This is a genomic window from Bacteroides sp. 3_1_23 (assembly GCF_000162555.1).
Classification (GTDB): Bacteria; Bacteroidota; Bacteroidia; order Bacteroidales; family Bacteroidaceae; genus Bacteroides; species Bacteroides ovatus.
The window spans coordinates 714,254-829,596 of sequence record NZ_GG774949.1; the positions used below are offsets into that span (position 1 = coordinate 714,254).

Below are 115,343 nucleotides of genomic sequence, written 5' to 3' on the forward strand. Positions count from 1 at the left end.
CTGGGTGTTGCTCGCTGCCCGTTTTATCTCCGGCTTGCCTCATGGTGCATACTTCGGAGTAGGCTCTATTGTTGCAGAGAAACTAGCCGACAAGGGTAAAGGTTCGGAAGCCGTCTCCATCATGATTGCAGGAATGACCATTGCCAACCTGTTTGGTGTACCTTTGGGCACTTCCCTAAGTACCATGCTTTCCTGGCGTGCCACTTTCCTGCTGGTCGGTATCTGGGGAATTGTTATCCTATATTACATCTGGCGATGGGTTCCGCATGTAGAAGGCTTAAAAGATACCGGCTTTAAAGGACAATTCCGCTTTCTTAGAACTCCGGCTCCGTGGCTGATTCTCGGTGCTACGGCACTAGGTAATGGCGGTGTATTCTGCTGGTATAGCTACATCAATCCGATGCTTACCAATGTGTCCGGCTTCTCCGCAGAAAGCATTACGCCTTTAATGATCCTTGCCGGCTTCGGTATGGTAGTGGGAAACCTGATTAGCGGACGTCTCTCCGACCGCTACACCCCCGGAAAAATAGGGACTGCCGCTCAAGCACTTATCTGTATTATGTTATTGCTCATTTTCTTCCTTTCTCCCTATAAATGGGCAGCAGCCCTGTTGATGTGCCTTTGTACGGCAGGACTGTTCGCTGTATCCAGTCCGGAGCAGATATTAATTATCCGCGTATCAAAAGGAGGAGAAATGCTGGGAGCAGCCTGCGTGCAGGTTGCATTCAATCTCGGAAATGCCATCGGTGCTTATGCAGGCGGACTGGCTGTTAGTGGTGGATACCGTTATCCGTCCCTGGCGGGTGTACCATTCGCCCTAATTGGATTTACTTTATTCCTGATTTTCTATAAGAAATATCAGGCAAAATATTAAAACTCTGCCAAAATGCCTATCTTTGCAGTCAGATTATCGATAACTAAATAAAAACGAAATAGATAAATGGCATTGCAATGTGGTATTGTAGGACTACCGAACGTGGGTAAGTCGACACTTTTCAACTGTTTGTCGAATGCGAAAGCACAGGCGGCAAATTTCCCTTTTTGTACAATTGAACCCAATGTAGGTGTAATCACTGTTCCTGACGAACGTCTGAACGCACTCGCTGAATTGGTGCACCCCCAACGAATTGTTCCTACAACTGTAGAAATCGTAGATATCGCCGGACTGGTGAAAGGCGCAAGCAAAGGTGAAGGACTAGGAAACAAGTTCCTTGCCAATATCCGTGAGACAGACGCAATTATCCACGTACTCCGTTGCTTCGATGACGACAATGTGACACACGTAGACGGAAGCGTAAATCCTGTCCGCGACAAAGAAATCATTGACTACGAACTTCAATTGAAAGACCTGGAAACCATCGAAAGCCGTATCCAGAAAGTACAGAAACAAGCACAGACGGGCGGAGACAAAGCTGCAAAGTTAGCTTACGATGTACTCGTTCAATATAAAGACGCACTGGAACAGGGAAAATCTGCACGTACAGTGACTTTTGAAACAAAAGACGAACAAAAGATAGCTCACGAACTGTTCTTATTGACCAGCAAACCGGTAATGTATGTTTGCAATGTTGATGAAGCAAGCGCAGTAAACGGAAATAAATACGTAGATATGGTACGCGAAGCCGTAAAAGACGAGAATGCTCAAATCCTGATTGTCGCAGCCAAAACAGAAGCGGACATCGCTGAACTGGAAACGTACGAAGACCGTCAGATGTTCCTTGCCGAAGTAGGCTTGGAAGAGTCGGGCGTAGCACGTCTTATCAAATCTGCTTACAAACTCCTGAATCTTGAAACATATTTCACTGCGGGTGTACAAGAAGTACGTGCCTGGACATACGAAAAAGGATGGAAAGCTCCTCAATGTGCCGGAGTGATCCACACCGATTTTGAAAAAGGCTTTATCCGTGCCGAAGTTATCAAATACGATGATTATATCAAATACGGCTCGGAAGCAGCTGTGAAAGAAGCCGGAAAACTGGGTGTGGAAGGAAAAGAATATGTGGTGCAGGATGGCGACATCATGCATTTCCGTTTCAACGTGTGATTATCGGTTACCACCGACGACTTATTAATTACTAATTCGCTAACAATATGAAATATCTCATTGCAGGAACGGGAGGTGTAGGCGGCAGTATCGCAGGATTCTTGTCGCTGGCAGGCAAAGATGTAACTTGTATTGCCCGTGGAGCTCACTTGCAGTCGATTCAAACGAACGGTTTGAAACTGAAATCGGATTTGAAGGGCGAACATACGCTCCGGATTCCGGCTACTACCGCTGAAGAATTCAATGGAAAAGCAGATGTGATATTTGTATGCGTAAAAGGTTATTCGGTCGATTCTATCGTAGAACTGATAAAAAGAGCAGCACACAAAGACACGGTTGTCATCCCTATTCTGAATGTATATGGCACAGGGCCGCGCATACAGAAGCTAGTTCCGGAAGTCACCGTTCTCGACGGCTGCATCTATATCGTAGGCTTCGTATCCGGCACCGGAGAAATCACCCAAATGGGAAAGATATTCCGGTTGGTATACGGCGCTCATCGCGGCACAGTTGTAAAACCCGGATTACTGGAAGCTATCCAACAAGACTTGCAGGAAGCAGGCATAAAGGTAGACCTCTCACCGGACATCAACCGGGATACGTTTATCAAATGGTCGTTTATCTCCGCAATGGCTGTGACGGGTGCTTACTACGACGTTCCGATGGGAGAAGTGCAGAAACCGGGAAAGATACGGGATACATTTATCGGACTTTCTACGGAAAGCGCTGCCTTAGGAAAGAAACTGGGCGTCGAATTTCCCGAAGACCCAGTCAGCTACAACCTAAAAGTGATTGACAAGCTCGACCCCGAAAGTACCGCTTCTATGCAAAAAGACCTGGCACGCGGACACGACTCGGAAATACAAGGATTGCTCTTCGACATGATTGCAGCAGCCGAAGAACAGGGAATAGATATACCGACCTACCGGATGGTTGCGGAGAAATTCAAAGAATCTAATCATTAACATTAATCCAATATAGAATGAATACCATGCTATTATCCATCAACTGGAACCCGAATCCCGAACTATTCAACCTGTTCGGCATTTCTATCCGTTATTACGGATTACTGTGGGCAGTAGGAATATTCTTTGCTTATGTGGTTGTTCACTACCAGTACCGGGATAAAAAGATAGAGGAAAAGAAGTTTGACCCTCTTTTCTTTTACTGTTTCTTTGGTATTCTAATCGGTGCCCGCCTAGGACACTGCCTGTTCTATGACCCGGGATACTACCTGTCTCATTTTTGGGAAATGATTCTTCCTATCAAGTTCATGCCGGACGGAAACTGGAAATTTACCGGATATGAAGGACTTGCCAGCCACGGCGGTACATTAGGACTGATAATCGCCCTTTGGCTGTATTGCCGCAAGACGAAGCTCCATTATATGGACGTGCTGGATATGATTGCCGTAGCTACTCCAATCACCGCCTGCTTCATCCGCCTTGCCAACCTGATGAACTCCGAAATCATCGGCAAACCGTCTGATGTGCCCTGGGCATTCGTTTTCGAACGTGTAGATATGCTCCCCCGTCATCCGGGACAGCTCTACGAAGCCATTGCTTATCTTATCCTGTTCTTCATCATGATTTACCTGTATAAGAATTACAGCAAGAAACTGCACCGTGGCTTCTTCTTCGGGCTCTGCCTGACTTACATCTTCACCTTCCGCTTTTTCATCGAATTCCTAAAAGAAAATCAGGAAGATTTTGAAAACAGCATGATGTTCAATATGGGACAATGGTTAAGCGTTCCGTTTATCATAATAGGCGTCTATTTCATGTTCTTCTATGACAAGAAGAAAAATAAAATAGCCTAAATCAAAAAAAGAGGGATTAGCGGTTCAAACATCACTAATCCCTCTTTTTTATCAATAAAACAAATGCCATTTCCCTAATGTCAGGACAACAATCGAAAACATATCCTAAGACATTATATACATTTTCAGCTTATTTCCCCCTGACTATCTTCTTTATATCATTCAGTTTATTCAGCGCTTCAATAGGAGTAAGATTATTCACATCAAGATTCAATATCTCATCGCGAATCTGACAGAGAATCGGATCGTCCAACTGGAAGAAGCTTAACTGCATACCTCCACGATTCTCGCTCACTTCTGCCAACGGTTTACCTGCTATGCCCTGTTGGCGATTATCAGATTCAAGCTGTTTCAATATCTCATTTGCACGTTTCACAATGCTTTTCGGCATACCGGCCATCTTTGCCACATGAATACCGAAAGAGTGTTCACTACCGCCACGTTCCAGTTTACGAAGGAAGATTACTTTATTATCAACTTCTTTCACCGATACATTATAATTCTTGATGCGCTTGAAAGATTTCTCCATCTCATTCAATTCATGATAATGCGTAGCAAATAATGTACGTGCTTTTGCTTTCGGATGTTCATGGATATACTCTACAATTGCCCAGGCAATGGAAATACCATCATAAGTAGAAGTACCACGACCCAATTCGTCAAATAATACCAGACTCCGGGAAGAAACATTATTCAGGATATCAGCCGCTTCATTCATCTCTACCATAAATGTAGATTCGCCGACTGATATATTATCGCTCGCTCCTACACGGGTAAATATCTTATCAACTAAACCGATATGCGCACTTTCCGCAGGAACAAACGAGCCGATTTGAGCCAATAGCGTAATCAACGCCGTCTGACGCAAGAGTGCCGACTTACCGGCCATGTTCGGACCTGTAATAATAATAATCTGCTGTGTATCGCTGTCCAGCATTACATCATTGGCAATATACTTCTCACCTATCGGAAGTTGTTTTTCTATTACCGGGTGACGTCCCTGACGAATATCCAATACGTCATTATCCTCAATAATCGGACGGATATAACGATTCTCACGAGCCACATTGGCAAATGACAACAGACAGTCCAGACGTGCAATCTGATTCGCATTAATCTGTATCTGTGGAATAAACTCCATCAATGCCTGTACTAAGTCCGTATATAGCTGCGTTTCCAGAATCAGAATCTTATCTTCCGCTCCCAAAATCTTTTCTTCATATTCCTTTAGTTCCTGCGTGATATAACGTTCCGCATTAACCAGCGTCTGTTTACGAATCCACTCTTTAGGAACTTTATCTTTATGGACATTACGGACTTCGATATAATAACCGAATACGTTATTATAAGCCACTTTCAAACTCGGAATACCCGTCTCCTCGCTCTCCCGCTGCTGTATCTTTAGCAGATAATCTTTTCCTGAATAGGAGATTTGCCGCAATTCATCCAAGTCTGCGTTCACACCATCTTGAATCACTCCACCTTTATTTATCAGTAAAGGAGGATCATTTTTAATCTCTTTGGCAATCCGGTCACGAATAGAAATACAAAGATTCAGCTGTTCGCCAATACGATTCAAACTCGCATTATCAGCTTCCATACATGCCTGTTTTATCGGCTCAATAGCTTGTAAAGCTACCTTCAACTGAACGACTTCACGGGGCGACACACGTCCTACAGCCACTTTGGAAATAATACGTTCCAAATCTCCTATTAAATGCAACTGTTCTTCAATCAGTTCCTTAAAATCAGGTTGGCGGAAGAAATATTCCACTACATTCAAGCGTTCATTGATCGGTTTCTCATCCTTTAAGGGAAAAACCATCCAGCGTTTCAACAGACGAGCTCCCATTGGGCTGATCGTTCTGTCGATCACATTGAGCAGGCTACTTCCGCCATCATTCATATTACCAATCAACTCAAGGCTACGCACCGTAAACTTATCCAGACGGACGTATTTATCTTCTTCAATACGCGCCAATGAAGTGATGTGACCAATTTGCGTATGCTGCGTCATTGTCAAATACTGCAAAATAGCACCGGAAGCAATGATGCCATTCTTCAAATGCTCCACTCCGAAACCTTTCAGATTCTTCGTTTCAAAGTGTTTCAGCAGTTTCTCACGGGCAGTCGTTTCTGTAAATACCCAGTCGTCCAGCTCGAACGTGAAGAACTTATTACCGAAATTACCTTCAAACATCAGGCGTTTGCCACGTTCAAAAAGAATCTCTTTAGGGGCAAAGTTATTCAACAACTTGTCTATATAATCAAAAGGTCCTTCTGCAGTAAGGAATTCACCGGTAGAAATATCGAGAAAGGCAACTCCACAGGAAGCTTTTCCGAAATGAACGGCAGCCAGAAAGTTATTCTCTTTATAGTTCAGTACATTATCATTGATAGAAACACCGGGAGTAACCAATTCGGTAATGCCACGCTTCACCAACTTCTTCGTCATTTTCGGGTCTTCCAGCTGGTCACAGATAGCGACACGTTTTCCGGCGCGAACCAGTTTCGGAAGATATGTATCAAGGGCATGATGAGGAAAACCTGCCATCTCGATAGTTTTTCCTTTCCCATTGGCACGTTTTGTCAGTGTGATTCCTAAAATTTCGGCTGCAACGATGGCATCCGTAGAATATGTTTCATAAAAGTCACCGCAACGAAACAGCATCACTGCATCCGGATGTTTTGCCTTCAAATCCAGAAACTGTTTCATCATCGGGGTGAGGACGATTTCTTCTTCGTTCACGGTTCTCTCCTTTTCTTTTTTGTTGAGTATATAATGAATTATCCTTGCAAAGATAGCGGTTTTTCGGCAGAGAATCAACGGTATGCTCCGATTCAATTTTCAAAATTAATGTTACATACCTTGAAAAAAGGAGAGTTTATTTCTTAATAAGTAGGAGAAAACTATTAAAACATGTTATAAAACATGCTATTTTTCTTGGATAATTTGCTATTTTCCCAAGAGTCCGTATCTTTGCAACGTGTTTTTCATAGTATTAGATTTAAGGTTAACAAAGGTTGGAGCAAGGCGTTGCTCCTTTTTTTATGCCTATACGCTTCGTTCCTATTTGATATAAACCAGCAGAACTCTCTCTTTTCAATCATCAGATTATTTTGGCGCAATCTGAAATCCTAGAGATTCGGTTCAGAGCAGCCCCACCTTTAAAAATAGATTCATTCCTGTTTCAGAAAGGAATGAAACAAATTCTTTTATAAATGCCATATTTTAGTTTTAATGTAAATATTATTACAGTAATAGATGCAATAGAAACAAATGGTGTTACCAAAAAAATGTCAATAAAACTCCTATGTATTTCTTATAGATAACACTGTTTTGTAAAACACTGTTATCCAGTCGGTTACTATTCGGGGGTTTCCTTTAAAACCAACGACCCGTTTCTCACCGAGAAACAACCTGTTCGACACCGAGAAACGAATTAACTGATAAAGTCCTAAACTTATAATTAAGGAAATTGTTAGTCTCTTTTATTTTTGACACTTCTATCGTAGGAATGCATATGTTGAAATATATTTCAATGATAATCTTATCATGTCCAAAATATAATGATATGGAATAAATTTATAACCATACATGAAACGAACCGTTTTGGGTATAGCAATTATGCCCCAAAATTGTCAAATTAAGCCACTTCTTTTTTGCCTTCTACAACATATCAAACTCCCCAATATGCAGTATAATGCAAAAAGCCAGTCGTAACATACCATGAACCAATTTTCTATACTTTTATAAAAATATAATAAACATCGAATGATATTCACTCAAACAAAAGCACACATTTTAAATACAAATATTATCATTTTTCTTGTTTATATCAGCTAATAATAATACATTTGCATATATTCAAACCAATATAATACAATTATGAATAAAATTACCATTTTTTCATTAACATTACTTTTCGCTCTAATTTTACCTTTATTTGCAAATGCACAGGTAACAGTGAAAGGTATTGTAACTGACGAAAGTGGGGTACCATTAGTAGGCGTATCCGTCCGCTATAAGGAGCTCCCCCAAGTCGGTGTTACCACAGATATTGATGGTAAGTTTTCCATCAAAGAGATGAAAGAAGGCAAGACACTTGTTTTTTCTTACATTGGCATGAAAAATGTAGAGCACTTATTGAAAGGAGCAACACCTTTTATCAAAATTAAAATGGAATCTGCAACAAGTGAACTGGATCAAGTTGTCGTTACAGGTTATACCCAAACTACTTTTAAGAAAATGACTGGTTCTGTCGGAATTATCTCGGCCGACCAGTTAAAAGACCAAGCCCAACCAACGGTAGACGCCCTCATGCAAGGTAAAATAGCAGGAGTGGCCGTATCAGCCATATCCGGACAACCTGGTAGTACACAAAAAATACGAATCAGAGGTACCAATACAATCACCGGAGATGGTGAGCCACTATGGGTTATCGACGGAGTTCCCATGCAAAGTGGAAGTACCGATATGCCTACCAGTGCTGAAATAAAATCCGGTCAATTTGACGACTTGTTCATGAATGGTGTCGCTGGCATCAATCCCAGCGACATAGAAAGTATTACTATTTTGAAAGATGCTTCAGCCGCTGCTATTTATGGTTCGCGAGCAGCCGGTGGAGTAATTGTTGTCACCACCAAAAAAGGCAAATCAGGAAAAGCCCAAATAAACTATTCAGGCAATGTATCAGTCACTTTACCACCCCAACGGAACTACTCTTTGATGAATTCACAAGAGAAGCTTGCCTATGAACAGGGATTATGGGATGAATTCTCTGCTCCGGGATTTGAAGCCGGGACAAATGACTATCCGGTGGTAGGAGTAGTAGGCATCATTCGTGCTGGTAGGGGAAAGTTTGCCGGATGGAGCAAAGAACAACAAGATACGTATATCGAAGAATTAGGTAAAACGAATACCGATTGGTACGATGAACTGTTTCGCAACAGTGTTTCTACCACCCACAACTTGTCCATTAATGGTGGTGGAGACAAATACACCTATTATACTTCACTAGCATATACCCGCAACGCCGGTTTATTGAAAAATAATGATTACGACCGTTATAACCTGACAGCTAATCTATCAATGCACCCCAGCCAGAAAGTCAAGATTGACTTTGGGGCATCCATGTCTTATCAATATTCAAAGTCCCCGGCACTGAATAGTCTCGATCCTTTCCAATATGCTTATTTTGCCAATCCATACGAAAGTCCGTATAACGAAGACGGCAGTTACCGGGCAGATGAAACATATTATGCACTAGGAGAATATAACAATAAAAAGACTAGTTCCAAGATTATACCTGATTGTGGATTTAATGTACTTCGCGAAATGGACGAAACTTCTTCACGCACTAAGAATATAAAAACAATGGTTCGTGCAGGAATTGATTACAGCATTATCAACCATTTGCGCTTTGTGGGCCTGGCTTCATATACTTATTCCACCAACCGTCTAAAGGAAATATATGGTAAAAACACAAAAGCAGCTTTAGACAACCGTCTCTCTATCGATAACAATACTAATAAGGAATATGCTTCTATCTTGCAACGCAATGTAGATAATGAGAGCTATATGGTCCGCGGGCATTTTGCTTATGATGATTCTTTTGGAGACCACTCTGTCTCCCTTATAGCCGGTGCCGAATTCCGCGGAAGTAAATCAGACGGTTTGTACAGCAAACGATACGGTTACGACGAAATCACCGGAAATGCCATAACCCCACTTCCTGATGACCCGACAGGAGTAGGCTACGAGAAGCTGAAAGCCTATCTCGCTGCTATTGATGGCTCGAACGGAGAAACATGGAGCGAACAACGCTTTGTCTCTTTCTATGCATCTGCCGACTATTACTACAAAAACAAATATGTACTGAATGTCTCTTTCCGTACTGACGGTAGTTCTAATTTTGGTAGTGACAAACAATTTAATCCTAACTGGGCAGCCGGCGCAGCGTGGAATGTTAGTGAAGAAGATTTCATGGCTTCGCTGAAACCCGTACTGAACAGATTAACACTCCGTATAGCAACCGGATTTACTGGTAACATCAACCGTAGTGTCAGCCCACAAATGATTATCAGTTACTACGATGACTACCGGAATATTTCCAACAATATTTATCATATAGGAAAAGTAGTTAGTCCACCGAATCCCAATCTACGTTGGGAAAAGACGCAAGACGTGAAAGTGGCTCTTGATTTCGGAATGTTTAACGACCGCTTGACAGGTATAGTGGAAGGATACTACCGGAAAAGTAAAGACATTGTAACAGGTGTGCAAGTACTAAGCAGCACAGGATTCACCCAACAGAAATACAATACTGCCAATATTGACAACAAAGGTATCGAAGCTACCCTGAATGGAACTCCTGTTAAAACAAAAGATTTCAGTCTGTCTCTTTCTGCCAACATAGCTTACAACAAGAATAAAGTGACCAAATATAAAGCTTCCTATAGCAGCATGGGATATAATAACTTATGGGAGGGCTATCCTGTAGACGCCATCTATAGTGGGAGATACACAGGTATTGACCCCGAAACAGGATTATATACATACCAGTTGCGTCCCGATGCTGAAATACACACAGCTACCGACTTGAATAAGCCCGATAATTACCGGTATTATCTAGGCACGAGTGAAGCTCCCGTAACCGGAGGATTTAATGTAACCGCCGAATATAAAGGTATTCGCCTTAGCGTAAACGGAACTTTTGCCACAGGAGCCAAAAATTTTGAATTCATCAAGTCGCCAACTTCAGCTAGCACCGTAAGCGGTAATGGGGTATTTAATTACACAGAACGCGAACAAGTCTTCCAAAATGATTTGTTCGCACACCATCTGAATGTTCCGAAAGCAGCAGCCGACCGTTGGACGCCCAATAATACAAATGGCACTTATCCGCGCGTATGGAATCCGTTCGGTGAGGTTTACGGATTTGGCTATTATAACCCTATGCACAAAGAAATCACGCATGGAGCTTTCCTTACCAACTTATCTTATGCCAGAATTAAGAGCATCATTTTAGGATATACGCTACCTAAGAAGTTAATAAGTAATTCGGCTCTCTCCAATGTAGATTTCTCTTTGTCACTGAACAACTTCTTCACATTCACCAGCTATTCAGGCATGGATCCTGAAACCCCCGGTGCTACTTATCCGATAAGCCGTTCTGTGATGTTTAGCGTAAATGTTGGATTTTAAATAACAATAAACGATGAAAAATAAACTATTCATATCTATCTATTGTGGTCTGATGATATTGTTGGCTTCCTGCAACAATTACTTAGACGTAAAGCCCAAAGGAAAGATAATTCCTGAAACAGCTGAAGATTTTTCGACCATTATCCATTATTGGTTGGATCAGATAGAAAAAGGAAGAGATGACGTTATCATTCCCAATCCAGAAGTAATGACAACTTTAGAGATGTTTGCCGATGACTTGAATGCAACGCTTGCCAGCAATTTCGGCTATACGAGCATTTATGTGGGAAGTGCCATTAACAAAAATCAGGCCACTTACAAAACACTCTACTCTGTTATCAAAGACTGTAATATGGTTATCGGCAACATGGATGATACGGAATCCGATTTAGCTAGAACCCTATTGGGAACAGCCTGGAGCATTCGTTCTATTTGCTATTATAACCTTATGCAGCGCTACTGTGAGCCATACCAGCCGGAGACGGCAAAAGAGACTCTCGGACTTCCACTTGTCGACGATTTTGATATGGAAGCAAAGCCTGCACGCGCCAATCTGAAAGAAACTGCTGAATTTATAGAAGAAGGATTCCGGAAAGCCCTCTCATATAATGTGTCTAATGAAGACTTTATCTTTACTTCATCCGTGACAAAAGCCTACTTCGCACGTTTCTTCTTTTGGACACAGAACTGGAGTAGTGCCATTACCTATGCCAAAGAAGTATTAGAAAAATACCCGATGCTGGAAGCTGACGAATATGTAGAAGCCATTAACCAGAAACAAGCAAAAGCACACAATGTCATTATCCGTTCATTCACCATGGATGATGATATAGGAACCATGAGTTACGCAACTGCACAAGCCGATATAAAATCAAGACCTGTCGACAGAAATTTGGTTGATTTATTTGCGGCCACCGACAATGACGTACGTCGCAAATGCAACTATGATTCCAAACGGATTGTCAATAAAATCATCACCACCAAGTTTCGTAGTGAAGAACTTTGCCTGATTATAGCCGAAGCCCACGCACATCTGAATCAGGAAACAGACGCACTAGGTTATCTTAACCAGCTTCGTTCCAAACGAATCACTCAGGATTATATAGCCTACACGATTGACAATCTCCCAGAAGTTTTCCAACAAAATATAAAAACCGACGCCACTGGGATCCCTTTGACAAAATTGATGTCAGCCATCCTCTGTGAACGCCGTAAAGAATTGTTTGTTGAAGGCGACCGCTGGTTTGAATTAAAACGCAACGGACGTCCGGAATTTTGGGTCGCTGCCAAAGGAAAGAAATTTATCACAGAAAAGTATCTGTATACTTTTCCTATTCCCAAAGCAGACATCAGATTATTTCCTGATTTGCTCATTCAAAATCCAGGCTACATAGAATAATTTATCCATAAAAAACAGAAACAGTTATGAAAAAGATACTATATATCCTATGTTTCATTCTCACAGGTTCTTCCGCTTTCTTGGTTTCATGTGATAAACCGGAAGAACTGACCCCAAAAGTAGATAATACATCAGAAGATTATTTACTTCCCACCGGAAATATCCTGAATGCACAAGACCGTGAAGAAGTACAAGCATTATGGGATGAATACAACAATGCCATTAACCAATAAAAAGGGATTAAAATGAAAACAAAAATCAAAATAACAGGCTCCTTCCTGCTAATGATTATACTAATCATAGTGTCGGCAGCTTGCAGTGATGACGACTCGTCGGGTGCAAAGTTATCTTTTAGTCGCTCCATATACATATTACCTTCTAACGGTAGCCTGGAAGTGGAATTGAGAGCTTCTGTAGCACCTGAAACAGACTTAAGCATTCCTGTCATCATTGAAGGTACTGCCATATTGGATGAAGACTATGAAATTTCTGCTAACGGGTTCATGATAAAAGCCGGAGAAACAAGTGCCACTTTAACCATTACTCCCAAAAACAACCTGACTGCCAACCGTGAAATCCGCCTTTCCATCAACCCGGTTTCCGGATATACGCTCGGTGACAAGAAAATAGCGATTATCCCCGTTGAAGTGAAAGAGCACATTATGTATACTTTCAAGCCTGTTATCTATCGTCTGTTAAGTGAAATAGACATTAGAATCGAAGTGGAAGGAGAAAATAGCGGCAGCAGTTTCAGGGCAACAACAGACATCGTGTTGCCGATAGAAATAGACCCGTCCAGTACAGCTATATTGAACGAAGATTTTGAACTTGAAAACGGAATAACTTCCGTCACCATTCCAAAAGGATCTTACTACACACGTTTTAAGATAAAAATAAAAGAAGGAGCAGAAGATTATACAGGAAAAAACGCTATCCTTAAACTAGGTACACCAGTTGACAACTCCGAACTCTACTATCCGGGCTCATTTGTATCCTATAATATAAAACTGGATCAGTTAAAGTTTACTGACATGCTGGGCAAATGGAAACCTGTGGAGATTAAAGATAAAGACAACTATGTATATATTGGTATGCCTGACGAAGACTGGGTAAATAGTCTGCCGGAAAACAATGGAGCTAATGACTACCTGGAATTTGTACATCAAGAAGATGGTACAGATAAAATAATCCCATACCTGACGGGAGATTTAAAGAACTTCTTTTGCAATCCTCAAGGACACACTGTTGTTTTCGACCATATAGAGAAAGGCATCTATAACTGGATAGCTGACGAAGAATATGACGCTCCTTATTTCATCACCTCGCAAGTGAATCGTTGTTTCTCAAAGAGAAAAACAGAGCTTGGAAATGCATTTATAGGATTGGATAAGATAGATGATAATAATATCATCATTTACTTTCACGATTTTATACCAACTGATTTCTTCAGCTCAACGTTTGAAGAGTACGGTCATTATTTCGATGCGAGTTTCTTTGGTATAACCTACACATTCACAAGGGTAGTAGAATAAACAAAACAGAAGAAAAACTTCATTAAAAATATAAGCCAATTAATTCATCTTATCACGAATTAATTGGCTTTTTTATATCTAATCATTTTATAGATTATATCTATTTCCGCAGTGCCTTCTCAATCGTAAACAATCGGTAATCATACTCCTCTTGCATTTCCCGGTTAGGTGCTACTGATTTCGCTCTCGTAAACTCACTTTTCAAATCCAACAGACAGCCATACCAGAATGGAGCCCGTTCAGGAGCAGAAGAATAAGGAATGCTCTCAATTGCCGTCATCCCCCGGTAAGGACAGACAGTCTGAATAGTCAGTTTAGAAGAAGCATTAACTGTCTCATCTTTCCCTTTCGGCACATTTACATTCGACCAAGAAATGACAAAACTCAGCAATTGTCCCTGTAAGAAACGTTTCCAGTCGTCAGGCTCCTTTCCTACCCTTGCTTCCTTAAAAAGATGATTCTTTAAATCTTCGACAGCCTGCTGTTGCGTATAAGGGTCATCTGATTTACTTTCGCTAAGCCAAAGGTTATTGAGCTGTATTAATAGCAAATTGGCAAAAAACTTCTGTGAATAGTCAGCAGCGCTACCTGTCAGCGCACAATGATTCAACAGTTCCCGATTGTCCAACCAGTTCATTTGACTGATAGCTTCCATCATCCACTGGTACGAACGACGTTGCAACTCTTTGGATACCGGTTGATAAGAAGGGTAACTATCCCCTTGATAACTGTCATTCAAATAGATTCCACCAACTTGCTGCAATACATGCTTCACATATTCATCCGCCTGATTGATAATTTCTCCATATAGTGAGGCTCGTTTTTCATAGTTGAAATCTTCCTTGTCTAACCATTGGTTTGCATTCGCCACTACTTTACCCAAATTCTCAAAAGCAATGGTTGCCGCACGAATAGCATCATTTCCCAAATCCATCTCCATTCCGCGAGGATCATAATAAGCTTTCCTGCTCTGCGGACGTTTAAAAAGCAATAATGGGTTCTGATTCCGTTCAGAAACCAGCTTCCGCAAATCCGATAATTCTTCTTGCGGTGTTTTCTTATTCATTGGCTGATAAAGATAACGAATCGCCCAATGGTCATATTCTCCCAGCACTTGTTGCGTCAAAGGTATATCAGCACTATAATTATCAACCGAAAGTAAATAGTTCATCGGCAACTTATCCATGACTGACGCAGATAGCCCATGTTTTTTTACAAACTCTTTCGACTGAAGCGAATCTACCGGATAAGCAATAGATCCTGCCATATTATCCGTCAATCCCAGACAATGCCCCCAATGCCTCAACAATAACGAAGTCAATGCTTCTTCCACCAAATCTTCATCCGGCATCAACGTGCGGGCTTTCTCGTTAAAGGAAGCTGTCTGTAAGAAATAATTCAGCTGAATTTTCGAAGCTAAATTATGAGGGATATAAATATTGGCACTTATTATTTCTCCTGTCAACGGATCACTCCAATAATTATCCGTAATCTGACCGGAAGGTGAAACGACATACCGGATACAAGACTTAGTAATACTGTTGGCATCAAATCCTATATCTTTAGGGTAAGGTTTCACATCTAACGCATTAGAAAAACCTATTTTCTGAAAGCTTTTGTTCCATATCTCAGCGCTACGATACACACACTTCTGCCATTTTTCAGGCAACAGCGTATCCACATAGAAAACAACAGGTTTATCAACAGCCAGGTTCCAGCGATTCACCCAATACTGTATGTTGCTGCCTTGCTCCTTATCCGAAAAATTCACCTTGCCGCTCCATAAAGTTCCGATACGAGGATCAGCCAAACGAGGACAATAATCCCCATCTTCCGGTAATAACATAAAAGTACGCTTCACAACTGCGCTGAAGGGAATATTTTCTGCTATCGGAAAAATACCGAATAATGACATCGCTAATTCATAGCTCATATAGCATGAAATAGATACATTATCTGGATAAGAAGCTATTCCTGATATCATTGATTGTTTCTGTTTGAAAGAGGCTTTACGCTTCACCCAGCCCCCCATCGTATTGTATGCTTTCGGATCAATCGGATTCATGTATTTATCATCCTGAAAAACATAAGATGTAACGTCAATCACCAAAGCGCTGTCCGGAGAATAAGCCTTTATAGAAAACTGATTTAAAATGACATCACTGAAACTTTTTTTCAGCGCATCTCCGATACGGGAATCTTGTTCTGTCACCGGACGGTCCGCTACCTGATATAACCTAACCAAAGAATCGGACCGGCAGAATTTCACTTGTAAAGGTGCAACAGGGCAAAAGCCAACAGATGATTCCTGAGGGTTACTTAGTTTATCGACTACACCTCCCATCAGCAAACGTTTACCCAACACATCTCTGGGTATTTCCATATATACTTTATCGTCTACCCAATAAAGATTCATCAGTCCTTTAGTTTCGACGCTATTCGGTTTATCCTTCAACAGTTTTTCGTATGCGCTTTTGGGTTTAACCTGCTCTATTTTCCCTTTTTTCTTTTTTTTGGCAACAGCCTCCAAAGGAGAAAAGACAAACACACCAAATACTGATAAAAAGAGCAAAAAGATATATTTATTCTTCATAATCATCTGTTTAATGCATTATTCATTTGATGAAGCAATAACTGATAATGAAGCCGCGTATCTTTATCAACATGTTGCTTCCGGCTGTTTAATAAATTACGTATGCGCAGGAAATAACCATAACACATACTATCCTGGTTTTTGGGAATAAAATACTCTGCCATTGGTTCGTCAAATCCAGCCACTGGATTAAACATACGCCCCAGATCGGACGCACAACAACATCCTTTATGCCCTACACCTGTTTTATGATGAAAAGCAGCTAACTGCCCCCATGCATCTTCTTCACTTTTCAATGATTTAGTATCTTTACTCAATCGGATTCCGGCAGTCGAAGCCAGGTGTTTGATAAACAAATTCTGCAGTTTCATTTGAGTAGCACTTAATTTACGTCCTTGTATAGTAGGATTCCATATATATGTATAAATATCATTCATACATTCATCAACATCATATCCTTCTTCTTTACCGGCTTTTAATGCCGAAAATTCTACCCGGGCAGGAGCTTTCATCAATAATTTCATCATTACATCCCGCAAAGCATCCGATGGTTTCCCTACCATAGGCAGTACCTTCAGGACATTTTCATCATCCAGCCAATCCAAGGTCGCCAATTGCTCCAAAAAGTAATTCATTGCCTCTTTCTGCTTCTCTTTAGGTTCAACCTGCAAGGCTTCCACCTTATCACCAACCAATTTTTCATGCAAATAGATTCCTCCTATATTATGATATACATGCAACATATAAGTCAGATATTGCATGATTATACCATCGTAAATATCCGACCGATGTGTATAATCCACATCTTCTTCTCCTAGCCATTGATTCAGATTAGCCAGAATGTATTTCAGATTTTTCACTCCATATCGGGTTGCTTTCACAGCATCATCACCCAAATCTTCCGTTTGAGAACGAGGGTCGAGTATATCCGACTGCTGCTTACCATACCGATATACAGGATTATCTGATAAATCCGTAATCCATTTCGAAGTGATGACATATTCCTCTTCCGGAGTTTTAGCTTCCGGCACAGGTGTATAATTCCAGCGAATCAGATAATCGTCATACAAACCAAAATATGGCGGCATCATACGTACTCCCCGTTCCATATCACCAGGTTGTGCCACATAATTAAAACGCGCGTAATCCATAATGGAAGTGGTAGTACCATGCTTCTGCGTAAATGAAGAAGAACGGAGCGAATCTACGGGAATTACGGAAGAAGCACTCATATTATGCATAAATCCCAAACAATGACCCACTTCGTGAGAAACGACATAACGTAAAGCATCGTCCATCACCTCTCTCGGAATTACTTTATGACGTACACGCTTATCGGCTTGAGCAGTTTGAATAAACAGCCAATTATTCAACAATTTTATGACGTTATGGTACAGATATACCGAAGCATTCAATATTTCCCCACTACGAGGGTCAACCCACGATGGTCCCATTGCATTCTCAATCCCTATCGGAGCATAACGAATACATGAATATTTCAAATTATCCGGATCAAATTCCGGATCGTCTTTCGGAAATTCTTTAGCCTGGATAGCTTGTGTAAAACCGATTTTTTCAAATGGCTCATTCCATTGATTGACAGCTTCAAATATAGATGCTTTCCAACTTTCTGGAAAACAACTGTCTACGTAGAATACTATCGGTTTAATAGGAGTCACTTTCTTCCCTTCAATATAACCTCTCAAATCTGAAGGTTCCAAACGCCAACGATTTGCATAATAGATAGAACGAGTTGTCTGTTTAGCAGCTGAATATTCATTTTTCATTGTAGGAAAAATGCCAATTCTGCTATCCATCAATCGGGGACGATAAGGAATCGTATCCAATAATATAATCGAACGGGTTACCTTTGCGGTCAGAGGTTCGTCTTTTATGTCTTTCCCTTTGCCCCCAGTCAACGAATAAGTATAATTCAAGCAACTACGGACTGATATGTTATCTTCAAAAGCCTTAAAACCATCAATAAATGATTTGTTACTTTGAAATGAGGTCAAACGTTTACGTCCCCCTGATGTATTCACGCTGTATTTATCGAACGGGGATATTAATTTATTGTCACTTACAAAGAAATCGGTAACATCAAAAACAACTGCCGTACTGTCGTTATTATAAGCCGAAATATCAAATACTTGCAGAATGGCATTCATATTACTCATCTCAATAGCTGCCTTCAATCGGTGACCATTGTCATCACCCACATTATTGGTCTGCACTGCCGACAAGCAGACTTTATTATTCAATTTCTCAAAACGAAAATGAAGAGGTTCGGTAGGTTTCGAACCAATAATAGCATTCTTATTATCACTAATTTCTGTTACTGTAGAACCTAGTAACATATCACGCTGCAACATTGATAAAGGTAGTTCAAAATAAACTTTCTCCTTTACTTTATGTACAGTGATAAAACCTTCTGCTTTTGAATGATTAGATGAGAACAGTTTATCATAAGCAGTTTTTTCTTTCTCAACAGACTCCTTCTTTTTTGACTTTTTGCGTTTAAAAGAAATAGCATTTGCTGATATGCTCCCTCCTAGTATAGAAAACACCAAAAGAGCCACCCAAATTCTTTTCATTTTGATAATAGTGTTAATTCATATTCTGTAATAGGATACAAATTTAAGAATTATAAAGAATTAACTCCAATAAAATCGACTTTTTCCTCCAGAAAAACTACACAATATTTTTTGTAATACATCGACCTATAAGTTACACTTCACTTATAAACTGCTCAAAACTATATTTAAAATCCTCATTCAATATTAGCTTATACTCCTTGGTGAATTGATCAAATGCAGTATATGCCATTCCCATGCGTTTCAAATCCACTAAAGCACGGCACTTAACGCGAACAGACTCTTCATCTAATGAATCAAATCGCAGAATACAATTTGAGATTTGTATTCTCAAGTTATCATTTCCTACAAATTGCTTGCTATCTCTTAACCGGCTCAGAAGATCAATCATTGAATCGGAATAATCTGCTTTAAAACTATCTACCCAATCAAATTGCATATTAGGAAGCAATTGACCAAATGAAGCCAGACTCAATAATTTTTCTAGATCTTCCTTATGGACCACATCTAAAGGCGCCATCTTTTGCATCAATTGATTTGCTATAGTATAGTCATTATATACATGCCCCTTATTAAGAAAGTACCAATAACCATTTGCTGATGATATCTCCGTATCTCCTACCTCTTCCAACAAAAGACGTATCTTACGTATATTTACACTACGGTTATTAGAGAAACTCTCTTCTGACTTATCATACCACAACAATTCTTTTAACTTGATATTAGAAATCCCCTTATTATTCTGATTGGAATAAAGAATAATAACAGATAATAATTGACGCATAATAGGCGTAAATTTTCCGGTAATGTCTTTTAAATCCCGATTAATAACCTGAAATCCGTTTAGCATATAAATTCCTGGTGTGGTGTTCAATACAGGAGCTTCAAACGAGGAATATAGGTGGTCATTTTCTTGAATTTCTTTTTCACTATTTATATCTGAAACAACCCCTTCTTCTTTTTCACAAATATCTTGTTGTGAAATAGATATAGCTTCTTTCTTATCATGCTTTCTGCTATTCCTTAATCTCCACCCAATTCCCCCTAAACCTGCTACACAAATACATATAAACAGTAATTTCCACCAAGTCCCCCTGTTTTCCTGTACTGTTATATTTTGAATAGGCAACACTGGAGATGCAATAGAATAAATATTAGCTTCATAATTATTCCCCTCTACTTGGTGAACTGTTACAGCGTAATAACATTTTTCTGAAGCAAGATAAATTAAATCTGCATGAGAATTAACATCTAAGAAAGTATAAGGTATTGTATCACCTAAAACAGTTTCTTGTCCATTCTCCAAATTTAAATCTTTCAAAACTAGAGAAGATAGAAAACGACCTGAAGAAAAAAACAATCCTTTTGCATGTTCACCTTTTTCTACTTCATCAACTATCAACGTAGAAGCAGCTACCTCATCACAAAGATTCTCCGGTATAGCCCACTTTTTTTCCAAAGAATAATCATTCAAGTTCAATTTATACAAATCCTTATAATGAACGACCCCATACTCCTGTTTACCCAAGTCATTTCCCAATCCTCCATAAATATAAACCAGCGAATCGGTCTTCCCTATGGCACTCAAATAGCGAGGAGTAATCACATCCGGCAACTCTCCCTTTATCACTTCACCCGACAGAGATATTCTATTCAACTCACGGGTATACAAATGAAATCCATATCCCAGAATTTGTACAATTGATGAATCTTTTGGATTGAAAAAACGATTATGTTGTGTATAAGAAGACTGCCTTTTCCGTTGGATAGGAATAGACCAACTTTTTGTTTGAAAATTGAAAAAAGACAAATTCTCCCCATCAGGTTTCTCAAAGTCATAATAAACCAACTGGCTACCTTTATCTTTCAAAGGAACAAAAAGAAACTGGTTAGTGATCCGATTTACATCAATCAATGGCGAGAAAACATATTCTTTAGTTGTACTCCGTATTAAATCATATTTGACAATACGATCTTTTGCAATAAAATAACATGCCGACTGATCTTCACACGGGACAGGAAAAGTCTTGGATGAAAAAGATAACGTTTTCCTATGTTTCCAATACATGTGACTATTAATAATCCATTCCGGATTTGATATAAAAGCTGTCATCTGCTGAAACTTGTCCTGAAGCAAAGTGTCAGATACTGCTTGCTCCAACGACCATTCATATTTTATGCTCCCAGGTTCCAGACCGATCTGTACATCCTTCAAAATAATAGGTGCCACGTCCGAAGTTGTGTAAGAAGCTAATTTATTAGCACCAAAGCAGACTTTAACAGAATGATTATCCGGGGCAGCAACTTTCTCTTTAGAAATAAGAGAACCATTATTTCTGACATATAACGTATCATTTTTATACTCCAATTCTATCTTTATCCTATTCCACTCATGAATATCGATAGTCGCAGAAGAATGTATCTTTCCTAAATATTGCTGGTCTTTAATCAAACACAAATAAGGCTCTTCGTTCACAGGATTAACCAATATCAGATTGAGGCTATTTCTATTGTCAACAATCATACGGCATACATAACCAAAATGCTCGCCTTTTTCCCTAATCTTCAAATCAAAAGAAACAGATAAATAATCTTTGAATCTCACTCCCTGATTGCCGGACGGTATGATGAATGAAGTACGTTCATCTTTTGAATATTCATAAGCACGAAAAGAAAGGCCTCCGATATTTTCACTACCCCAAGTGACTATAGTCTTCGAGATAAATAAAATATAAAATAACAGTCGGATATATTTCATAGCAAAAGCTTATTTGAAGCAAAGATATAAAAAATATGTTTTTTCAATCTTAGGATATTAAAATAATATAGTTACTCTGCACCAACAACGAAATATATCCGGCTATTATACTCCACATCCTTATCGAACCGGCATCCGGGATGAACGCAGTTCTCCTCTCAAATACTTAGCAGCTTCACCTGCCAGCCAAAGATAATGATCGGGTGCTTCTCCTTCATAAGTTATAAAAGAACTTTCACCCACCGGAGGTGTATTTGTACATTTAAAGAAAGCTGTCCCCTCATCTATCTCATCAAACATTGCCAAATAAAGGCTTTCTGCTCCTGCATCTACAGCCCCTTTCACCTGTTGCCAGAAGAAACGTCCCCCTAATCTCGGAATCATGTTTTGCGGAGCATCCTTTTTCATGTTATGCCAACTAAAGCCCGGAAACAACACCGGCATATAATCTTTACCATTCGCTTTGCACCACTTTATATCTTCCTCTATCGATTTACGATATGGCTCATACGTATGATTATCAAAACGTCCTACCAACCATGGATGAACAATATCCGCCTGTTTTACCAGTTCAAGCAATCGCGTATCAGAGACAGCATCTATCGTTAATGTCCGCCAATGAGTAGGTACACCTACCAATATGGAACAACCTTCACTCTTCAGGAAATCAATGATTTTCTTTACCTGCTCATATCCATATTTACGGCGATCATTAAACCCTATTCCCCAAACAGCAACTAACGGTTTACCATGATGATAAACATAATGATTGTTGTTCCGGGAAACTAGTTTATACTTCTCACACAGCTCTTTCCAGTCACGTATCAATATATCTTCTTCACCGGCTTCCATACCGGAAAGGTCATACATCAGGCAAATTGCCCGGTCATACTTTTCTGCCGAAAGAACAGCATTATTCAGTATTTTATTATAATTATCCTTCCCTTTCTGATTTCGTATAGAAACAACAAAACGTTGCATAAATACCCCATCAATTCCATATTGCTTCATCCATTTAAAATGCAGATCTGTAGTAGAAGCATCATACGAACTAAAAACCTTTACTGGTGTCTCATCAGGTAACTTAAAAGCCGTTTCATAGGTTTTCTCATATTCAGAAACATCCGGCCAAAGATCAATGGTACACTTGCCCGGTTTGAACTCTTTTTCTTTTTCAAAATGTTTCCAACCCAAACCAGCACCGTCTTCAGGAGTATTAAACCACCCCTGATACCCTGCCATCACTAAATTCCTTATTGATTTGAAACGAACACGACTCATCGACTCCGTCGTTTTTGTCGCCGGATCAGACATCACCACCTCTTTCGGAAACTGATTTAAGGCAATAAATTCACTGATAAACCGATCCGGATATACTTTCACAAGATTCATCCCTTGATACCCTGTCCCCAGCACCTTTCCTACCGGGCCTATCGTTATCATTTCCATATCGCCAACCTTTCCATAAGCATTGTTATGTAAATGCCCCGCAAATATTGCGTTTACTCCATATTTCTGAAACAAACGCACATATTTCTCTCGCATAGGCAAAGAGAAATTCGAATAATTCACAGGTTCATCCATCCGCTTTAGAAAAACAGAGCAATGAGTAAAAACAAACTTGAATCTGGCATCCTTCGTTTTCTGTAATTCCTGTTCCAGCCACTTAAATTGAACTTCTTCCCTCTCCTTGTCCTCTTCTTTTATTATATTTGAATCAATACCTATAAATGCACAATCACCATACCTGAATGAAAAATGGGTTTCTCCGTAGTTTTTTTTATAATTATCTATAGAAGCCCGGCTGACCTTACCTATATCGTGATTTCCCGGAATCATATAAACCTTCACTGAAGGGTCTATTTGAGCAATCATCGACTTATAAGCAGCAATCTGTTCCTTACTCTTCGAATTATTTACAAAATCACCGGTTATCACCACAAACGGAGGTTTTAACTGATTTATAGCTGTCACAGCCTTATTCATAGCCTCTGTTTCTGCCGAAATACTCTTATTATTATCCATGAAGCCAAATTGGGGATCACTTAATTGCAAAAAGAAAAAGGGAGCAGAATCCGCAGCTATCCCATGAGATACAAAAACAGCCAGGAGAAAACAAACGACCGATATTATTTTCTTTCTCATAAATTATTTATTGTTATCACGAGATACGACGATCTGCCTGATGCATCGTATCCCGTTATTAATAACTATTACTTCTTAAATTGATTTCTGGTTATCTTCAGAAATTCAGATTTGTTTTCCTCCGTCGGTTCCAAATTCGTTCCTTTCTGGTAATTATTCCATGAATTGACTAACACAATGTTTTTACTTCCGATATTCCGTTTAGCTACATTACAGAAATTAATATAATCAGCAGTCTCTCCATCTTGCCCGAAAGTATATTTATAACTTGAAGTTGAATTGATACGGTCATTATAAGAAGGAAAGATACAAGGAACAAAGTCTGTATTCCATTTGGCTATTGTAGTCTTCCAATTGGCCCAATTCAAATCAACAAAACTGAAAAAGGCATAATAACGGTCGTACATATTCGTTGACCAATCGTTCACTGTCACTCCATCAAAAGAAGCAATCTGATGTTCCTCATAATTCACCGGAGCTACCCAACCGGTAGTAAATTCCCCAATCGTATAAAGATCATACCCCAATTCTGATACAGCCTTCTTTAATGCCGGGATGACCAAAGAATAATCAATACTCTTCAATGCAGAAGAAGAAAGGTTAGACGGAGTTATTAGAATAACCGGTCTTCCGTTCATTTTATAATAGGCCTCATCATTAAATAAAGGCACTAAAGTATTCGTAAAGTCATTGATCATCTTATTCAAATTCTCTTCCTCTTGAAGCGGTTTGTCATTAGATACTTTCAGATGTTTGGTGTTATAATTGATCACCAAGCGGACTTTTGCATTGGTTGCCGTACGTACAGACTTAAAGTTTGTAATCAATGTATTATCTGCTGAAGCAGCATCCCAAGTAACTATCAGAAAGTCCAAGGCAGCCTCATCCGCCCAAGCAAGCTGTTGCTGTAACACGCCACTGGTTGTAGACAAATATTCACCCAACAAAGGAGTACCGGCATATATTTTATTACCGGACTTTAACCAGCTGGAAGAGGAAGTTATATTGGTATAATAAGCACCGACTATCGCATCCACAGGTAAATCCGTCTGTGGTATATCATACACATATTTGCTCTTATCAGGAGCCAAATGATCGTCTTTATCACAAGATACAGCTAACAAAGCGATGAATCCGAGCAATATAATAGTTATCTTTTTCATATCCTTCATTTTTTAATTATTCGTCAAATAAGGGTTAGTCTTAGTGGGCAATGCAAACCATAACTTAGTCGACATTGCATCCTGTCCACCATCGAGATTGGCAATACCTTTCGTCAATTCATATTCATTGTTTGTTTTCTCGCTATCGGGATATACCAATCGCTGTGGAATATAAGCATAAGGATTATCCTTGGTACCGGCATTTACAGCGCCATATCCGGTTTCCGGCGAGAAATGCGGCGGGAATTCCAATACTTGGCTACGGCGAATCAGTGTCCACGCATCCAACGATTGATAAAACATAGCTATATATTGCTGCATGATAATCTGACGATAAATCGGATCTGGTTCATCAGAGGTAATAGCAGAAGATACAATGCCGATAAAATCTTTATAATAATCTTCACCTTCTTCTGTGACTGTGAGATCTGTCAATGTATTCCATTTAATTCCCGGAGTCTGAAGATAATTATTTACTTTTCCACCGTCTACGCCATATTGAGCCATTGAAGCGTTCACACCAGCATTGTAATAAGCCTCGGCTGTTTGCGAACCACTTCCCAAACCTTTATGAACCAATTCACTTTTCAACAGGCACACTTCTGCATAATTCATAATTACTTCTGCATAACTTTGCTCCGTGAATTTATCCTGTAATTGAGAGTAATCATCCGCCGTCTTTCCACTATGCGGATTGGGAGACAAGCTGACTCCCGAAGGCAAATTAGAAACTTTCGGTTGTCCCCAATAAGGTGCCCAATGGAAGTTATCAGGCATAGAAGCAGCATTGGCAGGAGTGAAAAATTTCTCCAACCGCGGATCAGCATAGGGAGCCATATACATCAGAATCGATTCGCCGGCAGAGTGAAGCTTATCCAAATTACTTTCACGGTTGATAACCAGATAATCATAAAAATAATTTCTTGTATCTGCGTTATCTCCCCATTGCAAAAGACAATTATCTTCATTACTTGTCATCAAGTTCTGTTCATTTTCCATAAGTTCATCAATCACTTCAGTCGCTTTCGAACGGTCAGCATTACAAATACGAACGGCCAAACGCAAACGTAGTGAATTGGCAAACTTCTTCCATTTCAATAAGTCGCTGGATTTCTGTCCTGAAGGAAAAATAGGGTCTGCTTTATAAACATCTCCATCCATCTTCAACCCGTCGGCACATGCTTTCAAATCATTCAGCATAGCATAATAAATATCCGATTCCTTATCGTAAGGCACTCTCTCGCCGGCATTAAAAGCCTGACTTTTAGGAATACCTCCCCAAATAGAAACTGCTTGTGAGAAAAGATAGTTTTCCCATATTTTAGCAATAAGTACACGATTGTGATATTGCTCGTCATTTTCCATTTGCGTTTGTATAAAGTGAACAGGAAAAATAGCATAATTATATACATTCTTCCAATATGAATCATTGGTTGAACCTTGATTTCCATACCGTTGTACCTGTCCACCGGCAGCTCCACCATAATAATGGCTATAGTTGGCCAACAACACTTTTTTCATGCTTCCGCAAAAAGCATTCAGCGTATAATAAGAACTCGTATTGAACAAATATTCAGGATTAATTTCATTAAGTTCATTGGGATTGGCATTGGCAGATTCAAAGTCATTCGTACACGAAACGAAAGAAATGGCCATTGCAGCAAAACCGGCTAATAATATTTTAATCTGTTTCATAATATTCTATCTTTAGAAGGTTAGTTTAATATCAAATCCGACAGAAGATACGGGCGGCATTCTTCCATATTCTATACCTTGAGCATTTCCTGATGAAGAAGAAGCCTCCGGATCTATGCCTTTAGGAGTATTTTGATGAAGAATAGCTAAATTACGTCCTACCACAGCCAGTCGTAGACCACTAATCGGCAATTTCTTTAGGATAGACTTCGGAAGACTGTAGGCAACAGAAAGTTCACGGAATTTAATATAGGAAGCATCAAATACAGATCTTTCATCATAGCTGGCATAGCGATTATTGGGCTTGACAAACAAGAGACAAGGCGTTCCGTCTTCAAAATAAGCGTCCGGATATTGATAACCGGAAGTTGCCTTTGCACTACTCTCACCATAAATCACATTACTCAAATAATATCCTTCACGTCCTTCGGCAGATTCGGCAACCACACCGGCTGTTGTCGCTCTATTCCATGTTCCCGAATAAAGAGTTCCTCCAATACGTGCATCAAACAGGAAACTAACTGTAAAATTCTGGATTCTGAAATTGCTTCCAAAACTTCCCGTCCATTTCGGCTCGGCACAGCCTAAATATTGCGTATTATCCGTTACCAATATTTTACCTGAAGAATCGACTAATTTACGTCCCTGGTCATCACGTTTCCAGGCACGTCCCCGAATGACTCCATAAGGCATACCTTCTTCCAACATGATACTGACATTGCTTGATTTCAATAATTGCACATTAGGATTTCCGTCCACTACCTTAATCACTTCCGACCGATTACGCGCCCAGTTGATATTCGCATTCCATTCAAACAATTTGGTCTTGACGGGAGTAGCAGACAACACAACTTCCCATCCTTGATTACGTACATGACCTGTATTCAAGAATTTAAAACTATAACCGCTAGGCACCGGCAAAGCGACTTTCGTTATCAAGTCATAGGCATCAGAACGATAATAAGTTACATCTACACCCAAACGATTATGGAAAAAGCGGAGATCAGCTCCAAGTTCCAAAGAACGGTTACGTTCCGGCAAAAGTTGATCATTATTTAAAGTTGTACTAATGGTTTGCAAAGGTGAACCATTATAAATGCTACCCAACTTATAGGTTTGATTAATCCGATATGGATCTGTGTCAGAACCGGCATAAGCAAAAGAAGCACGAATCTTACCGAACGACAAGATAGGTGATTTGATCTTAAATGCATCGGTAAAAATAAACGTAGCACCAAAAGAAGGATAAAAATAAGAGCAATTATCCAGTGGTAAAGTAGACGACCAGTCATTGCGGGCCGTTACATCTAAATAAACATAACTATTGTAACCTAATGACACCGAGCCGTAAGCAGAACGGATTATCTTCTTAGATTGCAGTTGAGTGGCACTAGGATACTCATTCGAGTTAGAAATATTCTTGAAATCAGGAACCAATATACTATTCACACTTTCCGTTCTTTTCTCCGAGTTGCGTTCATATCGGCTAATACCGGCAATGGCATTGACTGATATTTTATGAAATGTTTTATTATACATCAATAAAGCTTCAAAGTTAGTAGAAGTACTGTTATTAATCCAGTTCTTCATACCACCGTCCACATCACTACGTGCACCCAGATTAAAGAACTCCATTCCTTTCCACCAATAAGCATCCAGTCCGGCTTTACCTACCGCCTTCAAGCCCGGAAGTAATTTTACTTCCAGATTCATCGATCCGCTCACCCTGTCACGCGTGTCAGAGTTCGTATTTTCATAAATATTCCAATACGGATTATAACCACGTTCACCAATCGGAATCATTTCATTTCCATTTTCATCCTTATAATGTTTCAATACATCAATAGAAAGCGAACGAGGAAGAGTAACAAACGCATATATAGGATTCTTATCCGAACCATTCATATATTGACGGTTGTCTACCTTTTCATGTGAGTAAGTCATTTTAGAATCTAAAGTCATCCATTTAGTAATCGTATTCATCAACCGGAGATTGAATATATCTTTAAAGCTTTCATTGATACCGTGTACTACACTATTACCCTTACTTCTCGTATACGATACGCGATAATTATTCTTTTTCGAACCACCTTCCACAGCCAATGTATGCGTGTACCGATGGGCGGTTTCGTAGAAATCCTTCACATTGTCCGGATGTGAAGAATGAGTAGTAAGTACACCGTCATGTCCATAGATAACCTGATCCCACAAAGGTGCTCCCCAGCTACGCAATTTAGCACCTGCAGAAGAATTATAACCACTGAAATTCGGTAAATCTGTTGGCAACCTGTTACCATTAGGTTGAAGCGTCAATTTATGGTCAAGCAAATAAGAGTTCTCTCCTGTTCCCCAACCATTCTGATAATCTAAAAACTGGTTCACTTTTTCAAATTGAAAATTTCCGCTATAAGATACTTTTGTTTTTTCGAATGTTCTCGAACGTTTAGTTGTCACCAATACAACCCCCTGTGCTGCACGCGAACCATAAAGTGCAGCTGCATTCGGTCCCTTCAGGATTTCAATGCTTTCAATATCATCCGGATTGATATCCGCTACCGGATTACCAAGGTCGGTAGAACCTGTACCACCATCAACGGTCACACTTGTATCACCCGGTTCGTTTTCAATAATCATACCATCAATCACGAATACGGGCTGTGAGTTTTCAGTCAGTGAGCTTGTTCCGCGAATGACAATGCGCGCACTACCATTGCTCGTTCCCGGAGGAGTAATGGTAACCCCCGCCACCTTACCGGAAAGAGAAGATATCAGATTGCCACTACTATTTTCTGCCAAGGCTTCCGCATTTACACTCTGCCGTGAATAATTAAGACTCTTAGCTTCACGCGTCACTCCGAGAGCGGTAACAACCACTTCATCAAGAGCCTTCGCCGTGCTGGCCAAAGATACATTGATATGAGTCAAACCGGTAATTTTAGCCGTTTTCGTCTCCATTCCGACATACGAAAATTTCAATTCTTGACATCCATTAGGCACATTAAGTGTAAACATACCATTTATATCGGTAATTGTACCTACCGATTTAGCGTTCGTCTTACCATCCGGATCAACAGCTACCACCGTAGCTCCTATGATAGGCATTCCATCCGCAGCATCTGTCACTTTACCCGTTATACGCTTTCCTTGCGCATAACCCGATACACTTATTACTAAAAAGAATAAGAATAGGAAGTAGTTTTTCATAATACTTAATTATTAAATTAAAGAATACAGTATTGATTAATGCATTAAAGATGAACCAAAGATATTTTATGGTGATTAATATTAGATTAATATTCTCTTAATGACGGGACTTTACAAAAAAAATATTTGTAGAAGATAGATTTTAAGGTTACATTAAGTTTTCATTAATCAAACCATCCTATATTTACAGCAAATCTAATTAAAACCATCGAAAAATAAAAAAATCTGTTTATGTACAAGAGAAAATTCATTCCGTTAGTACTGTTAATGATTTTAATCGTCAATGGATGCAGCAACAAGCAAGAGGTAGTGTTAACTCCGGTTGACTATGTAAATCCTTATATGGGGAATATCAGCCATTTGTTAGTTCCTACTTACCCAACTGTCCATCTTCCCAATAGTATGCTCCGCATCTATCCGGAAAGAGCAGATTACACCTCTGATAAAATAAAAGGCTTACCGGTCATTGTCACCTCGCATCGGGGAAAGTCTGCATTCAGCCTGTCTTTCTATCAGGGAGCAGAGAGCGGATTACAACCGGTATATTACTATTGTTATGATAATGAAGTGATAAAACCCTATTCCTATTCTTCCTATTTTGAAGAAGAAGAGGTTTCCACTAAATTTGCTCCCTCCCACCAGGCAGGAATCTATGAACTAAGTTTCCGGAAAAACGATGCTCCATATTTAATACTTAGTACCACCAATGGTGAGCTTAAAACTACGGAGAATACCATTTCCGGTTATCAGAACATAGATCATCAAACCAAAGTATATGTTTATATGGAGACTTCCGCACTGCCGGAAAAAACGATGACTGTCAGCAAAGAAGAAATAAATCACAGCCACACTGCCATAAAAGGCAAGAACGTAGGTATCGCTCTCTTATATTCAACAGATATAAAAACAATCAAAGTTCGCTACGGCATTTCCTTCATTGATGAAAAGCAAGCAAAAGCCAACCTACAGCGGGAAATAAAAGATTATGATGTGGAAAACCAGATGAACATTGCCAAAAACATCTGGAACCAAACATTAAGTAAAATCAAAGTGGAAGGAATAGACGAAAATGCAAAAGCAATATTTTATACTTCCCTCTACCGGACTTACGAACGGATGATTTGCCTTTCGGAAGACAACCGCTATTACAGTGCTTTCGACAATAGTATCCACAAAGATTTTGTCCCATTTTATACCGACGATTGGATTTGGGACACGTATAGAGCAGTCCACCCCTTACGTGTCATCATCGAACCACAAATGGAAGCTGACATGATTCAGTCTTTTATCAGAATGGCACAGCAAATGGAACATAACTGGATGCCTACATTTCCTGAAGTGACGGGAGACAGCCGTAGAATGAATTCCAATCACGGTGTAGCCACTGTTATCGATTCATATATAAAAGGAATCCGTAACTTTGATTTATCAGCTGCTTACGAAGCCTGCAAACTTGGTATTACAGAAAAAACGTTAGCCCCGTGGTCAGGCATAAAGGGAGGTGAAATCACAAAATTCTATTGGGAAAACGGATATTTACCGGCATTGGCACCGGGAGAACAAGAAACAGCTGACGAAGTACACCCATTTGAAAAACGCCAACCGGTAGCCGTCACTCTAGGTACGTCTTACGATGAATGGTGCCTGGCACAAATAGCCAAACAACTTGGGTATGAGAAAGACTATAACTATTTTCTACAAGGGAGTAAAAACTATCGGAATATTTTCAATCCTGAAACAAAATTCTTCCATCCCAAAAATGCAAAAGGCGAATTCATAGAACCCTTTGATTATGCCACTGCCGGCGGATTAGGTGCTCGTGAAGCATACGGCGAGAATAACGGTTGGATATACCGATGGGATGTTCCCCATAATATTGCTGATTTAATTGAACTGATGGGAGGGAAAGAAGCATTCAGAAATAATCTTGAAACGATGTATAACACTCCATTGGGCGAAGCCAAATATGTATTTTATGCGCAATTACCGGATCATACGGGTAATGTAGGCCAATTTTCAATGGCTAATGAACCCAGTATGCACATTCCTTACCTGTACAACTATATAGGAGAACCCTGGAGAACTCAAAAAAGAGTAAGAACATTGCTCGATGAATGGTTTAGAAATGACCTGATGGGACTTCCGGGCGACGAAGATGGCGGAGGAATGTCAGCATTTGTAGTCTTCTCCATGCTAGGTTTCTATCCTATTACTCCTGGTTTGCCTATTTATGTCATCGGAACTCCTATGTTCGAAAGAGCAGTTATTGAAACAGGAGCCGGCAAATCATTCGAAGTCATTGCGCACAACTATTCGCCGACAAATAAATATATCCAATCAGCCAAATTAAATGGCAAAGATTGGAACCAGTCCTGGTTCGAACATAAAGAACTGATGAATGGCGGCAAACTGGAATTTACAATGGGAAACACTCCCAATAAGAATTGGGCGGCAGACAGTGTGCCCCCTTCTTTTGAAATGAATAAATAACAGAATATGAATAAAATATTATTTGTCCTTTTATCGCTTTTGACTTCTCTGCAATCATACTCCCAAGAGCAAAATGAAAAAGAAGTTTCATTTCTCTTGTTGGGAGATATACACTATGATTTATTGGAAGATCACGATATGGAATGGTTATCCACCAAACCGGATGATCTGCGCCAAGTTACCAAAGAATATTCAGTATTCACGAAAAATACATGGCCGGAATTCTCCCGGATAATCAGCGGGAAAGTTCAAAAACACCAGCCGTCAATAAAAGCCGTTCTGCAAATGGGGGACTTGTCAGAAGGATTGGCCGGTTCTCCACAAAAAGCAATACAGATGGCTAACAGTGCTTTTAAAGCTGTCAACAAAATGAATCTGAAAGTACCTTTCATTATGACTAAAGGTAATCATGATATCACAGGGCCAGGGGCTAAAGAAGCTTTTGAAAAAGTATACTTACCCAATATGGCAAGGTTGGCAGGACATCCATCCTTACAGTCAGCCAATTACACTACTACTCTTGATGATGTATTATTTGTGTGTTATGATCCATGGGATCGGAATCCGGAAAGGCTACAACAATTAGAAAAGTCACTAGCCGGTTCGAAGGCAACTTACAAGTTTGTCATGTTACACGAGCCTGTGATTCCGGTAAACGAAAGATGCTGGCATGTATTCCGACAAGATAATACCAAAAGGGAACAATTGCTGCAAATCATTGCCAGTCAACAAGCAATCGTGCTCTGTGCACATCTGCATCTATACTCCGTTATCTGTCGGGACACTCCTTGGGGACCTATCGTTCAGATTCTCGTCAACAGTGTCATCAAAGATAAAAATATACTGGTTCCAAAAAATGTAGTTACAGACTATAGTCCTGAATTTGTAACGGCACACCCACAATGGCAACCTTCTACTCTACAACAGCGTATGGAATGGATTGATAAAGAAACTCCCCATATCCGTTTTTTCAAACAAATGGATTTACCGGGCTACGGCATCCTTTCTATTGACAAAGAAAACAACCAGATGCAATTAGAATATTATGCCGCATTTGGAGAAAAGCCATACGATACAGTCAACATATCCGAATTACTTACTTCTAATTAAAACATATTAGCCATGAATGTAAAATTTAAAACTCACTTATTTATTCTCTCCTTATTCTTTTGCTATAATCTATCAGCACAAGAAATCGTCAAAGGAGATTTTAAGAACGAAAATCCACAAAGTTCGTATGTTCCTTCATTTGACATGGATGCTACCGACAAACCGGTGAAGAATGTCATCTTAATGATAGGTGACGGCATGGGACTGGCACATATCTGTTCAGGAATGTATGCCAATCAAGGACAGCTTACTATCACTAATTTAAAAACATGCGGTTTCGTCAGAACGCAATCTGCCAACAAATTTACAACAGATTCAGCTGCTTCCGGAACTGCTTACTCAACCGGAAAGAAAACTAAAAACGGAGCGCTCGGAATGGATGAAAATAACCAAGTTATTCCAAACTTACCGGAGAAGTTATCCGGCTATGGCTACATTTCAGGAATCGTTACCACTGACAATCTCGACGGAGCTACTCCTGCTGCTTTCTTTGCTCACCAACCGGAACGTGGAATGTCTAAAGAAATTTGGGCGGATCTTCCTAACAGTAAGCTGACATTCTTTTCTGCCGGTAGTTATGAACTATTTGAAAAACAAGCACCAAACGTGCAAAAGGAAATCAAAAAAGAGTTTACCATCATAGAAGAGCCGAATGACAAAGCTATCAAGAAATCTAAAAAACTGGGATACTTACCCACAAAGAGCAAAACAGCTTCTGTAAACGAAAACCGGGGAGATTTCCTTCCGTCTACCACCCAAATGGCTATTGACTATCTTTCGAGCAGGAGTACTAACGGTTTCTTCTTAATGGTAGAAGGTGCCCGAATAGATAAAAGTGCGCACAGCAATGATTATTCGGCTGTTGTCCGTGAAGTATTGGACTTTGACAAGGCGGTAGAAGCTGCTATCAGATTTGCAGAAAAAGATGGAAATACATTAGTGATTATTTCAGCTGATCATGAAACCGGAGCATTAGCTTTACGTGACGGAAACATAAAAGAAGGCAAAATGAAAGCAATGTTTGTATCTAAAGGACATACACCAATCATGGTTCCACTGTTTGCATACGGTCCACAATCCAAGCTTTTTGGTGGTGTTCAGGAAAACAGCGATGTAAGCAATAAAATATTCCAATTGCTCGCTAAATAAAATATAAAACAGATCTGTCATTCTTCCTTATTTCAGTTTGAATGACAGATAAACACTCAATATAATACAGGATACCTTTATTAAAGTAGTCTACATTATTTATTCATGGAGACAGGGTAGCAAGCAAGACCAGCAAATCCCCTACAGAAGAGATTTTGAGCACAAAACTACCGTTAAATAATCCTGTATTTTCTTTGCAATATATTGCCCCATTAATTGTTGCCCTTCTACATCTGGATGTAATCCGTCTTTCAAATAACGCCCACGTTCTTCCCAAACTTCATCTTCCGCTTTAATACCACATTCAGAATAACAATCAATCACTGGAACAGAAAAAGCATTGCATATTTCCCGCAAAACTGCTATTTTTTTCAAGTTCAGGTCATTATGAGACACACTTCCCGACTGAATTGGCGTACAGAGAAATACCCGACACTCCGGAAAACGCTCAATTATAGTCTGAATACACCAGCGAGCTCCCCCTGCCATAGTAGTAAGATCCACTTTATCCAATATTTTCTCTTTCAAAGCGTCAGACGCCCTTCCTATTTTAGTATCATTTGTACCCATAGAAAAAACAAATATATCCGGTACCGGAAAACTACCGTTTTCTACTTCTGATATAAACTTCTGAATATGTACTTTTGCCACATTATTGTGTCTTTTCTGTATTTCCACTTTATCATCTGTAGATTTCCACCCACCGGAAATACCGACAAAGTCCTTACTGCCATATTCTTGCGTATCAATATAACATGCCCATTTTGCCGATCCTACCGCAACATTATGATGAGTGGCAAAACCAAGTATATCAACAACCGTTTTTGACCACTGATTACCCGCAGTAATACTATTCCCGTCACAACCGAAATGCATCTTACTGAAATCCACCTTCACCTGTGTCTGCACTACCGCTTCCTGTGCCTGATGGTCTGCCGAACATCCGGTAAAAAGCAAAACGATTAAAATCCATTTCTTCATCTTAATACTCCTTTCTTTATTATTCACCTAAAACCGCTCCATTATCTCCATACACATTCTCCCATTATGGTAAGGACATTTCCAAAAACCCGCCTTATCTTCTGCACGATTCACTGTTCCGTCTGCACGTATTCCCCAAAACCATTCTCCATTGTCGTTATCAACCAGATGTCTTTTCACAAATTCCCAACATCGTACTGCCCTCAACAGTGACAAACGGTCATCAAAATGCTGGTAAAGGTTTACATATCCAACAATCGCTTCCGCTTGTACCCACCAATGCCGTTCGGCATCTATAGAACCACAACTCCTATTCATTTCATAAATCATACCCGCACCTGGAAGAAGCCCCTCGGAAGCCGCTTCCGCTATCTCTATCACAAGCGGTTCTATCCGGGTTATCAATCGTTTATCACCGATAAGCAAGGCAGCCTCATGCAGCAGCCATGACGCTTCTACATCATGCCCATACGAAACCATGTCATGTCTACTATTCCAGTCATCATCAAAAAACAACCGTAAATGCCCGGTTTCAATATCCAGTATCCGGTCGGTAAAGAGCTCTATAAGATTACGCAACTGACATTCCAGATACTCATTATTCCAAACACGAAAAAGATTTGTATAAGGCTCTAGAATATGTAAATGCGTATTCATCGTTTTCCGCTCATTTTCATCCTTCTCACTCAAACGCATATCCTCTATTTCATTCCATTCACGGGTCAACGCCTCACAATAACCGTTCTTAATCCGATCAAAGCTATGTTCTTCAATGTCATAAAACAGACGTATAGCATATTCAAGCGCTTCTGCGTCTCCCGTAGCCCGGTGATATTCACTCAATCCATAGATAGCGAAACCTAATGCATAAATTTGTTTTTTAGTATCCAAAGGAGAACCGTCTTCACAAACTGACCAAAATACCCCTCCATATTCGTGATCATAGAAATGAGTTATCAATTCCTGTTTGGCACGGGTTGCCATTTTCAGATATTCATCCTTATGCAACAAACGGTAAGCCGATGAGAAAGTCCACAAAATTCTTGCATTCAGAACAACGCCCTTAGAAGCTCCGGGAACACGTTCTCCTGTGCCGGAAATTCGTCCATAAAAACCGCCATACTCCGAATCTACCATATGATTCATCCAAAACGGAAGAATATTGCCCGTTAGCATACACTGCATTTCTTCCTTTAATTTTCTAACTGTCGTTTCCATATCATCTGCCAATTTATAAACCTAGTTGACGACAAAGCCATTTATTCCACTCATCGGATTGCTCCTGATATAGATAATGTCCCGTCTCTAAATAAGGATGCAACTCCTTTTTAGCTGTAATAATATTGTAAGCTGCATACATAGAGGTAGGCGGACATACTTCGTCATTATATCCCCAACTGAACCAACCCGGTGCAGTAATAAGCCGTGCAAAATTTGCCACATCATAATACGCTGCTGTGGTAATCCGCTCTTTTGACGGTTGAGGAAAATAATAGAAGTAATGAGGCCATCCTCCGGCAGTCTTCTTTAAATGTGCCTGATGGTCACACATCGCAGGATGGATAGCCGCATAAAAGGTAATCCGTTTGTCCAATGCCGCCGTTACAACAGAAAGTGCTCCCCCCTGACTGGAACCTGTCACTCCCATATTTTTTCCGTCATATTCCGGTAAAGAAGCTATAAAATCGACCGCACGAAGAGCACCTGCGAAAACACGCTTATAATAACTCTTATCCCGGCTATTATCATTTTGATAAGGATACCCGTTAAGCGCTCCTTTCGACAATACGTCATATATCATCTGCGACATTGTCACAGGAATCCCGTGAATGCCTATTTCCAACGTAATCACTCCCTTGGAAGCCATATGGACATCTCCCGAATAAGGACGCACTCCGGCACCGGGCACGCGAAGTAACGCCGGATACTTACCCGGCTTTTTGGGCATACAAAGAATGCCGAACGTTCTCGAACCGTTACAAATATTCTGGAAACTGACATGAAAGACATCTACCTTATCCGTACAACGCTCAGGAATAAGCTCCATAGTAGGAAGCAAAGGAATCTGTCGGGCTTCCTTCAAAACAGTATCCCAAAATTGACGGAAATCTGCAGGCAGTGATGTATGCGGCCTCAACTCTTCAGGTGCGTAAGCCACAGTAGCCAATCCTTCATATACATGCCCGTCAACAGATGCACGCACTTTACAGCGCAAAAAACCGGGAACATCCATACACCCCGTTACACTTGTCTTTCCGTCTTTCAATAAAACCCCTTTCTTCTTTTCCACCGGATACCATTCCGGCCCCAACTCATAGTCTATTACCACTCCGGGCAAAAGGTTTTGTGCCTTATATACCTGAATTGTAAACGAACATTCTTCCTTCAACTGATATTTCCAGTCTGTATGGTCGGGAGATACGACTACAGTAATTTCCGTTCCACGGATTTGTGCGGAAAGAAAAGTTACACAACAACAGAATACCAGGCTAATAATCCATCTATGTATTTTCATAATCTTATTACTTTCTTTTATCATTCAATTGGTTAGTGATTTTTCTCATTTCTTTCTCGGAAAGCGGATAAAGGCTGATAAAGATGACACTCAGCACCGTACCCATAGCCGGTAGCCAACTTAGGAACATCCTTATTCCATGAATAGCTTCCTCGCCCTGCACCGCGTTGGCCTCAAAACCGTAAAAAGCCAACAACCAGCCCGTAACGGCGCTTCCGATAGCCCAGCCAAATTTCTGACTCATGGAAGAAGAAGAGAAGATAAGCCCCGTAGCACGGTTACCCGTTTTAAGTTCCGAATAATCAGCACAGTCTGCATACATCGACCATAAAAGCGGGAAGATACTACCCGCACAAATACTTATCAACACCTGAAAAATAAACATCAACATCAACTGCTCTTTATCAAACCAGTAGAAAATTACTGAAAGTACCGTCGCTATCGACATCGCCCACATATATGTCTTTTTTTTGCCGATACGATTGCTCAATGGAGCTGCCAACACCACTCCGACAATATTGGCGGCTTGCCCGACAGCCAAATAAAGCCCGCTCAATACAAAGGAAATTCCAAATAAAGAAATGGAAGCATATTCTTCTTCTACAACATAATACTTAAAATAATAAACCGTTGCCCCGTCACGAATAGAATTAAAGACCAATGCAGCTACACCGGCTCCCAACAGAATCCACCAGGGACGGTTATGAAGCAAATCCTGCAAGTCACTTTTTAAGGAATTCTGCTGCTTTTTAATAGGTTTTACCCGTTCAGTAGTCCATGCAAAGCAACCATAAAACAGCAACGCACACAACACCGCAATTACAATGACGCTCATCATCCAACCATGCTGCTCGTCGTGTCCCATACTGAACCGATTCACCATCGGCATGAACAAAAGTAATGCTATAAAACTTCCGATGTAAGCGAAAGTCATACGATACGTAGAAAGCATGTTCCGGTCTTTCGATTCCGGACTCATCACTCCCAACAACGAAGCATAAGGCACATTGATAGCTGAATACACCATCATCATTAACGAATATGTAAAATACGCATATATTACTTTCCCCCCATCACTGAAATCAGGAGTTGTAAAAGTCAGCACACCGATCACAGCGAACGGAATAGCCAGATACAACAGATAAGGACGAAACTTTCCCCACCGCGATTGCGTCCGGTCGGCAATAATCCCGATTATAGGGTCGAACGCCGAGTCCCAAACACGAGTGATGAGAAACATCGTGCCCACCACTGCTGCAGGCATGCCAAACACATCCGTATAAAATATCATCAAATAGGAGCCAAACAATTTCCAGAACATGGACGAAGCCATATCACCGAAACCATAGCCTATCTTTTCCCTAATCCCTATCATAAAGTATGCATCAGTTTCAGATTCTTATCAATCTGTTTCTTCAGCGTCTCCACTGAAGTAGAAGTAAAAAGACCGTCCGCAGGCGTATTCATACAATAATCGACCAACCGATCTATTGTAGAAGTCGCCACATGCATACGGGTGTCAGAAGAAGCATAGTAAATAAAAACCGTACCATCTTCATCAGCTATCCAGCCATTGGTAAACAATACATTAGAGACATCTCCGATACGCTCTTCTCCTTCCGGCGCCATAAAGAAGCCCGCAGGAGAAGCAATCACTTTCGCCGGATCTTCCAAGGAAGTCATATACATATACAGCACATAACGCAAACCGGCTGCACACCCACGTACACCGTGCGCCAAGTGCAACCATCCCTTCGATGTCTTAATAGGATGAGGGCCTTCACCATTTTTCACCTCTTTAATTGTATGGTAATAACGCCGGTCGATTATCGTCTCTTCCTTTACTTCCGCACAAGTAATATCATCTACCAAGGCCCAACCGATACCACCGCCACTTCCGGCATCTATAAAACCGTCTTGCGGACGGGTATACAACGCATACTTTCCATCCACAAATTCAGGATGAAGAACCACATTCCGTTGCTGGCTTCTTGTTTTCAAATCCGGCAAACGCTCCCAAGTCTTCAAATCCTTGGTGCGGGCAATAGCTGCCGTAGCGGTAGCCGAGGAAAGATCTCCCACAGGTGCCGTATCATCATGACGTTCAGCACAGAAAATACCATAAATCCATCCGTCTTCATGAGCCGTCAAGCGCATATCATAAATATTTGTCGCAGGAATAATGTCCTCAGGCATAGTCACGGGATAATCCCAAAAACGGAAATTATCTATGCCGTCAGGACTTTCAGCCACTGCGAAGAAAGATTTACGATCCGCTCCTTCAACACGCACCACCAGCAAATATTTACCATTCCATTTGATAGCTCCCGAATTTAACGTAGCATTCATGCCGATACGTTCCATCAAGAAAGGATTTGTCTTTTCGTCCAAGTCATAGCGCCAAAACACAGGAGTATGGGCAGCAGTCAGAACAGGATATTGATAACGTGTGAAAATTCCATTTCCACCTTCAACAGGTATATTCTTACGAGTTACCAGTTTCTCGTAATCATCAAATAAGTCGCGAATTTTTTCTTTAAATGCTTTCATCTATTTAGTATTTTAATTTCATTTCAAATCAGACACAAAAATGGTTTTAGGATGCTTATAAAACTCCACAAAATCAAGTGCAGATATTTGTCCCGGATACGGGGCATAATAATGCGCTTCCTTTTCGCGGGCATTTCGCCAGACCAATACATAGCTGACAGGATATTTGTCCACTATAGGAAACAAGGTTTCCGTCCACCAGGTGGAATCCGGGATAGCTTCATATCCAGTCTCCGTCACTGCAACCGGTTTTTTATGCAACCTTCCGACCTCCGTAAGAATCGTCAATGACTTCTCCATAGTATCCACATATTTTTCACGCTCAAACTGATAAGTGTCAAACCCGAACAAGTCTACCATGCCATCACCCGGATAGCGTTCCAGATATTCATTCACATTATCGGGCTCACTACCCGGAGAATAAGCATATAGCAAATGATTCACTCCCTTTTCCTGTAGATAATCATAAGTCATTCTCCACAACAACTTATATTCTTCGGCAGAACAAAGATTTTGTCCCCACCAAAACCAGCTCCCCGTATGTTCATGCCAGGGACGGAAAATCACCGGTATTTTAACTCCTTCCTTCGTGACAAGCGAATTCATAAAATCTGCTACCCTATCCAGCCATCCAAGAAACTTCCCATGATTCTCTCCTCCGGGAAGGACGGAAGCAACTGCCGTTGAATCACTCACATCCCAAGACGCTTCTCCCGTCACAGGGTTATCCACATGCCAGCTAAGAGAACAAACACCTCCCCTGTCATAGTGTGCTATAATCTCTGTGCGTATCCGTTCGAAAAGTACATCATCCAGGTTCTTCTCTCCTCCCCTTTCAATACGCCCCAGGTCAAAAGCCATCACTGCCGGATAATCGCCACACACACTTTTGACATCACTACGGTTCTCGTCTCCATCCCACCGGATGCCATATACCGGATCATCCTGATGACCAAACATGAATCCTTTCTCCGGCAAACGGATTAGTTTGTCCAACAATGCCTCCGTCTCCACAGTCTTCGAAGCAGACTGTTGCTCTCTTGCCACACATCCGCCCATTCCTAAAGCAAGCAGGAAAATGCCTGCCATAACTAGTTTATTCTTCATCTTCAAGCTATTAAGTATTATTTAAAAGAGGGTAATTGATCGCGGGTGATTACATAATCCTGTGACATTGCATCCACCCACCAATCCTTATCTGCATACCTGTGAGATGTTGCAGTAAAAGCTTCCGAATCCAATTCTTTCGTACGGCTGTAATCATACCACGGCATAAAGTATGTCCATTTTGCCCCTGCCTCCCACTGGGCGGATATCCGGGCAAGATGATACACTTTCCCGCTTTGTTCGCCATTTCCACATTCGCTCAATGCCACCAGCTTACCCGGACAAGAAGCAGTTATCGTACCGTACTGCCTGAAACAGTATTCCCCAGTAGTGTACTCATCCTTTGCAGGATACATATCACGCCCCACCATATCGACGTATTCATCCCCCGGATAAAACTCGCTATCCTTAGTTTGTGTAGTCCATACCCAAATCAGATTGTTGATTCCTTCTTTCTTAAAATAATTGAAAATATAAATCCATAGTTTCTTGTACGCTTCCGCCCCGTCATTTCCCCACCAAAACCAGGCTTTTCCATTCTTATAATTATAGATATTACCGGCAGCCTCATGCAAAGGACGCCATATTACAGGAATTCTCTTATCGCGAAGCAACTTCAAATAGCCCGCCAGCTTCTTCAAATCGGCCTTGACGACTTCGTTTTCCCAAGTGCCCTCCTTTGTAGCGTTAGCAGCACTGAAAACAGTCGTCGTCCTTTTTCCCGTACCCGGATCTACAGAACCGTCCCCCGGAGTATAGTGCCGTTCGGCACTTCCTTGGACACATGGCACTCTCCAATGCCAGCCCGCACCCACAAGCCCGTTCTTGTTCCACCAGTCTTCCACTATTTTCGTTTTCGAATAATCAATCCACGAACAAGGGGAATACTCCAAAGAGATATAGTCAAAAAAAGCAATAGCCGGATACTTGCCTGTATGCTGATATACCCATTCCGCCTCATTGACATTCCAACTCGGGCATGCCATTGTTCCGGACAGTGTTTTCTTATTCCTGTTCTCCCTTAAGAAATCATATACTTTCACCGCTTGCTCCGAAGCACCGGAAGTACAAAGGACAGGTGTAATAACAGGTTCCTCTCCTTTGCCCGAATGCCCGGCAAATTCTTCTCCCGACGAACATGCCATAAGTACGAACGCAGTCCCTGTCAGGAACACTCGGGATTTCACTATACCAATGGTCGGTCTACTTTTTTTCATTGTAATATTTTTAAGTTTAATGTAGGTAATAAAGAATTATCTTTCCGAAAGCAAAAGTAGAGATGTGCACATGAAATATGGCTCCCAAATGGTTTTCACACTATCCTATTTGTCACATGATACATTTGGAACAGTATTCAGATACATTCGGGGAAAAAAGAATCCCTGACAAAATAAACATTGCCAGGGATTTCGTCAAGCAGTTCCGTTCTAACTAACGGATGCCGTCTTATTTTGAATTATTTTTCAGGCTCTCCTAATATCCTCTTTACATGCTGCTTCAAGATATAGAATGCCGGATCGCCCATGGGGCCATGGCCATGACCACCGATTTCATAAAGGTATGTTTCTTTGTGCCCGACCAATTTCATCATCCGCCACATATACGCATTCTCTTCATAACGTCCGAAAAGTTCCAATTCCCGGTCGCCTGTAATGAGAACCAAAGGCGGAGCATCCTTGCGAACATGAAACAAAGGAGCAAATTCATCAACAGTAGGCTGAAGATTATCTATGCCATTCATCTTCCGATAAGAAAAATGACTAATCACCTGCCCGCTGAAAGGTATCAATCCGGCAATAGAATCAGCATCTATATCATATTTTTTCAACCATCTTTTATCCAGACCGACCATAGCCGTCAGATAGCCGCCTGCAGAATGGCCGGATATAAATATCTTATTCTTATCACCCCCATATTTTTCCACTTCCCGGAAAGCCCACGCAACAGAAGCAGCGGCATCATCCAGACATTCGGAAATAGCCACCTTCGGAAGTAGGCGATAATTTACGGCAATAACCACCATTCCATTTTTCTTCAGCCTGCCCGGTATTGATTTATTGCCTTGGGTAAGCCCCCCGCCATGAAACCAAACTACCACAGGACATCCGGTCTTATTTTCCGGATAATAAACATCCAGCTTGCAACGCTCCGTTGCATAAGGGTCTTTTGAAGAACTATATGACAAATCCTTTACAGTACGATACGTAATATCCTGGGCATAAAGGACGCCACACATCAAAAGACTCAATAAAAAACAAATTCTTTTTATCATTCTACTTCTATTTATCAGTTAAGTGCAAACTCACTATCGAATTACTGTCCTATCTTCTTTTCAATACGGATATTGGCAAAACTATGGTCTACATTCCATTCTACATTAGGTTGCATTGCCAAAGTTAAAGCTATTTTTCCGGAAACCAATCCGGCAGTAGCTACATTTTCAAGTTCCAGAGTTACAGTATACCATTCTCCAAATGTATTCATATTCTCATCTAATGAATATTTCCACTGGTAATTACCGCCATTCAGCTTAATCAGATAACCGCCTGTCTTCGACGTAATGTCATAGAACGGATAATCCGAAGCCGAATTAACTTCAAATTTGAACAGGTAGTCAGAAGGATTAGCGGCAACTTCCTCATCTAATATAATACTGCCGGAAGGCAATCCTGTATAACTCCAAGCCTTATAAGTGCCTTTTACCCGGAAAAAAGAACCGGCCAAAGCTACAGGGTCTCCTGTATTGGAACCATCGGTTATAAAATCCTTACCGCCCCAAATACCATAATCCGAAGGATTAGCCAAGTCCCAAACAAGATTGTCCGTTTGCCGATAAGGTAATTGATAAGAGCAATGTCCTTCTGTACCATTCCATTCCACTACAATCATCGAGTTATCCGGAATATCCCCCGGAAGTTTGGCAGTAATCACCTGGTCTGTCACGCTTTCTATCTCCAGTTCCGTATCGCCAAACTTGATGACAGATGACGAATTCTTGCCAAATCCATATAATTCAAAATATTTGCCCTTTATCTGTAAGGACGTGCCGGGCAAAGCAAATTCATTATACAGACCGTTTATTTCCATCACAGGGACATCCAGTTTGAATTCACAAGTCGTATTCCCCCGCTCTGTTTCATAATATAATTTGTTCGTGATTTCTTCAGGCATATCCCCCGGTAAAGGGAAACACGCCTTTTTTGACGTCGCATACACTTCCGACAAATCCACTTCCATATTATTGAAAGTAATTTTCGTCACATTGCTCAAGTTCTCCCCGACCAACACAATCATTTCACCAAATCCCCCTTTGGTCAGCGGAACCTGTAAATCCGTATCATCCGGAGAATAGATGCCCTGCACATCGGGTGCTCCAAATGAGTTCATGCCATCATCATAACCATCATTATAAGTTACAACATCCTGACAAGAGAACAGAGTTGCCAACAACACTGTCCCTATCAATATTCTATTCAAAGTCTTCATATTATTCATAAATTATTGGGTTGAACATACGGCTTAGTTCCAGCCCGGATTATTTTTATCAATAGCCATATTGGTAGAAACTTCCAACGATGGCAACGGATACAGCAGGTGACGGAATTCACGACGTTTGTTAATACTTCCCTCGTCATAAGGAGTACGCGTACCATCTTCATTGATTCCACCCAAAGAATTCATTACGTCCAAATATATTCCCCAACGGAGCAAATCCCAACGACGGTCACCTTCATAAGCCAGTTCCTTTGCACGTTCCTCAAAAATGACCGAACGTAACTCCACTTTCGTTTCAATAGCACCGTCTCCGGTTACAGAAGCCTCTTTGGCATTCGAACGGATACGAATATCATTCAAAGCATCAATCGCATCCTGTGAAATCCCGTCATTCAATTCGCATTGTGCCTCTGCGTAAATCAATACAATATCAGCATAACGCAAGAATGGCCAATAAGCATCCGTACGGCCAATCGTGGGGTCTGTCACATCGGCATATTTAGTTGTAAAGGCGAGGCAATTAGATGATATGCTGTTCGTATAGGTGAGTCCGTCATTGAATGGCGCTACAGGTTCCTGCACTTTCACGTCGTCCATATTCTTACCGGTAGCCATCAACTTATATTCCGGGGTTCCCGGATAATAATATCCCCTGCCATTCTTCACCTGACTGTCATACTGGAAGCGATGCTTGACTCCTTTCGTTATACGGTAATCCTCGTTATCAAACAAGCAATACCAATGAAAACGATTGCCTACCCAAGGGCCTTTCTGCAATACCCCTCCGGCATCCTGCATGCCGCAGTACCATTGATGTACTCCGTTACCATACTCTTCGTCAGCACTCCTTGTCCGTACGGAAAACATATGTTCACTTTCATCAAAACCGCTTTTCTTCCACAATTCATCAAAAGACAACAGTCTGTAAGTCCCATAACTCACATCAGGATTCCTCCCCATTATAATACCTGCATAATACGCCGCTTTCTCATAACAGTCTTTCCAGTTAAGCGATTCATAACCTGCCACCTGTGTCTTCTCGAATGTATTCGAAACCGGATTAGTCAATATTTTCGTTCCTGCATTATAACTATAGGAAGGACCGGACTTCACAATCATCTTTTCTCCTGCCGGAAGCGCACCCGCCCCCATAGTGGCATACACTTTTGCCAGCAGGCCAATCGCAGTGCCCGCAGCGACATGTCCCTTTTGATATTCGGCATCCGTATTTTTATACATCATACCGGCTGCCTGCTCTAACAAACGTATAATCTCCGCATACACATCAGGAATAGGACGACGAGGCTGGTTATAGCTGGCTCCTTCACTGATAGCGACATCAAACAACGGAATTTCACCATATGCACGGGTCAGCAAGAAATAAGAGAATGCTTTCTGAAAATAAAGTTCTCCCAACGCATTCCGTTTTACTTTCTCATCCGCACCGGTTATTTCATTTACATAATGTATGGCTACGTTTGCCCGATGAATCAAATTATAACAACCCGTCCAAATAGAAGTCGCATACTCGTCCGCCTGAAAGTTTCCCGCTCCCAAATTACTGAAAGCCCAGTCCGGCCCGGTTATATAATCGGAATCAAGTTCCAGGCAACGTGGAAAACTACTATAACGGAACATATTGTTTCCCCATTTACTATATACTCCGGTCAGCCATAAATCTACAGCCGCATTATCATTGCCCAACTGGTCGGGACCGACAAAAGCATAAGGTTCCTCCTTCAAAAAGTCACTGCAAGAAGCCAGTCCCAGACTGCCCGTTGCCCAAAGACTTAAAACAACATACAATTTATATAATTTCATAATTCTATATCTTAATGGTCAGTTTAAAAATCGACTTTTAGTCCTAATGAGAATGTACGGCTGCTCGGATAAGAATATATATCCACACCACGCCGGGAAGTATCAGAACCGAAGGCGTTTACTTCAGGGTCAAACCAACTATATCCGGTAATGGTAAACAAGTTGGTAGCATTTCCATAAATATTGATAGAACTGATACCTTTAAACTTAGGTCTCCATGTATAACCGATACTAAGATTCTTCAACTTCAAATAAGAGCCGTCTTCCACGTAGCGATTTGAAATTAACATAGTCCGTTCATAACTATTCACCGCTTTAGGCCATTTGGCAGAAGCCCTATTTGCTTCTGTCCAACGAGTATTATAAGCATCTACAGGAATATTAGCCGTATTGCCCATCTTTACTTCCATCAGGTTACCATTAAAAATATCATTTCCCTGGCTTCCTTGCAGGAAAAAACTCAAAGTGAAATTCTTCCACCGGAAATTATTGGTTATACCATATACATAGTCAGGGTTCGTATCACCAATCACTACCCTGTCTGCATTCGTTATGGCAGGGTCATCGTCAAAATTCCGGTACTTTATTTCTCCTATCATACTCTTTCCTTTCGCACGGACACTTGGATCCGGGGAAGCCATGACTTCAGCCAGATTATTATAGAAACCATCTTCTACGTACCCGAAAATTGTTCCGATAGGATAGCCGTTACGCTGCAAGAATACATCATCCGCTTTATACCATAGTCTTGCGGAAAACTGGTCAGAATCAAGTCCGCCAACTTTATTTTTATTGAAAGATATATTGGCGTCGATGTCCCACTTCAAAGGAGTATTCCGCAATATATAGAATTTCCCGGAAATCTCCAGCCCTTCATTCGTCACATATCCCCTGTTCACCATCATACTTGAGAAACCGGTGCTGGAAGGTATTTTCACCTCCTGCAGCAAGTCGCGTGTTTTCTTATAATAATAATCAACAGTCAGGTTGACGCGATTATTAAAGAAGCCTATATCCAATCCGGCATTATACTGGGCAGTTGTCTCCCAATGCAAATCTTCCGCTACGGGACCACGCCATTCCACTTCTGCGAAACCGCTGCTGATAGCACCACCACTAAAAGGATAATTAGCAGGATTCAACATGGGCAAAGTCCGATAACTTCCAATCCCCTGATTACCCGTCTCACCATAGCTGAGACGCAACTTCAAATTACTGAAAATATTCAGGTTCTTAATAAATTTCTCTTCCGACAAACGCCATGCTACAGCTCCCGAAAGGAAGTTTGCCCATTTATTGTTTTCCGTGAATTTACTGGAACCGTCAACACGATAAGATGCCGTAAAGATGTATTTATCCATCAACGTATAATTGATACGCCCCAAAAATGAAGCCAATGACGAATCCGTACGGTCGCTCTTCAATTTGCCGGGAAGTGTACCCAGGCTCATATCATATTCCTGAGTCAAATCACTGGGGAATCCCGTAGCCGACATCGATTTACTTCCATAGTCCCTCTTCTCGACAGTAAAACCGCCCACGGCATTAACGGAGTGGATTTTCTTGAATGTCTTATCGAAAGTAAACAAGGACTCGGCAGTAATTCCCATACTCCAGTTAGTAGACTGTCCTGCCTTACCGTTTATATTATTAGCTTCGGAACCTTCTGATGTCCTGCGGCCATAATACGTGCCGCGTTCCCTGTTTGTATAGTTAATACCCAAGTTCTGACGGAATTTCAAAAACGGGAACAGCTTTATTTCTAAATAAGAAGAAGTAAATACATTATTGGACTTCAGGTTATCCTTTGCCGAGTTAATATAAGCATAAGGGTTGGATGCCAGCCAGCTCAATTCGTCCGAGTTCAGTGTCTCGTCGTCACTCGGGTCATAAGTAGTCGGAAACACAAGCGCGGAACGGATAACTCCATAATCATTAGAGTTCGTCCGGGAAAAGTCGGTGTCCGTATGAGAAAAGCTGATATTCACTCCCATATCAAGCCAACTCTTAATCTTGCGCCCCATATTGGCACGAATCGAATAACGTGTAAAACCAGATTCCTTGATAATACCCTGTTGTTTCAGATAGTTGCCCGAAAACGAGTGCCAGCTACCGTTTCTGGAGCCACCGGACACACTGATATTATATTCTTGCGAGAAACCGTCCTGATAAATCAAATCCTGCCAATCGGCCACACCGACTTTCGTTGCATTGCCGTACTCATCCGTGTAAATGCCCGGATTCAGAAAATCTTCCGGTGCAGGATTGTACTTACCTTGAGACTTGTCGGAATTGCTATACGACCACTTTCCCGGATAAGGCAAAGAAGTGTATGCTTTTCCATGATACTTATAACTATTCTCTACTTGCTCATTCCTGTATAGCGCATATTGATAAGCATCCAATACATCTACGCGGTTAGCAATCCGGGAAAAAGAGAAATTAGCAGTAAACCTCACCTTATCCGCCCCCGGTTCTCCACGCCTGGTCGTAATCAATACAACACCGTTCGCACCACGTGAACCATAGATAGCCGTAGCCGACGCATCCTTCAAGACTTCAATTGACTGTATATCATGCGGATTGATAAATGCCAGAGGATTGGACTCATTATTTCCGGAATTGGCATCGCTGCTTGGTGTCCCCCCCGCGTCATAAGGTACGCCATCTACAATATACAAAGGCTGTGAATCCGTAGAAAAAGAGTTCGTACCACGAATCTGTATACTGATACCACCACCGGGAGCACCGTCACTTTGATTCACTACCACACCAGCTATTTTTCCCGCAAGTCCCTGGCTCAAATCCGCCGGATTTCCCCTCATCAAGTCATCCCCTTTGATTTGTGACACAGCGCCGGATAAGTCCCTCTTTTTCATCGTACCATAACCCACTACCACGACCTCATCCAATAATTCCGCGTCATCCGACAGCTCCACCTTTATTTGGGACTGCCCACTTTTCAAAGTTATTTCTTTCGATTTATAGCCGACAAAAGTAACGGACAATACAGCCTTTTCCGGCACACCGTTCAACGTAAACCGACCGTCTACATCGGTTATCGTACCTTTGGACGTACCTTTCACCACTACATTGGCGCCAATGACCGCCTCACCATTCTTATCGACAACCGTACCCTTAATTGTCCTACTCTGCTGTACAGCTTCATACTCCTCCGGTGCGATAGCCCGTACGTTCACTATTCCTCCGAATAACAACGCCAGACAAGCCCCTGTTATCAACATATTCTTATGAAAATTCTTTTTCATATATATCAAATTAAATGTTAACCTTTAAAATTTGCCATTTCTTTTCACACCGCAACTATTTTTTCTCCTTGAGATTCAAGGATTTCAGTTTGACTACTCCCGCTTTTGTTGCACTGATACCCAAACCGTCAACAGAATTTTTATATGCCGGTTCCAGTTCAAGAACAGCTTTCTTTTTTCCTGCAGGAACCTTAACCTTGGATTTAATTTTCTGATCTTTATCATCTTTAGCGGAATAAGTTGCCATAAACATGACATCCATAGGCAAAGCCTCCTCAAACTCAATCACAACACAATCATATGCCGAGCAATCCAGGCGGGACAGCCACCATCCGCCTCCCTGCCAATTTTTAGTAAAAGTAATGGTTGCTGTTTCCGCATCAAACTGTGCTTCCCCCCAAGATTTAAACTTTTTGGTTTCCACATTGTAATCTTTCGCCCACACTGATGATACAGTTAAAAGCAAAAGTACGGCAATTAATAAATTTTTCTTCATAATACATCGTTTTATTAAGATTAATAAAAAAGTTATCGTTTCATTTCTTCCAAAACCAGAGATTTCACACAAACCGTACCCGGTTTCGAACCACTGATACCCAGACCGTCTATGGATTTCTTATAAGTAATATCCAGCATAATCCCGCCTCTTTTTTTCCGGCAGGAATTGTAACCTTAGATTTGAGTTTCTCATTTCTTTCATCCTTCGCCGAATAGATGACTATAAAAACAATATCCATGGGCAAAACCTCCCGAAACTCAATCCGTACAGATTCATATTCCGAACAATCCTGCGCCAACCACCAGCCACCACCCTGCCACTTCTGTGTCCATGTTATTTTCATGCCTTCCATGTCAAATTGTGTATTTCCCCAGGGCTGAAAGTCTTTTGTCAATACATTAAAGTCCTTTCCGCATACGGAAGATGCTATCATAAAAGAAGTTGCAGCTATTAATAATTTTCGTTTCATATCCTGTTATTTAATTCCGGTTTCCTATTTTGATACCTGTATCTATAGTTTATTTCGATAGCAAATATAGAGAGAGGATAACCCTCCCTCTTTCTCCAAATGAGTTTCAGGCTGTCCTTTTTGTATCTTGATACATTTGCGCTACTATCCTGATACATTTCGGAATATCAGAAGCGACCGGAAAGGGATTTCCGATTCTTAATTTTCATATCTTTGCAAAAAACGAATCAATCCATATGAAAAAACATCTCTTATCTGCATTGTTTTGTCTATTTGTCCTGACGTTGCAAGCCAGCGAAAGACTTAATTTCCGTACCTTTGATGTAAAATCCGGTATAGCTGACAACTATGTGCAATCTATCCTGTGCGACAGATACGGTTTTATGTGGTTCTCCACTCTCAACGGGTTAAGCAGATATGACGGCTATCAATTCAAGACATATACCACTACACAACTGGGAGCCTACAACAACGACATTGAATTTACAGCGGAAGACGCTTCGGGCACAATCTGGATAAAAACTCCCAAATCTTATTATTTCTATAATCGCGAAAAGGATGAAATTGATGACCACATAACTCCTATACTGGAACAATTTGGAATATATGGAACTCCGGACAACTTATATATAGATAAAGACCTGAATTTATGGTGCACAGTCAATTCCACCCTCTATTATTATGTATTCAGGCAAAAAGAACTTTATACTTTATCTCTTCCTCAAAATTGCCAGGTGCTGCAAATCGACTGTTACCAGTCAAACGCTTATGTACTATTGTCAGACAGCTATATTTATCACGTCGACTGGAGAGCGCAAAACCTTTGCAAGGAAGTACAGATTGTCCTGCCTCTCGGATGGAAACAACGAATGTACATAGACACCTTTTCCAGGCTTTGGCTTTATGTCCCCCATACCAAAGGAGTATGTTGTTATGACCCTAATGCCAAAGAATGGTTTTCCTTTCCCGGAGAAAAAGAGATAACCAACGAACTTATCACGGCCGTCATAGACGACGGAAAAGGGAATATATGGATTGGTACGGACAACAAGGGCATTTACATAAGTTATCATCAGGACGGAAAAGGATATGAGAGACTTAGCAAGGAAGTGGACAATCCATTTTCATTGCCCAACAATCATATCTGTTGTTTTTATAAAGACCATTCGGACATAATGTGGGTAGGTACAAGCAAATTGGGAGCTACCTTCACGAGTCTGCACAACGTCACATTTGAAACCTGCCGGTTGCCCCAGCAAGAAGATGTAAGTTGCCTTGTGGAAGACAAAGACGGAAATCTATGGCTGGGATTTGACGGGGAAGGACTGGCTTACTATGACAAGAAAAACAACAACTATACTTTCATATCGAAAAAACAGGATGCTATCCCTTCCGATATAATTGTATGTTCATATAAAGATTCAAAAGGACGGCTTTGGTTCGGCAGCTACGGCAACGGAGCGTTCTATGAGCAAAATGGAAAATTCAGCAAAGTGGCAACTACATACGAACAAAAATATTCTATCGATTATGTCCGATGCATCACAGAAGACAAATATGGGAACATTTGGTTGGGAACCATCATGAACGGGATCTACTGTCTGGATAATACCGGAAATATAACGCCTTATACTATGGAAAAAACCGGAATGCTCACCAACAGTATCACCACATTCTCGTGTGCGGACGGAATCAATCTCTATATAGGAACCAGTAGCGGACTGTATTGCATGAACACTGAAACCAAAGAAATATCGCTCCTGGAAAACAACAATTCAGCTTCAAATTTATTTGAAGAAGTACACATCAACTGTATTTATCAGGATACAAGGGGGCTTTTATGGATTGGCACCCGGAAAGGTATGGATGTATATAACAAAAATACAAAAGAGCGAATTCATTTGTCTACCAAAAACGGATTGTCTCATGATTATATACGGGCAATCACTGAAGATAAAGAAAAAAACATATGGGTGACTACCGACCACGGCGTGACAAACATCATAGCGACCAACTCACCGGAACCTTCGTCCAAATTTCTCTGTTATCCTTATTTTGAGGAAGACGGAATAGGGAATATGGCTTTTAACAATCATTCCATTACCTGTACTCAACAAGGTGAAATCCTGATAGGGGGCTCTGGGGGCTATCTGCGTATCAATCCACGTTTCATAAACTATCGCCATGAAAGCCATCCGGTTATATATACCAGTCTTTACCTTGCCAACCAGCGCATGGAAGTAGGCAGTAAAAACAGTAATGGACGTATATTACTCCACAAAAATATCCAATTGCTGAATGAAATAACCATGGACTATTCCGACAGTAACTTTGCATTAGAGGTTTCTTCCATGGACTACAACTCCTTGCATAAATTACAATATGCTTATCGTTTGAACAAAGACGAAGAGTGGGTTAAACTGGAAGGAAACCGGATTTACTTTAATAAGCTTTCTCCCGGAACCTATCAATTGGAAGTAAAAGTATACGAAAATAATAACAGCTATAAGAACAGTAAAGCCAGTTGCCTTACGATACATGTCTTACCTCCTTTTTGGTTGTCCGTCCCGGCATATATAGGCTATACCCTACTTCTAGCAGGTGTTATCATTTTCTTCTTCCTGAAAATGAAACGTAAGCACATCCGCAACCTTAGCCAGCAAAAGCGTGAAATGGAGATAATCCAGCAACATGAGATGGATGAAGCCAAAATGCGCTTTTTCACGAATGTCAGTCATGATTTACGCACTCCTTTATCGTTGATAATCATTCCTTTAGAAAAATTGTTGTCTTCTAATCTGGAGAAAGGAGTAAAAGAAGAGCTGGAACTGATACACCGAAATTCGGAAACTCTTTTAAATGAAGTAAACCAATTGCTCGATTTCCGGAAATTAGACCAACAGAAAACGCAGTTAATGCTTTCCCACGGTAATCTTTCGGACTTCGTAAAAGAAGTATGCGGTTCCTTTATCCCACAAGCCGTCAAAAAAGGCATAAACATCCGTCTACACATAAACGAAACGAAAATGGATATGGATTTTGACCGTAACAAGATACAACGTATCCTTCTTAACCTTTTATCCAATGCAGTAAAATACAATTACGAAAATGGAGAAGTCACCGTTACGTTGGCCAAGATAACAGCCAACGGAATAGAGAATGTACAAATACAAGTTGCAGATACCGGAATCGGCATCAAAGACGAAAACAAAGATAAAATATTCGACCGTTTCTTTCAAGAAAAACATTCTACCACTACCTATGTAGGAAACGGTATCGGTCTGCATATTGTGAAAGAGTATGTCGCTATGCATCACGGGACAATCACAGTGGAAAATCATATTCCTCAAGGAACAATATTTACCATCACTCTCCCTGTCACTCACAATTATGCAGTCAATGATGAAAAACAAAATGACACTGAAATTCGGAAAGAAGCGGTTGATGAGGTGTCCGACACAACAGATGCTCATAAAACTTCCCTATTAATAGTTGAAGATAATGACGATTTCCGTAACTTTCTCATCAACTGCCTTAAAGACACTTATCAAGTATTTGACGCGCCTAATGGAAAAGAAGCATTGGAAATACTTGCCCACCAATCCATACAGATTGTCATCAGCGATGTTATGATGCCGGAAATGGACGGAATGGAACTATGTCGTAAAATAAAGACAGATATCCGTTATTCTCATATTCCTGTAATTCTACTAACAGCACGCACAGCCGATGAACATGAATTAAGCGGATTAAAAGAAGGAGCAGACGATTACATTACTAAGCCATTCAATCTGGAAATACTTCTTCTGCGTATTCAAAAGATACTAAAATGGACGAAAAACAACCACGAGAAGTTCAAAACCATTGACATATCTCCGAGTGAAATAACCGTAAGTTCCCTGGACGAACAACTTATAGAAAAAGCGATCCGTGCAGTTGAAGAGAATATGGATAATTCCGAATTTTCTGTTGAAGAACTAAGTTCTTATGTAGGGATGAGCCGCGGACATCTTTATAAGAAACTAATAATGATTACCGGCAAATCTCCTCTCGAGTTTATACGAATACTACGTGTCAAACGCGGAAAACAACTGTTGGAGCAAAGTCAGCTGAATGTTTCCCAAATAGCTTATCAAATAGGACTTTCTCCCAAGCAGTTTGCAAAATATTTCAAGGAAGAGTTCGGATATGTGCCTTCCGAATACATAAAAAATAACAATACAAACTAAATACAAGTTTTACTCTTCCACTTTTTCTCTGCCTGATAGACTCCAAAAATAATGCAACCTGCTCCCAATAATGTAATCCATGTGATTTGTTCGTGAAGAATGATTACGGATGCCACCATTGTTACCAACGGATTGAGATAGATATAATTGGAGGCTCTAACGGTTCCCAACTGTTTCAATACCACATTCCAGAGGACATAACAAACCAAGGATGCCAGGACGGCCAGAAATAAGAGATTGGATAATACAACCGGTTTTAAAAGTACATCGAAATCAGGTTGCAGCGGATGAAGAAGAAAGGCGGGAAGTATGGTTAATACTCCATAAAAGAATATTTTGCGGGTGATAAATACTGTGGGGTAACGCCCTGTCATTTTCTTTATCACCAAACTATAAAATGCCCACGACAGGGCGGCAAGTAAAGTGAGCAAATCCCCTACCGGAGATAATTTGAGTACAAAACTACCGTTAAAGACCACCAGTCCCACCCCGATTAAAGCTAATATGGAGCCATAAATCAAACCTTTGGTGGCTTTTTCACTCTTATAAAAGAGAAGGGAAAGAATAGTAGTAAGCAGGGGAGCTGTGCAAATGATGAAAGCGACATTGGATGCTTGTGTGATCCCCAAAGCTGTATTCTCTGTAAAGAAATAGAGTGAACCACCAAAGAAACCTCCTGCCATCAACCAAAGTTCGTCTTTCCAATTACCCGCAAACAGACGTTTGGGAGAAATCACCCAAATGCCCAGATAAGCAATGAGAAAACGATAAAAGAATATCTCCTGTGGGGTCAGTCCGTGATTAATCAGTACTTTGGTTGATATAAAGGTCAGTCCCCAGATGGCAACGGTCAGTATGGCTATCAGATGATAGTATCCCTGCGTCAGTTTCATATTATAACATGCCTTTATAACTTGGCAATCTCGTCAAGACTTAATCCGGTGATATCAGCAATCATCGTGCTGTCCAATCCTTTGTTCTTCATTTTCCGGGCATTAGAGAGACGCTCTTGCTCAATACCTTCCAATTTCCCTTCTATTTTTCCTTCTAATCTCCCTTCTAATCTTCCTTCCAACTTTGCTGAATCAATTACATCATTCTGAATCATTACCGCAGAGAGGTGTTCATCGTATGCCATGCGTTCTTGTGGGGTCATAGAGTAATATTTCAGTTTCTCTCTTGCCTCTTCTAATCCGGGAGCAGTGGTATCCGGGCGTATCACACCACTCTTCAGATATCGCATCCATTCTTCCATTGGAGTAACAGCTACCTTATCAAACTCATTTACACGGATAAGTACATATTCGGGAAAGATTTCGGCGGGCATGCGGGTAACAATCGCATTCTTTTCCTTGACATTCACTTGCAGCTTATCACCGGTATGCACACCGATAAAATTGTTTTGGCCGTAATATAAATAGTCGCTGCCTATGCCGATATCAAAATAAAGAATACTAATGGAATATATCTTCTTTACATGATAGTAAGTTTCTCCGAGCGAGATATGCTCTGTAATGGCTTTAGCTACCCCATAAAGAATGCGTTCGAGATAGTAAAGCTCACGTGTATTTTGTATTTCAATAATAATAATTTCATCTTTACTGTTGCGAGCTTTGATATCTACACGATTGAATTTATCATCGATACTCTGTTGGTTACTTTCGCTTTCCAGTATTTCCAGAATGGTCACCTTCTCACCAAGAAAGACTGTAAGGAAACCTTCGAGAACTCCAAAATTCGCCTTTTGACGCAACAGCCGCTTAATGGCCCAGTCAAACCGTATATATCTATCTTCTAAATGATTATCCATGATTATTCTCCTTTCAAATTAGAACATAGCAAAGGTATTGTTTTTACTTTGAATTACAATAAGAACGAGAGACATTTTCTTAGTAAGTATCTGGCTAAGTACATGGAAAACAAAGATGAAGAGAAGTTATGGAACGTTTGTTTGGAGAAATAACAAAAAGCCCGTACCTTTGTTTATGTTCAAAGAAAACTCCTAAAATAAGGTATAAATTATGGAAGAATATATAGCTCCGGACAGGAAACGTATCCCATACGGCATGATGAACTTTGCAGTAATCCGCCGTGACGACTGTTATTATGTGGACAAAACCCGGTTTATACCTATGATAGAAGAGGCGGACAAGTTTTTCTTCTTTATTCGCCCGCGCCGTTTCGGCAAAAGTCTCACAGTAAATATGTTGCAGCACTATTATGATATACTTGCCAAGGATAAGTTCGAAGCGCTGTTTGGCGACCTTTACATCGGAAAGCACCCTACACGCGACCGGAACAGCTATCTGGTACTATACCTCAACTTCTCCGGAATAGTAGGCGAACTACACAACTACCGCAAGGGATTGGACGCGCATTGCCAAACAATGTTCGACTATTTCTGTGACATTTACGCCGACTTTCTCCCCAAAGGCATCAAGGAAGAACTCGACAAAAAAGAAGGAGCAGTGGAGCAACTGGACTTTCTCTATCAGGCATGTGCACGTGTCGGACAGAGAATTTATCTTTTTATCGACGAATACGACCACTTCACCAATGCCATCCTCTCGGATATAGAAAGCCTGCACCGCTATACGGACGAAACACATAGCGAAAGTTATCTGCGCGCTTTTTTCAATAAAATCAAAGCCGGAACTTATTCCAGCATTGAGCGTTGTTTCATTACCGGCGTAAGTCCCGTGACAATGGACGACCTCACAAGTGGTTTCAACATCGGAACCAACTACTCGCTCACGCCGGAATTCAACGAGATGATAGGTTTTACGGAAGAAGAAGTGCGCCAAATGCTCACTTACTATTCCACCACCAGTCCATTCAACCACAGTGTGGACGAACTGATAGAAATCATGAAACCCTGGTATGACAACTACTGCTTTGCAGAAGAATGTTACGGTGAAACTACTATGTACAACTCTAACATGGTACTCTACTTCGTCAAGAATTATATTCAACGAGGCAAAGCCCCCCGGGATATGGTAGAAGACAATATCCGTATCGACTACGAAAAATTACGTATGCTCATCCGGAAGGACAAAGAGTTTGCCCATGATGCCTCCATCATCCAGACATTGGTGAGCGAAGGCTACGTGACCGGAGAACTGAAAAAAGGTTTTCCTGCCGTCAATATCACCAACCCCGACAACTTTGTGAGCCTGCTCTACTATTTCGGTATGCTCACCATTAGTGGCACGTATGAAGGAAGGACCAAACTCACCATCCCCAACCAGGTAGTCCGCGAACAAATATACACCTATCTGCTGAGTACCTACAACGAAGCCGAACTCAATTTCAGTAGTTACGAGAAAAACGAACTTGCCAGTGCTCTTGCCTACGATGGCGATTGGAAAGCCTATTTCGGTTATATTGCTGACTGCCTGAAACACTACACTTCCCAGCGCGACAAGCAGAAAGGTGAATTTTTTGTCCACGGCTTTACGCTTGCCATGACGGCACAAAACCGTTTCTACCGTCCTATTTCCGAACAGGACACACAGGCAGGTTATGTCGACATTTTCCTCTGTCCGCTACTGGATATCTATTCAGACATGAAGCACAGCTATATTGTAGAACTGAAGTATGCCAAGTATAAAGACCCTGAAAGCCGCGTGGAAGAACTACGGCTGGAAGCTATTGACCAAGCCAATCGCTATGCTGACACTGATACGGTGAAGAGAGCAGTCGCCACTACACAGCTTCATAAGATTGTGGTGGTATACAAAGGAATGGATATGCCGATATGCGAAGAGGTTTAATACAAAAAAGGCACTCGCATTACAAGCGCATTATGCAAAAAACAGATAGGCTAACAATATGAAAAGATCAATAAAACGTTTGCCCAAACGCACGCAAGAAGAGTTGGCGGTGTTGCAAGAGCTGATATTGTCGAATCTTACGAATGTGCGTATGATTATCTTGTATGGAAGTTATGCGCGGGGAAAATATGTCATCTGGGATGAAACATACGACGAACGTGGAGTAACTACTTACTACCAAAGTGATTTGGATATTCTGGTGATATGTGATACGAGAGACGCAAATAAAGCAGAGAGGCATGCGCGCGAGGTGATCGTTCCTAAATATGATACAAGAATGGAAGGAAAGCGGCATCCGGCACCGCCTAATATTATTGTAGAAACTCCAGTGACCATTAATCGAGCTATAAGAAGGAAGCATTATTTCTTTTATGAAATTATAAAAGACGGAATTCTACTGTATGACAATGGTACGTTTCAGATTGGTAAACCTGAGAAGTTGCCGTATCGGGAGATTAAGCAATATGCAGAGGAAGAATATGAAGAATGTTTCTACATGGGAGAATGTTTTCTAGATTCGGGGCATACTGCTTACGAAAAAGGTAATTTTAAATATGGCTCTTTCTTATTACATCAAGCCTGCGAACGTTACTACAAAACGTTTACTCTTGTGTATAGCGGTATTCGCCCTAAATCTCATGAATTGAAAGTACTGGGAGCGATGGTCAGAAGCTGTTCACGAGGATTTGCTAATGTGTTTCCTACCAATACTCCCGAAGAAAATAAAGCGTTTGATAAATTATGCAGGGCATATATCGAAGCGCGATACAACCGGCTGTTCACCGTTAACAAAGAGGAATACGAGTATATGCTGGCACGAACAGAGGTGCTGCGCGAAGTGACTATCCGGGAATGTGCTGCACGCATGACGTATTACGACGAGATGATAGAAAAAGAAGAGAAAGACAAGATATAACCATATATTGTAAAAATGAAGAATTACCCTCATCACAGCTATCTGTAATGAGGGTAATCACGTTAAAAGAGAGTTCCGATACATCTCCTTACTATCAAATTCTTATATGAAGAACTATTTGGTCACCTTGTAAGTTCCACTTCTATACTCCTTTGACTTCATCTCTCCGGGAAGGGTTACGGTAGCGGTAACACCCTTAGGAATGGTGAATTCCCAAATCCAGGTATCTCCTTCGTATTTCCAGGCGCTCTTGATGAGTCCGGCGGCGGAACGGTATTCGGCAGTTACGTGTCCCAATCGCTTGTCTGGAATGGGCTTCATAATGATGTGCTTGAAGCCGGGAGTAGTAGGATCGGCTGCAATGCCGGCAACAGTTTCCCAAATCCATTCACATACGCATCCGTAGGCATAATGATTGAAGCTGTTCATACCGCGTGGTCCCATTCCTTTGTCTATCATATAGCTGTTCCACCGTTCCCAAATGGTGGTGGCTCCATTGTCCACAGAGTATAGCCAGCTTGGGTTCTTACGTTGGAAGAGGAGTTCATAGGCAATGTCTTCCATGCCATTCTCCGTGAGGGTGGCCATGAGGATGGATGTGCCCAAGAATCCGGTCTGCAAGCAAAGATCGTGCTGTGCGAAGTTTTCACGCAGGCGGTCTATCATCTTCGCTTTGGGTTCGCCTTCCAAAAGCTGGTTCTTTAGGGCAAACAAGGCAGGAGTTTGCATAGTGTTGAGGATGGCGGTTTTGAAGGTGCCGTCCTCATTGAGGAAGTTCTCTTTGATGTATACCTTTGCTGAATCAGCCATTTGTTGGTACTTGGAGGCATTGCGACCGGTGACGGCAGCCATGTCTCGCATCATGAAAGCATCTATCACCCAATAGGAAGCGCTCAAATAGTTCCAGTAACTAATAGCATCAGGAAGCGGACCTTGGGGAGAGAAAGCCAGTCCGCTACAACTTTCCAGCGGTTCGTAGCTCAACCAGTCAGCCCATTGGTAGTTGCCGTTCTCGCCGCAGAGGGTCTCGTGGTTATACTTGGTGTCGTTGATGTGGTTCATAAACAGGTCCATGGCGTTCCAGTTCTCCTCAATAATTTGCGTGTCACCAAATTGCTTCCATACCGTCCAGGGCACGATGATTCCGGCATCGGCCCAACCCAAACGCATTTTCTCATCACCGTATTGTGCTAAGGGAGCCACTCCGGGGAATCCACCCAAACTGTTTTGGGTGTCGCGCATATCACGCATCCACTTGTGGAAGAACTTCATGGTGTTAGCAAAGAACGTACCGGTTTCGGCAAACACTTGTGTGTCTGCTGTCCAGCCCAAACGCTCATCGCGCTGCGGACAGTCGGTAGGTATTGAGAGGTAGTTGGATAGCTGCCCCCAATAGGTGTTGGAAATGAGCTTGTTCACAAGGTCGTTACCTGTGGTGATAGTGCCGGTTTCCATTTTCTTTGTGATGGAAGTAACGGGGATGGACTTCAACGACTTGATAGAGACATTTCCGGTGGCAGTTATGGAGACGTAGCGGTAGCCGAAGAAGGTGCAATGAGGGTAGTAGGTCACATAATTATCTCCGGCAGCAAAGGTGTAATCCAGACGAATACCGGTGTGGGGGATGCGCAGGTTTTCGCGATGGCAACTTCCTTCCGGACCGTCCATGCCACGAATCTTAGCACCGTTGCCGTCATTGAGCAACTCTGCGGGAAGGCAGGTCAACACTGTTCCCTCGGCAGCTTTGAATACGAAAGAGGGTACACCGGCACAGTTTTGCCCGAAGTCCACCACTAACGTCTCTCCCGGACTTACGGTCATCTCCTTGCCCGATGCGAACTCACGGGCGATAATCACCTTACCGAACTCGTTCTCTTTCGCTCCTTCTATATTCTTCCAAATATATGCTCTGATAGGAGCAAGAGCAAGATCTGTACGCAGATAGACTTCCGCTCCGTCCGAAGGCAGAATGTCGCCAGAAAATTCGGTGTTCTCTTCGGGTATGGAGAGTTTGTCCACACATTCGAAGCCCATCGGTTCGCGTGCATCGTACTCTTCTCCGTCAAAGATACCGGCATGTTTCACCGGACCGGCAATTCCGGCTTTCCAGTTTTCGAGATCGGTACCGTAGCGCTTCTTGCTTCCGTCAGAAAAAGTCAGTTCCAGTACACCGCGAAAGGCACATTTCTTGCCTATCATGCCGTCATGTCCTCCGGGGGTTATGATTTTATCAGCCCACCATCCCGGCGTCACCTGTACGGAAAGCATGTTCTCGGCGTTTGGCTTGGTATGGATAACGTCTGTAATATCATAGGTGAAAGAACGTTTGGTCTTGGCATAGTGTGTGAAGCCCGGTTTCAGGAATTCCCCGCCTACGGGTTTCCCATTCACATACAACTCGTAAACTCCCAGTCCAGCGGTCATCCACTTGGCAGAGACAATTTTCTGTTCGTTTTTCACGGTGGACACGAACCAACTCGCGCCATCGGCTGCGCGACCGTTGTTATGTCCTTTCACTACAGGGGCGTCTACTGCGGAAATCCATTGAGAGTCGTTCCAGGCTGATGCTTCCAATGCGTCAGTACGTTTTCCGACTTCGGTTGCGTTTATCAGTCCGCTATTCAAAAAAAGCGCGAGAATCATTATCTGGATAAGATTCGCAAAACAATGGAGATTCATTTTCATACTTATATGTATTTTTTAGTATTAAAAGATTAACTTAGAAATGCTGTTTTAGTTTTACGGGACTTGCACAACAAAATTACAGAATTATATGATATGACAGACGATTTCTACATTTTTTTTGACTCAATGATGGTTTCTGTTCAATCCGGAACTAGCTCATAAGTCCGATCCGATTGAACAGACGACAGGAGCTTTGTACATTGAATGATCGATTATCAAGCAAAACAATGATATATTGTAAAATAATATAATCAATACAATCATTCAGCCTATTGTACCTATTATTTACCAAATAAGAAAAGAAGATGCCAGTTATTCATTGCAATCATTCTTTCTTCTTTACACAAAAACCTCGAAATCGAATAAACTCTATTCAAGTTTTTAATAAATAACGAAGAGGTTTATTATAAACGGTATCCAAGTTTATTATAAACTCTTTTTTGACACTTTCAATACCTGAAATAGAATTATTACAACAAAAATGGGCAAGAACCTTCACAGTTTCTTGCCCATTCGTTATCCTCGTTATGCAATTTTGCACATTAACCTATTGAACTTTATGTAATAAAATTTATATATTTCATTGTTATTTCTTTATTTTATTGACCTCAAATATACAAAATAAAAACAAGAAAGTCAATAGGGAAATCGTGGTTATCTGAAAATAAACACGTAAATTTGTGCCTCGAATTAGATATTACAGTATAAATCACTATAAATAAAAACTTTATCACTATGGAGTACAATTTCAGAGAAATTGAAAAGAAGTGGCAGAAAAGGTGGGTAGAAGAGAAAACCTACCAAGTTACGGAAGATGATTCGAAGCAAAAATTTTATGTACTAAACATGTTTCCTTATCCATCAGGAGCCGGCCTACACGTAGGTCATCCGCTGGGATACATTGCTTCGGATATTTACGCCCGTTACAAACGACTGCAGGGCTTCAATGTACTCAACCCGATGGGATATGACGCTTACGGTCTGCCGGCAGAACAGTATGCCATCCAAACCGGACAGCATCCTGCCATCACTACCGTCAACAATATCAACCGCTACCGCGAGCAGTTGGACAAAATAGGTTTCTCTTTCGACTGGAACCGTGAAATCCGTACTTGCGACCCGGAATATTATCACTGGACGCAATGGGCCTTCCAAAAAATGTTCAACAGCTATTATTGTAACGATGAACAGCAAGCCCGTCCTATCGAAGAACTGGAAAAAGCCTTCGCCATCTACGGAAACGAAGGACTCAATGCCGCTTGCAGCGAAGATGTCAGTTTCACTGCCGAAGAGTGGAACGCCAAAAGCGAAAAAGAAAAGCAGGAAATCCTGATGAACTATCGTATCGCTTATCTGGGCGAAACAATGGTAAACTGGTGTGCCGAATTAGGAACTGTACTGGCTAACGACGAGGTAGTAGACGGAGTCAGCGAACGTGGCGGTTATCCTGTTATCCAGAAGAAAATGCGCCAATGGTGTTTGCGTGTATCCGCTTATGCACAACGCCTGCTTGATGGATTGGACACGATCGAATGGACAGATTCTCTGAAAGAAACCCAAAGAAACTGGATCGGACGTTCGGAAGGTGCTGAAGTGCAATTCAAAGTAAAAGACAATGATCTCGAATTCACAATTTTCACCACTCGTGCAGATACCATGTTCGGTGTTACCTTTATGGTATTGGCTCCGGAAAGTGAATTGGTGGCACAGTTAACGACTCCTGAACAAAAAGCAGAAGTAGACGCCTACCTCGACCGTACCAAAAAACGTACGGAACGCGAACGCATCGCCGACCGTAGTGTTACCGGTGTATTCAGTGGTTCGTATGCTATCAATCCGTTCACAGGTGAAGCAGTGCCCGTATGGATCAGCGATTATGTACTGGCCGGATACGGAACAGGAGCTATTATGGCCGTACCTGCTCATGATAGCCGCGACTATGCATTTGCCAAACATTTCGGATTGGAAATCCGTCCGTTGGTAGAAGGTTGTGATGTAAGCGAAGAAAGTTTCGATGCAAAAGAAGGTATTGTTTGCAATTCTCCGCGTCCGGATGTCACTCCTTACTGTGATCTTTCATTGAACGGACTGACCATCAAAGAAGCGATAGAAACAACCAAGAAATATGTAAAAGAGCACAATCTGGGCCGTGTGAAAGTGAACTACCGTCTGCGTGACGCTATTTTCTCTCGCCAACGTTACTGGGGTGAGCCGTTCCCTGTTTACTACAAAGACGGAATGCCTTACATGATTGACGAAGCCAGCCTGCCGCTTGAACTTCCGGAAGTAGCTAAATTCCTGCCTACCGAAACAGGCGAACCTCCATTGGGACATGCAACTAAATGGGCTTGGGATACAGTAAACAAATGTGTCGTAGAAAACGAGAAGATTGACCATGTAACTGTCTTCCCGCTGGAGCTGAACACCATGCCGGGATTCGCCGGTTCTTCGGCTTACTATCTCCGCTACATGGACCCGCATAATAATAAGGCATTAGTTGATCCGAAAATTGACCAGTACTGGAAAAATGTAGACCTATATGTAGGTGGTACCGAACATGCAACAGGGCACTTGATTTATTCTCGTTTCTGGAATAAATTCTTGTACGACATAGGTGTGTCTGTAATGGAAGAGCCATTCCAAAAGTTGGTAAATCAAGGAATGATTCAAGGTCGCAGTAACTTTGTATATCGTATCAAAGACACCAATACTTTCGTTTCACTGAACCTGAAAGATCAATACGAAGTTACCCCTATTCACGTAGACGTAAATATCGTATCTAATGATATTTTGGATTTGGAAGCATTCAAAGCATGGCGTCCTGAATATAAAACAGCCGAATTTATCCTCGAAGACGGAAAATACGTTTGCGGATGGGCAGTTGAAAAGATGAGTAAATCAATGTTCAATGTTGTCAATCCGGACATGATTGTTGAGAAATACGGTGCAGATACACTTCGTATGTACGAAATGTTCCTCGGCCCGGTAGAACAGTCCAAACCGTGGGATACAAACGGAATCGACGGTGTACACCGTTTTATCCGCAAATTCTGGTCGCTGTTCTACAGCCGTACGGACGAATATCTGGTGACAGACGAACCTGCAACAAAAGAAGAATTGAAGAGCCTTCATAAATTAATTAAGAAAGTGACAGGTGATATTGAACAGTTCTCTTACAATACATCTATCAGCGCATTCATGATTTGCGTAAACGAACTCTTCAACCTGAAATGCAGCAAGAAAGAGATTCTGGAACAGCTCGTTATCACGCTCGCTCCTTTCGCTCCGCATGTCTGCGAAGAGTTGTGGGACGTATTGGGACACGAGACTTCCGTATGCGACGCCCAATGGCCTGCATACAATGAAGAATATCTGAAAGAAAATACTGTCAACTATACCATCTCTTTCAACGGAAAGGCACGTTTCAATATGGAATTTGCCGCAGATGAAGCTTCGGACGCTATTCAGGCGGCGGTATTGGCCGACGAACGTTCGCAGAAGTGGATTGACGGCAAGACTCCAAAGAAAATCATTGTCGTTCCGAAGAAGATTGTAAACGTTGTAATTTAAAGTATTAAGTAATAAGTATTAAGTATTATCCGTAGCCGCTATCCCAATATATCCGCCAGGTTAATACTTAATACTTTATACCTAATACTTTATAAAATCCTATTACTTAAAATCCTATGCATAAACTATCAAAAGCAGAAGTAATGAGAGAAGTGAAAGATTATATCTACATCACTCTCGGATTGATAAGCTATTCTTTGGGATGGGCTGCATTCCTGTTACCTTATCAGATAACTACCGGAGGAACTACCGGTATCGGAGCTATTATCTATTATGCAACGGGATTTCCAATCCAATGGTCATACTTCATTATTAATGCAGTTCTGATGACCTTTGCCATCCGGGTATTAGGTCCAAGATTTAGTATAAAAACCACTTATGCTATTTTTACACTGACTTTTCTGCTTTGGTTATTCCAGTTGGTGGTGAACAATTATGTAGAAGCGCCGGATATGACGCCGGACGGTAAACCGTTGTTACTCGGTACAGGGCAGGATTTCATGGCCTGCATTATCGGTGCAGCCATGTGCGGTGTAGGTCTGGGTATCACTTTCAACTACAATGGAAGTACGGGTGGAACAGATATTATCGCCGCTATCGTCAATAAATACAAAGATGTATCACTCGGACGAATGATTATGATTTGTGATGTATTCATTATCAGTTCCTGTTACTTTATATTTCATGACTGGCGCCGGGTTATTTTCGGTTTTGTCACTCTGTTTATCATTGGCGTTGTGCTCGACTGGATTATCAACAGTGCCCGTCAATCGGTTCAATTCTTCATCTTCTCCAAGAAATATGATGAAATAGCCGACCGGATTATTAAAGATGCCGACCGGGGAGTAACAGTACTCGACGGTACGGGATGGTACAGTAAAAACAATGTGAAAGTATTGGTAGTACTTGCCAAGAAACGTCAGTCACTCGACATTTTCCGTTTGGTAAAACGCATTGATCCAAATGCTTTTATCTCTCAAAGTTCTGTTATCGGCGTGTATGGCGAAGGATTCGATAAACTAAAAGTGAAATAATAACTGGTTGACAAGTATTGAACAACCTTGTTAAAACAAAAAATAAGATGATGAAACGCAAACTTGTATTTGCTACCAATAACGCTCATAAACTGGAAGAAGTAGCCGCTATCTTAGGAGATCAAGTGGAATTACTAAGTCTCAATGATATCAGTTGCCAAACAGATATTCCCGAAACAGCTGAAACACTGGAAGGAAATGCGCTATTAAAATCTTCCTATATCTATAAAAACTATCATCTGGACTGTTTTGCCGATGATACAGGATTGGAAGTGGAAGCCTTGAACGGAGCTCCCGGAGTCTATTCCGCCCGCTATGCAGGAGGTGAAGGACACGACGCCCAAGCTAATATGATCAAACTTCTTCACGAACTGGACGGAAAGGAAAACCGTAAAGCACAATTCCGCACCGCTATTTCGTTGATACTGGACGGAAAGGAGTATCTCTTTGAAGGAGTGATAAAAGGCGAAATAATCAAAGAAAAACGTGGTGATTCCGGATTTGGCTACGATCCTGTATTCATGCCTGAAGGTTACGACCGGACTTTTGCCGAATTGGGAAATGATATCAAAAACCAAATCAGCCATCGTGCACTGGCTGTACAGAAGCTTTGTGAGTTTCTGCAAAGCTGATTATACATACCCACTTAAAATATAAAACACAATGAAGAAAATTACTTTATTTACTTTACTTACGCTCCTATTGTGTACTTCGTGTGTAACAAAAAAGAAGTTCATGCTTGCAGAGATGGCAGCCACCGCAAGCAAAGACAGTCTGCAAGGGTTGTTGAATAACTCCCGCGAAGTTGGTAACCAGCTATCGGCACAAGTCAAAAACCTCTTGCGTGATACGACCAAGATGGGGAACAGTATCCGCCAGTATCAGAGTATGTTGAATGTCAACATGACTGAACAGGAAAAACTGAATGCGCTGTTGAGCCAGAAGAAAAATGAGCTGAACGAAAGAGAACGCACGATCAATGAATTGCAAGACATGATTAAGGCGCAAAATGATAAGGTACAAAATCTCTTGAGCAATGTAAAAGATGCATTACTTGGTTTTAGTACTGACGAGCTGACCGTTCGCGAGAAAGACGGAAAAGTATATGTAGCGATGTCCGACAAATTATTATTCCAGTCAGGAAGTGCCCGCCTGGATAAGCGCGGTGAGGAAGCTCTCGGCAAACTGGCCGAAGTACTGAACAAACAGACGGACATCGACGTATTTATCGAAGGACATACGGATAACAAACCGATCAACACTGTACAATTCAAGGATAACTGGGATTTAAGTGTGATCCGCGCGACTTCCGTAGTTCGTATTCTCATCAAGAATTATAATGTAAATCCTTTGCAGATTCAGCCTAGCGGCCGCGGTGAATATATGCCTGTTGATGACAACAAAACAGCAGAAGGAAGAAGCAAGAATCGCCGTACAGAGATTATCATGGCTCCGAAACTGGATAAGTTGTTCCAGATGCTTCAAAGTTCGGAAGAATCCAGATAAAAAATAATTGATTCAATAATCAACAATAAAAATCCTCTCGGTTAATAAACTGGGAGGATTTTTTATCTTTAAAGAATTGAATTATTTTAAAACAGTTTCTAATTGTTATTCATTCAAGAACAATAATAGAAACCAAATTTCTTTACAATCCCAACTTAGCCGAAATCTCCAACATTCGTTGAATCGGCTTCACTGCTTTCTTCGCCACCTCCGGATCTACCGTAATTTCCGGTGCTTCATTCTTCAGACACTCATAGAGCTTCTCTAACGTATTCAACCGCATGAAGCTACACTCGTTACATCCGCACGTACTATCGTTCGGAGGAGCAGGAATAAACGTCGTCTGCGGACACTTCTTCTGCATCTCATGCAAAATCCCCGATTCGGTAGCCACAATATACGTGTTTTCCGGATGATTCACTGCATACTTCAACAAAGCAGCTGTAGATCCTACCACATCCGCCAGTTTCAAAACCGTACTCTTACATTCGGGATGTGCCAGCACCAATGCTTCGGGATACTGCGTCTTCAATTCCATAATCTTTTCAACAGAGAATTGTTCATGCACATGACAAGCTCCGTCCCAAAGAAGCATATTCCTATTCGTAACTGAGTTGATATAATTACCCAGATTCCTATCCGGACCAAAGATTATTTTCTCATCTTTAGGGAAGCTTTCCACGATCTGCTTCGCATTAGTGGAAGTCACCACCACATCCGTTACTGCTTTCACCGCAGCTGTCGTATTGACGTAAGAAATAACGGTGTATCCCGGGTGTTCTTTAACAAACTGTGCAAACTGATCCGCCTGACAACTGTCCGCCAACGAACAACCTGCCGCCATGTCGGGCACCAACACTTTCTTGTCCGGACAAAGCACCTTTGCCGTTTCCCCCATAAAGTGAACGCCACACATCACAATAATGTCCGCTTCCGTTTTGGCTGCCCATTGAGCTAATGCCAAACTGTCGCCAACATAATCAGCGATGTCTTGTATTTCCCCTTTCTGGTAGTAGTGTCCCAGAATGATTGCATTCTTTTCTTTCTTTAGCTCGTTAATAGCCTTTATGAGTTCATTCATAATAATATTCTTATTTCTTTCCTTTTAAAAAAATCCTTTGTTAGTGATGATAGCCTGTTAATAATGTTAGCAAATAAATACGATTTTTCTTGCCGGATAAGTTATTAGTCCATACTTCTGCTTTATGAGTCGGTTATGAACTGATGTAAAGGGCAAAATATCCTATTCTACTTGCTTCATTATCAATGAAAGCATCGTTAAATGCCGTCAAATGGAAGTTTGCTATTAACCTCCTGTTGATAATGTGCAAAGTTAAAAACTTTATGGATATAAACAGGCAGATAAGTGCTGAAAAATATGTTTATGTCTGTGTAGAAAGTTTTGGGTTAGTTTTTTGGAATGTTCATAATGAATGCCTCTTATATCTTCTTTTGAATAATGCAAGAATTATTTTTCAAAATCTTTGCCGATAGTTTTGACAGGTTTTAAACCGTTATCAACACCTTGTTAACTGAAAAGAATTACCTTTGTGGACAAGAACATAATAAAAGAAAAGACGTATGCGTAAACTGAAAATAACAGAGCTGAACCGTATCAGTGCCGAAGAGTTTAAACAGGTTGAAAAACTGCCCTTGGTAGTAGTGCTGGATGATATTCGTAGTTTGCACAATATAGGTTCTGTGTTCCGTACTTCGGATGCTTTCCGTATTGAATGTATCTATCTGTGTGGTATAACAGCTACCCCACCGCACCCTGAAATGCATAAGACTGCGTTAGGTGCAGAGTTTACTGTCGACTGGAAGTATGTTAATAACGCTGTTGATGCTGTTGATAACCTCAAAAACGAAGGGTATATCGTTTATTCTGTAGAACAGGCGGAAGGAAGCATCATGTTTGATGAACTTCAGCTGGATAAAACCAAGAAGTACGCTATCGTGATGGGAAACGAAGTGAAAGGGGTACAGCAGGAGGTTATTAACCATTCGGATGGCTGTATAGAGATTCCTCAATATGGTACCAAACATTCGTTGAATGTTTCCGTAACTACCGGTATTGTGATTTGGGATTTGTTCAAAAAGTTACACTAATAGTCATAATACAGGATTGGTTAATAAGTTGTTTATAACGAGTTAATAGCTTAGTTAATTCATTTATAATCAATAACTATGTTCTGTTTATAACTATATGGAGCCATGTTGATTCTATGGGTGTTGGGTAGTTATTATTATAGTTGTTGATAGTTCGTTTTCAGGCTGTTAATACTTGAGTTTTCAGGTATTAACAGCCTATATGATACGTATTAATAGCTGGGAACTCAAGTATTAACTTCTGAGAAACCGGAAATTAATACCTTGCAGGAAGCTTGTTAATTCTTGAAATGATAACTAGTATGGTTAAGTAGTGATCAATTAGTTTATAAAGTTGATAAACTTATAAGCCGATTGATTTTAGATCTGTCCGTTCTCCACCATCAACACTACACGTTCCGTTAGTTTGTCTTCACCTTGCGGATCATATTCTTTTTTTAAACTGGCCCCGAACAATACAGCAAAAGTCTGATAGAATCCCGCTTTGAAAGGTCCCATAAATGCTTTCACCAATTCATAACTGGTAGAATTGCTTTGGCGGTCTATTAATTTAATCAACAGTTTTCCCTGTGCAAACGAGAGTTTCTTCATTCGGGGAGTATATTGCTCTTTCAATCCTTTTTCAACCCGTTTGATATGTTTTTGGCGGGCTTTCTCATTGGGCAAAGTCTGAAGATATTCGTAAGTTTCAATGATAGCCTGGTTAATTTCCCTGGAGATGGGATATACCTTTTTCACATTGCGAATCAGTCGGTAATATTCCTGACGTTCCTTTTCATTCTTGAATTTCAACGGACGGAAAATATACACAGTTCTTAACTGGACACATGGAATGGTATCTCCATTGTAGATACACATCGGAACCAAATATCCATTGATACTTTGTTTTTCTTGAGCGTGCAGGCGCAACGAACAACAAACAATAGCAAAAAGCGTCATTACTACTATGTTAAGCCTTCTTTTCACGATACAAAAATAGAATTAAAATTTTATTATTCAGACATTTCTCTTCGATGTTAACCTATTTAAAGTATCTTTGCGGCCTTATCTGTTAAAAAGCAGGAAGAATAAACCATTTTATTGATGAAAACGATTCAACTTTTACGGTTGATAAGTATTATAAACAGCCTGTTAATAATTCCTGCTTGTAGTGCTCAAAACCCTTCTGAAAGTCTTTTAGAAAATGTTCTTGAAGATTTATCTATTAATAACGGAACTGATAACTCTGTTAATACTCCTAATTGGGAAAATGAATTGGAAGAACTTTCCAATCGTATGCAAGAACCAGTAAATTTGAATGTTGCTACCCGTGAACAACTCGAACAGTTTCCTTTCCTTAGTGATATTCAGATTGAACATCTGTTGGCCTACATCTATATACATGGACAGATGAAAACCATCTATGAACTTCAACTGGTAGAAGAGATGGATAAGCAAACAATCCAGTATTTACTGCCTTTCGTCTGTATAAAAGCTATTAACAATAAACCTGCTTTCCGGTGGAAAAGCCTGTTGAAAAACGCAGCGAAGTATGGAAAGAATGAACTCTTAACCCGCTTTGATATACCATTTTATAAGCGAAAAGGTTATGAACATACCTATTTAGGACCTTCTGTTTATAACTCTGTGAAATACAGTTTCCGATACAGTGACCGACTCTATGCAGGAATCGTTGCTGAAAAAGATGCTGGAGAACCTTTTGGAGCTTTACACAATCGCTATGGCTACGATTATTATTCCTTTTATCTGTTATTAAAAGATTGTGGACGATTAAAAGCATTAGCTGTTGGTAACTATCGGCTTAGTTTCGGACAAGGATTAGTGATTAGCACTGATTATCTGATGGGAAAAACAATCTACGCCTCTTCTTTCAACAATCGCAGTGGCGGAATAAAGAAACATTCTTCCAGCGATGAATACAATTATTTTCGGGGAGTGGCCGCCACTATTGCTTTATCTAAAGATTGGGATGTTTCCGGTTTCTATTCACACCGTTTATTAGATGGAGTAATCACTGACGGAGCAATCACCTCTATCTATAAAACCGGACTGCACCGAAGTCAAAAAGAAGCAAATAAAAAGAACCTGTTCACCATGCAATTAACAGGTGGAAACGTGAGTTATCAACACAACCGTATCCACCTGGGTATCACCGGTATTTACTACCTTTTCAACCGACCATACGAACCGGAATTAACAGGCTATTCCAAATACAATCTTCATGGAAACAACTTCTATAATCTAGGGATTGATTATGCTTATCGCTGGCATCGTTTTTCTTTTCAGGGAGAAACAGCCATCGGAAAACAAGGTTGGGCTTCTTTGAATCGTTTGCAATATTCACCGGTTCAAAACACTCAAATCATGTTGATACATCGGTTTTATTCTTATGACTATTGGGCTATGTTTGCCCATTCATTCGGTGAAGGAAGTACGACACAAAATGAACAGGGATATTATATCGGCTTGGAAACTTCTCCTTTTGCTTATTGGAAGTTTTTCGCCTCATTCGATTTATTTTCCTTTCCGTGGAAAAAATACAGAGTGAATAAACCCTCCCGCGGAACAGATGGTCTGTTCCAAACCACTTTTACTCCATACAGCAATTTATCCATGTATCTAAGGTATCGTTATAAACAAAAAGAGCGTGACTGGACAGGTAGTAAAGGAACACTAACACTTCCTATTTTTCACCATCAACTTCGCTATCGTTTGAACTATTCTTTAGGAGATGTGTTAAGCAGTCGTACAACTTTAGATTATAATCATTTTCATTCTCAGGACAGAGCTGCTAATAAAGGATATCAGGTTACACAAATGATATCCTCCCAACTGCCTTGGGCCAGGCTGTTTGCTGACGTTCAGGGCAGTTACTTTTTTACAGACGATTATGACTCGCGTGTATATGCTTCGGAAAGCGGATTGCTTTATACGTTTTATACTCCGTCTTTTCAAGGTCGTGGATTCCGGTGTAGTATCCGTTTGAGATATGAACTGAACAAACACTTTCTATTGATAACCAAGTTTGGAGAAACCATTTATTTAGACCGGAATGAGATTGGTTCCGGCAATGATTTAATCTATGGAAATAAAAAAGCAGATGTACAAATGCAACTACGTATTAAGTTTTAATGTATATTTGTCTGCCAGAAATAACAGAAGAATACGATATTAAATGGATGACAGGGCTACTTTTGACAAAATGTTTAATGAATGGTATGCACAGTTTGTATATTTTGCATACTATTTCATAAATGATGCTGAAGTATGCAGGGATATCGTAAGTGATGCTTTTGAGTATTTGTGGCGTAATTATGAAAAGATAGAAGAAGCAACGGCGAAAACTTATCTTTATACAATCATCCGTACACGTTGCATAGATTACCTTCGCAAGCAAAATATTCATGAAGAATATGTAGAGTTTACTGCGCAATTGACTGATAAAATGATAGAAGGCGATTCGCAAAATTCTGATTCTCGTGTTTTGCGTATTCGTGAAGCTATGAAGAAGTTGACTCCTTATAATTATCATATTTTGGAAGCATGCTATATTCATAATAAGAAATATAAGGAAGTGGCCGAAGAATTAAATGTAAGTGTCGCGGCCGTTCATAAGAATATAGTGAAGGCTTTACGCATTCTTCGCGAAGAATTAGGCCAAAAGGGTAACCGGAATTGACTTTAAAACGTAAATATATATATTGAATACACTATTTATGGATGAAAAGAATATAAATATAAGCAAGTCGGAAGAAGAACTCCTGGAAATTATGGAGAATCGTTCGCATATAACTGCTGGTCAATTGCATAATTTGGAAGAAGATGAGGAATGTTTGCAAGCATGTTCTGATTTGGCAGAAATTGTGATAGAGATGCAGAAAGAGCAAAATTTACTGGCAATTGATGTCCGGAAAGAACTGGCAGATTTTCGTAATAAACATTCTAAGAATGATCGAAGAAAAAATACACGCATACTGTGGGCTAGTGTCACAGGTGTAGCGGCGGCTGTTGCCATCATTTTAGTTTTGCGTGCAATGATGATTTCCTCACAACCGGAAATTATTAAAGTGTTTCAAGCCAATCATATTGCCCAGGAAGTCACTTTACAAGTGAATGATGAGAAAGAAATAAAGCCATTGAAAGAAGTGGTAGAATCTCTTTCGTCTTACTCTACTGCGCAGTTGTCTTCTAAGGAAATAGATTATAGTCGTGCTCTCCTTCAGACAGAAACCAAGGAAGTAGGAAAACAGAAAGTACAGATACATAGATTAAGTATTCCTAGAGGAGAGACATTTAAAGTTGTTTTATCCGAGGGGACTGAAGTATTCTTGAATTCAGACAGTCGTTTGGCTTATCCTACTGTTTTCAAAGGAAAAGAACGAGTCGTCTCTTTGGAAGGTGAAGCCTATTTTAAAGTTGCTAAAGATGCAGCACATCCTTTTATCGTGAAAAGTGGAAATCTGCAGATTCGTGTATTGGGAACGGAATTTAATGTACGTAGCTACTCTCCTACTGATGTCCGTGTTACGCTCATTACAGGAAAAGTGGCTGTGAGCGATACTTGTGGAGTCCATAGTGTTGAAATGGTGCCAGGACAAAGCGTACAACTTTCTTCTGACGGAACATTTGCCGTGAATGAGGTGGATATTGAATCATTTTTGTATTGGAAGGAAGGATTTTTCTATTTTGACGATGTTGCTCTGGTTGACATGATGAAAGAAATAGGACGTTGGTATAATATAGATATTGAGTTCCGCAATAGCAAAATCATGGATCTTCGTATGCATTTCTTTGCAAATCGTCATCAGGACATCTTTCACTTGATTGAATTATTGAATCGAATGGAGAGAATACATGCTTATTTTGAAGCAGGAAAACTAATTATCGAATAAAAAGCAAGCAAAAAGATATAAATCTGAATAGAAAAATATATTTCTGAAAAAAAAACTATTTTAAGGGTAACCATTCTTTTTTAAACTTCGTATACAATTAAAAGAATGAAATATTATTTAACTATTCAGGCTTATGAAAAGAAATCAGGCACAGAAGTTCATTGTTTTATTCTTGCTTTTCCTTTTTGCCTATTCATGGCGTGTAGAAGCACAGACAGGTAAAGAAAAGCAAATAACAATGGAGTTTAAAAATGAAGGGTTACCCTCTATTTTTAAACGTTTTGAAAAAGTATCGGGGTATAAAGTTCTTTTTATCTATGATGAAATTAGCTCTTATACTTCTACCGGAAAAGTAGAAAAAGCTACAGTTGATGAAGCGTTGAAGGTGATTATTGGAAAAAATCCGTTGAAATATCACATTGACGGACAATTCATCAATATCACACAAAAGGATTCTAAAAAGTTTTTCTCACAAGTAAAAGGAAAAGTGCTTTCCGAAGAAGACGGGCTTCCGGTGGTTGGTGCCACTATTATAGTGGAAGATCCTAGTAATATCCGTACTATCACAGACAATAATGGTAATTTTCAGCTTTCTGATGTTCCAAAAGATAGCCGTGTCAGAATATCGTATGTAGGTTTGGAAACCCAGTTCTTGCATCCTTCATCTTATATGTCGGTAGTGATGAAATCTGATACAAGGGCGCTGGATGAAGTAGTGGTGACAGGTATGTTTAACAGAAAGAAAGAAGGATTTACCGGTTCGGCTGTTACTATCAAAGGTGAGGATCTGAAGAAATATAGTACGAACAATGTGGCTAAAGCGATAGCCGCTGTCGCTCCCGGACTTCGTATTGTGGATAATATCAATATGGGATCTAATCCGAATGGTTTGCCTGATATGCGTATGCGTGGTAGTGCAAATATGGATATGGGCACACAATCTGTAGATTTTAATTCTACCAGTAATGATGTGCTGGCAGTTCAGGGCGAGTATGAGACGTATGCCAACCAACCGTTGCTTATCATGGACGGATTTGAAATCAGTATACAGACACTTGCCGATATGGATCCCGATCGTGTTGCTTCTATCGTTTTGTTGAAAGATGCGGCAGCTACGGCTATCTACGGTTCACGTGCGGCAAATGGAGTAATTGTTATCGAAAGCAAGACGCCCAAACCGGGACGGATTTGGGTGACTTATGGTGGGGAACTTCGTATTGAAGCTCCGGATATGACCGGATATAACTTGATGAATGCAAGAGAGAAGATAGATGCAGAGTTAAAAAGCGGACTTTATACATACGGTGGTGAGACTGTTGAAAAATGGCAGCTCTATCAGTCTAAATTGCGTGAAGTATTGGCGGGAGTAAATACGTACTGGTTGGACAAACCTTTGCAAACAGCTTTCCAACAACGGCATACCGTTACATTGGAAGGTGGTGATGAAGCTTTGCGTTATCGGATGTATGTCGGATACAATAGTTCTCCGGGTGTGATGAAAGACAGTAAGCGTGATGTATTGACCGGATCGCTTGATTTTCAGTATCGTCTGAAAAAAGTGTTATTAAAGAATAGCATTACGTTGGATAATTCGGTAGCTAATGAGTCTCCGTGGGGAAGTTTCAGTGAATATACCCGCTTGAATCCTTATTTGCGTCCGTATGGAGAGAACGGGGAGATACAGAAACGGCTTGATAATTTTGAAGGAGTAGGCGGTGAATCGAGTTATCTGAATCCGATGTACAATACGACATTCAACAGTAAAGACCAAAGCAAGAACTTTACAGTACGTGAACTTTTCAAGGTGGAATATAATCCTACTAATGAATTGCGGTTTGAAGGAGCTTTCAATTTATCTAAGAGTGTAGGACATCGTGATATTTTCCGTCCTGCACAACATACGCTTTTTGATAATGTGACCGATCCTACCTTAAGAGGTGATTACCGCAGAAGCCAGAGTGAAGCTGTCAGTTGGGGAATCGATTTGACAGGAAGCTGGAACAAGCAATTGAAAGACCATTATCTGACTGCTAATGTACGCATGAGTGTATTGGAGAATAATTCGGAGACTTATGGAAACTATGTGACCGGTTTCCCGAATGATAATATGGATAACTTGTTGTTTGGTAAGAAATATAATGAGAAAGTGACGGGCGATGAGAGGACAACACGCTCTATCGGTTGGGTGGCTGCCGGAGGTTATTCTTATAAATATAAGTATTCGTTCGACTTTAATATACGCTTGGACGGTTCTTCACAGTTTGGAAAAAATAACCGTTGGGCTCCTTTCTGGTCAACAGGATTGCGCTGGGATTTGAAAAAAGAGAACTTCATGAAAGATGTATCTTTTATTTCCGATTTCATTTTGAGGGGTACATACGGTACGACCGGTTCGCAAGGTTTTGATCCTTATCAGGCACATGGTTATTATACATACTCTAATTTGCTGCTTCCTTATTACTCATCGGATGCAACAGGTTCGGAAATCCTGGCTATGCATAATGAAAGTTTAAAATGGCAGACAACGAAAAGCACTAACCTTGCTTTGGAACTCGGTTTCTTTGACCAGCGTCTTACCGCACGTGTGGAGTATTACCGGAAAATAACAGATAATATGGTTACTTCGATAAGCCTTGCTCCTTCTCTTGGCTTCGGTAGTTATCTGGAAAACCTGGGTAAGATAGAGAATAAAGGTTGGGAAATTTCTCTTTCGGCTATTCCTTATAAGAATACTGCCAAGCAGGCTTATTGGACCATTACGGTAAACGGTTCTCATAATACGGACAAATTGCTGGAGATATCAGAAGCAATGAAACACAGGAATGATATGAATGCATCAAATCTGACTGATACACCATTGCCACGTTATGAAGAAGGTGAATCTTTGTCGCGTATTTGGGTAGTACGTTCATTAGGCATTGATCCGGCTTCCGGAGATGAAATATTATTAAAGCGTAACGGAGAAATGACAAGCGCTGTTAACTGGAGTGCGAATGATGTAGTACCTATCGGTAATACGGAACCTACATGGCAAGGATATATTAATTCTTCCTTTACATATAAAGGTTGGGGAGCAGATGTCAGTTTCAGATATCAGTTTGGCGGTCAGGTATATAATCAGACTTTGCTTGACAAGGTGGAAAATGCCAATCTGAAATATAATGTAGACCGGCGGGTAAGTCAGTTGCGTTGGGCTAAACCGGGTGACAAGGCACAATTCCGTACTCTTACCCCCAGTGGTTGGGAAACGAAAGCTACTTCTCGGTTTATCATGGATGAAAATATATTCCAGGGAAGTTCGTTGTCTGTCTACTATCGCATGGATCGTACTAATACAAAATTTATCAGCCATTGGGGATTGAGCTCCGCCAAAGTGACGTTTAATATGGAAGACTTTTTCTATTGGTCTACAGTGAAACGCGAAAGAGGTCTGTACTATCCGTATTCCCGTCAGTTTACTTTTGCTTTGAATGTTGCTTTCTAATTAAAAACATATTTGTATGAAACAGATAATATATATACTATTAGCAACAACCATGCTGGGACTTATGTCTTGCAGCGACTGGTTGGATGTATCTCCGAAGACTTCTATTCCTACCGACAAGCAATTTGAGTCGGAATCCGGATTTAAGGATGCGCTTACAGGTATTTATTTGAAGTTGGGAACCCAGACATTGTATGCCGGAGACTTGACTTATGCTTATTTGGATGAACTGGCAGGATTATATTCTGATTATCCGGGATATAATACAAATGCCGTTTTCGACCAGAGTATTGTATTTGATTATGAGAACATGTTTTTGAGTAAGAAGAATGGGATTTACTCAACGATGTATAATATCATAGCCAATATTAATAATTTCCTGGAGTATATAGACAAAAATAAAGATGTCCTAGTTACCGAACGCTATTATGAAACCATGAAGGGAGAAGCACTCGGGCTTCGCGCTTTTCTTCATTTTGATTTGTTGCGTATGTTCGGTCCTGTTTATAAGGAACATCCTGCATCCAAAGCTATACCCTACCGTACTACTTTTGATAAAGATGCTACTCCTGTCCTGGCAGCCAATGAAGTGGTTGATGCTATTCTCAAAGATTTGAATGACGCAGAAAAATTACTGAAAGAGAATGATCCTCTTGATTTCTTTACCGACCAGACGGATGAAGATTTTACAAAGAAAAATAGTTTTCTTGTCAATCGTGAATTTCGTATGAATCTATATGCGGTTAAAGCTATGCTGGCCCGTGTATATTGTTACAAAGGGGATGCGGAAAGCAAAGGATTGGCCACGGAGTATGCTAAAGAGGTAATTGCTGCCTCTAAGTATTTTGCATTGTACAAGTCGCAGACTGCTTCCAATTACAATTCCATACGCTATGCAGAGCAAATATTTGGAATAACAGTGAATGAATTCTCCAACTTGCTTATTGGTAACTATATGGATATGGAGAATACCAATACTCAGCAACGTTTCTATCTGGATGGAGATAAATTCAAATTCTTCTATGAAACAGCCGATGCAGGGAATACCGACTGGAGAAAAAATACGGAAATGTTTGAAGTTGTTAATGGGGCAAGTCAAACAGATGTTTTTTGTAGAAAATATAACCAGAAACCGTTGAATGGCGGATATGCTTATTCCGGTGCTAATGCAGTTCCTTTGATACGCTTGCCCGAAATGTATTATATTGTAGCGGAATGTGCATCTTCTGCATCAGAAAGTGCTGATGCATTGAATACCGTACGTTTTGCACGTGGTATCTCTTACAGTGACGAGATTATAACTACTGGATATGATGATCTTGATACTACTTCGGAAGAAGACAAAAATCAGACTAAACGTATCAATGAGATAATGAAAGAATATAGAAAAGAATATTTCGCGGAAGGTCAGCTTTTCTACTTCCTGAAAGCGCATAATTATAGCACCTATCATGGTTGTGGGATTGAAACGATGACTGAAGCCCATTATCAGATGACGTTGCCGGATGATGAGTATATTTTTGGAAACAACTCTAAATGATGAAGCATTATGAAACGTATTATATATTTTGTTTTAGCTATTCTTGTTTGCGGCATCTATGTGGGATGCAGTGAAAACGAGATAGACTTATATGACCAGACACCTCGTATCAATTTCTATAGTAGCACACATGTCCGTACTTTGGTTGATACGGACTATGTGAAGATAGATGACCCTTATGCTGTAGACAGTTTTACGGTAAGAATACAAGGGGATCTTTTGAAAGAGAATCGTGATTTCTGTGTGAAAGTTACCCCGAATAGCGATTATCAGAATTCAGTAGATGTACTATTGGAAAGCAAGTATACATATACTGAACTTGATACGGTTTGCCAGGTATTTTACTATAAGATTAACCGACCGAAAGTAGAGTCCGGTAGAAATGTGTATGGTTGTTACTTGGAATTTGATTTGGATAACCCTCTCCATCAGTTTGACAAAGGATTGGTAGAAAAGAATCAGGAAGTGTTAAATGTCAGGTGGGAACTGAAGCCGGATGAGTGGGAAGATTGGATATTTGGCAGTTATAGTGATAATAAGTATATGTTTATTATGGATGTATGCCAACGTGTGTGGGATGATCTGGAAGATGAGGATGTTGACAAGGTCAAACAAGCTTACAAAGAATACATTGAAGCAGGAAATCCTCCTATTCTAGGCGAAGACGGTGATGAAATTGATTATGAATAAGACTAAAAGAAATGTTATGAGAAAATATATCATCTATATAGCAAGTTTTGTCGGATCGGCTTTATTGCAAACAGGCTGTTACGATGACAAGGGAGATTACGATTATCATGATGTAAATACGATGGCTATCGTAATACCTGAAACGAAGGTACGTATGCCTAAAGAGGAAGCAGTGGAAATTTCAATTATACCCGAGATTTCTCAGACTTTGGAGCAAAATGAGGAAAACCTTGTGTTTCAATGGAAGAAAACAATCGAAGGAAAGAAAGCGGGGTCGGACAGACTTAGTGATTATAAAGATTATTCCGTAGGCAAAGAATGTAAAGTAACAGTCGAGCCTTATGAATCGGAAAATATAGGTTTAATGTTGGTCATTACGGATAAAAAGAATGGAACAACCTGGTATCAGATAGGTGAAGTTGCAATTATTCGTCCTTTAAATCCTTGCTGGTTTGTATTGCAGGAAAAAGAAGGAAAGGGAGTATTAGGAGCGATAGAGGGTACTCCGGAAGGATATTATGTTTATCCGGATGTCTTTAAATCAGAACTGAATCAGTCATTTCCGTTAGAAGGAAAACCTTTGGCGGTAAGTGCAAGAAAAAATTATGGAGATTCGTTTTTAAGTAGTATGCTGGGTTTTTTTGGTTTTAAAGTAAGTCCGGCGTTAATGGTGGTAACCGATCGGGGCTTGGCCTTGTTGACTCCAAGTACTTTAATAACGAGATATCCGTCGAATAAAATACTTTTTGAACCAGCGGGAAAAGGGGAACCGTTGAATATTGAGTTCTATAAGATGAGTACTCATGGTGAGTTGTTTGTGAATAGTGGAAAAGCATATTGTGCTCCTATGGATGGATTTTGTGTACCTTTCTCGGTAAAAAAGGAAAGTGAGTTTCCTGCTATTTCTGCTTATGGTTCGTATGGAGGAGGCTTTTTGTTTTTTGATTCTGAAAGTCATCGTTTTCTTAGTGCATCTATTCCGGGTTATTATGATTATATGATGAATCAGGCTACTCAAAATATACGTAATTATGGTACTAAATGGAGTGACCAGAAGCCTGTATCCACGTATTCAATGTCAGACGAATCTAATTTGTTTGATCCGGATGTAATTGATCCGTCTTTAGAAATACATGATATTGTTACGGGTGGAAATTGGGGAAATTTTGCTTATGCGATTGCTTCTCCTCGGAACGGAAAAGAGCTGACTGTGTTTAAATTCAGTGCGCAAGATGAAGATCCGATTTGTGCTGCCCAGTATACGATTGCCTTACCGTCCGAAGTAAATGTAGAAACAGCAAAATTTGCAGCTTCTTACGCGTATACGGCAAATCTTATATTTATGACATCGGGTAATAAATTATATCGCATTGATCTTGATCGCGGAAGGGCAATTGAACTTTATACTTATGAAACTGATCCGTCAGCACAGATAGTTGCATTGAAATTTAAAGATTTTGAAAGTGTGAGAGAGGAAGATGACGATGAGGAGACTGGTGAATATAAGGAGAAACTCGGCATGTCTCTCGGATTAGGCATCAATACAGCTGATAAAGGTGTAGTTGTAGAATTGCAACTGACAGTGGCAGGTGATGTATCCCGCGAAGAAAACAGCATTTGTGTTTACGAAGATCCCGAGCAACTCATTGGGAAGATTGTTGATATTAGCTATAATTATGAATAGTATAAATCGCTCTTTATGCTAAAAGGAATTATCAGTGCAATATTTCTTGCAGTTGCCTGTACTTTTTTGTACGGGCAACAGCCAAATATGGCTACTTTTCTAAAAGAAGGAGCACCAGTGGAAGTTATTCCCGGTATGTTTACTACTTATCGAAGTGGTAAACATATATATTGGGAAATTCCGGATTCATTGATTGGACGTGAATTTGCCGTAACAACTACTATCTTGACTGCTCCTGCCCGTCCGGATCGGGATATGGAGAAGAAATTCGGATATTCGGGTGATATGATAGGTCCGGTATTCTTCAGTTTCAGGAAACAGGGTGATGAATTGTGGATAGTAGATCCGTTGAATGAAAGGATTATTGAAAATCCTGCAGGGATATATGCAAAGATTGCTGCCCAACGTGGGAATAGCAGACTTTATAAAAGATTGCCGGTCAAAGCAAAGACTCAAGGAAGTAGTTTGATAGAGATTGGCGAGGTATTAAAAGATTTCCCTTTGTTTACGCTCGATATTGTATCTTTTGATTTATTGGTAGGTTCACGTTTAAAAGAGAAAGATTGCATCAAGGAAATCAAGGGATATGACAACCGCTTGTTGGTTCATATATCACGGGCTTATCGAAGTTCGTCAATAGGAATGCCCGGCAAACCTGTTTCTCCGTCTTATATTGGTGATTGGGATACGGGTGTTTGCATTAAATTATTATCAAAAAAGCCATTGGAAGCAGTTTCTGCAAATAGCGGAGCCTACTTTTCCATCGGCAAGGAATGTTTTCAAGGCGATCAGCCCGCTGTCCGGAAAGCTGTTATCAAACGGTGGCGTTTGGAGATAAAGCCGGAAGACAAGGAAAAGTACATGAAAGGGGAATTAGTGGAGCCGATACAACCTATTATCTTTTATATAGATCGCAACACGCCGGAAAAGTATATTGGTTGCATTATTGAGGCAGTACGTGACTGGCGTCCTGCTTTCGAGCAAGCCGGATTTAAGAATGCCATTGATGCACGATTGGCTCCCACTGCCGAAGAAGATCCGGATTTTAGTATTTATGACAGTACTTATCCGTTTATTTCATGGAAGATATCAGGACAGAATAATGCTTATGGGCCGACTCCTTGTGAATCCCGGTCCGGAGAGATTATTGCTTGTCACGTCGGTATTTTCAGCAGCGTGTTGAATTTGGAGCAAAAATGGTATTTTGCTCAATGTGGAGCCAATGACCCGCAGGCATGGAACATAGAATTTCCGGACTCTTTGCAATTGGAACAGATAAAACAAGTATTCATTCATGAAGTGGGTCACACATTGGGATTGGAACATAACTTTCTGGGTAGTTCCCATTATTCCATAGACCAGTTGCGTGATAATGACTTTTTGAGTCGATATAGTATAGGAAGTTCCATAATGGACTATGTACGATATAATTACGCTTTGCGTCCTCAAGATAAGGTTGATTTGAAAAACAGGCGGGTACGTGTCGGCGAATATGATAAGTGGGCTATTGAATGGGGATACCGTATATTTCCGGGTAAGGATGCTTCTGAAAGAGAAGAGAACAGAGAGCGTTGGAATCAGGAAAAACAGAAAGATCCTTCCTTGCATTTTTCAGGTGGGATAGATGTACGGGCGCAGGCGGAAGACTTAGGTAATGACCATGTTATTGTCAATACACAAGGAATAGAGAATCTGAAATATTTGTGTGAACATCCGGATGTCTGGCATGTAACGGACAAAACGTCTTTATATGTATTACAGGGGCGTTATGAAGCGGTATTGAATCATTATAAACAGTGGGTACAGCATGTTTTGTCGCATTTGGGCGGAAAACGTCTTGCGGAAGCCGATGATGAGAATATTTATATACCGGAAAAGGCTGATTACAATAAGAAGGTGATGAACTTTATACAGACTTATGTATTACAGCCTCCTGCGTGGATGTTTAATAAATCGTTTACCCATAAATTAGAAATAGATGCCAGTCAAGAATTCGACCGTTTTTATGAGGAACTTATGTCGGAAATAATCCGTTCTCTTCGGAAGGTGGAAGAATCAGAGAATGCTTGTGAGGATATGTTATCTGTAAATGAGTTTTTGGAAAGTATGCATGAAGGGTTATTCGTTGAATGGACTGATAATGTTCCTGTAAGTGAAGCGAAGCATAAGATACAGACGCTTTATGTAAATAAACTCTGTGATTTACTGGATCGGTCGGAAAAGATAACCTCCTCGAAATTATTAGTTTCTGTTATGCAAGCTTTGAATAGAATTAAGAAAGAGGGGCTTGATTATAGTAATAGGGTAGCAGAACCGGTTGCTAAAAAACGTGCTATGTTCCTGGTAGATAGCATTATATTTTAAGGATGAAAAGCAAATAAAGAGGCTCATGAATAAAAGAAAATATGTGATTATTATATTGTTGTGTATGGCCGCATGGCTCCAGGCACAAGATTCCGTCAAAGCGTTTGATGAATTCTTTGTCACCGGAATGAAAAAAATAGAGGGTGTATTTCCTGTATATGTAGCGGAGAAGGAGGTTTATCTGGAAATACCCCGTGAATATATCGGGCGGGAGATTGAAGTTCGCGGACAGATAGATAGAGGCTTCGATTTACTGAATCGTCCCGTTACCGGTTTGGGGGTAGTACGCATCATGTCTCCTGATAAAGCTACGATTTGTTTCCAAAAGCCGTTTTATACAGAGCGTATTCTGGATGAAAAGAGTGTATATCAGCGGTCGTTTTCGTTGTCAAATATACAACCTGCCGGTGATAGCTATCCGGTAGTGGCTTATTCGAAAGAACAAGGAGCCATTATCCGAATAACAAAATATCTGATAAATGGCAATGACTGGTTCAGCTATAATCATGGTTTTATCCGTTCGTTGGTTCCGGAACTGTCAGAGGTAACAAAAATACATCCTTTTGAAGGAGGGGTGTCATTTACGGTCAGGCGTTATCACGGGGTTGAGGCGGAAAGATATATGTTTTCCAGTTCTGCCATTATATTGCCTGAAGGCAGTATACCTTTGGAGGTTACTTGTGTAGTACGTTTGCTCCCTCAAAAGAAAGATCAGATCCGCCTGGCAGATCACAGGATACCCTATCAGACATTGACTTTTAAAGATTATTCCCAAGATCCTTATTGTATGGTAGAAGATTCATTAATTCTTCGTTGGGATATGTCGAAACCGCTTACTTTTTATGTAGATACGCTTTTTCCGAAGGAATATTTTCAAGTTGTGAAAGAAGGAATATTGGTATGGAATACTGCATTCCGCAAGGCAGGTATCCGGGATGCTTTACAAGTGAAGTATGCAGACAGCAAGATTATTCCGGCCGAACAGCGTGCTTTCGTTTCTTATGATTTGATGATGCCGGGGATAAAGAGCGACTTTACCTGTCATCCTCGTACCGGAGAAATACTGTCATGTCGGGTGAATATCGGACATGGATTTCAAAAAGGAAAATTGGATGACTATTTGTTGAGTTGTGGCGCTTCGGATCCGCGTATCATAGCCGACCGTTATGCAAAGGAAGTGGAAAAAGAGTTGTTGCAAAATGAAATAACAGGGGAAATCGGGCATCTTTTAGGTTTACGCGGAAATCTGTCCAAAAACTCGTGCGGAACGACTGTGAAAGTAGGGGAAGATGCTTGCCGGGCTATTTATTTTGGTTATAATCCTCTCAAAGGAAGTAGGAATTGCTATGATGAACGGGAGCAACTCCGTCGATGGATAGATAAAAACCTGCCGGATGGGACCCATTCTCTTCCTCCATCCGATTATGCAGCAAAGGTGTCAAATCTGCAGATTATACTAAATCAATTGGATAAGATTGTGTATAAAGGAGGAAAAAGGGACAAAGGAAGTTCACTCACTGATATATACAGGAAGGCTATTCGTCAATATGGAAGTTACCTGATGGGAATAGCTGAAACAGTGGGAAGTTCCCAACCGGCAGATGCACAACATCAAGCAATGCTCGAACTGGATAACTATTTATTTCATCCTGTAGAAAAGATGGAATGTACGTATGTAAAAGAGAATTTACTGGAAGCAAGAAATAACATTCTATATCCGGAATTGGTAAAGATGTTCAAGCACTTACTAAGTATAGAAACAATATCGGCTCTTAGATTGCAAGCATTACATAGTAATCAAAAAGGATATAGTGATGACGATTTCTTCCGGGATTTGTATAAAGGGCTGTTTAATGATTTTGATCCGTCGGCTACTGTAAGCTATGAACAAATGGATATCCAGTTGATATGTCTGGACGCATGGTTGGATATAATACAGGAAAATGCAAAACATACTAGTACAACGAAGCGTTTAAAGGATGAATTGCATAGTCTGTACAACAGATTGGAGAAGCTTAGTACGATACATCCCCAGGCAGAGGTGCGTGATATGTACACTTTACTCATGGGAAGAATTAAGTGAAAAAATAGTCGTACAGATAGGATAACCTGTAAGTTTTGGGTTATCTTTGCTATGATTTATGAATAAATAAGTAGAATAAGATGACTATTATTTTTCCTTCACCCATCTTCGGCCCTATTCATTCCCGCCGTTTGGGTGTTTCTTTGGGAATCAATTTATTGCCGGATGACGGTAAGGTCTGTTCGTTCGACTGCATTTACTGTGAGTGTGGTTTCAATGCCGAACATCGTACGAAGAAGCTTCTTCCTACCCGTGAAGAAGTCCGCACGGCTCTCGAAGAGAAACTGAAAGACATGCAGGCAAACGGTCCCGCTCCCGATGTACTGACCTTTGCCGGAAACGGTGAACCGACTGCGCATCCCCACTTCCCGGAAATCATAGAAGATACTCTTGCGCTTCGCAATAAGTATTTCCCAAAAGCGAAAGTAAGTGTATTGAGTAACTCTACATTTATCGACCGTCCTGCCGTATTCGAAGCACTGAACAAGATAGATAATAATATCCTGAAACTGGATACGGTGGATGAAGAATACATTCATCTGTTGGACCGTCCTAACGGAAAATACTCTGTTAAGAAGATCATCGAAAAGATGAAAGAGTTCAAAGGAAACTGCATCGTACAGACGATGTTCCTGAAAGGAGGTTATCAGGGAAAAGACATGGATAATACATCCGACAAGTATGTGCTCCCCTGGATAGAAGCAGTGAAAGAAATCGCTCCCCGTCAAGTAATGATTTATACGATCGACCGGGAGACTCCCGACCACGATTTGCAAAAGGCTACACATGAAGAGTTAGACCGTATTGTGGCTTTATTGGAAAAGGAAGGTATTCCGGCAACAGCTTCTTATTGAAATATAATTCAACAGGGATATATTTCTAATAGATAATACGTAAGAGAGTTAATATAAGAGGGCGAATTAATAGAATTCAGAAGTTTTACTTCCTATTCTATTGCTCGCCCTTTTATTGGCTTCATGAGCTGTTTCAGCCTATTCTGACAAGGGTATATTCTCACTGCGATGAGAAATGTACTTCCCTGATAATTGAACTGCACCCCAAAAGTTAGACACAAAACTTTAGGAGTGCAGTTTTTTATGCGACATTCATTTGAAGAAAAACTCAATATTGTGAGCAAAGTCAAGAGCGGTCAGCTCATTAATACCTCTTTGGTTGTTCGGTTTCTTATATGAAAGGCTAGCTTCCTTTCTTCACATAATCTTTCGGCAATATCCCGAACTGTTTCTGAAAGCAGCGCGCGAAGTATGAAGGATTATTAAATCCTACGATGTAGCAGACTTCGTTAATCCGGTATTCCCCTTCCCGCAAAAGTTCTCCGGCTGTTTTGAGCCGTATCAACCGGATATAGTCATTGGGCGGCATTCCGGTCAATCCTTTCAATTTGCGCTGTAAGTTGGAACGGCTGATAGCCATTTCTTCCGCCATCTTATCAATGGTAAATTCTTCATTGGTGAAATTGCGGGTAATGATTTCATTGATTGTGTTCAGCCATTTCACGTCTGTTTTGTTCATTAATGTCTGGTCGTACGACATATTCGGTACCGTTGTAAAGTGGTTGAAAAGCATACGTCGGTTTTCCAGCAGATTATTGATGGTGGCTTTCATGTGACTTAGCGAGAAAGGCTTTTCTATATAAGCGTCCGCGCCATAGTCGAGACCCGCAATTTTTGAATCGATGCTGTCGAGTGCCGAAAGCAGAATAAACGGGATATGACAAAGCATATTGTCGGAACGGATGGACTTTAACAATTCGAATCCGTCCATGTGGGGCATGACGATGTCGCTGATAATAAGATCTACTGTCGTTGTCTCCAGACATTCCAAGGCTTCCTTGCCATTGGTGGCTGTATGGATGGTATAGGTATTTCCCAGATTTTTAGCCAGAAACTTCAGCATATCCGTCGTGTCTTCCACTACCAGAAGAGAGTAACCGGCGGGTTCGCCCTCTTCCTCCGAAGCGGGAACCTTGTCGGGCATGGAAGTGATGGAAGGGCTGACAGAGATGCTTTTCTCCAAATACGGAATTTCCACACATACCTCGCATCCTTCCGTATAGCCGGGATTGATATAAACCTTTCCTTTATGCTTCTCCACCAACAATTTGACGAGACTCAATCCGATTCCCACTCCCGATCCGTTGTTTCCTGTATTTCCCACCTGATAAAACGGTTCGAAAACCTTGCTGCACTCCTCTTGCGGAATACCCGGACCGTCGTCACGCACACACAAGGAGAGCGTGCGCCCTTTAGAAGACAGATGTTCGTCCATAATTACCATAATGCGGGTACGGGCATATTTCATGGCATTTGTCAACAGGTTGCTGACAATTTTAGTCAGCGCCTCTTGGTCTACATTATATTGCAGGTGCTCTTTCGGCAGAGAGACGCTGAAAGATATTCCGGTCAGGGAGATGGCACGGAAACGGTCGATGATGTCCTCTATCATCCGGTTGATATCCACTTCATTGAATGAAAGCGTATAACCTTCCTTGTCCACTTTGCGGAAGTCGAGCAATTGTTTGATAAGCTCCATCAACCGGTTGGTGTTCTTCCGTATCACAGACAGGTTGCTTTCCACTTCACTGTTCCATTCATGTGTTTCCAGAATAGCTTCCAGCGGAGCTTTGATAAGGCTTACCGGAGTCTTGATTTCATGCGCCACTTGAGTGAAGAATGTAATTTTCGACTGGAACAACTCCTGATTCTTTATTTGTTCCATCTCTTTCATCTTTCTTATTTTCACAGCCTGCTGCTTACGTAAATAAAGCTGTACCAGGAAATATGCGAGACCACATGCAATTAGTAAATAGAAAATCTTGGCGTAGATCGTCTTCCAGGGTGGAGGAAGAATTTCAATATGCAGGCAACAGTCGTCATTGCTCCAATATTCATCGTTGTTACTCGCTTTCACACGGAAAGTATATTCACCCGGAGGCAGGTTGAGAAAAGATACGTTATGTTTATCCGTGTATATCCATTCTTTGTGAATACCGTCCAGTTTGTAGGCATATAAATTCTTGCTGGGAGCCACATAACTAAGACTTTCGAACGTGATGTCGAACGACACCACCTGATAAGGAACAGTTACCTGTCCGCTAAGAGCAGGTATACGCTTGCTAAGGCTTACTTTGTCGTCGGGGCTATGCATATATACCGCCGAGATAGACGCTGTAGGTCTTACCTTATTAATAGATAATTTGAACGGATAGAAACAATTGAACCCGTTCACCCCACCGAAATAGAATTTCCCGTCACTGGCTTGCAGGGAAGAACGGAAATTGAACTGGTTGCTTTGCAATCCATCCTCGATGGTATAGAGTTGTGCCCGTTTGTTTTGCGGCTCATACCGGATCAGTCCCCTGTTGGAAGAAAGCCAATAGTTACCCGATTGATCGTCCAGTATGCCATAGATGATATTGTTCGGCAGATTCTCTTTGGTGGAGAAGTTTTCAAAACGGTCTTCCTGATAGTGATAACGGCAGATGCCACCGCCTTCAGTACAGAACCATAGATGCTGTTTATGATCGATATACACACGGATTACCCAGTTGCTGCAAGGAGAATCAGGATTTGCCGGGTCGTTGCGATAGTTGTGCAGTTTGCCGGTTTGGCGGTTGTAACGCCAGATACCGTCCCTTTTGCTTGCCAGCCACAAGTCTCCGTATGGGTCTTCAACCATGTCATAGATAAAGATATGGCTTAAAGGTTCCAATGTCCGGAAAGAATCACTTTCCGGGTCATACTGGCAGAATCCGGAGAGCGTTCCCAGATAAATGCTGCCATCCTTCGTTTGATAGATGGAGTAGATATGGTCGTTAGGAATTGAATGTGGGTTTGCGCGGTTATGGCGATAGTTTTTCATTTTTCCCGTTTGAATATCCAGGATATATAATCCACGGGAGAAACTGCCAATCCACAATTTTCCTTCATTGTACAACAGTGCATGGATATTGTGATAACCGATATTAGGGTTACTGCTTCTCAACAGATGGTTTTTAAACTTCTTCGTGCGGGGATCAAAGAGATTCAGTCCCCCGTCTTCGGTAGCAATCCAAATGTTTCCGTCGGGATCTTCGCAGAATTGGCTGATTACATTTCCCGAAAGAGAATTTTCCGTACCATTGGGATAATACCACTCAATATCCTTATGCTTGGGAGACAGGTAACTCACCCCACTGAAATACGTCCCGATCCAGATTCCCCCCTCCCTGTCCTGATAACAGGCATAGATACTTTCTTTATTTTGTCCGTCGTCGGTAGGCAGACATTCTCCTGTCGTGGTGTTGAAAGTATAAAGTCCGTCGTCGGAGCTGAGATAGAAAGAGTTGGCCGTCCGTTGAAACAAGGTGCGGATGCGTGGAATGGTAAGCGTGTCCCCTTCTCCGAAGTAATAGCGGAATTGCCCTGTCTCTTTATTGAAACGTGCCAGTCCCCCGTACCATGTACCCGCCCATAATACTCCCTGCGAACTTTCCATCAAAGAGATAATCTCGTTGCAGGCAGGACGTCCGAAAGAAGTGCCCTCGGATATATATCCTGTGAAGTTGTCCGTACGTTGGTTGTATTTCGCCAGCCCATTCCGGGTACCTATCCAGATAGTCCCGAACGAGTCGTTATAAATCACCCATATGTGATTATCCGGCAGTGAATGAGGATCGGAAAGAGAATGCAGATATTGCCTCAACGTACCTTTTTTCTCGTTGTAGACAAACAGCCCGTTGGTTGTTCCGATCCATAACTGCCCGTCATTGTCGTATGCCATTCCGAAGACGCTGTTGACTGATGCCCCGTCTTCCGTCTGTTTATCGAATACGGAGAACTTCTCTTCCCACGAATCGAATAAATACAGCTTCTCCGTACTGGCCACCCAAATCTGATTGTTATCCTGATGGCGGCAGATCGTTACTATATTCATATAGCTGTTTCCGCCGTTTTCTGACGAATGTCCGTAGTTGGTGAACTCGATGCCGTTGAAACGATTCAGCCCGTCCTGCGTTGCAAACCACATATATCCGATGCTATCCTGAAGGATGCTCCGGACACAGTTGCCCGATAACCCCGATCTAACGTCATATTTCTTGTAGATATTGGCGAAGACCAGAGAAACCGATGCCAGCAGTATACATATAGATAAGATGGATCGTTTCATAATTTCCTTTATTTCACGTCGTCCCACGTATCCGTGCGGAACGGGAAAGCACTCAATCCGAAAGTATTCCGCAGCGTGATATTTCCCACATAATTACGGAAAGCATAGCGCACGGCAACCGGTTGGGCTACCTCTTCACTCCACACTTCTACTGTGTTGGTACGTCCTACAATCTTTGCTTTCGCCGGATAGAACTTCTTGTCCGCTCCCGCAATCTCAAATCCTTCCAGTTCGGAGAAAGTAGGGAACAACCCCGCAGGTGCATTATCGAATGTCACTATGGCCTTTTTGTCCGCATAGTCCACTTTGGTCATCGTCGGACCGTTGGATGGTAACCGGCGGATACCGTATGTTTTAGTCAATGCAAGTGTAGCCAACCGAAGTCCCACTACATCCTTCTGTGGCGGATGGATGCAAAATTCATCACCAATATCCGTAGTGGGCACCATGCCCGAATTAGGAATCGTTTTCAGTGCTTCCATCTGTGCTTCACGCAATAAAGCAGCCCCCGTATTGCTGCTGTTTTCATATTTGTAAGGAGCGATCTGCACATAATAGAAAGGCATATCGGGAGCCTCCCATACATTTCTCCATAGCTGCACCATAGCAGTCATCATCGGAGCATAGAATTGATAGTTGGATATATTCGATTCTCCCTGATACCAGAGGAAACCCTTTGCCGTGAAGTTCTTAACAGGCCATAACATCGAGTTGTACAGACATTCCAAACGCTGGTGCACCCCTCTTTTAGGATTTTTGGCAGCTTCAATGTTCATACCTTCCACGGTTTTCAATGTCGGTTCATCCATCCATGCTTCAATCGCCGAACCTCCCCAACTGTTGATAACCAGTCCTACCGGGAGATGGAGACTTTCAGTCAGTTGGCGGGCAAAGAAATAGGCGGCGGCACTGCAATCAATGCTCGTTTCGGGTGACGATACTTCCCATTTTCTTTTCTCGAAATCTGTGCGGCGTTCTGTATCATTGGTTCTCGGTACGGTAATAAAACGAATACGGTCGCGATAATTTCCCGAGTTCAGCAGCGTTTCAAGTGAGTGGTCAATGGGTTGTGCTGCATTTCCCATCATACGCATTTCCATGTTCGACTGTCCGGAGCAGATCCACACCTCCCCTATCAGTATATCCGAGAGAGTGACCGGAGTGCCGTCACTGATCGTAATAGAATAAGGAGTATATCCTCCTTCGGGAGTGTCTACTTTTACCAGCCAGGCCCCGTCTTTATCCGTAGATGCCTGATAAGTCCGGTTGTTCCACGAAGTGGTGACAGTTACTTTTTTGCCGTCCGCCCAACCCCATAACTTAACGGAGCTGTTCTGTTGAAGTACCATGTGATCTCCCATCATTGCAGTGAGTTTTACTTTGCCTTGTGCAATCGGCAGGAATAAAAGTGATAAAATAAGAAGTAGAAAATGTTTTTTCATACTGTTTTTATTAGATATTCGACGAATAATTATTAGGTATCAGGCAAAAATACAACCTATTTTTAAATATGGAATAAAACTAGCTAGTCATTTTCTGATAAAAGCTGGTCGAAATCTTAAAAGCTTGTTTTTCCTTTCCATTCTCCGCTGAATTTTCTTAATTAGTGGCATCAATCGCCTAGACAGTATTATTAGGTTGGTTAAATATCCCATTTCTTTGCATTGTGAGTATTTAACAACCTAATTGTTTCATTAAATTTAATAAAATGAAAAAGAAGCACTATCTATTATTTTTATTGGCTTCGCTCTTTTTACTGACAGATGTGGTGTGGGCACAGACATCTGCTACAGTAAGTGGAGTAGTGATCGATGAGAATGGAGAAACCCTGCCGGGTGTTTCCGTCGTCGAAGTAGGTACAACGAACGGTGTCCTGACAGACCTGAACGGGCACTACACCTTAAAAACAACTTCTGCCAAACCTTCTGTTTCTTTCAGTTACATTGGTTATCAGACCACCACGCTTCCCTTGAACGGACGCACGAAACTCGACGTCCAGATGAAGGTGGAAACGAAAATACTGGATGAAGTAGTGGTAGTGGGTTACGGTGTGCAGAAGAAAGTGAACCTGACCGGCTCCGTGACTTCCATCAACTTTGCCGACCAGACGGAGGGACGTCCCATCATGAGTGTTTCTTCCGCTCTTTCGGGACTCGCTGCCGGTATGAACGTGACGCAGGCTTCGGGACAACCCGGATCGGACGGCGCCACCATCCGCGTGCGTGGTAACGGTACGTTCAATACCAACTCCCCATTGGTACTGGTAGACGGTATTGAATGGAGCATGGACAACGTGAACCCCAACGACATTGAAAGTATCTCCGTACTGAAAGACGCTGCCTCAACAGCTATTTACGGTACGCGTGCCGCTAACGGAGTGATCCTCATCACCACCAAAAGCGGAAAAGGTAAACCGCAAATCTCCTATTCTTATTCGGGAGTCGTGCAGATGCCTTACAACAATCTCTCTTTCGTAAGCGACTACGCCCGCTATATGGGACTGGTCAACGAGGCTTGCGAAAATGTGAATACCAAAGGTATTTTCTCGCAGGAAAGCATTGACCGCTGGAGGGCTGCTTCTGCCGATCCGAACGGACTGAATGAGTACGGAGTGCCCAATTACGTGGCCTATCCGAACACAGATTGGTTCGACGAAGTATTCGACACCGGATATTCGCAGGAACACAACCTCTCTGTCTCCGGCAGCTCGGAGAAAGTGAAGTATATGCTCTCTTTGGGCTATCTCGACAATCAGGGAGTCATGAACCGCTGGAACCTCGATTCAAGTACGCAGAAAATCAATTTCCGTACCAATCTGGAAGCCAAGATTGTGAAATGGATGACCGTCGGTACCCGCCTTTACGGACAAAAGCAAGATTACGGGATGGCAAACATCAGCAATGGATTCAAGTATCTCTACCAGACTACTCCGGGCGTATATCCGGGCGAACCGAACTACTGGGGACGTCCCGCACTGGCAAGTGAAGAATCTTCCAATGCCAATAATATCTTCGGGCAGATGGCGGGAGCTACCGGTTTCAATACCGTATGGCGTCTCAACGCTTCAGTCTACGGAATTATCACTCCTTATAAAGGTCTCAACATCGAAGGTACATTCAATTATTCACCGACATTTACTGACAAGTCTTCCTATAGCCGCCAGAATGGTTATTGGGACTACGTGACCGACCAACGTGTCAGCGAAAGCGCACTGGAGAACGCTTCCATTACCAATACAAGCGCGCGCACCTGGCGTCAGAGTGCCGAAATACTGGTACGCTATCAAACCACCATCAAGAAAGACCACGATCTGGGCGCACTGCTCGGATATTCCGCACAGGAATATTACAGCAAGAGCTTTGCCGTTTCCCGTAAAGGAGCTACTGACTGGACACTGAACGAATTGAGCACCTATGAAACTCTCGTCAGCTCTTCCAGCTCGGCACCTGCCAAGTGGGGACTGCTCTCTTACTTCGGCCGTGTCAACTACGGATATAAAGGACGTTATCTCTTCGAAGCCAACCTTCGTGCCGATGCCTCCTCCCGTTTCGGTGTGAACCAGCGTTGGGGGTATTTCCCTTCGTTCTCCGGTGGATGGCGTATCTCGGAAGAATCGTTCATGCAAGGAGCATCGGACTATCTCTCCAACCTGAAACTGCGTGTTTCCTGGGGAAAGACAGGTAACAACTCTACGGGCAACTACGACTGGCAGGCAAACTACGCCACAGGCAATGTCGTAATCGATGGTGAAGGAACCAAAGGACTGGTACGCAAGAAACTAAGCAACGACAAACTACACTGGGAAAGTACCGCCACCACCGACATCGGACTTGATTTCGGCTTCTTCAACAACCGCCTGACGGGTGAGATAGACTATTATAATAAGTATACTTCGGACATTCTTTACCATCCCGAACTTTATCTTTCGATGGGTGTCGTAGGCTCTGCTCCCGAGAATCTGGGTGAAGTGCGCAACCGCGGTGTTGAATTTACCCTGAACTGGAACGACCGTATCGGAAAAGATTTTGAATACCGGGTAGGTATGAACTTCTCTTTCAACGCCAACAAAGTAATGAAGTTCAAAGGCGAACTCCAGAAATACTGGACGTATGATGCGCAGGGAAACAAAGTCAGCTATGTCAATAACTTCAGTGATGTGTCTGAATCCGGTTTCGGAGGTTATATCTGTGAAGGTCGACAACTGGGGGAAACCTATATGTATAAGGTGTACAGAGGTTCCGGCGAAGGCTATACCGGAGGTGCGGTGGATATCCATGCGGGACCGAAGGACGGAATGATACGTACGAAGGAAGACATGGTATGGGTACAGGCCATGATTGACTCCGGTTATTCATTCGGAGGAATGAAGACGATTGCCAAAGACCAGCTTTGGTATGGTGACATTCTCTATGCCGACAGCAACGGTGATATGAACTACGGTGATACCAACGACCGGGATTTCTCCGGACACACCAGTGTCCCGAAATTCAACCTGGGTTTCAACTGTGCCTTCTCTTACAAGAACATTGATCTCTCCATGTTATGGTCGGGAGCTTTCGGGCATTACCTCAACTGGAATACGGATTACTACAACTCGACACTGGTCAGCCACGGATATGGCATTATCGAGCATATCGCCGATAACCATTACTTCTTCGATCCATCCAACCCGGACGATCCGCGCACCAACCAGTCGGGCAAATATCCCCGTCTGACATACGGTACTACCTATAATAACAGAATCCAGAGCGACTGGAACGAATATAAGGCCGACTATTTCAAATTGAAGAATATCCAGATCGGCTATACGTTGCCGCAGCGGATTTCCAGTAAGTTCTTTGTAAGCAAGCTCCGTGCTTTCGTGTCGATGGATAACATCCTGACGATTACAAGTTACCCGGGACTTGATCCGGAAATAGGAACTGAAATCGGCTACCCATTGATGCGTCAGATCTCTTTTGGCGGACAGATTACCTTTTAATGATGTAGAACTAAAAAACAGAATCTGATATGAAAAAGATATTAATGATTTTAACGATGGCTCTGGCTGCTACTTCTTGCATGGATATTCTCGATGTGGCCCCGGAAGACCAGATCGCAAGTGAAAACATGTGGACTACGGAGGAGCTTGCCGACAAGGGAATGGCAGGACTCTACTATCCGTTCTATGCCACCCAACTCTCGTCTACCCAGCTCCGGCGTGCCGATGGTTTGAACCGTCAGGGAATCGAAGCCATGAGCTTCGCAACCGATTATTATTCCAACAACTATCCGGTGGAACTACTTTCGCTGGCTACCAAACCTGCCAATGACTTTCAGGTGTGGTATGAATGGAAGTTCTGTTACACCATCATCCATGCGTGTAACGATGCGATTGCCAATCTGCATAAAGCGGATATGGCTGCCGGTAAACTGGCGCGTTATCAATGCGAAGCCCGTTTCCTCCGTGCGTGGGCCTACAATCGGCTGAATATGCTTTATCAGGGGGTTCCCGTTTATCTGGACCCCATCAATAATGAAGACTGTACGCGTGGTCAATCTTCGGTAGATGAAGTCTGGCAAGTGATTCTGGACGATTTGACGTATTGTATCAATAATCCCGATTTCCCCCATAACACGCTGAACGAAAACTACGGACGCCCCTCCAAGGGAGCTGCTTATGCGCTTCGTGGCATGGTGTATATGTGGAAGAAGCAATACAAGGAAGCGGGCAACGATTTCAAAGAAGTGGAAACCTGTGGCTACGGCTTGTGGACAGGCGAATATGCCGACTTCTTCAAATATGAAAACGAAAAAGATAAAGAAATGATCTTCTCGCTCCAGTTCAGCGAAGAAACCGGTTATTGTGATAACATTCAGCAAATGACCGGTGCCCGCGATACGTATGATGGCTGGACGGAAATAAAACCTTCCGCAGACTTTGTGGACTACTATAAGAACGCCGACGGATCGGACTTCAAATGGTCGGAAGTGGACGGCCTGCAAGACTGGGACTTGCTGACTCCGCAACAGCGTGAAATCTTTTTCTGCCGTGACGGATTGGAATCCATGTCTTCACAAAAGAATGCCCTTATCAAACGGGTAGGCGAAGATATCTATCAGAAATATTACCTCAACAGTGGTAATGAAGCCCGTATCAAAAAGGCGTATGACAACCGTGACCCGCGTCTGCAACAGACCGTCGTCACTCCTTATGTGCCGGTGGACTGCTACAAGCCTAATTATGCAGGAGATGCCAACCAGATCGGTAAACAACTCCGTTGGCCGTTGAAGGAACAGGGAACGAATGGCGGAGACTTCTGGCTCGATAAACGTACTTCTGCTTTCTACTGCTATCGCAAGTACAATGAGTTTGAGAAAGGCCGTTTGATTAGCCGGAGCCGTTGCCATACCGACTGGCCGTTGATTCGCTATACCGATGTACTGTTGCAGTATGCCGAAGCATTGGCGCAGACCGATCAGTTGGGAGAAGCCATCCGTTTGGTGAATAAAGTACGTACCCGTGCCCACATGCCCGCACTGACAGAGGGCGGAAGCGGTCCGTGCGCAGTGAACGGAAAGGAAGACATGCTCGAAAGGATACGTTACGAACGTCGCGTGGAATTCTGCCTGGAGGGAATTAACTTCTTCGACGAAGTACGTTGGGGAACCTACAAAGAAACCAAATTCCAGGGGAAAGACGTGAATGGCGGCAAGTCCTGATGGGGCGATATGGTAGAGTATAACTGGTATTACACCGATTACATGTGGCCATGGACTGCTCCTATCGTTGAAACGCAAAAGAACCCGAACCTGACTAAACGAAGCGGTTGGGCGTATTAATCATAAAGATTTGAATAAGGATGAAGAAAATACTTTTACTATTACTCATTTTTGTATCCGGTTGCACAGGTGTATTTGCGCAACAGTTTGACTATGGCAAGATAGCGCCTCATCCCCGGCTGTTATTGCCGGAGGGTGGAGAAGAAGTTATCAAGAAAGCTATTGCGGAGTATCCCCCGTTGGCAGCAGTTCACCAACGGATCATGGAACTTTGCGACCGGACACTTACGGAACCACCTGTGGAACGTATCAAGGAGGGCAAACGCCTGCTGGCGATTTCGCGCATCGCATTGAAGCGTATCTATTACCTCTCATACGCTTATCGTATGACGGGAGATCAGAAATACGCTCTCCGTGCGGAACAGGAGATGCTGGCCGTTAGTCATTTCATCGACTGGAACCCTACTCATTTCCTGGATGTGGGTGAGATGGTAATGGCATTGGCTATCGGTTATGACTGGCTGTATGACTCTTTGCAGCCCGACACCCGCCGGGTGGTGCGCGAAGCAATCATCGCGAAAGGGTTCGACGCGGCAAAGAACACCCGTCATGCCTGGTTCTATACAGCCAAGAATAACTGGAATTCCGTATGTAATAGTGGATTGGCGTATGGCGCGCTGGCTCTTTTTGAAGAGATTCCGGAGGTATCGAAAGGCATCATAGAGAAATGCATGGAGACAAATCCGAAAGCGATGGTAGGTTATGGCCCCGACGGAGGTTATCCCGAAGGGTTCGGATATTGGGGGTACGGGACAAGTTTTCAGGTAATGCTCATTGCTGCGTTCGAAAGTGCTTTCGGCACAGACAATGGGCTCTCCCAAGCCCCCGGCTTCATGGAATCTGCCCGTTTCATGCAGTATATGACGGCTCCGAGCGGAGACTGTTTCTGTTTCTCGGACTCTCCGGTAGAGGCAGAGTGTAATATGATGATGTTCTGGTTTGCAGGCAAGGCGAAAGACCTTTCCCTGTTGTGGATCGAACGTCAGTATCTCGACCGCCCGGATATGCAGTTTGCCGAAGACCGTTTACTGCCCAGCCTGATGGTGTTCTGTTCACAGCTCGACCTGAACCGGATCGGAAAGCCGAAGAAAAACTTCTGGTTTAACCGTGGAGATACGCCTGTGTTTATCTACCGTGGCGGATGGGACAGCAAGAAAGATACCTATCTGGGAGTGAAAGGAGGTTCGCCCTCTACCTCTCATGCACACATGGATGCCGGGTCGTTTATCTTCGAGAGAGACGGAGTGCGTTGGGCGATGGACTTGGGGATGCAGAGTTATATCACACTCGAAAGTAAGGGAGTGGACCTGTGGAATATGTCGCAGAACGGACAACGTTGGGAAGTATTCCGGCTAAGCAATATCGCTCACAATACGTTGACGATTAACGGAGAACGCCATTTGGTAGAGAGCAATGCCCCGATCACCCGTACTTTCGAGTCGAAGAAACAGAAAGGGGCGGAAGTAGACCTGTCGAGTGTGTTTGCCAACAGCGTGAAGAAAGCCGTCCGCACCGTGATATTGGATCAGAAAGACCATCTGGAAGTGACCGACCGCTTGGAGACGGGTGACAAGGAAGCTACCGTATCCTGGATTATGGTCACTCCGGCGGAAGCCAAAATAACGGGCAAGAACCGGATGGAATTGACCAAAGACGGTCAACGGATGCTGCTGACGGTAGATACCGATACGGAAGTAGAAATGAAAACCTGGTCGAATGTGCCCCCGCATGAATATGATTTCCACAATCCGGGAACCATTCGCGTGGGCTTTGAGACGGTGATTCCTGCCAATCGTACCGCGCAACTGAAAGTACGACTTATTCCTTTGAAGTAGTAATACAAATAAATTCATTGAACCATGAAAACGATTCTTTTTAAAACAATCATCATAGCTTTCTTTGTGGGAACAGCCGTTAGTTGTTCCGATGAAGATGAGAACAGATTCCGTCCGGGATCTACCCATGAGAAACCGAATCCCACGGAGCCGGAGGGTGGACTGGATTATTCCAAACTGACCGCGGATAATCATCCCCGCCTGTTGATGAACGCCGAGGCTTTCACTGCATTGAAAGCCAAAGTGGATGCCAATTCGAGTGCCAATCTGACCTTGCTCCATAATACCATTATGGGAGTGTGCAACAGCAAAGGGATGAACGCCACGGCACTGACTTATAAATTGGATGCCAGCAACAAACGTATCCTCGATGTGTCTCGTGATGCATTACTGCGTATTTTCACCTGCGCTTATGCCTACCGGATGACCGGCGATGCCAAATACCTGACTAAAGCGGAAACGGATATCAACGCTGTCTGCAACTTTCCCGACTGGAACTCGAAACGCCACTTTCTCGATGTAGGCGAAATGGCTACGGCTGTTGCGTTCGGCTACGACTGGCTCTACAACGAACTAAGCGCAGCCACCCGTACAAAAGCGGCCAACGCATTGTTGAAGTTTGCCTTCCAACAGGCACAGAACAAGAACTGGAACCTCAACTTCTACGAAGCCACCAACAACTGGAACCAGGTTTGCAATGGCGGGCTGGTCTGTGCGGCACTGGCTTCTTATGAAAACAATCCTTCCGAAGCAAAGGACATGATTGAAAAGGCGTTAGAATCCAACAAACCTGCATTGGAAGTGATGTATTCTCCCGACGGCAACTATCCGGAGGGCAGCGGTTACTGGTGTTACGGCACGCTCTATCAGGTATTGATGCTTGCCGCCCTCAACAGTACGCTCGGCACGGATAACGGGCTTTCCGATACACCGGGATTCTCCAAGACGGCAGAGTATATGCTGTATATGACAGGCTTGAACAGCAAGTTCTTTAATTATTCCGACTGTGCCCCCTCTTCTACCGCGGCATTGGCTTCGTGGTGGTTTGCCGATAAATACAGTAATCCGTCCTTATTATATAATGAGCTGAAAATGCTGAAGAACGGCGAATACGCTTCCTGTGCCGAAAACCGCCTGTTGCCGATGATTATGGCGTTTGCCAATAATCTGAATCTGGACGCAATCTCCGCTCCTTCCAATAAACTATGGAGTGGAAAAGGGGAAACGCCTGTGGTGATGGTACATACCGACTGGACATACACCGATACGGACAAATACCTCGGAATCAAAGGCGGCAAGGCAGGTTCGAGCCACGGACACATGGATGCCGGTTCGTTTGTATACGACGCGTATGGAGTACGCTGGTCGATGGATTTCGGTCTGCAAAGTTATACAACGCTCGAGTCGGTATTAGCCGGCTTAGGTGGTAATCTTTGGGATATGGGACAGAACTCGATGCGTTGGGATGTATTCCGTTTGAATAACTTGAATCATAGCACGATCTCAATTAATGATGCCCGTCACCGGGTAAATGGGGCGGCTACGCTGACTACTACTATCAATACCACTACGGAATTGGGAGCCACTTTCGATCTGACAGAAGTAGTGTCCGATCAGGCTGCGTCCGCTACCCGTACCGTGAAAATCGTGAACGATAAAGATTTAGTGGTTATGGATGAGATCAAGGCGAGAACGGATAAATCCGCCAAAGTACGCTGGTGCATGGTGACGCCTGCCGTTCCGACGGTGGAAAGTAACCGCATCGTACTAACGAACGGAAGCAAAGTGATGTATCTCACAGCCAGCGGAAGCGTGAAGCCTACCTACAAGCAATGGAGTACCACCAGTGAGAACTCTTATGACCAGGCTAATCCGGGCACCTATATGGTCGGCTTTGAAGCAACGGTCACCGCCAATCAGACCGCCACATTTACCACAACCCTGTCCCCCAAATAAAAAAGAATGGAACGTATGAGAATCCTATTAATATCTATACTCGGACTTTTGACATTGGCCTCCTGCACGAAGCAGGAGCCGATGGAGGCATTGATTGACCGTGTATTTACCGTTGCAGAGCAACAATACACGACTATGGACACCCGCCTGACAGAAAAGACACTTCCCCGCACGTTCTCTGCCGACGGTGAGTTTGTTCCCTCGAATATTTATTGGTGGTGCAGCGGCTTCTATCCCGGTTCCCTCTGGTATATCTACGAATATACAGACAATGAAGCAGTGAAAACACTGGCCGAGAAGAACACGCTGAAACTCGACTCTATACAATACGTGACCAGGGATCATGATGTCGGTTTCCAGTTGAATTGCAGTTATGGCAATGCTTTCCGGCTGACAGGTAATGAGGCTTATAAACAAGTGCTCTATCAGGGCGCCAAATCCTTGTCAACCCGCTTCAACCCTATTGCCGGTGTGATTCGTAGCTGGGACTTTGTACGCAAAGGTTGCGACTGGAAGTTCCCGGTGATTATTGACAATATGATGAACCTTGAACTGCTGTTGTCCATGTCGAAAGCCTACGCCGACGACTCCTTGCAGAACATTGCCTGTACGCATGCCAATACCACTATCCAGCATCACTTCCGGGATGATTATTCCACGTATCATCTGGTGGATTATGATCCTGAAACGGGTGCAGTGCGCGGCAAACAAACGGTGCAGGGCTTCTCGGACGATTCCTCCTGGAGCCGCGGACAGGCATGGGCCTTGTATAGCTATACGATGATGTTCCGCTTGACGGGGTATCAGAACTATCTGTTGCAAGCCGGACATATTGCCGATATGCTGCTCCGCCGTTTGCCTGCCGACGGTATTCCTTACTGGGATTTCGACGCTCCGGTAGAAGAACAGACCTATCGGGATGCTTCCGCTGCGGCTATCATGGCCTCCGCCTTTATCGAACTAAGCCGTTATATCCCCGGCACGGAAGCCAAGGAATCTTATCTTGCCATGGCAGAAAAGCAACTCCGTACGCTTGCCTCGAAAGAGTATCTGGCAGAACCGGGTACGAACGAATGTTTCATCCTGAAGCACAGCGTGGGTGCACTTCCTGATAAAAGCGAAGTGGATGTCCCCCTGACGTATGCCGATTATTACTTTTTAGAAGCGTTGCTGCGGTATAAGAATCTACAAAAATAAAACTAATACAATATGATTATGAAGAACTTACATATTAGCATGGCATTTATCTTCGTACTACTGCTGATAACTGCCTCCTGTTCGGACAAGGATGATTCGGCTCCGCGTGTCATTCCCACCATGAACCTGACAGTTTCGGAGATTGCGGACAATACGGCTCTGATTACTTCCGAGCAGCAAACAGGAACTACGTTCGGAGCGAAAGTCATTGAATTCTATCCGGTGGCCGACATCGGCTTTGACTATAATATTGAAGTGAAACTGGTGAAATTTGTAGAAGAGAACGGAGAACCCGTATCTCTGCCCTATACACGCAAAATCACCGAAGGATTACGTCCGGGAGTGAATTACATCAGTGCGATCATCGCCTATAATGCCGAAGGACGTGCCGTGTGTTCCGCTTTCCAGACCTGGAAAGCTTCAGGAACGGAAGGCGCATGGAGTGACGGCGGTTCTGCCGGTGATCTGGAAGAGAATGAATGGTAAAAATGGTGTAACTCAAAAGAATGAATGGTATGAAAAATAGATTATTTGCAATAGGTGCAATGATTCTCATGATGACAAGTTGCACGCAGGACGAACTTATTTCGTCCGATAACGGCAAAGAACCGGCAACGGCAGGTTCATGTCTGACATTGGTTGGACTCTCGTCTCCGCAGACGCGTGTTTCTATCGGTGACAAAACAGGGGATGTTTATCCGGTGATTTGGAGCGAAGGGGATGCCTTGGGTGTTTTCTCCCGTACGGCAGGGACCGACATCAATAATGTGCAGTCTTTATTGAGTGATGAGTCGATCGGGCAGAACTCCGGCGTCTTTACTTCGGACGACGTGAAGATGGCGGAAGAAGGAGCTACGGAACTTCTTATTTACTATCCTTATCGAGCAAGTACGGAACTGGCCGAAAATGGCAACAAGATAACTTCTACCCTGTCTGTTGAGCAGGAACAAAGCCGTCCCGGCGATAGCCATCATATTGGAAAGTATGGTTTTGCGTTTGCCAAGGCTACGGTCAGCGGTCCGGATATGCTTGCTAAATTTACGTTGAACCATGCGATGGCTTATGTGAAATTCAGCATCTCATCCCAGGAGCTTTCTACGTACAAGCTAAAAAGTGTTTCTTTATATGACAAGGAGACAAAAACTCCTCTTTCCGGTGTATTCACAGCAGATTTGGATACGGACGAACTGACCTACGGTACGGATGTGAAACCGTATGCCACTGTTTCACTGACTACTCCCGAACTGCTCGCTTCCGCACAGGATATATACCTGACTACATATCCTGCCGATTTAAGTGGCAAAGAAGTGTACATTGTCATCACTCTGGAGAATGATCAGCAGACTGTTACCATTCCTATTCTCAAAGAAGGAAAGCAACTGAAAGCCAATGCTGTCAATACGATTGCTGTCAACAACCTGAAACTTTCGGATAACTCCTGCGAATGGTATGAGCCGGTAGAGACACGTTTATTGGCAGGAGGATGGGCTTATGGCGAGTCCAACTGTCTGTTGACGAATATTTCTACCAGTGGCGTGAGCAATACGATGAGTGTGAAAGCACGTGGTAACTTTATGGAAGTGGAAGAACCCAAGTATGCCAAGACTATTCTGGGTTGCGATTTGAACGTTAATCATAAGATGATTGCCGTAAATGGCTCTACTACGGACATCTCCCCTATTGGCAGTGATTACAATATTACGATCAATGCCTATAAAGTAAGCGGAGGCTATGACGGCGGTTGCGGTCAGGTGGCTATCTATGGAGCGGATCAGACTACCGTCATCTGGAGTTTTATTATCTGGATGACCCCTACTCCGGCAGAACACCCTTATGGTAATACGGGATATGTAGTGTTGGATCGTAATCTGGGTACTTATATGACGTGCGAAGGAGACAACTGGAAGCAAAACGGTGTTTACTTCCAATGGGGACGTCCTACGCCGGTCGGCTGGTCGGGAACCGTGGGTACTAATATACCTACCGAAGCCACCAACGTCCGCTTCTCTATAGAAAATCCCCGTGCGTTGCTTTATACCAATAATGTGGATAATACAAAATCCGACTGGTATCTGGGTGCATGGACCGGTGCACGTACCGATCGTAAAGATGACTTCTGGGGTAACCCGAATGAATCGAGCACTTATCTCAATCCTTCTGACGGTCATAAATCTATTTATGATCCTTGTCCGAAAGGTTACCGGGTTGTGTCTCCCCGAGTATTGGATGAGATAGAGCAGAAAGGAGAATTTGTGAAACAGAGCGCAACTGCGGTATTTAAATATTGCTATGACGGTACGAATTACGCATATTGGCCGTTGGCAGGTTGTAAGTGGGGTTCCAACGGCGGTAATAATGGCAACAATACAGGATTGGATACCGCTAAGGGTGCCGCTTGCTATTGGTCTAACTCATCGGCTAGCAGTTATGGAAATGACAAGGATCAGGGAGCTACTTCTCTGTATTATAAAGTCTCCGATAAGACCTGGACACATTCCTCCGGTCGTTCCCATGCATTCTCCGTGCGTTGTATGAAAGATACCGAGAATCGTTGATTCTCTTCATGGATTCTCTTCATTGAGAATATGAAATAGAATTCCCCGTTATATGAAAGTTTCTGCCTGTCTCCGGATACAAGGTACTTTCATATAACGGGGAATCTGTTCTGTTTTTAAGATATTCACGAAAAAAGGAAAGAAAGAAAAGGGCCAAACAGAAAATAAACTGCATGAACAATTGCAAGAATATGCATTATCTCTCTTTATCTTGTATTTATTTCCTTGAAATATGCACGATATGGTGTAACTAAACCATCCGTTTGCCGTAATCAAACCCTCCGTTTGGTTTAAACAAACCGTCCGTTTGCTATAATCAAACCATCGGTTTCTTTTAAAGGAAGCTAAACTTGGTTTTTGAAGAGGATATATTGAGCTGGTTTGTCTTTTTCTACTGCCTATTTATAAATAGCAATCTGATATATCCTTTGTGATATGATAGCTATTTATGCTTTTGATTAACTGCTTTTATTGTAACTTGTTTGCTAATAATGCCTATTTTGTGTTATTTGCGAAATCTGTAACTCTAAATGGAGGGCGTTTTTCATGAAGTGCAAGGAAGGGCTCGAAATATAAAGAGCAGGATAGGTAAAATATACAATTCTTCATGTTGGCACTTCTTTCAGCAATCAATGTCTTTCCTTTATAAGCATGTATCTCTTTTAAATCACCATATATGGTGAAAAGCATGATAGTATGCTTTAATACTATGCTATTTATGTGCAAATTCACTGTATATGGTGAATTTACTTGTTTTTATACTAAAAAGATTCTATCTTTGTGAGAAAGTTTCTATATATGGTGAATTATGGATTTAATAGAGATAGGAAAACATATTCGCGAAAGGCGTAAGGAGTTGGGGTTGGATCAGTCTACGTTGGCCACTCTTGCAGGAATAGGGATTAACGCTTTGGTCCGCTTGGAACGTGGAAGTGGTAATCCCCGCTTCGATGTTCTTTTTAATGTCCTGAAAACTTTAGGACTTAGTATTCATATTCAATAATAGACACACATATGAGTCGATCTGCCAAAGTCTATATAAAAGGTGTTTATGCCGGTCTGTTAACAGAAATAGATCGTGAACACTATTCATTCTGTTATGATACGGACTATTATAATAATCCACAACTCCCAGCTGTCTCACTGACCATGCCCAAGACACAGCAGGAATATACCTCTTCCTATCTTTTCCCTGTCTTTTTTAATATGACATCTGAAGGGGATAATCGGATTATTCAAGCTAGAAACCTGCATATTGATGAAGAGGATGATTTTGGTATTCTTCTGGCTACTGCCCATACAGATACAATCGGAGCAATAACAATTAAAAAAATGTGATAATGGGAACTGATATTCATATTTGTCCCTCACTTTTACGGGAGACTGGTGGAGAAAGCGGATATTCACCCAAAGCCTTGAAGCAGCTTTCTGATGGGAAAAATATATCTTGTGAATTACCTTACAGGCATTTTGACGATAATGTCGGTATTGATCTCTTCAATAACAATAGCAAACGCATATCCGTTTCTGGAGTCCAGATTAAGTATTCTTTAGTTGCCGATGACGGGATATTGCGATTGACCAAAGAGGGAGAACAGGGCGAATTCATATTAAAGCCTGTTCCCAATAATCTCCGTAACAAGGAGTTTTGTCCTGCTAACGAACATTTGACAATGCAGATAGCTGCGCAAGTATATGGGATTCCGACAGCTCCTAATGGATTATGCTTTTTTCAGGACGGAACCCCTGCTTATTTTGTACGACGTTTTGATTTGTCGGAGAAAGGAAAGTTACAAAAGGAGGATTTTGCTTCTTTAGCCGGGCTTACCAGGAAAAATGGAGGTTCCGATTATAAATATGACAATCTGGCCTATGAAGAGTTTGCAAGAATTATAGATAAATACAGCTCTGTCCCCCAAGTGGATAAATTGCGTTTTTTTGAACTTATCTTGTTCAACTTTGTCTATTCTAACGGCGATGCCCATTTAAAGAACTTTTCTTTATTGGAAGAGAAGAAAGGAAGATTCCGCCTATCTCCTGCTTACGATTTATTGAATACTCATCTCCATATAAACGATGGTATCTTTGCCATGAGCAAAGGTTTGTTTGTTAATCCTGAACCGGATTATTTCGGTGGTGCATCAGCGGTTACTGGGAAGACTTTTTATCACTTTGGCTTAAAAATAGGTCTACCCGAGCGTTTGGTAAACTCTTGTCTCGAAAAATATAGTAAGATATATGAATTGACTGATCAACTGATTGAACATTCTTTTCTCTCTAAAGAATTGAAAAAGCAATATAGACTTATGTATAAGTCAAGAGTCGGGAGCTATCTTAGTGTTATTGAGTAATAATGTGCACATTATTACTCTTTTTTTATATTAAGATGAACAAGATCCCCAAAAAGATTTGTCTAACATAAGAATCTGTTCTTTTTGTCATTCTTCTTTTCTGTTCCGATAATTGGCCGGTGATGTTCCCAAATGCGCTTTTACGTATTTCCCGAAAAAGGACTGATTGGGGAAGTTGAACTCTTCCGCAATTTCCTTGATAGACTTTTCCGAACGTTTTAATCGGTATTTGATATGCTCCACGGTAGTTTCGTTAATCAAATCCAACGGAGTCCTGCCATATGCCTGCTTGATGACTTTCGAGAAATGCTTCGGAGTATAACAAAGCTCGTTGGCAAAATAACTCACCGAACGGTGCATACCCTTGTCCTTCGATAATAGTTCCATGAACTTCCGCAAAATGTAATTCACCTGTTTGATGCCTTCTTTCGAACCTTCCATGTTGCCGGAAGCTTCGATTTCCTTATGAAGCTGCCCCATCATTTCGCAAAAGATAGCGGAGAAGAGATGTTGTATCACTTCTTTGTGGTAGCGATGAGGTTCATCGTTTATCTTGGCTATAATTAAATCCCGATAGAATCCGAAGACTGTTTGATCCTCCCCGTTGCCAACCGACTTCACCGGATTGTTGTGGATATGAATGGCAGTATTCCACGTTTCCTTTTCCATTTTAATAATACGTTGCAGGAAACGGGTAGAGAATCCGGCAAGCCTGACTTTATATTTAGGACTAAGCATCGTATGACTGATAATCGTGTTGGGCAGACCGAGCAGCAGCTCGCCTGCCTGCAACTTGTAGGTCCGGTAGTTGACGTCCAGCTGGATGCACCCTTCTATGCAAACCGCGATGAGAAAACAATTCAGTTTGATTGTATCATTACTATAAGGAGTCCCCTCCAGACTGTTGACTATCGCAAAGTCATCATCTATATAATCAAGGACGTGCTGACTGTCCTTAAAATCCTCTATATCCACCGTAATAATGTTCTCTTTTTCCATGTTCTTTCCTTTTTTACTTTTTGCAAAGTTGGTGAATAATCGGGAAAACAGAATGTCCCATACTTCTTCAGATTTGTTTGATATGTCGTTTATTGCCAAATAGTTAGCTGTAATAAACGTAAATGGCGAGAATGGGACATTTATGGAGGGAAATTGGTCACTGTTGCCTTGTTCTTTTCTCCTACTTTTGTCCAGGATTTAACAAAAGATCAAAAGAGAAAGTATGATTACAGTAAGCAAAAAATGGATACGGCTGATAGGGATTGTCGGTTGTACAGTGTGGATGGCATCTTGCAAGCAGGCATCGGATGCGGGAGTGAAATCTTCTTCTTATGCAGTAATGCAGATAGAAGCGGTGGATAAGGAATTTTCTTCTTCCTATTCGGCGAGCATACGTGGGCGACAGGATATTGATATTTATCCACAGGTGTCGGGAACGATTGAGAAACTCTGTGTGACCGAAGGACAGAAAGTACGCCGGGGACAATTACTCTTCGTTATCGACCAGGTTCCTTACAAGGCTGCACTGAAAACTGCCACTGCCAATGTAGAAGCAGCACGTGCCGGGCTGGGTACCGCCGAACTGACTTACAAGAGCAACAAAGAACTGTATGCACAGAAAGTTGTTTCCGAATTTAGTCTGAAAACAGCCGAGAACACTTATCTCACTGCCAAGGCACAACTCTCACAGGCCGAAGCCCAGGAAATCAGTGCCCGCAACAACCTTTCTTATACCGAGGTGAAAAGTCCCAGTGACGGAGTAGTAGGCGCATTGCCTTATCGCGTGGGTGCATTGGTAGGTGCTAATATGCCTTATCCGCTTACCACAGTCAGCGACAACTCGGATATGTATGTCTATTTTTCCATGACCGAGAATCAGTTGCTTGCCCTTACCCGCCAGTATGGTGATATGGATGAGGCATTGAAGAATATGCCGGAAGTGGAATTGCACTTGAACGACAATTCGGTTTATGATAAGAAAGGTGTCATTGAATCCATCAGCGGAGTCATCGACCGCCAGACGGGTACTGTCGTAGCACGTGTGGTGTTCCCCAACGAATCACGGTTGCTTCATAGCGGAGCATCGGGCACGGTAGTAGTGCCGAGTATCTATAAAGACTGTATTGCCATTCCGCAGACGGCTACCGTGCGGATGCAGGACAAGACTATTGTATATAAGGTAGTGGACGGTAAGGCTGTCTCTACCCTGATAACTGTGGCCGGTATCAATGACGGACGCGAATATGTAGTGTTGAGCGGACTGAAAGCCGGTGATGAAATTGTATCGGAAGGCGCCGGACTGGTGCGCGAAGGCACGCAAGTTAAATAAGAAGGAGACTGATTATGAAAGGAAATATGTTTATAAAGAGGCCGGTGATGGCAATCTCCATTTCCGTATTGATTCTGGCTATCGGGCTTATTTCACTCTTCACGTTGCCCGTGGAGCAATATCCCGATATTGCACCTCCGACGGTATATGTGACTGCCAGCTATACCGGTGCTGATGCCGAGGCAGTGATGAACAGTGTCATCATGCCCCTGGAAGAGAGTATCAACGGTGTGGAAGACATGATGTATATCAGTTCGAGTGCCTCCAATGCAGGTTTGGCTATTATTCAGGTTTACTTCAAACAGGGCACAGACCCCGATATGGCAGCAGTCAACGTACAGAACCGTGTAGCTAAGGCGCAGGGATTACTTCCGGCCGAAGTGACGAAAGTCGGTGTAAGCACGATGAAGCGCCAGACCAGTTTCTTGCAGATCGGTGCTTTGGTCTGCACTGATGGCCGTTATGACCAGACTTTCCTGGCCAATTACTTGGACATCAATGTTATTCCCCAGATAAAACGTATTGAGGGAGTGGGAGACGTCATGGAGCTGGGTGATACGTATAGTATGCGTATCTGGCTGAAACCGGAACGGATGGCACAATACGGGCTGGTACCGTCGGACATCACCGCTGTACTGGGTGAGCAGAATATTGAAGCTCCTACCGGTTCGCTGGGTGAGAGTTCGCAGAACGTTTTCCAGTTTACGATGAAATATCGCGGACGCCTGAAGAGCGTGGAGGAATTTCAGAATACGGTTGTCCGTTCGCGTGAGGACGGATCGATACTCCGCTTGAAAGATGTGGCGGAAGTAGAGCTGGGCACTATGACATATAGTTTCCGTAGTGAGATGGACAGTCAGCCTGCCGTTCTCTATATGATTTTCCAGACAGCCGGTTCCAATGCTACCGCTGTTAATAAAGAGATTACCGCGCAGATAGAGCGGATGGAGAAAAATCTGCCGGAAGGAACGGAGTTTGTCACCATGATGAGTTCGAACGACTTCCTTTTCGCTTCCATACACAATGTGGTGGAGACACTGATTATTGCCATCATCCTGGTAATCCTTGTGGTATATTTCTTCTTGCAGGATCTTAAAAGCACTCTTATCCCTTCCATCTCCATTATCGTATCATTGGTAGGTACGTTTGCCTGTCTGGTGGCTGCGGGATTCAGTCTGAATATCCTGACGCTGTTTGCCTTGGTGCTTGCCATCGGTACGGTGGTGGATGATGCTATTGTGGTGGTGGAAGCGGTGCAGTCCAAGTTTGATGCCGGGTATAAGTCGCCTTATCTTGCCACTAAAGATGCAATGGGCGATGTGACGATGGCTATCGTTTCCTGTACCTGTGTGTTTATGGCTGTGTTTATTCCCGTTACATTTATGGGAGGAACTTCGGGCGTGTTCTATACACAGTTCGGTATCACAATGGCAACTGCCGTAGGTATCTCCATGATTTCGGCCTTGACGCTTTGTCCTGCTTTGTGCGCCATCATGATGCGTCCGTCGGACGGAACCAAGAGCGCTAAGAGTATTAACGGACGGGTACGCGCTGCGTATAATGCTTCGTTCAATGCCGTACTGGGTAAATATAAGAGAGGTGTGATGTTCTTCATCCGCCATCGTTGGATGGTATGGACTTCGTTGGCAGTTGCCGTTGCCCTGTTGGTTTATCTGATGAGTACCACCAAGACGGGACTTGTGCCGCAGGAGGATCAGGGTGTTATCATGGTGAATGTCAGCATTTCACCGGGAAGCACGCTCGAAGAAACAACGAAGGTGATGGACCGTTTGGAAAATATCCTGAAAGATACACCTGAAATAGAACACTATGCCCGCGTGGCAGGGTATGGACTTATATCCGGGCAGGGAACTTCTTACGGTACAATCATTATCCGCTTGAAGGACTGGAGTGAACGAAAAGGTAAGGAACATAGCTCGGATGCCGTGGTTTCCCGCCTCAATGCACAATTCCAATCTTTAAAGGAAGCGCAAGTATTCAGCTTCCAGCCTGCCATGATTCCGGGTTACGGTATGGGTAACTCCCTCGAACTGAACCTTCAGGACATGACGGGTGGAGATTTGGCTACGTTCTATGAAGCGGCTATACAGTTCCTCGGTGCTTTGAACCAGCGTCCGGAGGTAGCAATGGCTTATACCTCTTATGCTATCAACTTCCCGCAGATATCGGTGGAAGTGGATGCTGCCAAATGTAAGCGTGCGGGTATTTCGCCAAGTGCGGTGCTCGATGCAGTGGGGAGCTATTGCGGTGGTGCGTATATTTCCAACTACAATCAGTATGGTAAAGTATATCGTGTGATGATGCAGGCTTCACCTGAATATCGTCTCGACGAACAGGCATTGAACAATATGTTTGTACGCAATGGCACGGAGATGGCTCCGGTAAGCCAGTTCGTAACGCTGAAGCAAGTGCTGGGACCGGAAACGGCCAACCGTTTCAATCTTTACAGTACCATCACTGCCAATGTGAATCCTGCCGACGGTTACTCTTCCGGTGAGGTGCAGAAAGTCATTGAAGAAGTAGCCGCACAATCTTTGCCGGCAGGCTACGGATACGAATATGGTGGTATGGCACGCGAAGAAGCAAGTAGCGGTGGTGCACAGACAGTCTTTATCTATGCGATTTGTGTCTTCCTGATCTATCTGATTCTGGCCTGTCTTTACGAGAGTTTCCTCGTGCCGTTTGCCGTTATCTTCTCTGTGCCGTTCGGACTGATGGGTTCGTTCCTTTTCGCCAAATTCCTTGGATTGGAGAATAATATCTATCTGCAGACAGGGGTGATTATGTTAATCGGTTTGTTGGCTAAGACAGCAATTCTGATTACAGAGTACGCCATAGAGCGCCGTCGCAAAGGAATGGGTATCGTGGAATCTGCTTACTC

The 115,343-nt window shown here is 42.0% G+C and carries 69 protein-coding genes and 1 pseudogene (2 of these 70 running past the window's edge); 41 read left to right on the forward strand and 29 right to left on the reverse strand.

The window, feature by feature from the left end:
• The 4 genes from araJ to lgt all read left to right on the forward strand — a co-directional run.
• On the forward strand, positions 1 to 874 hold the 3' portion of the coding sequence (gene araJ, locus HMPREF9010_RS21505; RefSeq protein ID WP_008646862.1) for an MFS transporter AraJ. The gene continues 269 nt to the left of window position 1, outside the view; only the last 874 of its 1,143 coding nucleotides appear in the window; its start codon lies beyond the left edge, outside the window; its stop codon occupies positions 872 to 874.
• Positions 875 to 940: 66 nt separating this feature from the next.
• The gene (gene ychF, locus HMPREF9010_RS21500; protein ID WP_004298673.1) at positions 941 to 2,044 is read left to right on the forward strand and encodes a redox-regulated ATPase YchF; all 1,104 of its coding nucleotides are present in this window, start codon (positions 941 to 943) and stop codon (positions 2,042 to 2,044) included.
• Between the two features lie 47 nt (positions 2,045 to 2,091).
• Positions 2,092 to 3,009: a ketopantoate reductase family protein gene (locus tag HMPREF9010_RS21495; RefSeq protein WP_004317339.1), complete on the forward strand. Its 918-nt coding sequence runs from the start codon at positions 2,092 to 2,094 to the stop codon at positions 3,007 to 3,009.
• A gap of 17 nt (positions 3,010 to 3,026) precedes the next feature.
• Positions 3,027 to 3,863, forward strand: a complete 837-nt coding sequence (lgt, locus tag HMPREF9010_RS21490; protein ID WP_004317337.1) for a prolipoprotein diacylglyceryl transferase — start codon at positions 3,027 to 3,029, stop codon at positions 3,861 to 3,863.
• Positions 3,864 to 3,993: 130 nt separating this feature from the next.
• Here lgt and mutS read toward each other — a convergent pair whose 3' ends face one another.
• Positions 3,994 to 6,582, reverse strand: coding sequence for a DNA mismatch repair protein MutS (gene mutS, locus HMPREF9010_RS21485; protein ID WP_032846723.1), 2,589 nt, complete (start codon positions 6,580 to 6,582; stop codon positions 3,994 to 3,996).
• A 1,170-nt stretch (positions 6,583 to 7,752) separates the two neighbouring features.
• Here mutS and HMPREF9010_RS21480 point away from each other — a divergent pair.
• Genes HMPREF9010_RS21480 through HMPREF9010_RS21465 form a run of 4 tightly spaced genes read left to right on the forward strand, consistent with a single transcriptional unit; the run spans position 7,753 to position 14,001 of the window.
• A complete protein-coding gene (locus HMPREF9010_RS21480) occupies positions 7,753 to 11,070 on the forward strand; it encodes a SusC/RagA family TonB-linked outer membrane protein (protein WP_008646866.1) in 3,318 nt (1,105 codons plus the stop codon).
• 13 nt (positions 11,071 to 11,083) lie between these two features.
• Positions 11,084 to 12,469: a RagB/SusD family nutrient uptake outer membrane protein gene (locus tag HMPREF9010_RS21475; RefSeq protein ID WP_008646868.1), complete on the forward strand. Its 1,386-nt coding sequence runs from the start codon at positions 11,084 to 11,086 to the stop codon at positions 12,467 to 12,469.
• A 26-nt stretch (positions 12,470 to 12,495) separates the two neighbouring features.
• Positions 12,496 to 12,702 (forward strand): hypothetical protein, encoded by a 207-nt coding sequence (locus tag HMPREF9010_RS21470; protein ID WP_008646870.1) that lies wholly within the window; start codon positions 12,496 to 12,498, stop codon positions 12,700 to 12,702.
• A gap of 12 nt (positions 12,703 to 12,714) precedes the next feature.
• Positions 12,715 to 14,001 carry a hypothetical protein gene (locus HMPREF9010_RS21465; RefSeq protein ID WP_008646873.1) on the forward strand — a complete coding sequence of 429 codons (1,287 nt, stop codon included), beginning with the start codon at positions 12,715 to 12,717 and terminating at the stop codon, positions 13,999 to 14,001.
• Positions 14,002 to 14,101: 100 nt separating this feature from the next.
• Here HMPREF9010_RS21465 and HMPREF9010_RS21460 read toward each other — a convergent pair whose 3' ends face one another.
• The 7 genes from HMPREF9010_RS21460 to HMPREF9010_RS21435 all read right to left on the reverse strand — a co-directional run bounded on the left by HMPREF9010_RS21460 (position 14,102) and on the right by HMPREF9010_RS21435 (position 30,153).
• Positions 14,102 to 16,600, reverse strand: coding sequence for a zinc-dependent metalloprotease (locus tag HMPREF9010_RS21460; protein ID WP_008646876.1), 2,499 nt, complete (start codon positions 16,598 to 16,600; stop codon positions 14,102 to 14,104).
• Positions 16,597 to 19,188, reverse strand: a complete 2,592-nt coding sequence (locus HMPREF9010_RS21455; RefSeq protein WP_032852432.1) for a zinc-dependent metalloprotease — start codon at positions 19,186 to 19,188, stop codon at positions 16,597 to 16,599. Before HMPREF9010_RS21455 ends, HMPREF9010_RS21460 begins: the two co-directional genes overlap by 4 nt.
• A 133-nt stretch (positions 19,189 to 19,321) precedes the next feature.
• Entirely contained in the window at positions 19,322 to 21,946 is a 2,625-nt protein-coding gene (locus HMPREF9010_RS0123945) for a hypothetical protein (protein WP_032852433.1), read from the reverse strand.
• A gap of 120 nt (positions 21,947 to 22,066) precedes the next feature.
• Positions 22,067 to 24,091, reverse strand: a complete 2,025-nt coding sequence (locus HMPREF9010_RS21450) for a metallophosphoesterase (RefSeq protein WP_008646880.1) — start codon at positions 24,089 to 24,091, stop codon at positions 22,067 to 22,069.
• Positions 24,092 to 24,159: 68 nt separating this feature from the next.
• A complete protein-coding gene (locus HMPREF9010_RS21445; RefSeq protein ID WP_032852583.1) occupies positions 24,160 to 25,254 on the reverse strand; it encodes a glycoside hydrolase family 99-like domain-containing protein in 1,095 nt (364 codons plus the stop codon).
• Between the two features lie 12 nt (positions 25,255 to 25,266).
• Positions 25,267 to 26,949: a SusD/RagB family nutrient-binding outer membrane lipoprotein gene (locus HMPREF9010_RS21440; protein ID WP_008646882.1), complete on the reverse strand. Its 1,683-nt coding sequence runs from the start codon at positions 26,947 to 26,949 to the stop codon at positions 25,267 to 25,269.
• 12 nt (positions 26,950 to 26,961) lie between these two features.
• Positions 26,962 to 30,153, reverse strand: coding sequence for a SusC/RagA family TonB-linked outer membrane protein (locus tag HMPREF9010_RS21435; protein ID WP_008646883.1), 3,192 nt, complete (start codon positions 30,151 to 30,153; stop codon positions 26,962 to 26,964).
• 231 nt (positions 30,154 to 30,384) lie between these two features.
• On the opposite strand from HMPREF9010_RS21435, the gene HMPREF9010_RS21430 reads away from it, so the two are divergent.
• The 3 genes from HMPREF9010_RS21430 to HMPREF9010_RS21420 are packed head-to-tail and all read left to right on the forward strand — an operon-like array spanning position 30,385 to position 34,902.
• Positions 30,385 to 32,643: a GH92 family glycosyl hydrolase gene (locus HMPREF9010_RS21430; protein WP_008646884.1), complete on the forward strand. Its 2,259-nt coding sequence runs from the start codon at positions 30,385 to 30,387 to the stop codon at positions 32,641 to 32,643.
• A 6-nt stretch (positions 32,644 to 32,649) separates the two neighbouring features.
• Positions 32,650 to 33,753, forward strand: coding sequence for a metallophosphoesterase family protein (locus HMPREF9010_RS21425; RefSeq protein ID WP_008646890.1), 1,104 nt, complete (start codon positions 32,650 to 32,652; stop codon positions 33,751 to 33,753).
• A gap of 12 nt (positions 33,754 to 33,765) precedes the next feature.
• Complete coding sequence (locus tag HMPREF9010_RS21420; protein WP_008646891.1) at positions 33,766 to 34,902, forward strand: alkaline phosphatase; 1,137 nt, start codon at positions 33,766 to 33,768, stop codon at positions 34,900 to 34,902.
• A gap of 141 nt (positions 34,903 to 35,043) precedes the next feature.
• Here HMPREF9010_RS21420 and HMPREF9010_RS21415 read toward each other — a convergent pair whose 3' ends face one another.
• The 13 genes from HMPREF9010_RS21415 to HMPREF9010_RS21355 all read right to left on the reverse strand — a co-directional run bounded on the left by HMPREF9010_RS21415 (position 35,044) and on the right by HMPREF9010_RS21355 (position 51,608).
• Positions 35,044 to 35,883: an SGNH/GDSL hydrolase family protein gene (locus HMPREF9010_RS21415; RefSeq protein ID WP_004324101.1), complete on the reverse strand. Its 840-nt coding sequence runs from the start codon at positions 35,881 to 35,883 to the stop codon at positions 35,044 to 35,046.
• A gap of 27 nt (positions 35,884 to 35,910) precedes the next feature.
• On the reverse strand, positions 35,911 to 37,101 hold the full coding sequence (locus tag HMPREF9010_RS21410; protein WP_004324102.1) for an AGE family epimerase/isomerase: 1,191 nt from the start codon (positions 37,099 to 37,101) through the stop codon (positions 35,911 to 35,913).
• Positions 37,102 to 37,114: 13 nt separating this feature from the next.
• On the reverse strand, positions 37,115 to 38,398 hold the full coding sequence (locus HMPREF9010_RS21405) for an acetylxylan esterase (protein ID WP_008646893.1): 1,284 nt from the start codon (positions 38,396 to 38,398) through the stop codon (positions 37,115 to 37,117).
• Positions 38,399 to 38,405: 7 nt separating this feature from the next.
• Complete coding sequence (locus tag HMPREF9010_RS21400; protein WP_004324106.1) at positions 38,406 to 39,773, reverse strand: MFS transporter; 1,368 nt, start codon at positions 39,771 to 39,773, stop codon at positions 38,406 to 38,408.
• Complete coding sequence (locus HMPREF9010_RS21395; RefSeq protein ID WP_008646894.1) at positions 39,770 to 40,948, reverse strand: glycosidase; 1,179 nt, start codon at positions 40,946 to 40,948, stop codon at positions 39,770 to 39,772. Before HMPREF9010_RS21395 ends, HMPREF9010_RS21400 begins: the two co-directional genes overlap by 4 nt.
• Positions 40,949 to 40,966: 18 nt before the next feature.
• Positions 40,967 to 42,061 carry a glycoside hydrolase family 26 protein gene (locus HMPREF9010_RS21390; RefSeq protein WP_008646895.1) on the reverse strand — a complete coding sequence of 365 codons (1,095 nt, stop codon included), beginning with the start codon at positions 42,059 to 42,061 and terminating at the stop codon, positions 40,967 to 40,969.
• 11 nt (positions 42,062 to 42,072) lie between these two features.
• Complete coding sequence (locus HMPREF9010_RS21385; RefSeq protein ID WP_032852435.1) at positions 42,073 to 43,272, reverse strand: glycosyl hydrolase; 1,200 nt, start codon at positions 43,270 to 43,272, stop codon at positions 42,073 to 42,075.
• A gap of 239 nt (positions 43,273 to 43,511) precedes the next feature.
• Positions 43,512 to 44,327 carry an alpha/beta hydrolase gene (locus HMPREF9010_RS21380; RefSeq protein ID WP_008646899.1) on the reverse strand — a complete coding sequence of 272 codons (816 nt, stop codon included), beginning with the start codon at positions 44,325 to 44,327 and terminating at the stop codon, positions 43,512 to 43,514.
• Between the two features lie 41 nt (positions 44,328 to 44,368).
• Complete coding sequence (locus HMPREF9010_RS21375) at positions 44,369 to 45,550, reverse strand: glycan-binding surface protein (protein WP_229036687.1); 1,182 nt, start codon at positions 45,548 to 45,550, stop codon at positions 44,369 to 44,371.
• Between the two features lie 24 nt (positions 45,551 to 45,574).
• A complete protein-coding gene (locus tag HMPREF9010_RS21370; RefSeq protein WP_004324117.1) occupies positions 45,575 to 47,371 on the reverse strand; it encodes a RagB/SusD family nutrient uptake outer membrane protein in 1,797 nt (598 codons plus the stop codon).
• A gap of 23 nt (positions 47,372 to 47,394) precedes the next feature.
• Positions 47,395 to 50,640, reverse strand: coding sequence for a SusC/RagA family TonB-linked outer membrane protein (locus HMPREF9010_RS21365; protein WP_083792330.1), 3,246 nt, complete (start codon positions 50,638 to 50,640; stop codon positions 47,395 to 47,397).
• 55 nt (positions 50,641 to 50,695) lie between these two features.
• Positions 50,696 to 51,136, reverse strand: coding sequence for a hypothetical protein (locus HMPREF9010_RS21360; protein ID WP_008646906.1), 441 nt, complete (start codon positions 51,134 to 51,136; stop codon positions 50,696 to 50,698).
• Between the two features lie 109 nt (positions 51,137 to 51,245).
• Positions 51,246 to 51,608, reverse strand: coding sequence for a hypothetical protein (locus tag HMPREF9010_RS21355; protein ID WP_008646907.1), 363 nt, complete (start codon positions 51,606 to 51,608; stop codon positions 51,246 to 51,248).
• Between the two features lie 236 nt (positions 51,609 to 51,844).
• On the opposite strand from HMPREF9010_RS21355, the gene HMPREF9010_RS21350 reads away from it, so the two are divergent.
• Positions 51,845 to 55,837 (forward strand): hybrid sensor histidine kinase/response regulator transcription factor, encoded by a 3,993-nt coding sequence (locus HMPREF9010_RS21350; protein WP_008646909.1) that lies wholly within the window; start codon positions 51,845 to 51,847, stop codon positions 55,835 to 55,837.
• Here the strand turns inward: HMPREF9010_RS21350 and HMPREF9010_RS21345 are convergent.
• Positions 55,834 to 56,730, reverse strand: coding sequence for a DMT family transporter (locus tag HMPREF9010_RS21345; RefSeq protein ID WP_008646911.1), 897 nt, complete (start codon positions 56,728 to 56,730; stop codon positions 55,834 to 55,836). The genes HMPREF9010_RS21350 and HMPREF9010_RS21345 overlap by 4 nt on opposite strands.
• A 14-nt stretch (positions 56,731 to 56,744) precedes the next feature.
• Positions 56,745 to 57,647, reverse strand: a complete 903-nt coding sequence (locus tag HMPREF9010_RS21340) for a PD-(D/E)XK nuclease family transposase (RefSeq protein ID WP_008646915.1) — start codon at positions 57,645 to 57,647, stop codon at positions 56,745 to 56,747.
• A 211-nt stretch (positions 57,648 to 57,858) separates the two neighbouring features.
• On the opposite strand from HMPREF9010_RS21340, the gene HMPREF9010_RS21335 reads away from it, so the two are divergent.
• Entirely contained in the window at positions 57,859 to 59,610 is a 1,752-nt protein-coding gene (locus tag HMPREF9010_RS21335) for an AAA family ATPase (RefSeq protein WP_008646916.1), read from the forward strand.
• A 58-nt stretch (positions 59,611 to 59,668) separates the two neighbouring features.
• Positions 59,669 to 60,586 (forward strand): HEPN domain-containing protein, encoded by a 918-nt coding sequence (locus HMPREF9010_RS21330; RefSeq protein WP_008646918.1) that lies wholly within the window; start codon positions 59,669 to 59,671, stop codon positions 60,584 to 60,586.
• A 114-nt stretch (positions 60,587 to 60,700) separates the two neighbouring features.
• Here HMPREF9010_RS21330 and HMPREF9010_RS21325 read toward each other — a convergent pair whose 3' ends face one another.
• Positions 60,701 to 63,271, reverse strand: a complete 2,571-nt coding sequence (locus HMPREF9010_RS21325) for a family 78 glycoside hydrolase catalytic domain (protein WP_008646920.1) — start codon at positions 63,269 to 63,271, stop codon at positions 60,701 to 60,703.
• Between the two features lie 735 nt (positions 63,272 to 64,006).
• Here HMPREF9010_RS21325 and leuS point away from each other — a divergent pair.
• The 4 genes from leuS to HMPREF9010_RS21305 all read left to right on the forward strand — a co-directional run bounded on the left by leuS (position 64,007) and on the right by HMPREF9010_RS21305 (position 69,381).
• The gene (leuS, locus tag HMPREF9010_RS21320; protein ID WP_008646922.1) at positions 64,007 to 66,841 is read left to right on the forward strand and encodes a leucine--tRNA ligase; all 2,835 of its coding nucleotides are present in this window, start codon (positions 64,007 to 64,009) and stop codon (positions 66,839 to 66,841) included.
• A gap of 116 nt (positions 66,842 to 66,957) precedes the next feature.
• Positions 66,958 to 67,875 carry a YitT family protein gene (locus HMPREF9010_RS21315; protein WP_004302802.1) on the forward strand — a complete coding sequence of 306 codons (918 nt, stop codon included), beginning with the start codon at positions 66,958 to 66,960 and terminating at the stop codon, positions 67,873 to 67,875.
• A 50-nt stretch (positions 67,876 to 67,925) separates the two neighbouring features.
• A complete protein-coding gene (locus HMPREF9010_RS21310; protein WP_008646924.1) occupies positions 67,926 to 68,507 on the forward strand; it encodes a non-canonical purine NTP diphosphatase in 582 nt (193 codons plus the stop codon).
• Between the two features lie 31 nt (positions 68,508 to 68,538).
• Complete coding sequence (locus HMPREF9010_RS21305; RefSeq protein ID WP_008646925.1) at positions 68,539 to 69,381, forward strand: flagellar motor protein MotB; 843 nt, start codon at positions 68,539 to 68,541, stop codon at positions 69,379 to 69,381.
• 142 nt (positions 69,382 to 69,523) lie between these two features.
• On the opposite strand, the gene nadA is transcribed toward HMPREF9010_RS21305, so the two are convergent.
• Positions 69,524 to 70,462 carry a quinolinate synthase NadA gene (nadA, locus tag HMPREF9010_RS21300; protein WP_008646926.1) on the reverse strand — a complete coding sequence of 313 codons (939 nt, stop codon included), beginning with the start codon at positions 70,460 to 70,462 and terminating at the stop codon, positions 69,524 to 69,526.
• Positions 70,463 to 70,962: 500 nt separating this feature from the next.
• Here nadA and HMPREF9010_RS21290 point away from each other — a divergent pair, with 500 nt between their 5' ends.
• Positions 70,963 to 71,490 carry an RNA methyltransferase gene (locus HMPREF9010_RS21290; RefSeq protein ID WP_008646928.1) on the forward strand — a complete coding sequence of 176 codons (528 nt, stop codon included), beginning with the start codon at positions 70,963 to 70,965 and terminating at the stop codon, positions 71,488 to 71,490.
• A 360-nt stretch (positions 71,491 to 71,850) separates the two neighbouring features.
• Here the strand turns inward: HMPREF9010_RS21290 and HMPREF9010_RS21285 are convergent, their stop codons facing one another.
• On the reverse strand, positions 71,851 to 72,429 hold the full coding sequence (locus HMPREF9010_RS21285; protein WP_008646929.1) for a DUF4294 domain-containing protein: 579 nt from the start codon (positions 72,427 to 72,429) through the stop codon (positions 71,851 to 71,853).
• 144 nt (positions 72,430 to 72,573) lie between these two features.
• On the opposite strand from HMPREF9010_RS21285, the gene HMPREF9010_RS21280 reads away from it, so the two are divergent.
• The 10 genes from HMPREF9010_RS21280 to HMPREF9010_RS21235 all read left to right on the forward strand — a co-directional run bounded on the left by HMPREF9010_RS21280 (position 72,574) and on the right by HMPREF9010_RS21235 (position 89,081).
• Complete coding sequence (locus tag HMPREF9010_RS21280) at positions 72,574 to 74,622, forward strand: helix-hairpin-helix domain-containing protein (RefSeq protein ID WP_008646930.1); 2,049 nt, start codon at positions 72,574 to 72,576, stop codon at positions 74,620 to 74,622.
• Positions 74,623 to 74,665: 43 nt separating this feature from the next.
• Positions 74,666 to 75,169: a sigma-70 family RNA polymerase sigma factor gene (locus HMPREF9010_RS21275; RefSeq protein WP_004324147.1), complete on the forward strand. Its 504-nt coding sequence runs from the start codon at positions 74,666 to 74,668 to the stop codon at positions 75,167 to 75,169.
• A gap of 37 nt (positions 75,170 to 75,206) precedes the next feature.
• Positions 75,207 to 76,382, forward strand: coding sequence for a FecR family protein (locus HMPREF9010_RS21270; RefSeq protein ID WP_004324148.1), 1,176 nt, complete (start codon positions 75,207 to 75,209; stop codon positions 76,380 to 76,382).
• Between the two features lie 133 nt (positions 76,383 to 76,515).
• Positions 76,516 to 79,866, forward strand: coding sequence for a SusC/RagA family TonB-linked outer membrane protein (locus tag HMPREF9010_RS21265; protein ID WP_008646931.1), 3,351 nt, complete (start codon positions 76,516 to 76,518; stop codon positions 79,864 to 79,866).
• Positions 79,867 to 79,882: 16 nt separating this feature from the next.
• The gene (locus HMPREF9010_RS21260) at positions 79,883 to 81,406 is read left to right on the forward strand and encodes a RagB/SusD family nutrient uptake outer membrane protein (RefSeq protein ID WP_008646932.1); all 1,524 of its coding nucleotides are present in this window, start codon (positions 79,883 to 79,885) and stop codon (positions 81,404 to 81,406) included.
• A gap of 9 nt (positions 81,407 to 81,415) precedes the next feature.
• Positions 81,416 to 82,096 (forward strand): DUF4843 domain-containing protein, encoded by a 681-nt coding sequence (locus HMPREF9010_RS21255; protein ID WP_004302823.1) that lies wholly within the window; start codon positions 81,416 to 81,418, stop codon positions 82,094 to 82,096.
• A 16-nt stretch (positions 82,097 to 82,112) separates the two neighbouring features.
• Positions 82,113 to 83,780 (forward strand): PKD-like family lipoprotein, encoded by a 1,668-nt coding sequence (locus HMPREF9010_RS21250; RefSeq protein WP_008646933.1) that lies wholly within the window; start codon positions 82,113 to 82,115, stop codon positions 83,778 to 83,780.
• A gap of 15 nt (positions 83,781 to 83,795) precedes the next feature.
• A complete protein-coding gene (locus HMPREF9010_RS21245) occupies positions 83,796 to 86,144 on the forward strand; it encodes a zinc-dependent metalloprotease (RefSeq protein WP_008646934.1) in 2,349 nt (782 codons plus the stop codon).
• 25 nt (positions 86,145 to 86,169) lie between these two features.
• A complete protein-coding gene (locus HMPREF9010_RS21240; protein ID WP_008646935.1) occupies positions 86,170 to 88,227 on the forward strand; it encodes a DUF5117 domain-containing protein in 2,058 nt (685 codons plus the stop codon).
• 80 nt (positions 88,228 to 88,307) lie between these two features.
• On the forward strand, positions 88,308 to 89,081 hold the full coding sequence (locus tag HMPREF9010_RS21235; RefSeq protein ID WP_008646936.1) for a radical SAM protein: 774 nt from the start codon (positions 88,308 to 88,310) through the stop codon (positions 89,079 to 89,081).
• Between the two features lie 343 nt (positions 89,082 to 89,424).
• Here the strand turns inward: HMPREF9010_RS21235 and HMPREF9010_RS21230 are convergent, their stop codons facing one another.
• Complete coding sequence (locus tag HMPREF9010_RS21230) at positions 89,425 to 93,396, reverse strand: hybrid sensor histidine kinase/response regulator transcription factor (protein ID WP_032852436.1); 3,972 nt, start codon at positions 93,394 to 93,396, stop codon at positions 89,425 to 89,427.
• Between the two features lie 8 nt (positions 93,397 to 93,404).
• A complete protein-coding gene (locus HMPREF9010_RS21225) occupies positions 93,405 to 94,838 on the reverse strand; it encodes a sialate O-acetylesterase (RefSeq protein WP_008646938.1) in 1,434 nt (477 codons plus the stop codon).
• A 266-nt stretch (positions 94,839 to 95,104) separates the two neighbouring features.
• Here HMPREF9010_RS21225 and HMPREF9010_RS21220 point away from each other — a divergent pair, with 266 nt between their 5' ends.
• The 10 genes and pseudogenes from HMPREF9010_RS21220 (at position 95,105) to HMPREF9010_RS21175 (ending at position 110,112) form a co-directional block, all read left to right on the forward strand.
• Positions 95,105 to 98,377: a SusC/RagA family TonB-linked outer membrane protein gene (locus HMPREF9010_RS21220; protein ID WP_008646939.1), complete on the forward strand. Its 3,273-nt coding sequence runs from the start codon at positions 95,105 to 95,107 to the stop codon at positions 98,375 to 98,377.
• Between the two features lie 29 nt (positions 98,378 to 98,406).
• Positions 98,407 to 100,218, forward strand: a pseudogene (locus HMPREF9010_RS21215) (RagB/SusD family nutrient uptake outer membrane protein).
• A 20-nt stretch (positions 100,219 to 100,238) separates the two neighbouring features.
• The gene (locus HMPREF9010_RS21210) at positions 100,239 to 102,053 is read left to right on the forward strand and encodes a heparinase II/III family protein (RefSeq protein ID WP_008646940.1); all 1,815 of its coding nucleotides are present in this window, start codon (positions 100,239 to 100,241) and stop codon (positions 102,051 to 102,053) included.
• A 24-nt stretch (positions 102,054 to 102,077) separates the two neighbouring features.
• Entirely contained in the window at positions 102,078 to 104,009 is a 1,932-nt protein-coding gene (locus HMPREF9010_RS21205; RefSeq protein ID WP_008646941.1) for a heparinase II/III family protein, read from the forward strand.
• Positions 104,010 to 104,024: 15 nt separating this feature from the next.
• Positions 104,025 to 105,206 carry a glycoside hydrolase family 88 protein gene (locus tag HMPREF9010_RS21200; protein ID WP_008646943.1) on the forward strand — a complete coding sequence of 394 codons (1,182 nt, stop codon included), beginning with the start codon at positions 104,025 to 104,027 and terminating at the stop codon, positions 105,204 to 105,206.
• Between the two features lie 12 nt (positions 105,207 to 105,218).
• Positions 105,219 to 105,692, forward strand: coding sequence for a hypothetical protein (locus HMPREF9010_RS21195; protein WP_004316116.1), 474 nt, complete (start codon positions 105,219 to 105,221; stop codon positions 105,690 to 105,692).
• Between the two features lie 29 nt (positions 105,693 to 105,721).
• A complete protein-coding gene (locus HMPREF9010_RS21190) occupies positions 105,722 to 107,761 on the forward strand; it encodes a fimbrillin family protein (protein WP_032852585.1) in 2,040 nt (679 codons plus the stop codon).
• An 808-nt stretch (positions 107,762 to 108,569) separates the two neighbouring features.
• Complete coding sequence (locus HMPREF9010_RS21185) at positions 108,570 to 108,764, forward strand: helix-turn-helix domain-containing protein (protein WP_004316118.1); 195 nt, start codon at positions 108,570 to 108,572, stop codon at positions 108,762 to 108,764.
• A gap of 11 nt (positions 108,765 to 108,775) precedes the next feature.
• Entirely contained in the window at positions 108,776 to 109,099 is a 324-nt protein-coding gene (locus HMPREF9010_RS21180) for a HipA N-terminal domain-containing protein (protein WP_008016571.1), read from the forward strand.
• Positions 109,100 to 109,101: 2 nt separating this feature from the next.
• Entirely contained in the window at positions 109,102 to 110,112 is a 1,011-nt protein-coding gene (locus tag HMPREF9010_RS21175) for a type II toxin-antitoxin system HipA family toxin (RefSeq protein WP_032852437.1), read from the forward strand.
• 87 nt (positions 110,113 to 110,199) lie between these two features.
• Here HMPREF9010_RS21175 and HMPREF9010_RS21170 read toward each other — a convergent pair whose 3' ends face one another.
• Positions 110,200 to 111,111, reverse strand: a complete 912-nt coding sequence (locus tag HMPREF9010_RS21170) for a helix-turn-helix domain-containing protein (protein WP_032852438.1) — start codon at positions 111,109 to 111,111, stop codon at positions 110,200 to 110,202.
• A gap of 223 nt (positions 111,112 to 111,334) precedes the next feature.
• On the opposite strand from HMPREF9010_RS21170, the gene HMPREF9010_RS21165 reads away from it, so the two are divergent.
• On the forward strand, positions 111,335 to 112,441 hold the full coding sequence (locus HMPREF9010_RS21165; RefSeq protein WP_008646951.1) for an efflux RND transporter periplasmic adaptor subunit: 1,107 nt from the start codon (positions 111,335 to 111,337) through the stop codon (positions 112,439 to 112,441).
• Between the two features lie 14 nt (positions 112,442 to 112,455).
• Positions 112,456 to 115,343 carry the 5' portion of an efflux RND transporter permease subunit gene (locus tag HMPREF9010_RS21160; protein WP_008646952.1) on the forward strand. The gene runs 292 nt beyond the window's last position, so 2,888 of the gene's 3,180 nt are visible here — the first part of the coding sequence; it begins with the start codon at positions 112,456 to 112,458; the stop codon falls past the right edge of the window.

Excerpts from the sequence above, each read along its gene's own strand:
- HMPREF9010_RS21230 (WP_032852436.1), bottom strand. The coding sequence starts at position 93,396 with ATGAAACGATCCATCTTATCTATATGTATACTGCTGGCATCGGTTTCT.
- HMPREF9010_RS21460 (WP_008646876.1), bottom strand. The coding sequence starts at position 16,600 with ATGATTATGAAGAATAAATATATCTTTTTGCTCTTTTTATCAGTATTT.
- HMPREF9010_RS21380 (WP_008646899.1), bottom strand. The coding sequence starts at position 44,327 with ATGATAAAAAGAATTTGTTTTTTATTGAGTCTTTTGATGTGTGGCGTC.
- nadA (WP_008646926.1), bottom strand. The coding sequence starts at position 70,462 with ATGAATGAACTCATAAAGGCTATTAACGAGCTAAAGAAAGAAAAGAAT.
- HMPREF9010_RS21270 (WP_004324148.1), top strand. The coding sequence starts at position 75,207 with ATGGATGAAAAGAATATAAATATAAGCAAGTCGGAAGAAGAACTCCTG.
- HMPREF9010_RS21290 (WP_008646928.1), top strand. The coding sequence starts at position 70,963 with ATGCGTAAACTGAAAATAACAGAGCTGAACCGTATCAGTGCCGAAGAG.
- HMPREF9010_RS21200 (WP_008646943.1), top strand. The coding sequence starts at position 104,025 with ATGAGAATCCTATTAATATCTATACTCGGACTTTTGACATTGGCCTCC.
- HMPREF9010_RS21405 (WP_008646893.1), bottom strand. The coding sequence starts at position 38,398 with ATGAAAATACATAGATGGATTATTAGCCTGGTATTCTGTTGTTGTGTA.
- HMPREF9010_RS21360 (WP_008646906.1), bottom strand. The coding sequence starts at position 51,136 with ATGAAGAAAAATTTATTAATTGCCGTACTTTTGCTTTTAACTGTATCA.
- HMPREF9010_RS0123945 (WP_032852433.1), bottom strand. The coding sequence starts at position 21,946 with ATGAAATATATCCGACTGTTATTTTATATTTTATTTATCTCGAAGACT.
- HMPREF9010_RS21325 (WP_008646920.1), bottom strand. The coding sequence starts at position 63,271 with ATGAAAATGAATCTCCATTGTTTTGCGAATCTTATCCAGATAATGATT.
- HMPREF9010_RS21480 (WP_008646866.1), top strand. The coding sequence starts at position 7,753 with ATGAATAAAATTACCATTTTTTCATTAACATTACTTTTCGCTCTAATT.
- HMPREF9010_RS21255 (WP_004302823.1), top strand. The coding sequence starts at position 81,416 with ATGAAACGTATTATATATTTTGTTTTAGCTATTCTTGTTTGCGGCATC.
- HMPREF9010_RS21495 (WP_004317339.1), top strand. The coding sequence starts at position 2,092 with ATGAAATATCTCATTGCAGGAACGGGAGGTGTAGGCGGCAGTATCGCA.
- HMPREF9010_RS21315 (WP_004302802.1), top strand. The coding sequence starts at position 66,958 with ATGCATAAACTATCAAAAGCAGAAGTAATGAGAGAAGTGAAAGATTAT.
- HMPREF9010_RS21305 (WP_008646925.1), top strand. The coding sequence starts at position 68,539 with ATGAAGAAAATTACTTTATTTACTTTACTTACGCTCCTATTGTGTACT.
- HMPREF9010_RS21340 (WP_008646915.1), bottom strand. The coding sequence starts at position 57,647 with ATGGATAATCATTTAGAAGATAGATATATACGGTTTGACTGGGCCATT.
- HMPREF9010_RS21185 (WP_004316118.1), top strand. The coding sequence starts at position 108,570 with ATGGATTTAATAGAGATAGGAAAACATATTCGCGAAAGGCGTAAGGAG.
- HMPREF9010_RS21250 (WP_008646933.1), top strand. The coding sequence starts at position 82,113 with ATGAGAAAATATATCATCTATATAGCAAGTTTTGTCGGATCGGCTTTA.
- HMPREF9010_RS21175 (WP_032852437.1), top strand. The coding sequence starts at position 109,102 with ATGGGAACTGATATTCATATTTGTCCCTCACTTTTACGGGAGACTGGT.
- HMPREF9010_RS21415 (WP_004324101.1), bottom strand. The coding sequence starts at position 35,883 with ATGAAGAAATGGATTTTAATCGTTTTGCTTTTTACCGGATGTTCGGCA.
- HMPREF9010_RS21385 (WP_032852435.1), bottom strand. The coding sequence starts at position 43,272 with ATGAAAAAAAGTAGACCGACCATTGGTATAGTGAAATCCCGAGTGTTC.
- HMPREF9010_RS21205 (WP_008646941.1), top strand. The coding sequence starts at position 102,078 with ATGAAAACGATTCTTTTTAAAACAATCATCATAGCTTTCTTTGTGGGA.
- HMPREF9010_RS21345 (WP_008646911.1), bottom strand. The coding sequence starts at position 56,730 with ATGAAACTGACGCAGGGATACTATCATCTGATAGCCATACTGACCGTT.
- HMPREF9010_RS21280 (WP_008646930.1), top strand. The coding sequence starts at position 72,574 with ATGAAAACGATTCAACTTTTACGGTTGATAAGTATTATAAACAGCCTG.
- HMPREF9010_RS21435 (WP_008646883.1), bottom strand. The coding sequence starts at position 30,153 with ATGAAAAACTACTTCCTATTCTTATTCTTTTTAGTAATAAGTGTATCG.
- HMPREF9010_RS21430 (WP_008646884.1), top strand. The coding sequence starts at position 30,385 with ATGTACAAGAGAAAATTCATTCCGTTAGTACTGTTAATGATTTTAATC.
- HMPREF9010_RS21265 (WP_008646931.1), top strand. The coding sequence starts at position 76,516 with ATGAAAAGAAATCAGGCACAGAAGTTCATTGTTTTATTCTTGCTTTTC.
- HMPREF9010_RS21220 (WP_008646939.1), top strand. The coding sequence starts at position 95,105 with ATGAAAAAGAAGCACTATCTATTATTTTTATTGGCTTCGCTCTTTTTA.
- HMPREF9010_RS21365 (WP_083792330.1), bottom strand. The coding sequence starts at position 50,640 with ATGAAAAAGAATTTTCATAAGAATATGTTGATAACAGGGGCTTGTCTG.
- HMPREF9010_RS21465 (WP_008646873.1), top strand. The coding sequence starts at position 12,715 with ATGAAAACAAAAATCAAAATAACAGGCTCCTTCCTGCTAATGATTATA.
- HMPREF9010_RS21395 (WP_008646894.1), bottom strand. The coding sequence starts at position 40,948 with ATGAAAGCATTTAAAGAAAAAATTCGCGACTTATTTGATGATTACGAG.
- HMPREF9010_RS21470 (WP_008646870.1), top strand. The coding sequence starts at position 12,496 with ATGAAAAAGATACTATATATCCTATGTTTCATTCTCACAGGTTCTTCC.
- HMPREF9010_RS21275 (WP_004324147.1), top strand. The coding sequence starts at position 74,666 with ATGGATGACAGGGCTACTTTTGACAAAATGTTTAATGAATGGTATGCA.
- HMPREF9010_RS21440 (WP_008646882.1), bottom strand. The coding sequence starts at position 26,949 with ATGAAACAGATTAAAATATTATTAGCCGGTTTTGCTGCAATGGCCATT.
- HMPREF9010_RS21190 (WP_032852585.1), top strand. The coding sequence starts at position 105,722 with ATGAAAAATAGATTATTTGCAATAGGTGCAATGATTCTCATGATGACA.
- HMPREF9010_RS21180 (WP_008016571.1), top strand. The coding sequence starts at position 108,776 with ATGAGTCGATCTGCCAAAGTCTATATAAAAGGTGTTTATGCCGGTCTG.
- HMPREF9010_RS21170 (WP_032852438.1), bottom strand. The coding sequence starts at position 111,111 with ATGGAAAAAGAGAACATTATTACGGTGGATATAGAGGATTTTAAGGAC.
- HMPREF9010_RS21310 (WP_008646924.1), top strand. The coding sequence starts at position 67,926 with ATGAAACGCAAACTTGTATTTGCTACCAATAACGCTCATAAACTGGAA.
- HMPREF9010_RS21235 (WP_008646936.1), top strand. The coding sequence starts at position 88,308 with ATGACTATTATTTTTCCTTCACCCATCTTCGGCCCTATTCATTCCCGC.
- HMPREF9010_RS21410 (WP_004324102.1), bottom strand. The coding sequence starts at position 37,101 with ATGGAAACGACAGTTAGAAAATTAAAGGAAGAAATGCAGTGTATGCTA.
- HMPREF9010_RS21475 (WP_008646868.1), top strand. The coding sequence starts at position 11,084 with ATGAAAAATAAACTATTCATATCTATCTATTGTGGTCTGATGATATTG.
- lgt (WP_004317337.1), top strand. The coding sequence starts at position 3,027 with ATGAATACCATGCTATTATCCATCAACTGGAACCCGAATCCCGAACTA.
- HMPREF9010_RS21450 (WP_008646880.1), bottom strand. The coding sequence starts at position 24,091 with ATGAGAAAGAAAATAATATCGGTCGTTTGTTTTCTCCTGGCTGTTTTT.
- HMPREF9010_RS21370 (WP_004324117.1), bottom strand. The coding sequence starts at position 47,371 with ATGAAATTATATAAATTGTATGTTGTTTTAAGTCTTTGGGCAACGGGC.
- HMPREF9010_RS21350 (WP_008646909.1), top strand. The coding sequence starts at position 51,845 with ATGAAAAAACATCTCTTATCTGCATTGTTTTGTCTATTTGTCCTGACG.
- HMPREF9010_RS21260 (WP_008646932.1), top strand. The coding sequence starts at position 79,883 with ATGAAACAGATAATATATATACTATTAGCAACAACCATGCTGGGACTT.
- HMPREF9010_RS21195 (WP_004316116.1), top strand. The coding sequence starts at position 105,219 with ATGATTATGAAGAACTTACATATTAGCATGGCATTTATCTTCGTACTA.
- HMPREF9010_RS21285 (WP_008646929.1), bottom strand. The coding sequence starts at position 72,429 with ATGACGCTTTTTGCTATTGTTTGTTGTTCGTTGCGCCTGCACGCTCAA.
- HMPREF9010_RS21375 (WP_229036687.1), bottom strand. The coding sequence starts at position 45,550 with ATGAATAATATGAAGACTTTGAATAGAATATTGATAGGGACAGTGTTG.
- HMPREF9010_RS21445 (WP_032852583.1), bottom strand. The coding sequence starts at position 25,254 with ATGAAAAAGATAACTATTATATTGCTCGGATTCATCGCTTTGTTAGCT.
- ychF (WP_004298673.1), top strand. The coding sequence starts at position 941 with ATGGCATTGCAATGTGGTATTGTAGGACTACCGAACGTGGGTAAGTCG.
- HMPREF9010_RS21240 (WP_008646935.1), top strand. The coding sequence starts at position 86,170 with ATGAATAAAAGAAAATATGTGATTATTATATTGTTGTGTATGGCCGCA.
- HMPREF9010_RS21335 (WP_008646916.1), top strand. The coding sequence starts at position 57,859 with ATGGAAGAATATATAGCTCCGGACAGGAAACGTATCCCATACGGCATG.
- HMPREF9010_RS21455 (WP_032852432.1), bottom strand. The coding sequence starts at position 19,188 with ATGAAAAGAATTTGGGTGGCTCTTTTGGTGTTTTCTATACTAGGAGGG.
- leuS (WP_008646922.1), top strand. The coding sequence starts at position 64,007 with ATGGAGTACAATTTCAGAGAAATTGAAAAGAAGTGGCAGAAAAGGTGG.
- HMPREF9010_RS21400 (WP_004324106.1), bottom strand. The coding sequence starts at position 39,773 with ATGATAGGGATTAGGGAAAAGATAGGCTATGGTTTCGGTGATATGGCT.
- HMPREF9010_RS21330 (WP_008646918.1), top strand. The coding sequence starts at position 59,669 with ATGAAAAGATCAATAAAACGTTTGCCCAAACGCACGCAAGAAGAGTTG.
- mutS (WP_032846723.1), bottom strand. The coding sequence starts at position 6,582 with ATGATGAAACAGTTTCTGGATTTGAAGGCAAAACATCCGGATGCAGTG.
- HMPREF9010_RS21210 (WP_008646940.1), top strand. The coding sequence starts at position 100,239 with ATGAAGAAAATACTTTTACTATTACTCATTTTTGTATCCGGTTGCACA.
- HMPREF9010_RS21225 (WP_008646938.1), bottom strand. The coding sequence starts at position 94,838 with ATGAAAAAACATTTTCTACTTCTTATTTTATCACTTTTATTCCTGCCG.
- HMPREF9010_RS21165 (WP_008646951.1), top strand. The coding sequence starts at position 111,335 with ATGATTACAGTAAGCAAAAAATGGATACGGCTGATAGGGATTGTCGGT.
- HMPREF9010_RS21420 (WP_008646891.1), top strand. The coding sequence starts at position 33,766 with ATGAATGTAAAATTTAAAACTCACTTATTTATTCTCTCCTTATTCTTT.
- HMPREF9010_RS21245 (WP_008646934.1), top strand. The coding sequence starts at position 83,796 with ATGCTAAAAGGAATTATCAGTGCAATATTTCTTGCAGTTGCCTGTACT.
- HMPREF9010_RS21425 (WP_008646890.1), top strand. The coding sequence starts at position 32,650 with ATGAATAAAATATTATTTGTCCTTTTATCGCTTTTGACTTCTCTGCAA.
- HMPREF9010_RS21355 (WP_008646907.1), bottom strand. The coding sequence starts at position 51,608 with ATGAAACGAAAATTATTAATAGCTGCAACTTCTTTTATGATAGCATCT.